The sequence below is a fragment of the Aquimarina ulvae genome, from assembly GCF_053613295.3.
This window is the reverse complement of sequence record NZ_JBSIBP030000001.1, coordinates 461,372-576,714: the sequence shown is the minus strand read 5'-3', so window position 1 is coordinate 576,714 and position 115,343 is coordinate 461,372. Positions and strand designations below refer to the sequence as shown.

Here is a 115,343-nt window from a genome sequence, read left to right as displayed (position 1 = left end):
AAGCCAAGCGATTTCTGCATCAGAGAAATCTAAAGCGATGGGCATATATTTAAAGGAAATCGCGCTAAGGCTAAGATCATCATCATTACAACTCTGACCTGCAGCCTTTTCCAATGAAGAATCATTAACTATATTATTTGTTTGTGGGCATACTCTTACTCTGAGAGAAGCTCCTTGGAAATCAGCAGTACAACTGGGGTCACCAAAGTGCCTCCTATTACCAGTACACGGGATATAAATCATTTCATAATGACAAGGCCCAGTGGTAATTGGTCCGCTAGTAATAGGACCTGATGGAGAAGACGGACCTGATCCGTCTCCAGAACCAGTCCCACCACCACTAGTGCCATCTCCAACCGCACCATAATCTCCTAGGGGCGGTAAAGAATCATCTGGATCACCATTTCCATTATTACCATCTCCTATGTTAACATCAACTTCTGTTAAGCATATAGTCTCTGGTTCTTCGCAGCTAAACGTCTTATCCTTGATTAAATTTAGATATTCATCCGCATCATATTCTAGTATCTGTCCTTTAAAATTAAGCATAGATGTTTGTTCTGCTTGCAAAGCAATCGCAAAATCAGCATCTAATTTATAAGTAATAATCTTTGCGGTTCGATTTTTATTGGAATCTTCACTAATAACTAAGTTCGAAAATTCATTGGGTCTATAACTGGAAGGAATAATTTCTAAGGTATATCCTTTACGCTCAGCATTCGTAACTTTAATAATATCATTCAAAACAATTTTACCGAAAGGAGTTTCTAAGAAATCTCCTGTTACAGACTTCCCTAAGGCGTTTTGTGTTTTAGAATTTAAAAACTCTTTTACTTCTGGTATTTCATGTATAGCAATTCTTTGGTAACTAATATCTCCATTTACGGTTAATAACTCTTGAGATAATTCGTGGTCAACTAATTGGATGTCTTCCAAGTTATCTTTTTGACAAGCGGTAAAGCAGGTTAATAATGAGAGTATCCCTATTTGAAAGGCGAATTGCCTTATGTAATTTTTCATAATTGTTTTTGATTCAAAATTTTTTAGACCGTTGGATCTATTGATTATTGGATTACGGTTTTTTCACTTTTTATGTATAAGTAAGTGTCTTTTATAAATCGCTTGTTACCTCTTTTATTAAAAAAAGTTTCTAATTTTTTCATTCCTTAAAAAATTAATTGATTTGTACTTACACTATTAAAAAGGCTTTTCGGTTTCCGCCTGATCCGCTGCACAACGGTTTATTTTTCGATTTATTAAAATATTTATGTCTTTGTGCTTGAAAAAATATTGATTGTAAGAGTTTTCGATTTAAGCTACCAACTCAAGGTATACAGGGTCTTTTTTAATCATTAATAACAAGTGTTCCTTTACCTGAAATTTTTTCTTGCGTGCATATCCTTCAGTATATCCAGTAATGTTGGCAATCTCTTTCATGCTTTTTTCTCAAAAAAAAGTTGGAGTATATTTTTGTGATGATCTTTTAAAATCTTAATAGGATAAGTTCTAAAACATTCGGTTAGTGATTAAAAAACAAAATTATTTCTAATCATAGAAATACAAAAAAGAACTGTATACCTTTAATTTTCCGTGTATTTTTTGTGAAACTTTTAGTACGTATGAGAAAGAAAACACTACACATCCAAACCATATGGCATACATATATTTATTGGTTGAAATTATCTTTTTAATACTAAAGCATCTTTCTTTTTTCCTTAGGTATTATCCTTTTTCTGTACGGGAATTTATACGGATCTGAAGTTAAGTAATTATACCAATTCCAAAATTTAAAAAAATCCATTTTAAATGTACGATATATTTTCTCTTTTTTTATATTGTTTTTCTCAATAAATTTATCATATTGCCTTTTCATCACATTAGTATCTCTGCCTTTAGAAGGCATTGCGGTAAATTGAAACCTACCACTTTCAGACTCATAATAATAAGTCTTAAATAATCCTTCAGTAAGAACATTAATAAATGATGAACAATAATTACTAACCATTATTATTGATAATATTAATACTATTCGTTTTACAATTTTACGATTCATATTTTTGATTATGTAGGCTTCCCCTTTTTAGGTGACCTCCTCCCATTTTACGAACTGGTCGTAATTAGAAAATCTGAGTTATTTTCATTCATTTTAATGTATTCATTGGGAGATATATCTCCCAATGAACTGTGTGGTCTAAAGCTGTTATAATCCTCTCTCCAGAGATCAAATTTCTCTTGGGCATCCTGTAACGATAAGAACCAATTGACATTTAAACATTCATCTCTAAAGGAACCATTAAAACTCTCTATAAATGGGTTATCTGTAGGTTTTCCTGGTCTTGAGAAGTCCAGTTCCACTTTATTCTCATAAGCCCAATTATCTAGGACCTTACTTATAAAATCGCTTCCATTATCCACTTTAATACGCTTTGGAAGAGCCTCTTGCTCAAAGGTAATACTTTCCATCACGTTTACTACATCACTTCCCTTGAGTGATTTTCCTGACTTAATCGCAAGACACATTCTACTATAATTATCGACTACAGTTAAGCCCCTGAATTTAGTACCATCAAAGAGCTGGTCTGAAAACAAAGTCCATACTCCAGCACTCGTGTAAACTAGAAGATGTACCGTCATTAGGTTGCCTATTCGCTGCAGCTCTGTTACGTCTTGGACGTTTACTGCGTAAGTTTAACCCTTCCTCACAATAGACTCTATACACACGCTTATGGTTATCCATAAAGCCTTCACGCCTTAAAAGAATATAGATACGCCAAAAACCATAGCGCACTCTTGTGGCTGCTATTTCCCTGACACGCATTCTGAGAAATTCATCATTACGACCTTTACGCTTATAATAAAAAACACTCTTTGAAAGCATTATTACACTACAGCAACGGTTTATTGAAATATTATATTCTATCCTAATATTATCGACCATCTCCCGCTTTCGAGAAGGCCTCAGAACTTTTTTTTCAATACATCTTGCAAGATCTGCTTGTCAAGACTGAGATCTGCAACAAGCTTTTTTAACTGGCTATTCTCATCTTCTAAATTCTTAAGACGACGAAGTTCTGAAACTCCTAAGCCCCCGTACTTCTTTTTCCAATTGTAAAAAGTTGCCGCGCTGATACCCATCTTGCGACAGACTTCATCAAGACGTGTTCCAGTCTCTACTTGCTTAATAGCAAATACAATTTGTGACTCTGAAAATTTTGATCGTTTCATAAGTAAATCTCTGTTTTAAAGTTAAACATTATTTACTCAGAAATCTCTAACTATAAATTGTCCAGTTTAAAGGGAAGAGATCAATAAAAAAAAAGACACAAGGAATGGTATCAAACCGAACGTACTAAGTATTGGTATAAACAATATAAGCCTTATGGATGGGTTGAGGATAATATAAAGATTGGAGCAATACTTTTTATAATTTGTCAAGATATTTATAGAATACAAACAAGGAATCAAGGTTGATTTATTACCGTTTAACCAATCATTGCCTGAAAATTTTAAAAAGCAAACGTTTCAGGGCTTAACAACACCTGTAATAAAACTAGTTATAAAAAACCACAATTAGGCACACCACAATCAAACGTATAACGTATTAAATAGCACAATAAATTAATCAAAGAAATAACAAGTAAAACCGAAGATAATTACGCTAAAAGTTTTTCAGGGCGTATAATAAAGAGGCTAAGAATCATATAAACTCGGCAATAGTAATATTTATGGTTGTTCCAATTATATATATTTTACACGTTGTTTTCAAACTTACTTAATGATATTGATGAGTGTACGCTTTAACACCCGTAATTCGTTAATTCAAGAAAGATTAGATAATTTTTTAGTAGACACAAAAAGTGTGTCGCGTTAAATCAAATGTTAAAATAATATGGTGTGATATTTGTGTTATATATATTTAATGCTAAATGTTGTAATTTTGCATCGTTTTGAAAAACTCATATGAAAATGAAAAAAGTATTATTAACTGACTTGGTTGATGTAGTAGTATTGTATTGCAAGGCTAATGGGTTAAGAATATCTCCTTTAAAATTACAAAAAATACTTTATTACATTCAAGCATGGCATATCGCTAAGTTTGACAAAAACAACTTATTTACAGAATTACCTCAAGCTTGGGTAAATGGTCCTGTTTATCGTTCTGTTTATGATATGTATAAACACAGTTTTTTTAAAAGTGAAGATATCCCAATTGATAAAACTGAAAATATTGAAGATTTACTAGAGGAAAAAATAAAATCTCTTGAAATAACAAAAAACCAAAAAAGCGTAATAAATTCAGTCTTAAAATTTTACGCTTCACAGGATGAAGGCAATCTTGTTTTAAGAACCCATACAGACAAGCCTTGGAATCAGGCAAGAAAAAAACTATCTCCTTTTGAGCGTTCTACTAATGAAATAAAGGCTGAATGGATGTTTGATTTTTATAGTCAAAAACTATCATAATTGGGCGACTTTGAAGAGGCACTCCGTTCTCATTCTGATGAAGTTATTGGTTTTGGAAGAGATTTAAGTTTAAATATAGGTGATAATCCTACTATTGAAGAAGATTTCAAACCAAGTATTTCATATGATTTACTAAGTTACAAAGTAGAAAGGGAAATATGCTTAACGAGTGAGAATTTTACAAAAGAAGACTTTCATCTTTATTTTGAGAAAATGATTGAAGTATCTAAGACTCGATTAGGCGATTTGTTAGATGGGAATACAAATTTAGATTTCAAAATATATACTGGTGCCAATAAAAAATTAAAAGAGATTTTCTTCAAGTCTATCGGAGTTAGTAGAACTCCCGAGAGCACTCCTTCATTTGGAAGAATAGGTTTATACAATAGTAAAAGTGGTGTAGAAAAAGCACCGAGGATTTTTTTTGTAGTTGGTCACTATGCAAAACTACATATACTAGCATTTGACCCTGAACACAAGATTTACGGAATAAAATAATTCCTATTTTTATTTTGGATTTAAATTTAAGACTTTATGGGTTTCTATAAACTTGATTTGAACGAGCAAACGTTAGTTGTAAACAAGCAAGGCGCATTTTCAGATATTTACATCACAAATTTAAATCGGTTTAATCCTTCTGCAATAAAAAAGTTTTTTACCGAAGTCATTTATAATTCGGATACCAACACAATTACAGAATTAAGGAGTTTTAAAACTAGTATACTCTTAAATAAGGATTCAATTGATTTTAGTAATGATTTTTAGTACGAATAATAACATAACAAATTTAACCACACAAAAGGAATATCTAAAAATCCTTAGTAGCCTGCACGCAAAGCAGAAAAAGATATTAGTATAATGTTTTTACAACGGCAAAAGGAGTACAAATATCATTTCGTTGTCAATCGGTTGACATTATTTCAAAAAATAAAACCGCAACAGTTTGTAAATTAAGTTGTTGCGGTTTCTCTATGTACTCGGGACGGGACTTGAACCCGTACGTCCTAATGGACATTGGATTTTAAGTCCAACGTGTCTACCAATTCCACCACCCGAGCGTGGTATATTTTCTCAGAGCGAAAGACGGGATTTGAACCCGCGACCCTCACCTTGGCAAGGTGATGCTCTACCCCTGAGCTACTTTCGCATTTTTTTAAGAACGTTGCAATTTCTTATTGCAGACCCAACCACCAAAGTGCCCTTTGGTACGTAGGCGGGTGCAAATTTAAAACATTTCTAATAATACCAAAATCTTTTCTCAAAAAAGAATTAAAAACTTTACACTGATGGAGCTTTCTTCCTGGTTAACATACGTTTAATCTCATTTAATTTCATCAAAGCTTCTACCGGAGTTAAGGTATTGATGTCAATATTTACAATTTCTTCCTTAATTTCTTCTAATAAAGGGTCATCCAGGTTGAAAAAACTCAGCTGTAATTCATCTTCTTCTTGAATATTCTTTATTTTATCTGTTAATTCTTCACTGCTATGAGACTTTTCTAATTTTTTGAGCATTTTATTGGCTCTATGCAAAACTTGTTGGGGCATCCCGGCCATTTTAGCCACATGAATCCCAAAACTATGCTCACTCCCTCCTGGAACTAATTTACGAAGAAACAGTACATTGTCTTTTAGTTCTTTTACAGCGACATTATAATTCTTAATTCGGCCAAAAGTCTCACACATTTCATTAAGTTCATGATAATGTGTAGCAAACAATGTTTTAGGCCTTGCCGGGTGTTCGTGCAAAAATTCACTAATCGCCCAGGCAATTGAAATTCCATCATATGTACTGGTACCACGACCAATCTCATCTAGTAGTACCAAACTTCTATCCGATATATTGTTTAGAATATTTGCCGTCTCATTCATCTCTACCATAAAAGTAGATTCTCCCATAGAGATATTATCGCTCGCTCCTACCCTAGTAAATATTTTATCTACAGCGCCAATCATAGCCTTATCCGCCGGAACAAAACTCCCCATCTGTGCTAATAAAACAATCAAAGCGGTTTGCCGAAGGATCGCAGACTTACCACTCATATTAGGACCTGTAATCATTATCATTTGCTGATCTTCCTTATTCAAAGAAACATCATTTGCTATATATTGTTCTCCAGGAGGCAATTGCTTCTCTATAACAGGGTGACGCCCATTTTTGATTTCGAGGGTATGAGAATCATCAATAATCGGACGCGTATATTGATTCTCTTCTGCTAACTGCGCATATGAACACAAACAATCCAATTGCCCGATCAAATTTGCATTTAGTTGTACAGGTTTGATATATTCATTCATCCAAACAACCAGATCGTTAAATAATTGCTGCTCTACTAATAGAATTTTTTCTTCTGCACCAAGTATTTTGGCCTCATACTCCTTTAACTCTTCTGTAATATACCTTTCGGCACTTACGAGTGTTTGTTTACGAATCCAGGTTTCAGGAACTTTATCTTTATGTGTGTTACGTACTTCTATATAATATCCAAAAACATTGTTAGAGGCTATTTTTAGCGAAGTAATCCCAGTAGCTTTTGTTTCCCGCTCCAGCATTTTATCCAGATAATCTTTTCCGGAAAAGGCAATAGAACGCAGTTCATCCAACTCCTCCAGATAGCCGTCTGCTATGGTATTTCCTTTCAGAATATTTACAGGAGCTTCTTCATTAAGCGTCTCTTTAATTTTAGTGCGCAACAATTGGCAATCATGTAAGGTATCACCAATTACTTTTAATGCTTCATTATTACTAGCAGCAGCTTGCGCTTTGATTGGAACTATAGCTTCCAGAGAATTCTTTAATTGAATAATTTCTCTTGGATTTACCTTTCCTGTGGCGACTTTAGAAATCAAACGCTCAATATCCCCGATTTGCTTTATTTGATGCTGAATCTTATGAAGCAATACTTTAGTGTCTAAAAAATATTGTACTACTTCGTGACGTTTTTGAATATTTGTAATATTTTTAAGAGGTAACGCCAACCAACGTTTTAAGGTTCGCCCTCCCATTGGAGAGATGGTTTTATCAATAACATCTATGAGCGTTACGGCATTAACAGCATTGGGGTTATACAATTCGAGATTACGAATGGTAAAACGATCCATCCATATATACTCATCCTCTGCAATACGCTGGATAGCAGTGATATGCTGTAATTTATGATGTTGTGTTTCTCCTAAATAATGAAGAATCACTCCGGCAGCAATCACACCTTCTTGTAAATGATCCACTCCAAATCCTTTTAGAGAAGTGGTTCCAAAATGAGTCTGTAATGTTTCATGAGCATAGTCCGTTTTAAAAACCCAATCTTCTAAGAAAAATGTATGAAAATCTTTTCCAAAATCACTTTGAAAACTTTGCTTCTTTGGCTTAGGGATTAAGACTTCACTAGGACTGAAATTACGCAACAATTTATCCATCTGGGCAACACCTCCTTGTGCGGTTAAGAATTCTCCGGTAGAAACATCCAAGAATGCAACACCTAATTCTCTTTTACCATAATGCAAAGCACAAAGAAAGTTATTCGTCTTACTTTGTAAAACCTCATCATTTAATGCTACTCCGGGAGTGACCAATTCTGTTACTCCTCTTTTGACAATCGTTTTGGTTTGCTTTGGATCCTCCAACTGATCACAGATCGCAACTCTTTCTCCTGCCTTCACCAGTTTTGGCAAATAGGTATTTAAAGAATGATGCGGAAAACCTGCCAAAGCTGTTTCGTGTTCACTTCCATTACCTCTTTTGGTCTGTACAATATTCAGAATAGCCGCTGCCTTAATAGCGTCCTCTCCAAAAGTCTCATAAAAATCGCCTACTCTAAATAGTAAGAGCGCGTCTGGATATTTGGCTTTGATAGCATTATATTGCTTCATCAAAGGCGTTACCTTCTTTTCTTTTTTAACTTTTTTTGGTGCCAAGAGGATTTGATTTTTCTACGAAGGCTAAAGTAGGTATTCTCCTTTTTTTTTTGAAATGTAGCTAAAAGGAGTTATTTATTTTTATTCACAATTTCTTTAAAAGCAGTTTGCAGTACTAAGTCCTCTTTTTGCAGTGAATACTGTATCTGTAAATAAACACTCGAAACCTTATCTTAATAGTTCAATTAGTATAATACCATAGGAAAAGAGGAAAGTTATACCTTTGATAAAATTTTAAATCAACTATGGATTTTAAAAATCTAATAGTCTATAAAAAATCATTTGATGTAGTGATGAAAATATTGGAGATTACCAAAAACTTTCCGGAAGAAGAAAAATACGCTCTTATTGATCAAATAGGACGATCTTCAAAAGGTGTAACAGCTACTATCTCCGAATTATATAGAAAACAAAAACACCCCAAGCATTTTATCAGCAAATTCACTGATAGTGATTTTGAGAATGCAGAAACTCAAACTTGGCTTGAGTTTTCTTTAACATATAAGTATACAGATCAAAAAACTCTTGATTACCTTACTTCACTGAGTTTAGAAGTAGATAACCTAATAAATTATACGATTAACAATCCCAGGAAGTTCGGTGCTAAAGGCACAGATTAATTTATTAATATAAAACCGTTACTACCTACTATAAACTGAGTATTGCAAACTTTAAAAAAAATGAATAGAAAATTAAAAAACAGTGAACTGGATCGCAAAACAGTGGCTGAGTTTAAAGAAGCGAAAAAAACGCCACTAATTATTGTATTAGATAATATTCGAAGTCTTAACAATATTGGGGCTGTCTTTAGAACCGCTGATGCTTTTTTAATCAAAAAAATATATCTCTGCGGTATTACTGCCACTCCACCGCATAAGGATATTCAGAAAACAGCGCTTGGCGCTACCAATACCGTGGATTGGGAATACTCAGAAAGCACTTTAGAACTAGTTACAAAGCTTATATCTGAAAATGTAAAAATACTATCCATAGAACAAGCAGAGAATGCTGTTATGCTCGATAATTTTATCCCTCAATCTGATCAAAGGTATGCAATCATTTTTGGAAACGAAGTAAAAGGTGTACAACAAGAAGTAGTTTCTGCAAGTGATCGTGTAATTGAAATACCGCAATACGGCAGCAAACATTCTTTAAACATTTCTGTCAGCGCCGGCGTTGTGATATGGGATTTGTTTTGTAAGTTTAAGGCTCACTAACTCATTATGATCTCCATGAAATATTTTGCTTTTACATTAGCCATCTGCATAAGTCTTATAGGTTGTCACCAAAAAACAACTGAACCTAAAGAAGGGGAAGAACCAATGACAGAGAAACAACTTATTGCCAAAGCAAAAGAAATTCATACAAAAGTTATTACCCTCGATACGCATTGTGATATTAATGTTAAAAACTTTACAGACTCCATCAATTACACCCAAGATCTAAATTCACAGATTACCTTACCAAAAATGAAAAAAGGAGGGTTGGATGTTGCTTGGTTTATTGTCTATACTGGTCAGGACTCACTAAACACAGAAGGGTTTGATAAAGCCCATAAAAATGCGATGTCTAAGTTTAATGCTATTCACAGATTGGTTGATACAATTGCTCCTGATCAGATAGAGCTGGCAACAAACGCTGATGATGTTCGCAGAATTCATAAATCAGGTAAAAAAGTTGCAATGATCGGGGTTGAAAACGGATATCCAATAGGAACTGATATTACTAATGTAAAAAAATTCTACGACCTGGGAGCCCGATATATGTCATTATCACACAACGGCCACAGCCAACTTTGCGACTCCAATACCGGAGAAGCGGACGATGTTTGGTTACACAATGGGTTAAGTGATTTTGGAAAAGAAGTTCTTGCTGAAATGAATAAGTGGGGTATGATGATTGACGTATCACATCCTTCAAAGGAATCTATGCGACAAATGATCGAGCTTTCCAAAGCACCAATTATAGCTTCTCACTCGTCTGCAAGAGCCCTGTGTGATCATAGTCGTAATCTTGATGACGAGCAATTACAATGGTTACAAGAAAATGGTGGTGTGGTACAAACAGTTGCCTTTACTTCTTATCTGAATACAGAGAAATTTGAAAAGCGTAACGAAAAAGAGTTAGAAATAGCAAAACAAATTGCAGATTCTATGGGGGTCACTTGGCTGGAGCGCAAAGATGTAGCCAAACTAAGTGCAGAAGACAAAGAAAAGTACTTTGATTTTTATATGAAAATGTTGCCCATTAAAAGAGCTAAAGTTAAGAAAATGCAAGACCTGCCTCCTGCGGTAGATGTTATCGATTTTGTAAACCATATTGATTATATGGTTGATAAAATAGGTATAGAACATGTTGGAATAAGTTCTGATTTTGATGGCGGTGGTGGAATTGAAGGCTGGAGTGATGCTTCAGAAACTTTGAATGTGACCTTAGAATTGGTAAAGCGAGGATATACAGAAGAACAAATCGAAAAACTATGGAGCGGTAATTTACTTCGTGTGTTGGATAACGTCCAGAAAGTTGCAAGCGAGTTACAGAAAGGATAGGTTAAACACTCAAGTGATTTAAAACCCAAATATAATCTTCGCGATTGGTCACAAAATCCTTATCGGATATATCAATAACCTTTACATTACCATGAGATTGGGATTTTATAAATTGTAAATATCCTTTATTAATTTTATCAAGATATGCTGCAGGAATTTTCTGCTCATAATCTCGTCCACGTTTTTTTATGTTTTCTAACAAACGCTCTGTATTTTGATATAAGTATACGTATAGCCCTGGCTTAGGTAAATCACGATACACGATATCAAAGACCTTTTTATATAATATAAATTCATCTTCTTGTAAAGTTACCTGTGCAAAAATCAATGACTTGAAAATATCGTAATCACTAACCACAAACTCTTTGAACAAATCAAATTGACCAATATCATCTTGTAATCGTTGATATCGATCTGCCAAAAAAGACATTTCTAAAGGAAATGCATACCGCTCCATATCTTTATAGAACTTTGGCAAAAATGGATTATCCGCAAAACGCTCTAAAACCAACTTGGCATTAAATTCTTGTGCAATAAGATTGGCCAGACTGGTTTTACCTGCACCGATATTGCCTTCTATAGTTAGATATTGAACGGATGATAAAGAATATTTTTCTTTAGGGTTTATGATTACTTCCTCGAGTTTAGTGATTTCTGAAGTATCCCTCGTTTGTTCCAATAATTGGCTTACTGTTTGATTTAATATCGGATGCTGTATTTCTCTTTCTAATTCCTGTAATGGTTTTAAGACAAATTTACGATCCTGTAAAAATGGATGAGGAACAATCAATTTCTCTGTTTCTATAATTCCTTCTGAAGAAAAAATAATATCCAGATCAATAGTTCTTGCCTCGTATTTTTTGGTATCTGTTCTTTTTCTTCCTAATAAATTTTCGATTTCCAAAAGCTTATGTAACACCTCTGAAGAAGTATAAGAAGTCTCAATAAGAAGAACTGCATTATAAAAATCATCGCCACTAAATCCCCACGTTGGTGTCTGATATACACCAGAAACGGTAACTACATTACCAATAGTTTCATAGATTACATTTACAGCTTGCTGAAGATAATCGAGTCTATCCCCTACGTTACTTCCTAATGAAATATGTATACGATTTGATGTTTTCAAATATGGAATTTTATATTCTGATCAGAACTCTGTATTTTAAGAGCAAATTAAGGAAAACAAAATCACTTCACCTTATTTTTGTGCGAAGTATTATGAACTAATTATATTTTGAATCAAACTCCCCTAAATCTTACGGATAAAATAGTAGCATACAGAATTTACCTTATTCTTGGGGCTTTGTTTATTTCTTCCTTAGTGGCTTCTAATTTAATTTTTCAGAAGTTTTTCTATTGGGATTTTTTTGGAGTGTATACATTTGAAATTTCGGTAGGAATCTTACCCTATCCTATTACTTTTTTAATAACCGATATCATTAGTGAAGTATACGGAAAGAGGAAAGCCAATCAGATCGTTACTGCCGGTATTTTTGCCTCTTTCTTCTCTCTATTAATCGTATACACATCAAAAGTGGTACCCGCCACTGCTTGGTCTCCTATTGATGATGAAACGTTTACAAAAGTCTTCGGCGCAACTGCCGTTGCAGTTTTTGCTTCTATGATGGCCTATCTCTTTGCACAATATATCGATATACAGATCTTCCATTTTTGGAAAAAAATTACCAAAGGGAAACATCTCTGGATTAGAAATAATTTTTCTACATTTTCATCTCAGTTTATTGACACACTAACAGTATTACTATTATTATGTTCCACAGGTATCATTGATTGGGATCGTTTTGGCATACTATTACTTAATGGCTTCTTATTTAAAGTCCTGGTTGCTGCACTCGATACTCCGCTATTATATCTGGGTGTATTTATACTCAGAAAAAGATTTCAGCTAAAGCAGGGAGGTGAATTAGAACTCGAAATATAAAAAATCTAACAAATAGTTAACTCAAAAATAGCAACATCGTACCTTTGTAAATCGTTACTTTACATAAAAGCATCCACATGATCAAAAAAGTCCTTAAAATCGTAAGCATTCTAATAGTCGTATTAATCCTGGCGGTCATTTCTATTCCGTTTCTTTTTTCAGGAACCATCAAAGATAAAATTCGCTATTTAGCTAATGAACACGTAAACGCAAAGGTTGATTTTGATGACGTAGACATCAGTTTAATTAGAAGCTTTCCACAGGCATCTGTTGTTGTAGATGGATTATCAATCATAAACTTTGCTCCTTTTGAAGGAGACACACTGGCGTATGCAAAACAAATATCACTGGATATGTCTGTTAAAGAACTATTCAAAGATGCTTCGGAGCCGATTAGTGTTCAAAAATTTATAATTGATGAAGCAAATATCACTATCAAGACGGATTCCTTAGGGAATTCGAATTTTGACATTACAAAAAAAACAGCTGAAACCGAAGAAGCTACTGAAGAAAAAAATGGATCTTTTACCTTTGAACTTGATCATTATGAAATCAATAACAGCAAACTACTTTATAAAGATGATGTAAGTAAAATTGCTTTGCTAATGACTAATGTAAATCATAGTGGCGATGGATCGTTGTCTGGAGAAAATATACTATTAGATACGAAATCCCGTTCTGACATTTCTTTGAGTCTCGACAACACTAAATACCTAAATAAAAATATATTACAGCTCGAAGCAGCGCTAGAACTAGATCTTGAAAATCAGCGGTATACCTTTAAAGAAAATAAGGCTTTGGTAAATCAGTTACCGCTGGAATTTGAAGGTTTTGTGCAATTATTTGAAGAATACACCGATGTAGATATCAGTTTTAAAACACCGTCTTCTGATTTTAAAAACTTCTTAGCGGTTATCCCTGAAGCATATGCCAAAAATTTGGATGGGGTCCAAACTACAGGAGATTTTTTGGTCAATGGAATTATTAAAGGGAAAGTTGATGACGTACACATCCCGAAAATGGATATCAAAATTACCTCAAGCAACGCTTCTTTCAAATATCCTGACCTACCCAAAAGCGTTCAGAATATAATAATAGACACTCAGATTAAAAACGATACTGGTTTAGCGGACGATACCTTTATAAACATCGGAAACCTTACATTTAGAATAGATCAGGATACTTTTGCTGCCAAAGGAAGTCTAAAAAATATCACTACAAACATGGTTGTAGATATGGCAGTTAACGGGACACTAAACCTCGCTAATTTAGACAAAGCATATCCATTGCAATTGGAGCAAAAACTTAACGGAATACTTAAAGCAAATGTGAGTACTAATTTCGATATGCAGTCCCTAGAAAAAGGACAATACCAAAATGTAAAAAGTTCTGGTATGGCCAGCCTGGATGATTTTACGTATGCATCGCCAGAGCTACCAAACGAAATAAAAATAAAAAATGCCAATATTAGTTTCAAACCGAAAACAATTACCTTGGATAAAATGCAGGTCACTACCGGAAAATCAGATCTTGTAGCAGCCGGTACTATCAACAATTTAATGGGGTTTTTATTTTCAAAACAGGATCTGAAAGGAAATTTTGATGTTAGTTCTGAGGTTTTTGCCGTAGATGATTTTATGGTAGCAGAAAATGAGACTACAAAATCCCAAACCAACACGACAGAAAAAGAAGCGCTAAAAATTCCTTCTTTTATTGATGCAACATTAGATTTTGATGCTAAAAAAGTAATTTATGACAACCTAGAATTACGAAATACTAAGGGAAGTGTCAAAATAAGTGATGAAACTGCTTCTTTACAAAACGTAACGTCTAACCTATTTGATGGAGGACTTGCTTTTAATGGCAAAGTATCTACAAAATCCGAAACTCCTAATTTTGGAATGAATTTAGACTTAAGTAAAATTGACATTGTTAAATCATTTGCAAGTTTAGAGTTGCTGCAAGGCTTAGCTCCAATTGCCAAAGCCCTAAACGGAGCACTCTCCACACAAATCAATCTGAGTGGTAACTTAAATAATGATTTGACACCGATATTAAATTCTCTTACGGGAAATGCTTTAGCAGAAATATTAAATGCCCAAGTCAATACAGCTCAAACACCGCTATTATCCAAACTGGATGGTCAACTAAACTTTTTAGACTTAGATAAACTTAATCTAAAAGACATAAGAACATCCCTAACTTTTGATGACGGTAAGATCAATATAAAACCGTTTGATTTTGATGTCAAAGGCATTAAAATAACCGCAGGAGGAAGTCATAGTTTTGATACAAGTATGAATTATAATGTGTCGTTAGACGTTCCTGCAAAATACCTGGGTAGCGATGTTGGCGGATTGATTTCTCAACTAACTGATCAGGAAGCAAATGAAATGAAAGTTGCGCTACCTATTGGTATATCAGGTAATTTCTCTAACCCCAAAATTAATCTTAACACCAAACAGGCTGTTGCGCAACTAACACAGCAAATTATAGACAAACAAAAAGCAAAAGCAAAAGGAAAAATAGTAGATGAAGGCACTAAAGTTCTTTCAGATTTATTTGGAGACGCTAAAAAGGATAAAGATTCTACAAAAACAACAACGGACAAGCAAGAAGACAAACTTAAAGATGCTGCTAAGGATATTTTAGGAGGTTTTCTTGGCAAGAAAAAGAAAAAAGACACTACAGGAACGAAGAACTAGTGCTTTTGTATGGTACATGTAAATCTATTTTTTTGGTCATTTATGAGTTAGAATGATCGTATGCTCCATTTTGTTTAAAAATCGTAATCAGGAATCAGTAACGTAGGTGATTAGTTTTTTTTAAGCATATTTCTTATTACATTAGCATTGGGAAATTATAAAACAAAATAGCAAGGATTAAGTTTTAATTGGATTTAATAACATACAGTAACCATTTAAAATTTAAAAAAATTAATACTTCATATACAAAATCCGATGCTTCAACTCTTTTTTTCAATAAAAATAGCATTTTCAACACAATAAATTCATTAAAACTGAATTAACTATTTAGTAAAGCTGTATCCAATAAGCTAACTGCTTATAGTTATAATTTTACTCTCAAAACACTAAACCCCATACCAGTTATGAGATCAATAATTTTATCCTTGACAATATTGATATTTTCCCCATCGATAATATCATCTCAAAATACAATCAATGACGATTCCATGAAATGGATGAAAGGATGGACAAATTTTGACCCCAATCACGAAGCCTACCCAATAGCAGATAAAGACATACCTGCTATTATCAATGAAGATTTTTATGTAACAAACGATGCCGTCTACTTGATGTCTGGTAATGTTTATGTGACTAATGGAGCTACTTTAACTATTGAAGAAGGAACTATCATTCGTTGCGACACCAAGACAGAAACAAGTCTTATTATTAGTAAAGGGGCTAAACTTATTGCCAGAGGACTGAGTGGTCAACCTATTATTTTTACCTCTAGTAAATCTCCTAAAGCAAGAAAAAGTGGGGATTGGGGTGGTATCATAATTGCAGGTTCAGCAACCATTAATTCTCCTTCAGAAGTAGGAGTTATAGAAGGTGACTTTTTACCTCAATATTCACTGTATGGCGGAAAAAATGACCACGAAATGACCGCTATTATGACCTATGTAAGAATTGAGTATGCTGGAAAAAAAATAAACAGATCAAAAGAATTAAATGGCCTATCATTGTATGCAATAGGAACAGGGTCCATACTCAATAATATTATGATAAGCCATTCTGCCGATGATTCTTTTGAGTTTTTTGGTGGCAAAGTAAATATGAATAATTTAATTTCATATAAAGCCAAAGATGATGACTATGATTTCACATTGGGATATCAGGGAGAACTCTACAATATCCTGGCAGTGAGACACCCATATATTTCTGACATCAGCGGTTCGTATGCTATTGAGATAGATGGTTATGATAAAAAATTGGGGATCAGTTCTAAGGCGTTGTCCTCTGTAACTATTAAAGATGCGACTTTAATCAATTTATCTGATAGTAGTAACTATCAACATACCCATGCTGCAATTTCATCTAAAAATCTTGCACAGTTAAATTTTACGGATTCTAGAATATCTGGTTTTGCTAACGTAGTTAAATTTGATACATCCTATAACTCCTACGTAAATCTAGAAAAGTCGTTTTCTTTAGAAAACAGCATTTTTAATGTTCACGATACTAATGTTCTCGTTTCCTTAGTACAAAAAACTGAAGCACAAAAACTGCTTAAATACAATATGTTTACCACGCAATTCAAAAATGTCGCTGATTTTTTTGAGAAGCCACTAGATGATAAAAATCCACAATTTACATTAAAACAATCGCGGGACACTTACACTGTTATGCAATAAGATCAAAATTCAATTTAATTACCTTATAATGAAATCAATCACCCTATTAGTAGTATTATTTCTAACGATTACCAGCTTTGCCCAATCCAAAAAGAATATATTTTTCGATCAAAGTACCTTGATAACAAAATTTCATACGATAGATGAACTGGAAGGTTTGAAAAAAGGAGAACTGGTTAAGCTATACACAGAAAGAGCGAATGAAATCATTACCGTCCTTCCATATATAGCGTTAACACATGAAGCAGGTGTAAGTCTTTCGGATATCGGAATTAAAGAAAACTCGGACAATCTAAAATTATTAAAAAAACATCACCAAACTACGACTGAAACTTTTGAGGAAACCAGCAATTTGATAACAGAGTTCATACCTTATGCTGACACTGAAAAAATCATATGGTCTATTCTATACTATGAAGAGATGATTAAAAAAATTCGAATTGGGATAGACGGAAATTTTTAAACGCACTATATATACAAACTAAAGCAGCCTCTTTATAGCTGTTTTTTTTTGTTTTAAACTTTTGACCAATCGTTAGCAATATCTTCCAAAAGAAACTTAATAACCTGTAAAAATAAGGGCGATTTCCTCTAAAAAAAATATTACAAAAAAATGTTAATAAACGATTTTCTTGTAATCATCATACTACTTCATCGAACTAAACACTATCACTTCCGAAATTTGATTTTATCAAAAAACCAAAGTGGTTTCATAAAGTGTAAGACCTAAAAAATGAAGTTATGAAAAAAAGAAAACTACTTAGCATATTTTTATTGATAACGATTTCTATCTCAGGAGTATTAGCTCAAGATAATTTCAATCCTAAAAATGCACAGTGGACGAGAGATTGGACCAACTTCGAGCCAAATCGCACTAATTATCCTACTTACGACAAACTACTACCAAACATTATAAACAAAGACACTTACTTAAGAAGCGATATTGTCTATCTTATTTCGGGAACTGTATATGTAATTGATAACGCTATATTGACCATACAAGAAGGAACACTGATAAAAGCCGATACTGAAAAAGCCACTCACCTTATAATTACCAAAGGTGCTAAGCTAATTGCTAATGGAAACAAAACTTCGCCAATAGTATTTACGTCCAACAAATCCACTTATTCTAGAAAGAGTGGTGACTGGGGTGGAATTACAATTATCGGTTCTGGTAAAGCAAACACTATAGAAGGGGTAGGAGTTATAAAAGAGAAATTTAATTCTTTATATACTGTATTTGGCGGAAAGGACTTCGACGAAGAAACTACTGTTCTCAGGTATGTTAGAATCGAATATGCCGGCAAATCAACAAATGGCCTTTCGCTATATGCTCTTGGGTATCAATCTAAAGTAGAAAATATTATGATAAGCTATTCTGCCGATGACTCGTTCGAATGGCACGGAGGAGCCTCTAAATCTAAAAACCTTATCTCTTATAAATCCAGTGATGACGATTTTGATTTTACCCAAGGATACCGAGGAGAGCTCACAAACATTGTAGCAATCAAACATCCATACATTACAGGTAATAATGGATCGTATGCTATTGAAGTAGATGGCTATAATAAGACGTTAGGCTTTGGAAACGCCACAATATTATCTAGTATTGACATCACTGGTGCTACATTAATAACATTGGTTGATAAAAGTAATTATCATCATTCGAGAGCCGCAATATCAATTAACAACCTTGGTGAATTATATTTAAACAATGCGAACATATCTGGGTTTTCTGATGTGGTCAAACTGGATAAATCATTCTCTACTCTTAGAATGATAGAAACAGCTTTCAAACTGGATAACAGTTTTGTAAATGTTCACAAAGAAGGGGTAGTTACGTATCATAACATAAAGGATGACGCATTTAACTTACTTAAATATAATCGCTTCACCAAAATATTTAAACAACCTGAAGAGATTTTTAAAAGTCCCTTTAATAAATCTAACCCGGATTTTACCTTAAAAAATTCATTAAACAACTATATGGTAGTTCAATAAATTATTCTTTCTCCAATATAAGTAACATTATGAAAAACATAATCATCATACTATTTGTAACATTTACAATCAGCAACTTAAATGCTCAGCGTAAGAAAGGGATTTTCTTTGATAACAGTGATTTGACCCAAAGATTTCATACTATAGATGAGCTGCAAGACCTTAATAAAGGAGCTCTTATAGATTTATACTTAGAACGTGCTAAGGAGATTTTTGTAGTCCTTCCCTATTTATCACTCTCAAATAAACCAGAGATTAGTCTCAGCGATGTGGGAATAAAGGAAGACAATGATCACATCAAAATAGTTGAGAAAAACAATGAAATCGCAGAAAGAGCATTTGTATACACAACGAATACCATTAAGGAATTAGTTCCTTATTCTGATACTGATAAAATTATATGGGCAATATTACATTTTGAAGAAATGATTAAAAAAATGCGATTGGGTAAAGAAGGAAATAGCTAACATAACATTGTTATCGTGTAATACAGTCACTACACTTTCAATGTGGTTTATGGTAAATAGATGCTACTTGGACAAGATTAGTATAACGATTAAAGACACGTGAATTTTCATATAAAAACTTTGTCTTCTCAGCCTGTCAAAGGGTTGATTCCCTCCAATAGTGGGCGTACCCGTTTTTCTTCATTTCACTTCAAAAAACTACCTAAATAAAAAGTTTATAATTAAATTTATAAAGCATAAATCAATCTCAAATCCCTAAAAAGCAACACACTATAGGGAAATTAACACAAATTTGAAGGGAAAAATAAGTCGGTTACCCGTTTATGAGATAAATACAAGTTCTATTATTAAAAAATTGATTTACAGGTAATTAAATATTATACATGTAGGAATTTTACTCATAAAAATTTACCAATAAAGTGCATAATATCGACAAACGTACATATTTTGCGGTAAAAACGTAACTCTATCCGAAAAAACCATGTTAATTTAGTACTTATAAAAAGAAGAAAGATTTTTCTTTTATTTATAATAACCCCAAAACATTACTTTATGAAATTAAGATGCGTTTTTATTACATGTATGCTATTCTCCTTTTTTCTTTTCAAAACTACTGCTCAAGAATTTGATAGGGATAGTAGTGAGTGGATACGAGGTTGGACTAATTTTACGCCTAACTACACAAACTATCCGGAAACTGACGAAAAACTTCCTAACATTATTGCAGACGATACATATCTTAGTAATGATACTGTTTACCTACTTTCTGGAGATGTTTACGTCATTGGTAACGCAACCCTGACCATACAAGAAGGAACAGTCATAAGAGGAGACCATCAAAATCCTGCAAATCTTATTATCACCAAAGGTTCGAAACTTATCGCCGTTGGATCAGAAGCATATCCGATTGTTTTTACTTCTAACAAGGCTGCTAAATCCAGAGCAAGTGGAGATTGGGGAGGAATCATCATAGCAGGTTCCGGAAAAGTAAATTCTGTGTCTGGAAATGGAATCTTTGATGGAAATTTTAATCCACAGTACTCCGTTTATGGTGGTAATGACTATAATGAACAAACCGCAATTCTGCGCTATGTTAGAATAGAGTTCCCTGGTAACAAATCAAAAGGAACAGAAAACATCAACGGATTATCTTTATTTGGTATCGGTGCTGCTTCCATAATAGATCACATAATGGTGAGCTATTCTGGGCAGGATTCATTTAACTGGACAGGAGGAAACAATAATTTGAGAAATATGCTTTCTTTTAAAGCCGAAGACGACGATTTTCAAATTTCTGAGGGCTTCAAAGGAGATTTAGATTATTTGATGGCTATACGCCACCCATATATTACCAGTCCTAAAGGATCCTACTCTATAGAAATCGATGGATATAATAAAGATCTAGGGTATATGCAACGCAATGGTGTTACTGATGTGACCATTACAAATTCGACTTTTGTGAATCTTTCAGACACCTCGAATTATATGCACACTACATCTGCCATTTCCGCTTCTAATTCTGCCATTGTCTATCTCCATAATTCTAAAATATCTGGTTTTTCGAATGTGGTTAAGTTTGATGAATCGTATACCTCTTTGACTGTTATTGAAAAGGCTTTTAATATGGATAACAGTTTTTTTAACATACACGACGAAGGTGTAGAGGTTTCATATAAACCAAGTACTGGAGTATTAGGCATTCTGAAATACAATAGATTTACTCAAGATTTTGTAAGCGTAGATGTACTTTTTGAAGACCCAACTAATAAATTTGCGCCTACATTTCAACTAAAAAAAGCAATGAATAATTATATGGTAATGCAATAAGATTTCATAAATACTTTTTTTGCTCTAGATTTCCCCAATATCTAATCTATGAATTTTAATACGATAATTTTACATTATGCTTAAGTCAACATTGCGTATCGGTTTTATCTCTTTTCTTTTTTTTCAATCTACCTACAGTCAGAAAAGAGATGAGGCCGTTTTTTTTATTCAAAAAGATCAGGTATCACGATTTCATACGATCGATGATTTAGAAAGCCTGAAAAAAGGAGAATTGATTACATTATACCAAGATAGAGTTAGAGAAATTGTAACGGTTATTCCATTTTTATCGTTGACTAATGAACCAGGTGTTCGTCTATCCGATTTAGGAATAAAAGAAGACTCTGATCATATAAAATCACTAAAAAAAAGCGTAAAAGCGACTGAAGAAGCTATAGATGTCGTACAAAATTCTATAGAAGAGCTCATACCCTATGCAGATACCGAAAAAATTATACTGACTATTCTCTACTTTGAGGAAATTATAAAAAAAATGAGAATAGGTGTTGATAGAAGTTTTTAGTACAAATGCTTAGGCATAAAAATTAATAGTGCTCTTTTTTATCTTTATTATTAATTGAATATAGTCCAATACATTTTATAAAAGTTATGTAAGGATAACTACAAAACGCACACTAAGCATATATGATTATAATGTACCTAATTCTTGGGATGATAATATCAATAGTTGGTGCGATTCCGCTGGGGGCTGTAAACATTGCCGTCATAAATACTACTATAAAAGAAGATTTTAAAAACGCATTTCGGATTGCAATAGCAGCAGGTATTGCAGAAGTGCTACTGGCCTTTTTTGCTTTGAAATGCAGCATAGAACTAACCAGTTTTTTTGAAAACAACCTATGGATTCAAACTACAATTATTTTTATTTTTTTGGTTATTGGCATTTATTTTTTAGCAAGAAAAAACCAACATAATATGCCTGCAGAAATTTCTAAAATTAGATTAAGGAGTTCTAAATTCATAACTGGTTTCTCGTTAGCTTTTTTAAACCCTCCTGTAATCATTTATTGGGTGGTAGCTATCTCACTAACAAACAAACATCTTTTTCAACTTAGTATCAACATTCCGTTAATCGCTTTGCTTCTTTTCTTTTTAGGAATATACTTTGGTAAAATCGGAACACTATATCTGTATAGTCAATGGGGTAATAAAATGGCTAAAAGGTCCAATAATTCCAAACCTAAATTATTTAAGACGATAGGTATTGCGCTTATTGTAGTTTCCTTCGTTCAAGGAGTAAAATTGTTTATAGCCGTATAGTTTTACCTTTTTTCTACTTAATTATACAATTTTTTGATTTAGAAATCATATATTTTTGCAAGCAAGTACGACAATTAGTCATAAGGATGAAAAAAGATCTCAACTCTACACTAGAACTATCCAAAAACGATATGAAACAATATGGTTATGCAATCATAGATCATATTGTAGAACATTTTGATACCCAAAATTCTAAAAAACCTGTAGCAATAGCAACTCGCAAAGAAATGGATACTTTGCTAAAGGAAGATATTCCAAATCATCCTACTGATGCTCATGAAGTTCTCACTTTTGTTATGAAGCAGGTCATTCCGCAGAGTACTATCGTTTCTCATCCAAAATCATTTTCTTTTGTACCGGGACCTAGTAATTATATCAGTACAATGGCAGATACCATCGCTACAGGGTTCAATATTTTCTCTGGTGGTTGGGCTGCTTCACCTGCTGCAGCAGAATTAGAGATTCTTACTATGAATTGGTTACTGGATATTTTTGGGTTTGGCACTAAAGAAGGAGGTGGAATCTTTACCAGCGGAGGATCCATGGCAAACCTTACTGCATTAGTTACCGCCAGAAGAATCAAATGTGGCGATGATTTCTCTAAAGCTGTAATCTATTTATCAGATCAGGCACATTCTTCAAACATAAAAGCAATCAAAGTAATCGGTTTTAAGAAAAGTCAAATACGAATAATTCCAACGGATCTGGAATTCAAAATATCTCTTAATAAATTAAAAAATGCCATCGCCAAAGACCGTCTTCAGGGATTGGAACCATTTTGTATGATTGCATCAGCGGGAACCACCAATACAGGCACAGTTGATCCATTAGGTGATATTGCAAAAATTTGTAGAGAAGAAAAATTATGGTTTCATATTGATGGGGCCTATGGAGGTGCTGCAATATTGGCTGATAATGGAAAAGAATTATTAAAAGGAATCGAAAAAGCGGATTCCTTAACGGTTGATCCTCACAAATGGTTTTTTCAACCTTATGAAATGGGTTGCTTACTAGTAAAAAACCATAACTGGTTGAGAGGAACCTTTAGCGAAAAACCGGAATACCTAAGGGATGTAGAAGGTAATGAATCCGAAATTAACTTTTATGATCATGGAATTCAACTTACACGTCGTTTTCGGGCATTAAAGTTTTATATGTCGTTAAAAACATTTGGTTTAAATTCTTTTAAAAAGGCTATTCAGTATAATGTAGCACTTGCGGAGCAAACAGAAGTACTACTTAGAAAAAGTCCAAAATGGGAAGTTATTTCTCCAGCTACCTTAGCAATCATTAATTTTAGATATAACCCGATTGACCAGAACCTTACCGAAAAGGAGGTGGATACGATTAATCAAAAAATTTCTGAAAAAATGATTAATTCCAGAGAAGCATTATTAGTCACTACAATACTTTTAGGGCAAGTAGTATTGAGAATGTGTTTAATTAATCCCAGAACAACTTTGGACCATATAAAAGAAACGATTGAGCAATGTGAATTATACGGAGATGAATGGTTAGCGACCAAAAAACACTAACCTAAAGCATAGTTAACTGAACCACATAACCTTCATTATTTCTTACATTAAAAACAGTATCATCTTCAAAAATCAAATATTGCCCCTTTATACCCTTCAAAACGCCAGAATATTCTGGTGTTTTTTCCAAGTTTAAACTTTTTAGTTTTTCTGGGTATGATAGTACCGGAAACGCTATTTCAGTTTCCTGGTTGTTCTCAATAAAGTAATCTTTTACCTCATCAGGGATAAACTCCTTAAGTTTACTTCTATACGAAATCAAATCTTCATCTACAATCTCATTTTTGAGCATTTTCTGCCAATTGGTTTTATCTGCTACGTGCTCTTTTAGGGCAACCTCTGTAATACCCGCAAGGTAGCGATTAGGCACTTCTACAATCTCTATTGCCTCGTGAGCTCCCTGATCAATCCATCTGGTAGGGACCTGTGATTTTCTAGTCACGCCGACTTTGATATTGCTGGAATTAGCTAAATATACAATATGTGGTTGAAGCTGTACCTTTTTTTCGAATTCCAAATCCCGGTCTTGGATATCTAAATGAGCGGTACTCAGTTCAGGTCGCATCACCCAATCCCCAACCTGGGGTTGATTATAAAAATCATTGTAACAGTATCCTTGTCTATAGATTTTTTTGTTCTTTCCACATGCCAAGCACTGATAACCTACGAATTTTATAGTTACCCTTTTATTTAATAATTGATTCATATGAATGAAATCAGACTCAAAAACCAAATAGTATTGAATCGGGTTTGCTATCTCGGTTTGCATTTTAGTAAGTACTCCTAGATATTGCATAAAAAGTTTAGTTATAAGTTATAAAAGGAATGTTATTATTTTTATTATTTTAGTTTCCGATGAAAGTCATTCACACAATCATATTAATGCTAATTAGCGCCTAAAGATACATCAAAAAATGCCAATCCCTTTAGTAAATTCAATCGCTAGCTGGTTTCTAAAAAAGCGTTTTCATCAGATGGAGCTTTTTCTAAAATACCCCAACGAGGTACAGCTAGAATTGTTGCATGTTTTATTGGACAATGCCAGAAACACCGAGTTTGGCAGAACCTACGATTTTTCATCCATACATAATTACGAAATATTTAAAGAGCGAGTGCCCGTGCGATCATATGAAGATTATGAAGAAATGATCGAGCGTAGTAGACAAGGAGAACATAACATTTATTGGCCAACTCCGATTAAATGGTTCGCAAAATCCAGCGGAACTACGAATGCCAAAAGCAAATTTATACCAGTTAGTCAGGAATCTCTGGAAGATTGTCATTATGCAGCGGGAAAAGATCTTTTATGTATGTACCTTAACAACAATGAAAATTCTAAACTTTTTACTGGAAAAAGCCTTCGTTTAGGAGGAAGCAAAGAATTGTATAAGGAAAATGGCACTTCTTTTGGTGATTTATCTGCCATCATTATTGACAATATGCCCTTTTGGGCCGAATTTAGTTCTACTCCAAGCAATGAAGTCTCTTTAATGAGCGATTGGGAAACAAAAATGATGGCAATCGTACATGAAACAGTGGTAGAAAATGTGACTAGTCTCGCAGGAGTTCCTTCCTGGATGTTGGTTCTGTTAAATCAGGTATTGGAAACAACAGGACAAGAAAATCTATTTGAGATTTGGAAAAATCTTGAAGTATATTTTCACGGAGGTGTTAGTTTTGAACCTTACATCGATCAATATAAAAAGATATTACCGCGAAATTCTTTCCGATTCTATGAAATTTACAATGCTTCTGAAGGGTTTTTTGCCATTCAGGATCAAAATGAATCATCCGAACTATTATTGATGCTAGACTACGGTATTTTTTACGAATTTGTACCCATGGACACCTATGGAAAAACTGATGAAAAGGTCATCCCACTAAGTGAGGTAGAAATTGGCAAAAATTATGCTGTCATTATTACTACTAATGCTGGTTTATGGAGATACCAAATTGGTGACACCGTTCGTTTTACTTCCATTGAACCATATAGAATAAGAGTCTCCGGAAGAACTAAACACCATATTAATGTTTTTGGTGAAGAATTAATTATCGAAAATGCTGAAGAAGCACTTAGGAAAACCACCCGAGAAACAGATAGTGAAATTATAGATTATACGGTAGCCCCTATTTTTATGAAAGGAAAAGAAAAGGGGGCTCACGAATGGATGATTGAATTTAAAAAACCTCCAAAGGATCTGGATCACTTTATTAGGGCTCTGGATCAAAATATCCAGAACATCAACAGTGATTATGAGGCCAAAAGGTATAACGACATCACATTAAATGTTTTGAGAGTTAATCATGCTAGACATAACCTCTTTTATGATTGGCTTAAAAAAAATAATAAACTTGGAGGGCAACATAAAATACCCAGACTATCGAATTCTCGAAAATATCTTGATGAATTACTGGCTTTAAATAAAGTAAGCTCCTTTTCTCTCTAATATATAAAAGGTAAAAGATTCTTTAACACCGTAGAAAAGCTCTTTGTTTTTACATTACAAATACGGTTTTAGCATAAAAAAAATACGTAAGAAATTTTGTTTTTCGTATAGATTTAGGTATTTCGTCGATTAAAAAAAACGCTTGGACTAAAAAGTAAAAAAAATCTTTTACACACTTCACTTTCATATTAAATTTGTTGCTATACAGTTACAACTCAACAACAAAGGCCCCAAACATGAGAAAGCTCTTACTTAGTTTTGTATTTATTTCTGGTTCTTTAGCGATCAGCGCGCAAGAAACAGTAACTAATAATGACCAAGGTGATATCATAGAAAATGTTTCAACAATATCCGATAACAACGCTAAATCTTCTAGTAAAAACAGGGTTGCTGACAACAATGGTATATGCTATGGAGAAACATCTAAAGTTGCATTTTACGAGGTATTAATTGCTGAAAACAGGTTTAAGATAGAGCTTAAGGATAGTAAGAGATTGGTCATAAGAAATACAGAAGAAATCATCTCTAAAAAGAGAGCAGAAAAGTTGTACTCAGAAAGATAATAACCCATCAGCTAACTCTAAAATTCAAAAAAACACAATAGAGGAAGTGAGATTGTAAAACTTCTTTATTTAAAATATAAAAACTCCTTAAGCTTATAACTTAAGGAGTTTATTTTTATGCAGTCAAAAAGAAAATTAAGAGACTGCTTTTAATTTATTTATTGTAGATTTATTCAGCTTTTTCTCTGCATAATCTTTGGTTACTCTTAATTCAGTTTCTTCACTCTCTGGTAATTCATACATTGCATCTGTAAGAATTGCTTCGCACAAAGAACGCAATCCTCTTGCTCCCAGCTTATATTCTACAGCTCTTTCTACTATATAATCCAAAGCTCCTGTTGTAATGGTAAATGATATATTATCCATTTCAAAAAGCTTTTCATATTGCTTTATAATAGCATTTTTAGGTTCTGTCAGAATCGCTCTTAGCGTATGATTATCCAGTGGATTCATATGTGTTAACACAGGTAAACGACCTATTATTTCAGGAATCAATCCAAAATCTTTTAAATCCTTGGGTATTATGTATTGTAACAGATTATCCTTTTCTATAACGTCTTCAGACTTAGAAGCGCTAAAGCCCACAGCCTGCATGTTTAAGCGTTTCTGTATCGCATTTTCGATACCGTCAAAAGCTCCTCCTGCGATAAAAAGTATGTTCTCGGTATTTACTTCTATAAACTTTTGATCAGGATGTTTACGTCCACCTTTTGGCGGAACGTTCACTACAGTTCCTTCCAGAAGCTTCAATAATGCTTGTTGCACTCCTTCTCCAGAAACATCTCTTGTAATACTTGGGTTATCACTTTTTCGGGCTATTTTATCAATTTCATCAATAAAAACAATACCTCTCTGAGCTTTTTCAAGATTATAATCAGCCGCCTGTAATAAACGTGTAAGAATACTTTCTACATCTTCTCCTACATATCCCGCTTCTGTAAGCACAGTAGCATCCACAATGGCTAAGGGAACATTTAGCATTTTAGCAATTGTCTTAGCAATGAGGGTCTTACCAGTACCAGTTTGTCCGACCATAATGATATTACTCTTCTGTATTTCGATATCATCGTCGTTATTAGGTTGTAGCAATCGTTTGTAATGATTGTAAACAGCAACAGACATCACCTTTTTAGTAAACTCTTGTCCGATCACATATTCATCCAAGAATTTCTTGATAGCCATAGGCTTTCGTAACATTAATTCGGAGCTCAGTTCTCCAGCTTCCTCATCTTTCGCTTCTTCCACCACTATCCCGTGAGCTTGTACTATACAACGGTCACAAATATGTGCATCTAGACCTGCAATTAGTAAATTGGTTTCTGGTTTCTTTCTTCCACAAAACGAGCATTCTAAATCTTCTTTCGGCATAATTATTTATTTCAAAAAACCTGTCGATAACAAGGCGTCGACAGACTTATTTCTAGGGGTACAGATTAGATATCTAATCTTAATCTGCTATTCTTTATTAGTACGATTATTCTCTTGTCAGTATTTCATCAATCATTCCATACTCAAGAGCTTTATCGGCTTTCATCCAATAATCTCTATCACTATCTTCATATACCTTATCATAGGTCTGCCCAGAATGTTTAGCTATGATCTGGTATAGTTCTTCTTTTAACGTTAGGATTTCTCGAGCAGTGATTTCTATATCACTAGCTTGTCCTTGCGCCCCTCCGAGAGGTTGATGAATCATTACTCTACTATGAGGCAATCCGGAACGTTTTCCTTTCGCTCCTGCACATAAAAGTACAGCTCCCATGGATGCTGCCATTCCTGTACAAATCGTTGCTACATCAGGTTTAATAAACTGCATCGTATCATATATTCCTAAACCGGCGTATACACTTCCTCCTGGAGAATTTATATAAATCTGAATATCTTTTGAAGAATCTACACTCTCCAAAAACAACAGTTGAGCCTGTATGATATTTGCTACCTGATCATTAATTCCGGTACCTAAGAAGATAATGCGATCCATCATTAAGCGAGAAAATACGTCAAAAATAGCCACATTCATTTGACGTTCTTCAATGATATTAGGCGTCATCCCGGTTGGGTACATACTACTTATGATTTTATCATAGTAATTACTACTAATACCGTGATGCTGTGTTGCGTATTTTTCGAATTCTTTTCCGTAATTCATATGTTCTTTTTCTGAAATTTTACTTTTATAAAAAAGGCGCTAACCAAATCTTGGTTTAACGCCCTAAATATAAGTATAAATTCCTTATTAGTTTATGTTGATTATTTGTAAACTTCTTTTACAAAATCATCAAAACTCACTTCTTTTTCTTTAAGCTTAACATTCTCCTTATAAAAGGCTAATAATTTCTGACTCATAAGTTGCTCAGAAATTCTTTTTACCTCATCCTGATTTGATAAAATTCTGGCGGCTATATCTTCTAATTCTTTGTCTTCTGGTGACATCTGGCCAAATTGAGCCATTTGTCCCTTAATTAAATCTTTTGCAAATTCTTTTAATTCTTCAAAGGTAACCTGCAGGTTATTATCGCTAATTAACTTACCTTCAATTAATTGAAAACGAAGCCCTTTTTCACTTTTTTCATATTCATCCTTTGCCTCATCTTCAGTCAAAGTTTTTTCGCCTGTAGCTTGAATCCATTTTTGTAAAAACTCTGCTGGTAAGTCAAATTTAGTGTTTTCCAAAACACTTTCTGTCACATCATTCAGTAACTGTTGATCGGATTGTTGAACAAACTGACGATCTGCATCTTGTTTGATCTTCTCTTTTAATTCTGTTACCGTTTTCACAGCATCTTTCCCATAAAGTTTATCAAATAAGTCCTGATCTAAATCTGCCAATTCCTGATGATTAATCTCAGAAATAGTAAAGGTAACCTCGATATCTAATCCATGTGCCTCGTCATGATCAATTTTAAGGGCGTTTATTAAATCATGATCATCAGTAAATAAACCTTTAGTTTTTAGTGTAAGCACGTCGCCCACTTTAGAACCGATAAATTTATCTACATTTTTCTTTCCTTTTATTTTATCTAAAGAAATAGTTGTTTGATTTTCAATCTCTTTTTCTTCGTTCACAAAAGTACCATTGATTACGTCTTCTTTCTCCACTTTATCTTTGGACACCAATTTACCATATTGCTTTTGAATCGTTTTGATCTGATTATCAATCATTTCATCAGTGGCAACAATTTTATAATGAGTAATAGCCTTTTTACCATTGAGTTTTACTTCGAATTTTGGTGCCAAACCTAATTCAAACTCGAACGAATAGTCATCAGCATCCCAATTGAAGTTTTCCTGTTCTTTTGGTAATGGATTACCTAAAACATCCAGTTTTTCTTCCGTTAGGTACTTATTAAGAGCATCCTGCAACAATTTATTCACCTCATCCACCAAAACGGCTTTTCCATACTGCTTTTTCACCAATCCCATAGGGACGTGACCTTTTCTAAAGCCAGGAATATTGGCGTTTTTACGATAATCTTTAAGGATATTATCCACCTTATCGGTATAATCTGCTTTTGCAATATCTACTGTTACTACAGCATTTAAATCGTCTAATTGCTCTTTTGAAATATTCATTATCTCTACTTTTTAGTACTAAAAATCGGGTTGCAAAAGTAATACTTTTTTAGAACTCAACAAAGTTTTAACTCCCTGAAAAACAGTTAGCTTTTATCTTTCTTTAAAATAGAGTATAATATCGATTGAAACACTGACAATAATATACTAAATATCAAAGCCCATAACCAACCATCGACACTAAAACCTGATATAAAATGGCTTGCAATAAGTATAATTGCCGCATTAATCACTAATAAAAATAACCCTAACGTTATAATGGTTACGGGTAAGGTTAATATCACCAATAAAGGTTTTACTACTGCGTTTAGAATTGCCAAAAGAACAGCCACTACAAGAGCACTGATATAACTATTGACTCTTACTCCAGGCAAAATTTCTGCTAAAATCAATACAGCTACCGCACTAAGAATCATTTTTAATAAGAATTTCATAGATACTAGGTTTTTAGATGGGTATAAGGTATTAAAAACGAGACAATAAAAAAACCTGCTATAAAAATATAGCAGGTTATAAAAAGTTTACTTTAGAGAACTTTAGTTTACATCGTTACTTAGCGTAACCGTCCCATAATCCCCTGGATTAACAGAAGGCAACGTCGCTCCATAAGTATCTTCAATTTCCTTTAATACCGCATTCGTTAATAGTGCGTGTGCTCTTGGCGTAGGATGTACTCCGTCTAACGAAAAACCTCCTCCAGTCACAAAATCAGAAGTAATCACTCCAGAATCAAAGGCAATACCTGCACCTGCTGCTTGAGACAAAAGAGACTTTACATCCACAAAAGCTAAACCATTGGCAGTAGCCATATCTTTGATAGTTGCATTAAAAGAAGCCTGTGCACTCGCAATAGCGGCTTGTTCGGCTTCTGTCAATACATCTGCATCCCCTAATGGTACAGAAACACCTGTAATTAGGGTACCGTCACCGGTAAGATCTACCCCAATATTACCAGCAGATGTTAATGGGATTAAATCAGCAGAAGTCGCTTGTCTTAGTTGAGCTAGAAGTCCAGCTGTTTGAGCATCCAGATTAAATGGAGGTCCTTGAATCGCTGCTGATATATCGGTCAAGGATTCGTCTACTATAGTCACAAAATTCTGTCCAGCCTCAAAATTAATCTGCCTTTCTACTGCCTCTGCAGGAGTAATCAAACCAAATTGAGCTAACCCAGGAAGCACCTGAGTATTATAAGCTACAAACTGTGAATTTAAAAAGGCTGCAGTTTGCGCATCTAATGGTACTGCATTTGTTGGCACTGTAGTAAAAAATGGAAGAGACGTTACGCTTGGTAAATTCAAAACCGTCCCCTTTGCTCCGTTAGCTGTAAGCGCAGTTAACAAGTTGCTATAAACTGAAGCAAAAACATTACTATTGGTAATATCGTTACCTCCATAAGTAGAAGGATCTAGATTACCTGTTACATTATGATCAACACCTACACCACCAGAAGTAGCATAACTAAGTATATCGTTATTTCCTATCCATAAACTAAAAAATGTAGGATTCTGCGCAACAGCATCATCTATCACGGTAGCATCTGCCGAAGAAGCAAATCTTGCATAATATGGATTTGTCAAGCCATCGGCTACACCAGCAACATTTCCGTATCCAGGAGCTACCAAATGAAAACTTTTAGCTCCGGGAACCCCCATATTGTTAAAAGAAGCTCCTAAATTGTTTGATATTTCCGTAGTCGGAGTAGCTCCTGCGTATATCGCAGGCCCAGGATTTCCCTGAGCATCAAACGCCAGCACGAATCGGTTATTTAAGATCTGAGTACCTCCCAATAACGCTCCACCAGTATTGTCTGCCATTAAAGGTTGTGTAAACTCACCTCCACCCGCCAATGCAAATTGCTGAGATAGAATGTTAGGGTAAGAATTTTCTTGTCCCGTAATATACAGTGCTCCATCAGCAAAACCTGCAGTTAAAGAATTTCCTAAAGCTACATAATTTGAGAAATTAGCTTCTCCGCTAGTATATACTCCAGCTTCATCAATCGGAGTATCAAATTCTGGTTCGCACGCTACAAAACCTAGTGCCAGAATTGCTAAATATTTTATATTATTTTTCATCTTCATATTATAATTTATAAGTTAAACCAAGTCCTGGCGCAAATGCGCTTGATTTATAGGTACCTCTGAAAGGAACATTTTGTCCATTTTCTTGATAAGAATCGTAAGATTCATTTACCTCTTCAAACCTTAGGTAAAAGAATGAAGCATCGATTGCCAGTTTTGGAGTAATAGCAAAACTAACACCTCCTGTAAAACCTTGTGAATCATTACGAGGAGTTTCTGGAGCAAAAAACCCAGACTGAACAGGCGATTCGTCAATATAATAACCACCTCTTAAAGATATTTTGGATGTAGCATCATACTGTAGTCCAAAACGATATACTGAAGAATTTTTATAATTACGAGGATTTAAGGAGGTAGAACCATTTCCAAATTGGATATCCAGAGATTCGTATACATCCCAGAATTGTCTGTTATAATCAAAAGCGAATAACCATTTTTTATGAAATTGATAAGATAATCCTACTGATAGTTCTGCTGGCAGTGGTAATTCTGCATCAAAGGTGGTAGTCCCGCTTGAAGGAGTCGCAGGAGAATTCGGGAAGTTACTAAAAGTTGCCTCTCCCCCTTCTGCTTCAAGAATAATCTCACTACGATAGTTAAATCCTAATCTAAAGTTTTCTGTAGGATTAAACATGGCACTCACACTCCATCCCCAATTGCTTACACCAGAATCATCCACCGTAATATTAGAACGGTTACCATCTATATCCGTCAATGTTCTATTTGCATTTCTATTAAAATTAACAGAACCTGTAACATATATTGGACCACCACCAATACTGAATTTATCGGATAGCTTTATCGAAACTACGGGCTGAATATAAATTGCAGCTAAATCAATGTTATTTACAAGATGAGAACCAGCCCAATCCGTTGGCCAAGTAACTTCACTACCATAGGGAGTATACACCCCAAGACCCAGAGCTAACCAGTCATTCACTTTATAAGACCCATATAAATTAAGTGGAGTTCCAACAGAACTATCTGTTTCTGAAGAAATGCCCAGATCTGAATTTTGATAAATTACATTGGTAAAAACACCACTTGCTCCCGCACTAATGTTCAATTTATTCTCTAAGTAGACAAGACCTGCCGGATTAAAGAATACCAGCTCCGCACTATTTACCACAGCAACACCTGTGTGCCCCATTGCCATAGCCCGCTGCCCTTGCACACTAACTCTATATCCACCAGCATATGTGACTAAAGTCACGGAGGCGAATAGAACTAATAATAGTAGTTTTTTCATAATAAAATAGAATTGTTTTGTTTGTTTTTTGAATATGTAAAAATTAATGCTTCAAATTTAGCAGAAAATACCAATTATCCAATCAAATCATTAAAATATTATGCATACATAGTATTTTTTGATTAATTTTTGACAAATCCAAACACAGCAGTTAAGAATTCCTTTGGATTTTCTGCGTGTAACCAATGACCTGCATTACTAATCTCTTTGATTTCGGATGCAGGAAATTGTCTTCGGATTCGCTCCTCATCCTCGGTTAGGATATAGTTGGATTTTTGTCCTTTCAGAAAAAGAGTACGACCTTTATATATAAAGTCCTCAGATAGTTCTAATCCAATTTCTGAAGAGTTTTGTATCAAACTATTCAAATTCATACGTAATCCAAGTGCTCCTTTCTCTTTCCAGAATAAATTCTTCATCAAAAACATTCGCACTCCTATATCTTTTACATACTCACTTAAACCCTTATCAACCGCTCTTCTGCTTTTTAAAATCTTAAAATCTAAGGAATTTAATCCATCTAAAATATCTTGATGATGCAAAGGGTAATGCTTTGGACCAATATCTGCTATAATCAATTTGTCTATAATTTCTGGATGGTCTATCGCGAAAAACATCGCTGTCTTTCCACCCATAGAATGACCAAGCAGCGTTATGTTTCTAAGACTGTGATCTTCACAATATTTCATTAAATCCCCAGCCAATAATTTATAATTAAATTCATTCGCATGAGGACTGCGACCATGATTTCTTTGATCAATTAAATGTACCTGATACCCGTGTTCTGATATTTTCTTTGCAAGGGTCTTCCAATTGTCTCCCATACCAAGAAAACCGTGTAAAATTAGAAAAGGAGTTCCTTCTCCTAAAACGTTCGCATATAACTTCATAAGTTCTATTATTTAAGTCTGTGCAAATACATATTTATCACATTTTCTAACCCAAGATATAAAGATTCACTTATTAATGCGTGACCAATCGAAACTTCTAATAATCCCGGAATACTTTCTCTAAAGAATTTAATATTATTCAGCGATAGGTCATGACCTGCATTTACACCGATACCAAGATCTAATGCTAACTTTGCACAAGCTGCATATGGGGAGACCGCATCTTTGTTTCCTTTTTCATATTCTGACGCAAAAGTTTCTGTATATAATTCGATCCTATCTGCCCCGGTCTCTTTAGCTCCCTCGATCATCTTTTCTACAGGATCCACAAAAATTGAAGTCCGTATATCATTTTTCCTAAACTCTAAAATCACTTCTTTCAAAAAGCTCTTATGTTTGACAGTATCCCAACCTGCATTACTAGTGATAGCATCTACAGCATCAGGAACCAAAGTTACCTGCGTAGGTTTAACCTTCTTTACCAGTTCAATAAACTTTGGAATTGGATTTCCTTCTATATTATACTCCGTGCGCACTATTGATTTTAAATCATACGCATCTTGATATCTTATGTGCCTTTCGTCTGGTCTAGGGTGGATTGTAATGCCTTCTGCTCCGAAATCCTGAATATCTGCTGCCACTTTCAGTAAATTAGGAGTATTGCCACCTCTTGAATTACGTAACGTCGCTATTTTGTTGACATTTACACTTAATTTTGTCATAGTTTTTGATATAACTTTTAATAAAAAGCAAAAATACGAACTTGAGAGTGCCTCGGTTACATATTTTTGATTAATTTGCATAAAAAGCCCCGGGAATATGAAGACAAGCTTATACATAATCAATGAAATTGATCCATTGACCACAACCGCTAAGGTTGCGGATGCACAATTATTGTTTAACGAACTTACCTACACCCATTTCCCTGTTTTGAAAGATGGTATTTATGTAGGATGTATATCAGAGGCAGATGTACGATGTTTTGAAACTGAAAAAACTTTAGAGTCCTATTTGTATGCTTTAGAAGGTTTCTTTGCTAGAACTAACACTAACTGGTTAGATATCTTAGAATCGTTTGCTCAAAACCATTCCAACATATTACCTGTTTTGGATGATGATAATAATTATCAAGGATATTTTGAATTAAGGGATATTATGAATCTCTTTAACGAGACTCCTTTTTTAAGCGAACCAGGTAACATTTTAATTGTAGAAAAAGGGGTTTTAGATTACTCCTTTAGTGAAGTTTCACAAATTGTAGAATCAAACAGTGCTAAGTTATTGGGCCTTTTTATCTCTAACATGGAAAATGACGTAGTCCAGATTACATTAAAAGTAAATGACAGCGACATTAACAATATCGTTCAAACATTTAGAAGATATAGTTATAATATTGTGTCTAAACATCATGAAGATTCTTTTTTAAACAATCTTAAAGAGAGGTCACTATACTTAGAAAAATACCTTAATATATAGAATACCAAAACTAACAAACAAATAAATACATAATGAAGATAGGTATTTACGGTCAGTTCTATCACGAAAAATCCGGTATATATATCCAACAATTGTTAGAAGCGCTGGACAAAAACAATATCGAAGTGGTTATAGAAAAAAATTTTCTGGAATTAATCGACCTTCATGATGATATTGACAAAAGCTATTCACATTTTAGCACTTTTGAAGAGTTAGACCATTCATATGATCTTTTTTTTAGTATTGGCGGTGATGGAACTATTCTAAAAACAATAACCTATGTTAGAGATTTAGGGATTCCGATTGCTGGAATTAACACAGGAAGACTCGGTTTTTTGGCAACCATACAAAAAGAAGAAATCAGAGATACTATCGATCTGATTCTTAACAAAAAATTCGATATATCACCCAGAACCATTGTTACCATAGACACCGTACCACATTCTGAAGAATTTGGAGTTTTGAATTTTGCGATGAATGAAATTGCTGTTAGCAGAAGAAATACCACCTCTATGATCACAGTGCACACCAGTCTAAATGATGAATTCTTGACTTCATATTGGTCTGATGGCCTCATTGTCTCATCTCCAACCGGTTCTACAGGATACTCTTTGAGTTGTGGAGGACCTGTAATGATGCCAGATGCAGAAAGTATGGTATTAACTCCAATTGCACCGCATAATCTTAATGCAAGACCACTTGTGATTCCTGACCATAAAGAAATTAAGTTGCAAGTTTCTGGAAGAGAAGATTCTTATCTCATATCTCTTGATTCTAGAATTCATACGCTTCCGAATGAAACCACAGTTGTTATTAAAAAAGCTCCTTTTAAAATTAATATGGTAGTTTTAGAAGGTGAAAGCTTCTTAAAAACACTACGAAAAAAAATGCTATGGGGAGAAGATAAGCGTAATTAAACAATAAAATCAACTAAAAAGTGTTTTTTAATTCATACTATTTTACTCAAATTCTTGTGTAGTAAAGTTAATTGTTATATTTGCAAACTTTTGAAAATCTATGAGATACTTAGCATCCTTTATATTGATTTTGTTTTTTGGGCAATCTATCACCTCGCAAACTTATGAGGTAGGGCTAATGGTTGGTGGTTCTAATTACATAGGAGATGTAGGGTCGACCTACTATATATCACCTAATGCTCTTGCTATTGGAGCCATTGGAAAATGGAATCGAAGTAAAAGACATGCTTTTAGAGCATCCTTTTTATACGCCAATCTTAAATCCAATGATGCCAGAGGAGATGACAGAAGAGTTCAAAGAGGCTTTAGCTTTAATAATTCTGTAAAAGAACTATCTGTAGGATTAGAGTTCAATTTCTGGGACTGGTTTCTTTATGATGGCCAACCACAATTTACTCCATATTTATATACTGGCCTAACTGGTTTTAACTATAGCGCCAAGGCAGTTGATCCTAATAACGGTAATCAAATTAGTTCCTATAGTGAAAAATGGAATGCAGCGATACCTATGGTTGTTGGTGTAAAGAAAACTATTGGACGGCATTGGATATTGGGCGCAGAAATTGGTGCAAGATATACATTCACAGATAATTTGGACGGAAGTAATCCGGACAATGCCTTTGGAACAGGATTTGGTAATTTGGATAATAATGACTGGTATGTATTTACGGGTATCACATTATCCTACACATGGGGACGAATACCATGCTATTGTGCATTCTAGAAAATGATTAATAAAGACCAACTTAATACTAATATCCCCAAACACGTGGCCATCATTATGGACGGTAATGGTCGATGGGCAAAAAAGAAAGGGCTTTTTAGGGCAATGGGACATGAAAATGGAACAAAAGCCGTTAGAGAAGCTGTAGAAGGAGCTGCAGAAATTGGTATAAAATATCTTACCTTATATGCTTTTTCTACTGAAAATTGGAACAGACCCAGATTAGAAGTAGAAACTTTAATGAAACTTTTGGTCAGCTCCCTAAAAAAAGAAATTAAAACACTTCAGAAAAATAATATCCGATTGAATGCTATCGGAAATCTGCAAGCACTGCCTGAAAAAGCAAGGAAAGAATTACTGGAAGTTATTGAAAAAACTAAGGATAACAAGCATATGACGCTTTCACTAGCCCTCAGTTATGGTAGTCGAGAAGAGCTTATAAAAACTATTCAAGAAATAAGTAATAAAGTTAAAAATAATGTACTTTCGCCACATCTTATAAATGAAGCAGTCATTAATGAGCATTTGTATACGAAAAACCTTCCAGATGTAGACTTATTAATACGTACTAGTGGAGAACAACGTATTAGTAATTTTTTGTTATGGCAAATTGCGTATGCAGAATTATATTTTACTAAAATATTATGGCCTGATTTTAAAAAAACGGATTTATTTGAGGCCATTTTGAATTATCAACAAAGAGAGAGAAGATTTGGAAAAACTAGTGAGCAGCTTAGTTAAAAAGATGACAAAAAAATTACCTATTACGTATTTTGCATTCATTGCATTTCTATTAAATACAGCATTACTTTCAGCACAAAGTTTACCTGGCACAACTGGCAAAGAGTATATTATTGGTGGTATAGAGGTCACCGGTATCTCAACTTATAATGAGAATACGATTATTACTTTTACAGGGTTAAAAAACGGCGAAAGGATTGCATTACCTGGAGATAAAATCAGTCAGGTCATAAAAAAACTTTGGGATCTTGAATTATTTAGTGACATTAATTTTTACATCACTAAAGTAAAAGGTGATACGGCTTATCTGGAAATTAATATTCAGGAAGTACCAGAACTAAAACAAGCTCGTATCGACGGGGTTAGAAAACGTAAAGCCGAAGACTTAATTAAGGATAACAGCCTAAATCCCGGAACAAAGGTCACAGAAAACCTAATTACTACAACACGTAATTTTATTACCAATAAATATCGTAAAGACGGTTTTCTGAACACCAAAGTTATTATAAACACTACACCTGTTAAAGATACAGTTCCTACTAACAAAGTAAACATGCTAGTTAGAATAGACAAAGGTGACCGAGTAAAAGTCGATAAAATTAGAATCGACGGAAATGAACGTTTTTCTGACAACAAGGTGAGAGCGGCCATGAAAAACACCAAACAGAAAAAATTATGGAGATTCTGGAAACGCTCAAAATATATCAAAAATGATTATCAAGAGGACAAAGAAAGTATTATTAGTAAATACAAGGAAAAAGGGTATAGAGATGCTCGCATAACTTCGGATTCCTTGATTGTAGAAGATGACAACAGTGTTTCATTAAACCTCGAGATAGAGGAAGGAAATAAATATTATTTTGGTGATATTAATTTCTTAGGGAACAGTGTTTATACCGACAATCAGTTGGCAAGACAACTTGTAATCAAAAAAGGAGATGTATATAACGGAGTCCTTTTAGAAAAACAAATTGCAGACAACACAAAACCTGATGCTAATGACCTTACTAACTTGTATCAGAACAACGGGTATTTATTTTCTAATATCGATGCAGTAGAAACTAATGTGAAAAATGACACGATCGATTTCGAAATTAGAATTCGAGAAGGAAAACTAGTACATTTTGATCATATTACCGTAACGGGTAATGATAAAACCAATGACCATGTTATTTATCGAATATTAAGAACTCAACCTGGTCAGATATATAGTAAAGACTTGGTAGTAAGAACTGTTCGTGAAATAGGACAATTAGGTTTCTTTGATCCTGAACAGTTAGAACCCCAATTTAAAAATGCCGACCCACAAGCAGGAACCATTGACATTAACTACCCCGTAGTTGAAAAAGGTGCTAGTCAGATTGAGCTTCAAGGTGGTTTTGGAGGTGGAGGTTTCGTTGGAACATTAGGTCTTGCTTTTAGTAATTTTTCGATCAGAAACATTTTTAATAAGGAGGCCTATAGTCCTTTACCTATGGGAGATGGGCAAACACTTCGAGTACGAGCTCAGGCTAGTCAGTTTTTCCAAACCTATAGTTTATCGTTTGTAGAACCTTGGTTAGGTGGGAAAAGACCTTTCCAACTTTCTACTTCTTTTTCTCATACCATTCAGTTTTTATTTAATAACAGAACGCGTGATGTAGATAGAGATAGTAAGTTTTTGATTACTGGTGGATCTATTGGTATTGCCAAAAGGCTTAATTGGCCCGACAATTACTTTACACTATCCCAGGCGATAAGTATTCAACACTATAATCTTAAAAACTATAATACTAGATTATTTACCTTTGGAAATGGTTCTTCAAACAACCTTGCATATACTATAGGAATCAACAGAAACAATACTGCGATTAATCCTATTTTCCCAACATCGGGATCTGAGTTTAATCTTATTGCTAAGCTTTCTCTACCCTATTCATTGTGGGATGGTACAGACTACAGTGGATTAGCAGAAAGAAGATCTGATATTCAAGGGGAACTAGATGATCCAAACTCAGGATTAAGTGCTGATGAACGTCAGGATTTAGCAACGGAAATAGGTGAGATTGACCAAGAACGTTTTGATTGGTTAGAATATTACAAAATTAAATTTGATGCTACTTGGTATACTACCCTAACTAAAATAGGTAAACAACCTTTAGTATTAAAGACAAGAGCTGAATATGGTTTTCTGGGTGCTTATAACAATAACAGAGGAAATATCCCTTTTGAAAGATTCTTTTTAGGAGGAGACGGTCTAGGTGCTACTGCATTAGATGGCAGAGAAGTTGTAGCGCTAAGAGGGTATCCAAATCAGTCGCTTATACCCCTTAGTAGAGCAAATGATCCAGATTTTGTAGAGGATGGGGCAACAATTTATAATAAATATTCGTTAGAACTTCGTTATCCAATTACTTTAAAACCATCAGCATCTATTTATATGCTGACGTTTTTAGAAGGTGGAGCATCCTATGATAGCTTCAGAGGATTCAATCCATTTCAATTAAATCGTTCTGCTGGAGCAGGTTTACGTATCTTTATGCCAGCCTTTGGATTGCTGGGTATTGATTTTGGGTACGGTTTTGATCCAATTCCAGGTACGACAGGAAATAATGGATGGGAGACCCACTTTATCATTGGACAACAATTTTAATTTTGGCACGATTATTTCTATAAACAAATCAGGATCATGAAAACAAAAGTTCTTTTAGTATTAACAACTATCCTTTGGTTATCTTTTTCCAATTCAGCAGAGGCGCAAAGAGGTATTAGAATCGGTTATATCGATATGGATTATATCCTAGAAAATGTTCCCGAGTATAATGAAGCGTCAGCAGACCTGGAAACCAAAGTACAAAAATGGAAAGTAGAAATCGAGGCGGAATTAAAAGAGGTGGAACAAATGAGAAAGAACCTCAATAATGAACGCGTTTTGCTTACTAAAGAGCTTATTGAAGAAAGAGAAGAGGATATTTTCTTTAAAGAAAAAGAAATTCTTGAATATCAACAAAAAAGGTTCGGTCCTAACGGAGACTTATTCCTACAAAAAAAGAGATTAGTGCAACCAGTTCAGGATCAGGTTTTTGTTGCGGTACAAGAAATAGCAAAAAACAAAAAATATGACTTTATATTTGATAAATCTGCAGATTTGGTAATGCTCTTTTCTGCCGACAGACACGATATAAGTGATCAAATATTATTGAGAATAAATAGAGCTTCTAAAAGAAGGCAGGTAAATAGTAAAAAAGATAGAAAAGCCTTAGAGAGAGCTGAAGAAAGAAATGTTGAGCAGGAAAAAGAAGTAACTGATAGAGAAAAGGCTACGTCCCAGAAACAAGCGGAGAGAGAAAAATTATTAGCAGAAAGAAGAGCTGCAAGAGATTCGATCAGAGCAGCTAAGAAAAAAGAGTTTGAAGAAAGACGGGCTAAACTTCTGGAAGCGCAAAAAAGAAAAAAAGATTCTATAAATGCCTTAAAAGAGCAATTGAAAGACGGCGCACCTTCTGACGATGATGGTGAGACAAATGAAAATGAAGATAATTAAAAAATTAATTTTTAAATTTATAACACACTTAATATTACTGAAAATGAAAAAGTTTAGAACCCTATTTGTAGCATGTGCATTTATCCTTGGAGCCTCAAGTTTCACTAATGCACAATCCAAAGTAGCACATATCGCTTCTCAAGAACTTGTGGAAGCAATGCCTGCTTTTAAAGCTGCTAAAAGCGAAATCGAAAAGCTAAACAAAACATATGAAGCTGAAATCAGAAATATGGTTTTGGAATTGCAAAATACTATGAAAAAGTATCAAGCGGAAGCTCCTACTAAAACTGAAGAAGAAAATGCTAAAAGAGCGCAAGAAGTTCAGGCTACAGAAAAAAGTATTGGTGATTACAGACAAAACGCATTACAAGATCTTCAGAAAAAAGAAATTGAGTTATTGAAACCAATTTATGAAACTGCACGCGTATCTATACAGAAAGTAGCAAGAGCACAAGGCTTTCAATATGTATTAGATTCTACCACGGGAACAGGAGTTATCCTAGCTGACGGGAAAGATCTAATGGCAGATGTAAAGAAAGATTTGGGTATTTAAAAATTACCTTTATAACATAAAACAAAAAACAGTGAGTCCAGATTCTCACTGTTTTTTTATTTTTGGCATATTACTATTTAAATCAATGAAAAATCAGGCAATTGGTATTTTTGACTCTGGTGTAGGAGGAACTTCTATTTGGAAAGAAATTGCGCTAGCAATGCCAAATGAAAATACCACATACTTGGCAGACAGTAAGTATGCGCCTTATGGTAAACGTGATAAGGATGAAATTATCTCCTTAAGCATTAAAAACACCAAAAAACTTCTTGATTTACACTGTAAGATCATCGTTGTTGCCTGTAATACGGCTACCACAAATGCTATAAAAATACTCAGAGAACGGTTTGACATTCCGTTTATCGGTATTGAACCTGCTATAAAACCAGCTGCCTTACATACGAAGACTCAGAAAGTTGGAGTGTTGGCTACAAAAGGGACGTTATCCAGCGAGCTTTTTGCAAAAACATCTGATCAATATGCTAATAACATAGAGGTAATTGAAGTCATCGGTACGGGACTGGTAGAGCTTATCGAAGAAGGTAAAATCCAAACTACCGAAATGTATATCTTATTATCATCCTATATTCAACCGTTGGTCGATAAAAATATAGATTACCTTGTTTTGGGCTGTAGCCATTATCCGTATCTCATTCCAATTCTCAGAAAAATGCTTCCTGTAGGTATCGATATCATAGATTCTGGTGAAGCTGTAGCGCGACAAACTAAAGTAGTTCTTTCTAAAAAGAACCTTTTAAATACGTCTAGCGAGGAAGGGGATCATACCTTTTACACCAATGGATCATTACCGATCTTACGAAAAATTCTAAAAACAAACGAAGTCAATTTTAGTTCGAAAAATTTAGACTTTTAGATACTAGAAATGACACGTTTACCAACCATTCTTTATTTAAAATAATCCAGTAAGCTCCCTTTTTTAGAAGATGATACCAGAAGTTCTTTACCAGAATTTAATTGAACGCTGCCACCTTTGCCTTTTTTATATTTTACAATGGCATTTACATTAACTAAATAACTTTTATGTATCCTTACAAATCCATGATCTACTAAAGAGTCTTCAAAATACTTTAATGTCTTACTTACTAATTTTTGTCCTTGATTAAGGAATATTTTAGTGTAATTATCATCTGCCTGGCAGTATAAAATTTCTGTGACTTTCAATACCTCGAAACCATCTTGTTGTGGTATGGTGATTTTTCCGTCTGCAGCTGCAGATATTTTTGGAGTCAAGACTTTATCCTCTAATTCTTTTTCACGCTCTTTTATGTGGCTTACGTGATCAACTGCCTTAATTAGATTATCTATTGCTATGGGTTTTAAAAGATAATATGTCGCCTGCGCATTTAGTGCGTCAACAGCATAATGATTATAAGCTGTAACGAATACAGTTTCAAATGTTCTATCGGGTACTTGCTCTAATAAATCAAAAGCATTACCATAAGGCATCTCTACATCAAGAAACAAGAGATCAGGGTTATTAGATCCTAGCAATTCTAATGTTTCGGGTACACTTGCAGCTTCTCCTATCACCTTTACTGTCGGGCAATATTTTTCCAAATAATTTTTTAAGATTTCCCGGCTATTCGCCTCATCATCTACTACGATTGCTGTTAAATTCACAATTTATTAAATTTATTAAATTTTCTTTGTAATGAATTCATGTTCTCAAATACTCCTAAAGCATTACACCTCTTTTTTTAGTATCAATTTTACTTCAGTACCTCCTTCGTCAGTCAAATCAGAGATAAAAACATCGACTTTGTCTTTGTACATGGTATTAAGGATAGTAATTCTCTTTTGGATATTACTCATTCCCTGAGACTTTTGTTTCTTTTGATTTTGCGTTTTTAATGCTTTAGATTTTTCTCTACCGATTCCATCATCTGTAATTACAATTTCTATTATTTCGTTATTCGTTTTATTAAAATGTATTGATAACAACCCTTTTTCTTCCTTATAGCGCAATCCATGCCAAACAGCATTCTCTACATAAGGTTGCAGTAACATTGGAGGAATCATGTATTTTGCGATATCTATTTGTGGGTCGACTTCAATAGTATATTCAAATTTATCCTGAAATCGAAAATGTTCCAACTGCACATACAAATCTAATAATGCTATTTCTTTTTCTAATGGAATAAAATCTTCTTCACTATTTTCTAATACGGATCTCATCAATAACGAGAAATCGGTTAAATATTTGTTTGCTGCACGTTCATCACTTGTAGCAATAAAAGTATTTACAGAATTTAATGCATTAAAAATAAAATGCGGATTCATCTGGGAGCGTAATGATTTTAATGCTAATAGGTTATTGGCATATTGCTGCTGTTTTATATTTCGGTACATTAAATAAGCAGCCAAAAACAGTAAAACAGAGAGCCCAATTAATGAATAAATAATTATTTTTTGCTGCCCAGCAAGTTCTTGAGATGCAAAAGCCAGTTTATACCTACTCTCATTAAGTTCTCTGTCCTTTTCTAATGTAGTAATTCGATTTGCTTTTTGTGCTAATTCACGATTAAATCTAGTTGCTTGTGATATTTCTTGTTCTTTTTTAATATATAGTTTATCAATAATAACTTCGTATTCTTTAAAAGCCTCTGATGCTTTTTTCAACTCTCCTTTTTCTCGATATACCTCCCCTAATTTTCTGGTGGCATCTTTTTGAACTACAAGGTCATTTTCTGATGCTGCTTTTTTTATACTTTCTTCTAGATAAGGTATCGCTTCATCATATTCAGCCTGTGCAGCAAAGGCATTCGCTATTTTATAATTCTGAACTTGAGATGTGATAGCCCGATCTTCATTAATAGCTGGTTCTAACTCACTATTATCAACTTGCACAGGGTTAGCGTGTTCTTTTCGTTCTATATCCTGAATATCTTCAAGTGCCTCCTTTCGCAATTCTATTTCTTTTGCGAAACTATTACTCTTATTATAAAAATCTGCTGCTTTTGCTCTTTGACGGGCCGAGGATTTTTTACTTCTTCTGCTTGCCAGTTGTACAGAGTTATCCAAATACTCCTCTGCATCATCCATATTTCCTTGAATCTGAAGAATTTCTGCCAGTTTAGAATTCAATTCAATAATAATATCTTCAGCCTCCTCTTTTTGTGCAAATGACAGAGCTATATTATAATTTTTAACAGCGCTCTTATCATCCCCGTATCCTTTATAACTATCTGCTAGCCCTTCATACACTTTAATGCGTTGCAAAGATTGCAATCTGGATTTCTTGAGCTGATCAAAAGTGCGTAAAGAAGCGTCATAATTTTCACCCTGTAATTGAACAGTACCTAATTTAATTTTTACATCAGTGCTATACTTATTGTTTAGGCTGGTTTCATAATTGCTTTCTGCTAAATCAGGCTGTTTCCAATACGCATAAACATCTCCCAAAGTTTCAAAAAGCTCTGCCTTTTTTTCATCACCGAAAGTATCTTCGTCCGATATTGTTTCTAGGGCTTTTGTTACATAATCAATACTTGTTGAGGCATCTTTTTTCAAAGAATTTCTGGCAGCAGCAAGATGTACTGCATAAGCCGCAGATAATTTTTTTTGCCTTTGCTCCCTATCAGCACTTGAAGCTACTGGATTTTCTTGTACTTTAACATCAATTCTTTCTCCGCTTTTAATGGTGTAATAGACCGTATCAAAATTGTCATGACTGATTATGATCTCATCCCCTATTTTAGCTTGGATTTTAAAATCTCCCAAATTATCTGTGTGGTATATCCTACCGCCTACTACCCGGATTTCTACATTACTGATAGGCTTTAATGTTTTATCTTCTTTCACTGTACCTCTTATGGTCGCCAACGATTTCTCCACTATTCTTGCATTGTGTTGAGCAAAAAGGGAGTTTGGCAAGAGCCACATTATCAGTAATACAAAACAAAATTTATCCATTACATTTTTCGTAAGCCAGGTAAACTTAATCCATTTATATGGGATATTAAAATCAGAATTTATCAAGATATCCCTTTTCCATCAATTATTTGGTCATAAAATTAAACTTCCCTAACTGATTAGGCTTTTTCACTCATTCATCTTAGCTTCTTGCTCATTACTCATTTTTATCCAAAAAAGTTCACCCTAGATTTAGCCTAAATTAAAATAAAGAACAATAGTTATGAAGACACTATATTTATGGAGTTTATTATGCTTACTAATAATTCCTATATCCTGTAACGCAAGAAACAATAGAAATTCTGAACTGGTATTTGTATCAGAAAACTCACAGCTGATTTACACCTACAAAACGGATCCTGATACTAAAAACATACAGGTAGCATTATTATTAGATACTAGTAATAGTATGGATGGGCTAATTGATCAGGCAAAAGCCCAGTTATGGGAAATAGTAAATGAACTTTCTTATGCATCGTGTGGTCATTATAAAATAAAGCTACAGATCGCTTTGTACGAATATGGTAATGATCGTTTACCGTCGAAAGAAGGGTATATTAGACAAGTACTTCCATTCTCTGATGATCTGGACGAAATATCAAAAGAACTTTTTGCACTAACTACCAACGGCGGTAACGAGTATTGTGGTAAAGTAATCAATACTTCTATAAACCAATTAGATTGGAAAAAAAACAATGACCATTTAAAATTAATATTCATTGCAGGAAACGAACCTTTTACCCAAGGTCCTATAAATTATAAAGATGCTGCCGTTGATGCAAAGGAAAAAGGAGTTACCATTAATACTATATTTTGTGGTAATTATAAACAAGGTATTGAAACCAGATGGAAAGACGGAGCAGATCTCACAAATGGAGAATATAGTGCTATTGATCATAACAGAGAAACAATACACATAGCAACACCTTATGATGACATTATTCTACAGTTAAACCAGAAATTGAATAACACTTATATCTACTACGGAGATGAGGGTTCCAAAAAAATAAGCTTGCAGGCCGAACAAGATAGCAATGCAAGGTCTTATAGTCCCGCCAATGCTGTAAGTAGAACTGTGAGTAAGAGCTCTGGATTTTATAAAAACAAAAGTTGGGATCTTGTAGATGCAGCAGAAGACAAAAATTTTGAATTAGAAGAAGTTGAGCAAGATGAATTACCACAAGAACTAAAAGGTAAATCTAAAACCGACCTGAAAAAATATATTACTCAAAAGAGCAACGAACGAAAAGAAGTCCAAGAAAAAATACAAAAGCTGAACAAGAAACGTATGGAATATATCAAAAACAATAGTAAAAAAGATGATTCTAATTTAGAAGCTGCATTGATCAAGGCAATAAAAACTCAGGGAGAGCGAAAATCATTTAGCTGGAAAGAATTATAAAAAACAAAACCGATGAAAACTAGTTTAATCCTTTTATTAATACCTATAACCATGTTATCTCAAAAGCATCAGGAGTTGAAAAAGTCCAACGTAGATTACAATTCATTTTTAGAAATTTCAGAAGAAGTTCTGGAGTATAGACAAACTAGATTAACACCTCTAGATACATTCCTTTATTTCACAAAGGATCCTAAAACTATTCTATTGGACACAAGATCAGAAGCTGCATACAACCAAAAACACTTAGAAGGAGCTGTGCATTTAAATTTTTCGGATTTTACTGAAGAGAAACTCGCAAAAGTTATTCCCGATAAAGAAACAAGAATCTTAATTTATTGTAACAATAACATCGACGGAGACACTGTAAATTTCCCAACTAAAAAACTTCCGTTAGCCTTAAATATACCGACATTTATCAACTTATATGGTTATGGTTATGGTTATAAAAACATCTATGAACTTTCCTCGTTAGTTCCTATACGAGATAAACGATTAAAGTTTACTGGAACTAAAGTAAAGTAAATTTCTCCGAAGGAAGCCTCGGGGTATTAAACCTTCATTAGAATAAAAAACGACAGCAAGCTTAAAATAGCTTGCTGTCGTTTTTTATATATGATAATCACGTTCTTAGTTGTTCACTGCCGGACAATGACAGTTCCAGCGTTCTTTACGTTTTCCGAAGTCGTATCCCAAGGTTAACTGATGAAAACCTCCATTACTCAAAACTACAGAATTAGATTGATAACTATAGGTATAACCAACCATCCATTTTTTGTAATTAATCCCTAGAAATGGAGTGATGTACTGTAGTTTTTGACTTTCTATTTCTGCACCTGTTTGAGAAAACTCTGCGCCATCAAAACTTCTTCTATAGGATAAACCTCCCCATAAAGTAGCTAGTTCTCCAAACCTTCTGTATACTTTAAAATTGGCATCAATCGTACTTTCCTTAGTTTGATCAGTTGCTTGGTAAAGCACTGATGGTTCTAAGCTCCAAGGGCTATTTCCTAATCCAAATACATACCCTGTAGAGAATATATATCTTCTTTGATTGTTGGATTCTAAAATTGTATTATTAGGATTATCAAAAATATTTCTTGTTGTTGGCAGTATATTTTTAACCGTAAAATGGGCAAACCAATTTAGGTAATGATAAGACATTCCTACATCTATATTAAAATATCCATCTTTCTGTAAATTGCCACGTAGAACTGGATCAGGGTCCGCAGGGTCATCTAATCCTCTCTCATCTACATTAGATTGAATAAAAGCACCGCTAATACCAAAAGACAACATATTCAAATCTGTTCGATCTCGAGAAAACAATAAATGATACGCAAAAGTTGTAAACACTCCCGTTTGTGAAAATCTACCATTCTCGTCTCTGTAAACGATCGCTCCTAAACCTACTTTATCACCTGTTCTGAAATTAATATTAGCAGATTGCGTACTTGGTGCGTTATCTACATCAAACCACTGTTTTCTTGCTGTAAGCCTAATTTTATTAGCATTTGAGGCTCCAGCCATAGACGGATGTACCAAATATAAGTTGTCAGAGAGATAATCTGCATACACTGGGATTCCTTCCTGAGAAAAAATAAATTGTGAGGTCAGAATTGCAAACAACAAATAATATTTCTTCAAATTCATTAGAGGCGTTCGGTTTAAAAGGGAAAAACTAGGTTAATTATTTCAATATAAACTATTTAATCCAGCTTATATTGTGGGGCTTTAATATTTCTTTTCCCAAATCAAAATATTATTTCTTGCCGGCCTCAAATATATAAATTTTTACCAGAACATATCTTTTGACCCCAGTATTAAAACATTCTTAATCTTATAAACCCTATCCTAAAGTGGAAATACTTTTTAGTAAATTTGCTGAAAATATATTCATGGAAAAGCATTTTGAAATAAAAATAGAACCTACTTCTAATCCGAGTATCATAAAATTTGAAGCAAATTATTTTTTAACTGAGCATACCAGCTATGAATTTGAAAATATTGATCACGCTAAAAATTCACTGCTAGCGCAACAATTGTTTTACTTGCCATTCGTAAAAAGAGTATTTATTGCTCAAAATTTTGTTGCTATAGACAAATATGACATTGTCGAATGGACTGATGTGCAACAAGAAGTCGCCGAGCAGATAAAAGAGTACCTAAATAGTGGTCAACCTGTTATTAACGAAACCTCTTCTCCAAAAAAGGTACCAATTACCATTTATGCAGAAAGCACTCCCAATCCCGCAGTACTTAAATTTGTAGCAAATAAGAAATTGGTTGCTGTTGGACACGAGTTTAAAAGTATTGACGACACTAAAGAAGCTCCTTTAGCAGAAAAGTTGTTTCATTTCCCATTCGTAAAAGAAGTATATATTGATGAGAATTACATCTCTATTAATAAATATGATATGGCAGACTGGAATGACATCACTCTGGAAATAAGAGAATTTTTAAGAGAATATCTTGAACAAGGTAAGGAAGTACTTTCAGAAAATGCTACCGTTTCTAAAGGTCAGGTAGAAAAGGAAGCGGACGCTGCATATGAGAAACTTGATGACACTTCAAAAGATATTGTAAACATTATTGAAGAATATATTAAACCTGCTGTTGCAAGCGATGGAGGTAATATCATGTTTGACTCCTATGATCCTGTTAGTAAAGGAGTAAAGGTAATCTTACAAGGTGCTTGTAGTGGTTGTCCTTCTTCAACGTTTACATTAAAAAATGGGATAGAAAATATGTTGAAAGAGATGTTGAAGGATAAAGTATCTTATGTAGAAGCAATCAATGGGTAGTTTATCGAATTATATTTTAACTCTATTGAAAAACCAGATAAATAATAGGGGTAATTATTTAAAAAAGACCAGAGTATCTTGTATATTACAGAACCTTTTATAAAATATTAACCAAAAAATTATTAAAATGGCAATTGTTAAAGTAATAGAAGTAATAGCAACCTCAGATAAAGGTTGGGAAGATGCAGCAAAAAACGGAGTAAAAGAAGCTGCAAAAACAGTAAAAAATATTAAATCAGCGTGGATATCAGACCAAAAGCTAGTGATTAAGAATAATGAAATTAAAGAATATAGGGTTATTCTAAAAATATCCTTTGAGATTAATTAAAAAATCACATTATATATTATTTAAAGCATCTCAAGAATCTTGAGATGCTTTTTTATTAACAAAAGCAAATTTTCTCATCCAATATGAAGGTACTTGTGTAAAAAAAACTTAAAAACACCTCTTTATGTATCAATAATAAAATAGATATTCCTTTTTGAAATTTACCATATTTATAAATTTTATCATAAGAATCAAACAGTGTTTCCTTTAATACCAAATCGAAAAAGCTTTTGTAAAAATCAGGAAATCTGATTTTTACACCCAAAATTGAAACTTTTTCTTGCCATGTTTCCGTTTTTTTTACTCATTATTTACTGTTAAACCGTAATAAAAAGATGTTAATTATGTAATAAAATAAAAGATAACAAACGAATTTTTTGTGAAAAAACGAAATACTTTGTCAATTAAGTAAAAATTACCTATTAAAAGTTGATTTTTTGCATATAATATTGCGTTTTATTAAATTTACAATAACCTAAATCTAATTATTGTGAGAAAGAAACTACATTTACTATTTTTATTGTTCTCTCCTTTTTTATTTGCTCAACTTCCACAATCTTTAGTGGAACCTGCGGAAAAGGTAACTATGTTTTATGAATATGACGGTTCTGTTTATAAAAACTTCAGATATAAAGATGCTAGTATTATAGATGAGAAGTCAGGAACATTCGACACTAAACTTCGTTATAATACATATACCGATGCTTTAGAACTTGAAAAAGGAGACAATTTGTTCCAATTAGTAAAGAATCCAACATCCCACGCGAGAATCGATGGAGATTATTACTACTACTGTGATTTTAAATCCCAACGCGGAATAGAAAAATCAGGATATTATGTTCTTGTAGAACTAAATGATCGTTATAGAATCTACAAAAAGTATAATTTAAAAATTAGAGAACCAAACAAAAATGGAGCGGCCAACGGGAATGCCACTCGTGGAAAGCTTAGTATTCAAACAAAATACTTTCTCGAAGAAAGAGGGGTTATTATGGAGCTTCCTATGAATAAGAAAGAAATTTTAGCAGCGCTTAGTGACAAAGAAGATGAGCTCAAAAAATATATGAAAAAGGAAGGTATTAAAGTGAAGAAAGAAGAAGATTTAATACGACTTGTTTCCAGATACAATGCGCTAAAAACTACAGACGGAAGTCGTTCCAGAAGTTTATTTGTCAAACACTAGAACAAAACCGACTTATTTTTCCTAATATTAAGAATAATTATTTAAAAAATAAAAGCACCTAACGATGACTAATCAAAGGTGCTTTTTTATTTCTGGAAATTTATATTTTTTATAATTAAGGGACTTTACATTTCAATTTCACAATGCTAAACAATCTAGATGTTCTACTTCTTTTATAGACCTTAAGATAAAAAAACGCAACTTTTTCAGCCGTAAGAATATATTTTATCTACATGATTTGAAGTAATTTCTTACAAATCTATAACGTTTTCGTGACCATAATTACGGTTTTACCTTAAAAAATTGATGTTATATTTTCAACGAATCAGAATTTTTTTCATAAAAATTTCGCTAAAACAGCTTATCTTTTAAAGAATCAATAAAAATTCTGTATTAAAACTTATGTTTTTGCATTTAACCCCGTGTTTTATTACATTTATTATACCTAAATCAGCAAGCCGTGAGAAAAATATTACAAATTTTGTTTTTAACAATGTCGTCAGTTTTGTTTGCACAACTTCCGCAATCTTTACTAAAACCGACTGAGAGATTAAGTACATTTGATGAGTATGATGGTTCTATTTTTGAGAGTCTTCGATATAAGGATGCAAGTGTAATCGATGAAAAGTCAGGAACTTTTGACACTAAACTTAGATATAATGCCTATACAGATGCGTTACAGCATAAAAAAGGATCAGATCTATTTGAATTAGTAAAAAGCACCACTACCCACGCAAGAATAGATGGGGATTATTATTACTATTGTGAATTCAAAACACAACGTGGTTTAAAAAGACCCGGATATTATGTTCTAGTTGAGTTAAATGAGCGTTATAGAATTTATAAAAAATACGTTGTAAAAATTACAGAACCTGACAAAAAAGGATCTGTCAGTGGTACAGCCACTCCTGGAAAAGTACAAATAAGAACAGATTATTTTCTTGAAGAGCGTGGCACTATTATGGAGTTACCGACTAGCAAGAAAGAAATTCTAGCTGCTCTTGGCGATAAAGAAGAAGAGTTAAAAGCATATATGAAAAAAGAAAGAATAAAGGTAAGAAAAGAGGAAGATCTTATCCGCCTTGTGTCTAGATATAACGCATTGAAAAGCACCGGTGCTAACCCATCTAGGACTTTACTTAGCACTAGAAGAGACTAACTCTAAATCTAGTATAAAATATATAGAAATGCCATCCACGAAAGTACGGGTGGTATTTTTGATAGTAGTATTCTCTTCTCCAACATTAACCTGCTACAAAATCTTTTAAGTAATACGGTTCAAAGTAACTTACATCTTCGAAGTCACTTCTCAAAAACTTTCTATAACTGATTGTTGACATCGCTATTGAAGATGGTAATTTTTCTGAGATAAACTCTGCATTTTTATGATTACAGATTTTAGCAAATTTGGCAACTCCGTTTCCGATAAAATATACTTTATCTTCTTGTAAATACGACTGGTAAGAAGCTTCTGTTAGTACTTCTGCCTCTACAGGTCTTACCTGTTCGTACCTGTTAGAGAATACCGCAGAATATACTTCCATTCTCCTGGCATCAATCATAGGTACCACCTTGCCTTTTGTTAGTTCCACTTGTAACGCCAAAGCCTGTAGTGTGTTCACTGAAACTAATGGAATATCCAATCCATAACATAATCCTTTTGCAGCAGAAACCCCAATTCTTAAACCCGTGTAGGATCCGGGACCTTTACTTACTGCAATTGCATCAAGATCGCTAAAAGATATTCTTGATTCATTAATTACAATACTTATAAAATGATGTAAGCGTTCGGCGTGAGAATATTTAGTATCGTAGTCCTCTTTGGACGTTACGACATCTCCATCTTTTACCAGTGCCACTGAGCAATTGGTTGTAGAAGTTTCTATACAAAGAATATAGGCCATCTTTCAAAAGTTTATGCAAAGATACCCTTAATTATTATCATTACTCTTCAGTCTTTTTTTCCTTTTTAGAAGTAACTTTATCACCAGTCTTTAGTGTTTTGGTAACTACATTATAAGGTCCTGTAATCACTTCTTCACCAACTTGTAAACCTTTGGTAATTTCTATATTACTATCGTCCTGAATACCAGTTTTAATCACTCTTAATTTAGCGGCTCCGTTATCATTAACAAATACACACTCAAACTTTTCATCTGTATCTGTAAGTTTTTCTTTTGTAAAGGATCTTTTTGCATTACTAGAAGTATCACTCTTAATTACTATCGCACTGATAGGAACTCCTATAATATTTTGTCTTTTACTAGTGATTACATCAACAGTAGCAGTCATACCCGGTCTGAAAGGAGAATAACTTTCTGGTTTATCTTTTACCAAATCCTGATATGATTCTTCCAGAATACGAACTTTAACCTTAAAATTAGTAACCTGATCGGCACTTAAGGTACTTTCTGCGGAGTTTGCAATCTCTGTAACCAATCCTTTAAATTGTTTTTTGAGGTACGCGTCTACTTCGACAATGGTGGAATCTCCTAAAGCAACTTTAACAATGTCATTTTCATTTACATCAACCTCAACTTCCATATTACTTAAATCAGCAACTCGAACAATTTCGGTTCCAGCCATTTGTTGTGTACCTACTACACGTTCTCCCAATTCTACGGATAATTTGGAAATAGTTCCCTCCATAGGAGCATAAATAGTTGTTCTGTTTAGATTATCTTTTGCTTCATTTACAGTTGCTTGTGCGCTTCTTACACTATAATATGCAGATTGTTTAGCGGCTTCGGCAACCTCAAAAGCAGAAACTGAAGCATCCCACTCTGCCTTAGAAATCACTCCTTTGTCAAACAAGCCTTTATTACGATCATAGTTTAATTTTGCTTCTTTCAGGCTTGCCTCTGCTTGCTGTAGACCTGCTCTTACATTTTCTAATGCAGCCTGAGACCTGTTTAATCCAGATTGTATAATATCTGGATTAATTCTTACCAAAAGATCTCCTTTTTTAACCTGTTGTCCTTCTTTAATTGGTAAGTCAATAATTTCTCCAGACACTTCAGAAGAAAGCTTGACCTCTACCTCGGGTTGAATTTTTCCGGTGGCAGAAACAGTTTCGATAATATCTATTTTCTCAATTTTTGATATTTCTACTTCTTTCAAGTTTCCGTCTTTCCCAAACCATCCTGCCTTTTTTCCAAAGACCAGCCCAATAATTAAAACGACAACAATTGTTAAAATGATTAGTAAAGTTTTTCTGCTCATGACGTGATTTAAGATTAATTCTATGGTATGAAATTACAACCTTTTCATTTGTAGCCAAACGTGCTACTTAAATATTTTACAATTTTATATCTGCTAGTTTTATTCCAAAATAAAGTTCTAACACTTTAATTTTAAAAATATAATCAAATTTTGCTTGCACTTCATTACTCTGTGCATTTTCCAATCTAAATTTAGATTGGCTGAAATCAAATGCATTGGTCCTTCCGACATCATATCGATCTTTCGCATAGGCATATGCTCTTTCCTGTGCCTTTACAGCAACTAAGGAGGCCTCATACGCTTCTGCGGCACCTTTAGCATCAAGGTATGCTTGATATACATTACTATCCAGATCTAATTCTGCTTGCTCTAACTGGAACTCAGTTCGCTTTACATTGATTTTACTTCTCTTAACCTGGGATCTCGTGGTGAAACCATTTAATATAGGAATATTTAATTGCAACCCGTAAGAAAAACCGTCATTCTCATAAAGCTGTTCAACAAATCCTCTTTCAAAAAAATCATTGTCCGCCCACCTTGTATTGTAGCCAAAAAACGCTGACAACCTTGGATAATAGCTTCCTCTAGCCAATTGAAGATCTTTTTCTGCCAAAAGTTTATTTTGTTCAGCAATTTGCACCTCATATCTTGTTTCTCTGGCTTTTGCTATAATACTACTGACTGAACTTTGCATTATACTTGAATCAGGAATAATATAATCAGACTCCGCTATATCAAAATTTTCATAATCCTTAATAAGAAGCGTTTGTGCTAAACTTACTAATGATATTTGAACTGCATTCTGTGCCTGAACGATTCTGGTCAACTCATCTGCAGATGTAGCTTCAATTTCTAACAAATCTCCCTGAGGCAATACACCAGCATCTACTAAGTCTTTGGTTCTTGTTAATTGTTCTAAGGTAATTTCGTGTTGTTTCTCGATAACTTTTAGCGACTCTTTGTTTAATAGCACCTGTAAAAACCCATTTGCTATAAACAAGGCTATATCATCCTTCATTTTTCCCAGTGCGTATTGACTTGCCAATTTGGACATTTTCGCTCTTTGTAATTGTCTAAAATTACGTAATCCATCAAACAGTGTTAATCCAACGTTAGCACCAGTGGTAAAAGATATAAATGTTGAACTTTCGAAAGCATTAGTTACCGGGTTAATATTTGCACCAGTATTAGAAGAAAGAGAACCGTTAACAGATACAGAAGGAACAAAATTACCTAAAGCTGTTAATTTATCAACATTTGCGTTTTCTATATCTAACGCTGATTGCTTTATAGAAATATTATTTTCTAAAGCATATTCTACGCATTCTCTTAGTGTCCATTTTTTATCTTGTGCCTGAATCATTAACATCCCAAAAAGGGCACAGCAAATAATTGAAATTTTAACTTTCATCTGTTTTTCTTTATTTTTAAGAGGTCAGACAGAAATCAATCTAAATTTAGTTTAATATCAAAACCGTTCTCAGATTTATTTCACAATACCTATTTGTATACTATTGATAGTTGTTGTTACACTTTTTTTTGAAAAAAATTAATTTCCAAACTCGGGTTTCTTAATTTGGTTCCAAACTTTTATTTTATCTTCTTTTGTAATTCCGCTTTTTATCTCGACGTTAATACCATCACTCACACCCAATTCTACATCTCTATTTTCGAACTCTTGTTCACCAATAGCAACTTCTACGAAGGGTTTCTGAGTTTTAGAGTCATATTGAATTAGGGATTCTTTCAACGCCATTACGCTATCTACTTTTGCTAAAATTATAGACGCATTAGCACTGAGTCCTGCTCTTATAAAAGTTGTATCTTTTTTATTTAAGGTTCCTTTTATTTCAAACTGAATTGCTCCATTTTCTTCTTTTCCTTTGGGTGCAATATAGTCCAAAACTGCATCAAATTTTTTATCCTCTATGGCTCCAACAGTTATTTCTAACGGTAGGTTTTCTTTTATCTTTCCAACCTCGCTTTCATCTACGTTTCCTTCAAAAATCATTTGACCTACATCTGCTACAGCTGCAATCGTAGTCCCATCATTAAAATTGTTAGATTCTATCACCTGATTTCCTTCTTTTACCGGAACTTCTAAGACCATTCCTGTTACGGTAGAACGTATTAAAGTATTTGCAGCACTCCCTAATCCTCTAGCAGTTCCGGTACGAACAATCTCATAATTCTGTTGTGCAGCTTCATAATTTTGCTTTGATTGCTTGTAGGTAACATCGGCGCCATCAAATTCATTTGCTGATATTACGCCTTTATCAAATAATTCTTTCTGACGTTTAAAAACTTTTTCTTGATTATCTAAATCTATTTTTGCGGTTTGCACTGCGTTTTTAGCACTTTGCAACGAAGATACATTAGGAATGACTCTAATTTTAGCGATTAGGTCCCCTGATTTGATTTGGTCACCGGCTTCAATATAGATTTCTTCAATAATTCCTGAAATATTTGGTTTTATCAGCACTTCTTCTTTAGGAACAATACTGCCCGTAGCAACTGTCTTTTTAATAATAGTTTCAGTGGTACTTTGTTCCGTTTTATAGGTAATTGGATCTTCTTGGTTTTTTTGGTATAAATAATACAGAGCTCCTCCAAATATCACTACGATAAGAAGTAAAATAATGACGGTTATTGTTTTTTTCATTTTAAATATTTATTGATTTTTTTACTATTTGCAACAGTAAACTTGATTGACTAATTATTTAATCTGCTCTTAAAGCATCTATTGGTTTTGTTTTTATGGCTACTTGAGCTGGTATTAACCCTGCTAAGAGTCCACTGGTGATCAAAATTAACAAAGCTACAAAAACCACTGTAAGATCCACACTAGGGTTTGCAAACATTGTTTCATTGCTTTCGGGAATTCCTTCTAAAATTTTATTAACTAAGAATATAACACCTGTAGAAATAGCAATACCTGTCATTCCTGAAATGATTGTCAAAAAAATAGACTCTAACAGTATTTGTCCGCGTATAGACCAAGGTGATGCTCCTAAAGCTCTTCTTATCCCAATTTCTTTCGTTCTTTCTTTTACCACGATTAGCATAATATTACTAATCCCTATGATACCTGACAACAATACCAAAGTCCCAACAAAATAGGCAACTCCTTTAAGCGCAATGAAAAGACCATTTATCTTACTAAACTCTTCATACAAATCGAAATTTCCTACAGCTCGATCATCATCTGGATGAATTGTATGATTTGTTTTCACCACATCAATAATACGCTTCTTAAGTTTTGTTATTGAGTTATTATCTTGTGCAGTAATTGCCATCCAACCAACATTATCTGCACGATTAAAAGCTTGTGAAAAAGAAGTAAATGGAACAAATATTTCATTTTGCCCTTGTTCACGGTCTCCATTATTGGATTTTTTAACATAGGTTCCGATCACCATAAAATTAACTCCTTGTATTTTTATGTATTCGCCTATGGGTTCTTCTCCTAGTTTAAACAACTCCTTCTTCACCCCTTCTCCTATTACAGCAACCTTTCGATTATTATCAATATCCCCATAATTGATAAATCGTCCAGAAGTTATTGTAATTGGATCTTGGTTAATTATTTCAGGGTAATCTCCATAAACGTTAAAGGCTCCTGTATTTAAACCTCTAACAACATTATTTGTCCCCCCAAAGCCTCCGAGTTGGTTTCGTGGTGATATGTAGCGTAATCCTGGGACATTTTCCCTAATAGATGCAACATCTCCTATTTTAAAATTATACCTTCTTCCTTTAGGTAACCCTTTATAGGGCTTAGAAGCAACCTGGGTCCACATAAACATTGTATTGGTAGCAATATCTCCAAACCCACGTTTTACTCCATTTTCTAAACCTTTACCGGCTGCCAATAAGATAACCAGTATAAAGATGCCCCAAAACACCCCAAAAGCAGTAAGCAATGTTCTAAACCAATTTGCGGTGAGTGCTTCTATAATTTCATTCCATCGATCTCTATTAAACATATTATTCGTCTCTAAGTGCTACAATAGGTTTTATCTTTGCGGCTCTCCATGCTGGGAAAAACCCTGCAATAGCTCCGGCAAAAATTAGTATAAATACTGTGGTCAATGCAACATTGAAGTTTACCGAAGGACTCGATATAAAATCAGTCTCGATCATAGGGCCGACTACTTCTAATAAAATCAATCCAAAAATTAATCCTGTAAATCCTGCAATTGAAGTCACGAATATTGCCTCATGTAAAATCATCCCTATAATTGAAGAAGGTAGTGCTCCAATTGCTTTACGAATCCCTATTTCTTTTGTTCTTTCTTTTACAATAATAAGCATGATATTACTCACCCCCACTACTCCGGCAATAATGGTACACACACCAACCCACCAGAAAAATGCTTTTATCATAAAAATAAGACTATAAAACCTTTTGGCCTGTTCTAGAGAATTTCCAATGCCAATAGCTCTCTCGTCAGTTGGAGCAATCGTATGTTTATTTTTTAAATATGCAGTTATGGTTGCAACGAATTCTTCAGACTTTGCAACGGCTGTTTCAAAGTCTTTTTCTGGTTTTAATGTATAGGACAGATTATTAATATTCTGTCCTCTATTAAAAACTTGTTGTGCCGTAGTCGATGGAACCGAAACCTGTTCTTCTTCCCGATCCCCTCCTTTATCTGTGTACACTCCTACTACTTTAAAAGGAATATCGTTGAGCCTAATATATTTCCCGATAGGATCTTCATTATTTTTAAATAATGCCTGCTTTACTTTATTACCAATAGCTACAATTTTGTTTTTTTCATTAATATCTTGCTGATTGATAAACCTACCTGAAAGCATGGATTGGTTTTCAATAAATTGAAATCCTGGAAAGACTCCTTCTATTCTATAATTACCTGACTCTTTTTTATAAGAAATTACTGACCCCCAAATACGCACACGAGAAGATTCGTATTCTATTACTTCTTCATTCGTTTTATGAATAAAGTCGAAATCCTCATTCGTCATACTAAAAAACCTCCCTGGATTCAAGCCTTTATATTCTACAGAAGTGGGTCTTGTCCAAACCCAAATACTATTAGACGCGTCTCCTTCAAATTCTTGAGAAATTCCGTTTTGCATTCCTTGACCAACTCCTAAAAGGATTACTAAAATAAATATCCCTGAAGCGACGGATAATCCAGTTAAAAATGTTCGTAATTTATTTTTACGGATTGTATCGAATATTTCTTGCCAGCGCTCTATATTAAACATATGTATTCGCTCTAACTTGTTCTACTGCTCCGTCATCGATGATAAGACCATCTTTAAGATTAACTATTCTCTTAGTCATGTGTGCTATATCCTCCTCGTGTGTAACAATGAGTATTGTTTTTCCTTCATCATTAATTCCTTGGATTAACTCCATTACTTCATAAGAGGTCGTGGTATCTAGTGCACCTGTAGGCTCATCTGCCAACAAAACTTTAGGTTCTGAAGCCAAAGCCCTAGCAATTGCTACACGCTGCTTTTGTCCTCCGGACAACTCATTAGGAAGATGTGTTGCCCAATCAGCCAAACCAACTTTTTCTAAATAGTGAAGAGCCTTCTCAGTTCTTTCCTTTCTTTTTATCCCTTGATAATATAGTGGCATTGCTACGTTATCCAGTGCATTTTTATAGTTAATAAGGTTAAACGATTGAAATATAAATCCGAGAAATTTATTTCTATATTGAGCAGCTATCTTTTCATTTAAGTTTTTAATTGGGATATTATCTAAAAAATAACTTCCATTATCGGCTTCATCTAACATTCCTAAAATATTAAGCAGTGTAGATTTTCCTGAACCAGAAGATCCCATAATAGCAACTAACTCACCTTCCTTTACATTGAAGTCAATACCTTTAAGAACATGAAGGGAATTACTTCCCATTTGGTAAGATTTATGCAAGTCTTTAATTTCGATCATAATTCAAGATTAAAATTCACAAGATGTAAAAACATCCTTTTTTGTTAACGAAGACTCACTTAGTTTTACTGCTATAAATTCTAGCAGATCAATTTTCTAGTTTTCCCCTCTAGAAATACTTTTTGATTGGTTAGTGCAGTCTTATGATCATAAGACTTCTCCTACATACGTTTTGTTACACTTTACTATGTTATGAAAATGTTAAAGATTAAATTAATACAAAAAGCTATTCATTACTTTTTGAAGTTTTCTTCTTATTACGATAAAGAACATACCCTACTACACCTATAAGAACATATGGTATAATCATTAAATATACGATCCCATTGTTTATACCTCTTGCAGTATTCTGTCCTTCTTCACTTTCCAGCACCGCTCTGCACATAGCGCACTGGGCATCTGCTGAAACTGTAAACAGTAGTAACAAAACTGAGATGTAGAGTATTTGAGTTCTCATTTGACGATTTTCTTACATCAATTCTATACACCCCGCTGCTTGGCAGGATTAGTTTAGCGTATTATTTTCAATTAGATGGCAACCCTTATTTTAAAAGTAACATCTTATTAATAATATGGTGAAATCATAACATAAACAATTACTCCTGATATTGCTACATACAACCATAAAGGAAACGTAATTCTAGCTATTTTACGATGTTTATCAAATCTTTTTGACAACGCCCTTACATAGGTAACCAAAACAAATGGAATCACCACTATTGATAAAACAATATGGGTTATCAATATAAAATAGTATATATAGCGAACTGCACCTTCTCCTCCAAATTTAGTAGAATCACTGGTCATATGATAGGCTACATACATTACCAGAAACAATACTGAACATATAATGGCAGATTTCATCAAGTTTTCGTGCAACTTAATTTTCTTATTCTTAACTGCCCAAAATGCAACTAGGAGTAGACCTGCAGTCAGTCCGTTTATACTGGCATAAATAGGCGGTAAAAAAGTTAGTGGCTCCACGTCAAAACCTAATTTACGAAGATTGACCCCAAATAGAGCAGCTACTGCTACAGGTATTGCTACCGATAATATAACAATCCATTTGCTATACTTACTTTCTATCTCTGATACGTTGCTACTCATCTTTTTTTAGTAATTTTTTAATATCCTTTAATAAGATTGTAATTTGTTCTTCTTCTCCGTTTTCATCTTTTTTTTGGTCCACATCTATCGTCCCTCTATAATATATAATTGGGTTTCCCGAAGCATCGTAGCGTGATCTAATATATCCATCTTGATCAATCAATGCAAAGTATCCGTTATGCTCAAACCCACCAGGCACATTAGAATTTTCTGCAGCGTAGATATTAAATCCCGTATTAGCAAGACGATACAAATCTTCTCTATCGCCTGTTAACAGATTCCAATCAGAATTAGTGATGCCATAATTTTCTGCATACTTCTTTAGTATCTGAGGTGAGTCTCGCTTTGGGTTAATCGTAAAAGAAGCAATTCCAAAATTTTCGTAGCCCTTAAGTTCATTTTGTAAATAGACCAAATTAGTGGTCATTTTAGGGCAAATTGTTGGGCAGCTAGTAAAGAAAAAATCGACGATATACACTTTACCTTTATAATCATGATTTGTGATTACCAAACTATCTTGATTTAGAAAAGCAAATTCTGGAACTTTTCTCGGCTTACCATTTATCTTAATATAGGAGAGTTTTTCATTGGCTACAGGATTCTGAGCACTCATCCTATCATTTCTTACAATGGAAGACTCTTGTATCCTATTCACAATTTTGGGAATAAAAATAATTCCAAAAATCAAAATGACAAACGATATGCCAACATATGAGTACTTTTTCATAGTTTATTTTTCTTTACGATCTGCTTTGTATTTCTTCAATGCCAAGCGATATTCTGCTAAAATCACCTTTACATCATCGACCATTACATTATTTAAATCTGCTACCGAACTGGTATCATACCCATATACTTTTTGTTCATTTTTTTCACGATTCTCTTCTCTACCTCTTAGACTACCTTCTTTATCAATAATGAAGACGTAGCTCGTCGCTTTTCGCTGATCTAAGCTATACGGTGTTTTTAGACTTTTAAAAAACTGCTGTATACTTTCTGGTGTGCCGAAAAGAAATTTCCAACCAGATACATCTACAATATCATCTAATTTTGCTAAAAGTTCTTTTGTTGCCTTTTGGCTACCATATGGTAAAATCATGACAAATTGAAAATCTCGAAACTCATAATTCTTCTTGTAAATCTTTTGATTGAGATTAAAAGCATTCCCCTCTTTATTGTAAGCATTTTCACCAAAAAAACCCAACACTGTGATCTTGTCCTTTAGAGTAATTCGTTCTCCGGTAAGACTTTCAAAATTATTAAGATTTCCAACAGATTCTTGTAAGACGGGAAGTTTAGAAAAATTATCTACTGCAGAAGCAAAAAACAAATACACCACCAATGGCAGGATAAAAAGTATTCCGAGAACTAAAAATTTTTTCATTAGATTATAGTCTTTACTTCGATTGCAAAAATAAAAAAGACGGTTGAAATCAACCGCCTTTTATTATCTTTTATTATGCTTTTAACGTACTTAAAAGCAGATTTTAGAAGTCCCAACTTTTGTGCCCAGATTTAAATACTTCATAGATATAATCTCCTTCTGTTAATAATATAAACATCAAGTAACAAATCAGAAACACCGCGGTCCATACTACTGCTCTTCTTAACCCTTTGGTCTCACCTTCCATATGCATAAACGCCCATGTAATATAATACGCTTTATATATGGTTAAAATAATAAAGATCCAGTTTAGTAATTTCATACTAATCACCGTTGTCTCTATTAAAAATGCTGGTTTGATAATCCCTAAAATCACTTCTACTATCGTAACAACGGATAGTAATATAAATACTTTCCAGATTCGTGATGTATTTGATTCGTGGTGTGCTGTATCGTGTGCCATGTTAAACTAAATTCTTTTATTTATTAAACCAGGTAGAAGAATGTAAATACAAATACCCAAACTAAATCCACAAAGTGCCAATAAAGACCTACTTTTTCTACCATTTCATAATTCTTTCTTCTCTCATAGGTGCCCAATATTACATTAAAAAATATAATAACATTGATTACAACTCCAGAAAATACGTGAAATCCGTGAAATCCAGTGATAAAAAAGAAGAAATTAGCAAACAAAGGAGTCCCATATTCGTTATGTACCAGATTCGCTCCTTCGACAACTCCAATAGCATCTGTATTCAATTTTCGTAAAGATTCTTCTCTAGATAATATTGTTTTCTCCCCTTTATCGGTCAATACTTGTGTTCGTATTAAAAGATCATTCTTCTTCAAAAAACCGGCTTTTATTTCTTCAACAGTATATGTTGGTAGCGTTCCTTCAGATTCATACCAAATTCCCTTTTTACTTTCGTGCTGTGTCCGATCTTGGTTGTTATTCACAATAGCAATATCGTGCAGTGCTACTCTATGACCTTCTGCATCTACAAATTGCAGAATTTGCCCTCCTTTTGTCTCTACAGCACCGTATTCTCCTTTAATAAAATTTTTCCACTCCCAAGCCTGCGAACCGACAAATATTGCACCTCCAATAATGGTGAGAAACATATAAAGAATCACTTTCTTTTGTTTCAAATGATGACCTGCATCTACCGCTAACACCATAGTAACCGAAGAAAAAATCAATATAAACGTCATCAATGCCACATAATACATCGGCGCGTCTACTCCATGAAGAAACGGGAAATGATTAAACACTTCATCCGCTATTGGCCATGAATCAATAAACTTAAATCTCGAAAAACCGTAAGCAGCAAGAAACCCAGAGAACGTAAGTGCATCAGACAGGATAAAAAACCACATCATCATCTTACCATAACTCGCCTTGAGCGGCTGATTACCTCCACCCCAGATTTTACCTTCTGTACCTGTATTAGTAACAGTTGTTTCCATATATAGAATTTGGTATTGTTAAATTTTCCACAAAAGTAATCAATTTTATTATCTAACGAAATATAAAAATAAAAAGAGATAAAGCCATAAAACATCTACAAAATGCCAATACATACCACCCAGTTCTAAACCAAGGGTTTGCCCTCTTTTATACTTTTGTTTAAAATGATTATAAATTACGACTAAAAGTACTATTAGCCCGACAATTACGTGAACTATATGTAATACTACGATAATATATAAAAATGTTGGAACAATATTAGCAGATGGACCCGTAAAATAATATCCTTGCGACATAATATCTGCAAAACCCTGAAATTGTAAGAAAACAAATAGTACCCCCAAGCTAAGTGTAGCTAATAGCAACAATGTTGCTAAACCTCTGTTCTTATTTTCTATTGCTCTTTTAACCAAGTATAATGTTAAACTACTTGCTAACATTACAAAAACACTTATTACAAAAGCATTAGGAAATACAAGGTCGGTTAACCAATCCTCTCTTGTCTTACTTACTACATATGCACTGGTAAGGCCAGCAAAAGTCATTGTCATACTTACCATCCCAAACCACATCATGGTTTTTTTTGCCCGCTTCTGTTTTTCGTTTGTTGTTCCTTGTGTTAAATCCATGCACGAATAAATTTATCTGCTACATAAATAATTTGTAGCAAAGTGATGTAAGATACACTGGCAAGCATCAATTGTTTTGCTGCTTTGGCATCTCTTTTTTTATATAAACGGACTGCATACCTTAGTAAAAAACCTCCTAATATCAAGATCAAAACTCCTGAAACAGGAGTGATATATAATCTTCCTGTGACTCCAAATACTGGTATTAATGATGTAACAACCGTCCAAATACTATAAATCAACACTTGGGTAGCCGTTCCTTTATCTCTTTTCCCGGTAGGTAACATAAAGAAACCTCCTTTTTTATAATCATCATATAAAAACCATCCTATCGCCCAGAAATGAGGAAATTGCCAGAAAAACTGTATCATAAATAAGGTTCCGGGTTCTATACCAAAATTATTAGTAGCAGCAACCCACCCCAGCATAAATGGAATAGCTCCTGGGATCGCCCCAACAAACACTGATAGAGGAGTTTTGGTTTTTAATGGGGTATATAAACTTACGTAAATAAATATTGAAATTGCCCCAAACATAGCTGTCTGAGGATTGATAAAATACAACACTGAAATTCCTAAAACAGTAAATAAAGCTGCTATGACAAAAGCAGTATTTACAGACATTCTACCAGAGGGAATTGGTCTATTTTTTGTACGATCCATTAAAACATCCAGATCACGTTCGATAATCTGATTAAATGCATTAGACGCTCCAACCATAAAATAACCGCCAATTGACAGAAGCACTAATGTACTCCACGAAATTGTATCAACTCCTAACAAATAACCAGCTACAGATGAAAACACTACACTTAATGCTAATCGCATCTTAGTAATTTCTTTAAAATCCTGGATTAAAGAAACTTTGGCAGTATCGACTTGGGTTAAACTCAAATTTTGCACGTTTACTAAATAGCTTTTAAAAAAGTTGTGCAAAGATAGGCCTTAAAAGCATTTTAGACAACTTATAACTATTTATAATCCACCTTTTAACAACTGTTCTAGCAAAATCTATAAGCTTTAGCATAGTTGAGACTATGTTTTCTTTCAGTTTTATAAAAAAGCCTAACTTGTGCAAGCTGGGCTATCATTAATCGACAACCTTAAAAGTAATAGGGAATATATAATTCACCTTCACTAGTTTATATCCGATTTTATCTGGTTCTATAAGTAAGAGAATTTTTCACAACCTGGATAAATCGGAGCCATCGTAACTTTATCGATTGGAAATGTAATCTTCTCTTCAGCAAGTACATCAATAATAGAATCCATAGGAATTACAGCGGGATTTATTCTATTATTCCCATTGTTACGTTCTTTTCTGAGCTTTTGTAAGGCTACATTGTTATCAACCACCTCTGTTTTTGTCCAGTCAGGCTTTTTAACCATTTTGGCTTTGACCATTGTATTTATTTTAGGTGTTTTTTTCAACCTTAAATACAATTCATGGTAAAATTAGTTTCATCGGTGTTTTTGGAAGTAGCATTTATCAGCTCCATCTCCGAAATCGAGGTGTACATCTCGAACATCACATACGTGAATAAAAGGCTTATCATTAGCCCTATCTGAAAATTCACCAATGTACTTTTTCGTACCTTAGCATCGTGCTTGTTACTCATACTATTTAGTTTTAACGTTACAATTAAAATCTGAATCAACAAGCACACCAAAAAAGAATCCCGTTTACGATCATCGTAACGGGATTCTGACATTGTAAAAAGATACTGTAATTATACAGTAAACTGTCTAATTTTGAATTTTAAACACGATTGGTAATTGATATTTTACCGTTACGGGTATTTTACGCTGTTTTCCCGGCGTCATGGTAGGGAACAGACGAATTACTCTTTCTGCTTCTTTTTTAAGCTTTGGATGCGGAGCTCTTACCTGTATATTCTGAATAGTTCCATCGGCTGCTACATCAAACAAAGCATATATTCTTTGCACACCACTTAATCCATACTCACTTCCGATTCCAGTATCAAACTTTCTGGAAATAATTTTACTAATCTGCTCTGAAAAGCAAGCTGCCTTTTCTTTATTTGTTCGAAGACGTTCGCAGCCAGGAAAAACAGGCACATCTTCTACAACAGAAAAAGGAACATTTTCAGGTATTTCATCAGCATCATCTTCATCATTTGCAAGAACATCTGGATTAAATGGTGCAGACTCCACTGGTTCCTCACTTTTAAATTCTTCAGTGAGATCATCCAATACCACATCATCCTTTACAACTTCAAAATCAGTAGGATTCTGAATAGGATCAGGCCTGGTTTGCGCCACAACCTTTTCTTTTGGCTCCTGATATACCTGAAATTCTCCACTCCAAATAAAAGGTTCGTCTTCTAAGGTTATTGGATCATCAATTACAGTTTTCACAGAATCTGAAGTATATACTTCGAACATTACATAGGTAAATAACAGACTTGCAATAAGTCCAATCTGAAAGTTTACCAATGTGCCTTTTCGCACATTAGTTTCATGCTTGTTACTCATATCATTTAGTTTTAACGTTACATTATTACTAAACACAACAAGCATACCAAAAAAAAGAATCCCCTTTGTTTTATATCACAAAGGGGACTATACTATTTTATGGAATTCGTTTCCTTAATCTTGAACCTGGAAAACAATTGGTAAAGAATACAGTACACCTACTGCTTTTCCTCTTTGTTTACCTGGTGTCATTTTAGGAAGCATTTTTATTACTCTCTGAGCTTCTTTTTCTAATCTTGGGTGTGGACCTCTTGCCTGAACTCCAACGATATTACCGCTTCTATCAATTTTGAAACGAACGTAAATCCTGTTCACTCCTGAAAGACCTAATTCACCACCTAGCTCTGTATTAAATTTTCGGTTAACAAACTTCTTAACCTTATCGCTCATACATTTCTTTTTTGCAGTATTCCCTGACTCTTTCTCACATCCTGGAAACACTGGTACGTTTTCAATTACCGCAAAAGGTACATCAGCAATAACTTCTTCTTCTTCAACATCCTCTACCTCTTCTACCTCCACGATTTCTTCTTCCTGATTCGTTTCAGTAGATTCTATAATAGTTTCTTCCACTTCTTCTTCATCCTCTACAACATCAATGATTTCTGGTGCTGGTGGAGGAGGTGGTGGAGGTGGAGGTGTATTTAAATTTTGAGTAATCGGAACTTCTTCCTCCTCTAATTCATCAAGATTAACCTGACCTATGTCAATGTTATTTCTATCATAAGTTTTCCACTCTATACCTTGCCATGTAACAAACAAAACTAAGATTAGCCCTAGTTGTAAAAACAAGGCACTTTTTCTGGTCAAATCTGCTTTCGGATTTTTTTTAGGTTCCATATTACAATGTTATTATACGATTGCTAAAATAGCTAATTTCTTTTGTAATTTCCAACTAAAGATAAAAATGTAGAGCAAAAAATACAATTTTTAACTTTTATATTGTTAGAATAACGTCAAGATCCTTTACTATCAATCGCTTATAATTAGTATTCGGGTTTATTTTTTATGTAAGTTAACTAATTTATTCTTAAGCACTTTTACTACAATTATAGCAAAAACAATGCCACTAGTGTTTGCTAACACATCATTCCATTCTGGACTTCGGTAGTCGGTCACAGTCCCCTGAAGCAATTCCATTAAAATCCCAAACAAAAAACTTAAAACGGATGCTTTTGTTATGCTTTTAGAAAATTCTCTAGGTTGCTTTTCTGAATAAAAGAAAAACAAAAACCAAATAACCGTAAAAACAAAATATGCCAATAAATGCCCTATTTTATCACTTCCTTCTACTTTGATGTCGATTGGAATAAATATTATTGCAAGGGATAGCCAGCCTACTAAACCAGTATATGCAAGTGCTAGCACAAGCAAAAATTTATGCCCCAACAAGCTCCTTATATGCATCTGCTGATAAAAGATTATCAATTTGAGAGGCATCGGCTATTTTGATCTTAACCATCCAACCCTCTCCATACGGATCATTATTAACCAATTCTGGATCACTTTCTAGAGTTTCATTAAATTCTGAAATTTCTCCAGTTAGGGGAAGAAACAAATCTGAAACTGTTTTTACTGCTTCAACAGTACCAAAAACTTCTTCTTGCTCTAGTTCTTCACCAACGGTTTCAACTTCTACATAAACGATATCACCTAATTCGCTCTGCGCAAAATCTGTGATCCCAACTGTAGCGATTTCACCATCTATCTTAATCCATTCGTGATCCTTTGTGTATTTCAATTCTGAAGGAATATTCATCCGAAAAAAGTATTTAAACGTTGTTACTATTTATATTTAGAAGACGAAAATAAATCTATTTTACCAGATTTTAGAAAAACGAAGTCAAAAATTATTAAAAATTAATTAATCATTGATTTACTCTAAAGAAACTCTATTAAAATCACAATCGGTAGTTTACAACTGTATATTAATTTCCAAAATTATATCTTAGTGTAAAACCGCCTCTTATCGTGGTTTGAGGAAAAGCTGTAGAGATTGAATATTCTGAGAACGTATGATCATAAAAAAGCAATGCTGTCAGATTTTTACTCAATGCATAGTCTGTAGTAAACTTAATGCCATAAATATCTTGTCCCGCAGTTACCTGAGTGTTATTAATATCCAGGTATCTTATTACCGTTTCATTTTGACGCAATGACAAATCTGCTCTAAAATTAAGATCACTCTTTAGGGTAGTCTTTTTTCCTGCTATCCTAGTCACAAACGTTAAATCTTGTACTCTATATCCAAGTCCTATAATGTATTCATTTCCTTGGATTTCTGTAAGCAAATTATTATCAAAACTCAGTGATAAAGCCCTGTCTTTTTTCCATTCTGCCACAATTTTTATAGAATTTTTCATTTCCATATCCAAGCGTATTAGTGGACTAAACTGCTCTGTAAGATTGACATTAGCATACAATTCAGGATTTTTAAAATTTCCTCCTTCATTCAATTCATCTGGATTGTTTGGATTATAGTCTAGGTTGGTTTGAAATTGATTGATCGTGTAATTAGCGCGATATCCATGAGCCATAGAAAATCTTTTGAAACGTTTCTTAAACCATTTTAGGTTCATAAGGCCTGTATATTTAATATCCCAATTAGGAAGAGGAATATCTCTAAAAGCTCCTTTTTGAACACTTTCCGGGTCAGCGCCTGTATAGGCCGCAAGAAAAGCGGGTAAAAGCACCGCTTGATTTGATCTTCCATATCCATCAGGAAAACCATCACCATCTGTATCCGTAGTCACACCCCTTTCTAAAGCTAAACGTCTTGCAATCACCAGCCGGTTCTCTCTAAACTTATCAAACGTTTCGGAAGTAAACTCATCGCTTTTCTTAAATGCCGTCTTAATTAACAACGTAGAAATTGTATAATTGCCAAAAGTATTAGGTGTTAATGACTGATACTCTAAGTCACTATTGATATCATTTTCAATCTCTCTCTGTACAATATAATTCTCTGTAAAGGTTTCAGAATAATTTCTACTAGCACTAATATCTATTGTAAGGTCCTTTAGTAAACCTAAAGAGGCCTGTACATTAAGCTGTCTTCCTTCTACTTCTCTATATTGCTGGTTAAACTCATCATATAACGTGAGCCAACCATTTCTGGCAGCTAAATCCCTTATTTCTGATTGACTACCGAACGTAAATCCAGCGGTAGGTTTTAATGTTCCTACAAATCCAGGTTCGCGCAGATATCCTGGCAAGAAAATACCATTATCCTGTTGATAATTAATATTCACCTTCTTCACTGCAGTTACTAACCCTATTGCAGTATTTAAAATTTTATCCCCTACTGTTAGCTTACTAGAAGTTTTTTTAGTTCTCTTTTTATTGTTATTCGCTAATGCAGGTGTAGCTGTTTCTTTTTCTTCACTTTTTTTGGCAGTTTTCTTTTTGCTCGACTTCCTTCTTCCTGGTTTCTTCTTAGTCAAACCAACATACTTATACAAGGTACCCATGTCTAAGGAACCATTGACCGTATGCACGTTAGCATTCTGGATTGCATTCCCTAAATCAGGTATTCCTTCAAGATTTTTCAACGCTTCACTACCTTTTGTCCATTGAAAATCTGCTGAGTATGAGTAGGTAGCCCTCATAAATTTAAACAAAGGAATTTTATTAAATGGAATCTCATAATTCACTTGTAATTGTTGACTATGAAAGTTAGGATCCCCGACATTGAACAAACCACTCCATACACCTATTGACTCATCCACAACACCACCATCATCAATAAAGTTCTTAACAATTCTATTATTTGCAGACGTGAAACTAAAATTAAGAGATTTTGTCAAATTATAATTAATCCCGTATTGCCAATCAAAGAGAAAGTTACGTTGGGTAAGTGGAGGTGGAGAGATATCTCCTTCACTCAGCGTGATGTCCCTAAAAACCTGTTCATTAAATTGTCTCGTAATGTTAGAGTTTACAGAAATACTTGTTGGTAAAAGGTTGAAATTAAAGTCCTTTATCAGGTTGAAATATTTACTTTTCCCTAATAACTTTATTTTCTTAAAAGGCTCTACCTCTTTTGGCTGAAAACTAAAATCATATGTACCTCCTAAACGAATACTCTGTTCTAAAGAGTTTTCAATTTCAAAATCATGATGGTCTGTCTGATTGTATGTCCCGGAAAAGGCAAAATTTTCTACATCATATGGCATTGGCTTTGTTTCTCCTGTTCTATCTTTTCGTAGTCCAATCACATTAAAACTTTGTCGTTTGGTATAATTAATCGATTGTTTTCTTATTCTTTCCTTTTCATTAGCATCTGTTTGACGATCTAACCTATCCTCTAACTCAAGATCTAAAAACTCTGGATCATATTGTGGTGTTATCTGCTCTTCTCCTCTACTATAGTTAAACGGAACTTGTATTCCCCATTTCTTTGGCAGGAGTTGTCCCAAATTCACGTTAGTCGTCAGGTCATATTGTTTTACGTCTTCAATACTCCGTTCATTTGGTCCTTGTTCTATTCCTCCAAAACCTATGGTACTGATTCTTCCTGATGCACTAACCGTTGCAAAATCAGCCACATTTGCATCTACACTTCCTACGGCAGCCCAACCCCCTTGATTTTTAAGGTCGCTCAAACGCATTTCATTAAACCAAACGGTACCGGATTCGCTAGAACCACTGGAGTTTTTTACCCCGACCATCATAATTTGAACATCACCAAAATTAGGATTTCCTTTGACACCTACTCTAAGGTTATTGGGACCATCAAAAAAGTTCAGATCTGCACTACTTAACGCAGGAGTACCTATCACTGTAGCCTTAATTTCTTGAAGAAATTCTAGCGGGAGATTTAACCTATTTGCTTCTGGCCACACAACATCAGGATTCTTGCTGTTAACATCTTCCGTTACATCTAAAGGCAACTCTATCTGATAAAAGTTATTTGTAAAATCGTTACCCATTCTTATAAAGGCCGTCAATTCATCATCTGCTAATGAAGTCTGTCCGGGTAGATTTTCTGCATGCAAGAACATTTCCAGATTCTCGTATTGCCGCATATCTACATTAAAATTCTTATACACACCACGACCATCATCGGTTTGTAGATCATTAACTGTAAGTGCAAGGGATCTTTCATCTTCTCTTATCGTCGTGTTATTATTTATCAACTCTTCCCTTCTTACGCCTGGAGGAGTAACATAATTGGGTGTCTCTTCTGAACTTACCGAAGTTACTATCACCTCGTTATCAGAAATATTCAGTCCATTGGTGGGGTCATTAGTAGTGTTACCAGCCTGCACATATCGTCTGTAGTCACCACGTACTAAATCAAGTGTAGCAAACCTTAGAATTACTGGTTGATCAAAATCTGTTACAACCATTCTCATAAAACGAATCGATCTAAAGTCATTTTCACCAATATTTTGCCTACCAGTTGGTTCATAAATAGGAATTTTAAATCGAAGCCATCTTGTACTCCTATTTACACCATTGAGCACTGTAGCAACTACAGGTTCGGGTGAATCTGAAATATACCCAGTACCTCCATCATTACCAACTTCCATTCCCGGAAAAATCGGAATTTCATATTCATAATAACTATCAATAGTATTCATGGTATTATCTCTGTTCACATCTTCTGCGGTAGGGAATGTTGTATTCCCTCTATCATCATTAGCAACACTTGTTGGAGAGTTTCCTTGGGTACCGTTGTAATCTCTATATCTATCTACAATATTTCCATCAGCCTGCAAGAAATATCTATAATTATCATTCGCTGGATCATCTGGATCAAAAGCTGGAAACTCGGAAGCTTCCTGCGTATCATCCAGACCATCATATCCTACATCTTGATTTAGACGTGCTTGCCCCTCAGTATCGAACGCATAAATCAAAGATTGATTTACAGGAACCTTACCAAATTCTGTTGGAAATGTATCCTCGTCTGATCCATCTGCAGGAAGCCCATTTTCATATTGTTTCCTCCCATCTTTTAATACATCTTCGCTAATATTTCCTAAATTGAAAACTATAGTTCCGCTTGTAGCAGTGGTTAGCGGCTCTTGTCCATTACCCGGATCAAAAAAAGGATCCATTAACCAAAACTCAATAAATTCTACATTCGATTGCTCAAAGTTTGTAGATGTTAGTTGCCTCATAATTCCTGCAAAATTTTCTTCTGGGTTTGGCAGTATGTTATCAGTAGCATTGTCATTGTAATTATATGGTCCTCGTTCGCTCGGTCTATAATGCAGGTCTAAAGGAAATAATGATAACGTTTGTCCTGGCGGTCTATCTGTATCAGGGAAAATTTCATCTAAAAAAACCCTTCTTGTTGGATTAAAAGCCAAGTCTTCATCCGTTACACCACTAGGCCTTCCACTACTATAAAATATAGGGTCGACCGTGTACCAAGACATATCAGCTCTTCTGAATCCAGATTCAATTCCTGAAGGAACCACTTCTTCATTAGGATTATTAGACCCAAAACCAATAGGCACACTAGAGAGTTCCCAAGAGATAGCAGAACTTACATCGATTTGTGTTTGCGCTCCTTCAAAGTCATCAATATAGGTGGTTACTTCGCCTCCAAAATCTGCCCCTTTGGGAGCTCCAGCTATCAACATCGCTCCTTCTGCTCTTACAGAAACATTAGATGGTACATCTGTATCTATATTAGGTAATTTATTGACCATTCTGGTTAGAAATGGCACCTCTGTTGAATAATTAAGATTAAAGCCTAACAAGGTATTATTGATCGGTTCAAAATTGTAACTTGATTTTTGCGTAATTGGTCGCTCATTGAGATTCAAATAGGTACCTCCAATAATAAGGTCATCACTAAATTTATGTTCAATATTTAGTCCGGTAAAACGTTTGGTTTGTTGACCAAAAACCGCGTTATTTTCTGTTGAAACCTGAATCGGAGTATTCGATGCCAATAACGCTTCGTCCAAGATATTTACTCTGCCCAATTGGTAATTTACGGTGTAATCTACACCTTCTTGTAAGGTTCTTCCTCCTGCAGTAACGGTTACTGATCCTTGTGGAACATTAAAAGCGCCTAATGGAATACCATCTTGTCCAGAGGATTTATATCTTCCTTTTAACTGAAAATACCTGTTTTCTGCAGCTTGCTGATCTGCAATAACTTTTGTTTGTGTATACAGTTCCCTAAATACATATTTACTTTGATTTTGATTATAAGCCGCTGGAGTATTATAATCATTTGGGTTGGGAGCTCCATCATTATCCAGTTTGTTAAAAAGAAACTGCCCAAAAGGTTCTACTGTAGTAAAGATCACTCTACCATTTTCGGGATCTATGGTCAATCCTGGAACGTAATCGAAGAATCCATCTCCAGCTCCATCTGCTCCCAATACAGGATCATTATTAGGGTTTAATCGATCCATATTAAAAACCGTCAATAATCTTGTCTGTTCTACATCATCAGGCAATGGTACTGCAGCACCTTCAGCCTGAGTAATATAATTAACAGGTGAAGGATTTGAATAGACTATATTCAGCCTGAAATCTTCGGCATTTAATCTAAAGGCTCCGGTATTGTAGATGTTTTTCATCATCAAGTCCCATATCGGCAAATCAACTCTTATGATAGGACTTTTCAGCATTTTTACCACTAAACTATTACTAGAACCAGACTGAACACCTCCTCCAGAATCATCATTCCCTATTGTTGCGTCGACTCCATCATTAGCAAATTCTCCAACCTGAAACACATTTCCTCCTGATGTATATTGAAAAGCAACTGCTAAAACCTCATCATTGTTTAGCTTTTGATTCAACGATATGTAACCTAATTGTGTATTTAAAGTATACTCGTTAGGGTTCAATTGTCTGGCATTTTCTAAAATCGCATAGTCTTCTCCTTCACTAAAACCTGTAATAGCTCCAGTAAATCCTTGTTGAACCGTTGGTATCTGGCGTACTGCATCAGTTATTGGTCCAGCAGGTCCTATCGCAGAAGGGTCTAAATCATTGTTTCCATTATCCGGAAACGACCCAGCTGGTCTATTAAATAGCGACGGTGGTATTGTAAAATTCCCAGCGACCGGAGATTCACCAAGATCTTGTAAGGCTACTATATTTCTGGCATCATTAAGAGTTTGTGCACTCGTTGCCCTGTTTGTGATCCATACTTCAATACGGGTAATCTGTATATTGTTATTTATAAAAGGATAGTTTGTTAACGCATTGTCATATGTGTCCCTAAAATAATGCGATAGAAAGTAGTGCCTATTATCATCATACTCTAATGCATCAATGTCAAAGTCTTCAACAGTCCCACCACCCTGTACATTTACTGATCTGGTTTCTGATCGTTGTTCAGAATAGACTGCAGTCACTGATGTTCTGCCAAACTGCAATCCCAGTTTTGCCCCGAAAAGACTTTGGGATCCCTGAATTAACGAGTTATTTATCGGCATAGCTACATTACCAATCTCTATGCTTCGGACAATATCATCCTCTGTCGGCGTATACTCTAATTTTATCTGATTTTGAAAATCGAATGTAGATTCGGTATCATAGTTTGCAGTTATTTGAAGTCTTCTACCAACCTTTCCTAATAAACTTAAACTGATTCTTTGATCAAAATCAAATGTAAAGTTACTTCGATTTCTTGGAGAAAAAGCGGGATTATCCTGTTTTGTATATAAAATACCCAAATCCATTTCTACAGACCCTTGTGGGATTATTTCAATTTCATTACCTCCAAAAATAGTTTCAAAAAAACTGGAGTTTACATAAAAGATCGGGAGAAGATTTTTGCGTTTTTCTTCACTTCCGTCAGTTTTTCCACTAAATGCACTGATTTTCTCTTTAAAATAGTCTCTTCTTTGCTCCTCTTCAACTAATGCTTCAAACTCTTCTGGGGTAAGAAAAAGTGGATACCTAACATTAAAAGACCCCAACATCTCACGATAAATATAGCGATTGGTGATTGGGTCAAACTCATATTTCGTAACAATGCTATTGGGATCAGGAAGGGAAATCTCACCCAATGAAAAGGTTGTACTGGTAGAGTCTCGTACAGTCTCATTTTCTTGACCAAGTAGTACTCCACTATATAGTACAATTAAACAAACTAGTCGCTTTAAAAATTTAAAATGTAAGGAATGTAAGGAACTCAATGCTTTTATAAATTTTTTAGTGCTTGTTTAATAATATTTTCTACGGTTTCGTTGGAGTTGGTTTTTAGGATATTATCGACAACTTTGCTTGCTTGTTTTCGATTAAATCCAAGGGTTTCTAAAGCAGATAACGCTTCATCTTTATTAGTATTGTTTTGGGATACAGAAAGTTCATCAATATCATAAACTTTAAGAATTTTATCTTTTAAATCAAGAATTACACGTTGGGCTGTTTTTGCACCAATACCCTTAATCGACTGTATAGTTGCCACATCATTAGAGGCGATCGCTTCTTTAATCTGATCTGGATGCAAGGAGGATAACATGGTTCTTGCCGTGCTGGCACCAATCCCGGAAACAGAAATCAAAAGTCTAAAAATCTCTCGTTCTGATTTCTCTACAAAACCGAATAATGTATGCGAATCTTCTTTTACCTGCAGATGCGTGTATAACTGTAAAAATTCCTGATCCGGTAATAATGAAAATGTATGCAATGAAATATGTAGCATGTATCCAATCCCATTACAGTCTATTATAACATCAGTAGGATTTTTTTCTACAAGTCGCCCCTTGATTTGTGTAATCATTAGTTAAATAAATGTTAAGCACCCAAAAGTAATAAAATTATACTACAATATCATTTAAAAAAACAAGCTTCAAAAACATATATCTTTGAAGCTTATTAAACTATCGTCCCTAACCCTTTATTTCTTATTGAGTATCTCCTGAAACCAGTGATACCATCTCTTTCTCTCTTTTTTCTTTCTCTTGGGCATCAATTACTGCAACAGCAGCTACATTCACCATTTCTTCAACACTTGCTCCCAATTGTAGGATATGAACAGGTTTTTTCATTCCCATCATTATCGGACCAATAGATTCTGAGTTATTTAATTCCTTAAGCATTTTATATGTACTGTTAGCAGAATCCAAATTAGGAAATACCAATGTATTTACCTTTCGTCCATTCAGTTTAGAGAAAGGAAATTTATCCTTGCGCATATCTCTATTCAAAGCAAAATCCATTTGTAGTTCTCCATCTACAATCAAATTAGGATAGTAGCGATGTAAATAAGAAACGGCATCTTTTACTTTAGTAGCATTAGGGTGCTTTGACGACCCAAAATTAGCATATGATATCATAGCAACTATTGGATCCACGCCAAACATCTCGACAGTTTTTGCTGTCATCTGGGCAATCTTTGCTAGTTCTTTGGAAGTTGGATCAATATTTATTGAAGTATCACTTATAAATAGAGGGCCTTTATTGGTCATCATCACATTCATTGTTGCTATACGCGTTGCTCCTTTAGCCAATCCAACCAGTTCTAACATTGGCTTTAATACGGTAGGATAACTTCGGGAATATCCAGATAATAGCGCATCAGCATCTCCTTCATTGACCATCATAGCAGCAAAATAATTTCGCTCTCGCATTAACTTTTGTGCTCCGTATAGGGTAATTCCCTTTCTGCTATTATCTTGCCAATATTTCTGGGCGTATCTATTTTTTCTATCTATTTCTTCATCTGCCTTGGGATCGATAATCGTCACTCCATTTGGGTCAAAATCAATCTCTTTCATTAATTCTATAATGATATCTTTTCTTCCTAGTAAAATAGGAAAAGCAATTCCTTCTTCTTTTACGGTTTGTGCAGCTTTTAAAACATCCAAATGATCTCCTTCTGCAAAGACAACTCTTTTCGGGCTGGATTTAGCACGATCTGTTAATAATCGAACCAACTTATTATCATTCCCCATCCGCTCTAACAGATCACTTTCATATTTATTCCAATCCTGGATTGGTTCTGTTGCTACACCGCTTTCTATAGCAGCTTTTGCAACAGCGGGAGGTACTTTGGCAATTAGTCGAGGATCAAAAGGTTTTGGTATAATATAATCTCTCCCGAAATTAAGTCTTGTTTCTCCATAAGCGATATTTACTTGTTCGGGAACAGGCTCTTTGGCCAGATCAGCAAGTGCTTTTACAGCTGCCATTTTCATCTCTTCATTAATACCGGTAGCTCTTACATCAAGAGCTCCTCTAAAGATAAATGGAAAACCAAGTACATTATTTACCTGATTAGGGTGATCACTTCGACCTGTTGCCATAATAATATCTTTACGGGTTTGTACCGCTAGATCATATCTGATTTCGGGATCAGGATTTGCCATTGCAAACACAATAGGATTATCGGCCATAGATATCAACATCTCCGGCTCTACTAAATTGGCCATTGACAACCCGATAAACACATCAGCACCTTTCATCGCATCCTCCAGCGTATCAAGATCTCTATCTGTAGCAAATTCAGCTTTTTCAGGAGTAAGGCTATCTCTAGTTTTGCGAATCACCCCTTTACTATCAGTCATTACAATATTTTCGGCTTTTGCCCCAAACGCTTTATATAATCGCGTACAAGAAACCGCTGCCGCTCCTGCTCCACTCACTACGATTTTAACTTTATCAATTTCTTTTTCTGCAATTTCTAATGCATTAAGCAATGCTGCTGCAGAGATGATTGCTGTTCCGTGTTGGTCATCATGCATTACAGGAATGTCCAATTCTTCCTTTAAACGCCTTTCAATTTCAAATGCTTCAGGAGCCTTAATATCTTCGAGGTTAATACCTCCAAAAGTTGGTGCAATATTTTTTACTGTTTCGATAAATGCATCTACATCTTTGGTATCTACTTCTATATCGAACACATCAATGTCAGCAAAAATTTTAAACAACAAACCTTTTCCTTCCATTACAGGTTTTGATGCTTCGGGACCAATATCTCCTAATCCCAAAACTGCTGTTCCGTTTGATATTACTGCCACCAAATTTCCTTTAGCAGTGTAACGGTATACGTTTGCTTTGTCTTTTTCGATTTCCAAACATGGCTCTGCCACTCCTGGAGAATATGCCAATGACAAATCTCTTTGGGTAGCATATTTTTTGGTAGGTACTACTTTTATTTTACCCGGAGTAGGTTTCGCGTGATAAATTAGTGCTTCTCTTCGTTTACTTTCGATACTCATACTAAATCAATAAATTTATGCGTGAATGTAAGATCAACCTCAAAATGCGCAAAGTTAACTTGTTTGTTTTCTCTGTTACTTATACCTTTTTCATAGCCAATACTATGAAAATAATTTAGCTTTATAAAAACTAAAAGCTATTACATTTTTATTTTTATATTTTCAAATTCATCTGTCTAGTACAAAGGTACAAGTCTATGTGAGATGCAAAAGGCAAAACCTAGTAATCTTCAAAAAAATTAAAAGTTCAAAAAAAACACTATGTTTTTATGAAATACATTGTGAATTATCTAATTAATTGTTCTTTTTTTAAATATATCATCAGGATCAACAAGCTCATCCAGCTGGGCTTTTAATTTCTGATCTAAAATACTTAACCCCAACTGATAGGATGCATTCATCCATCCAAATCCACTTGGAGTGATATAATCAAACTCGGTACCTACATTACCGTATTCAGCATATACTTTATGTGTACATTTTACCACATCATATTTTTCTGGAATAGTCCCATTATAATTAACAGCATTGGTTGTAATCATCCACAACCATCTATATATAAGCTCTTGCGCTTCTTTTTCGTAACCATAATTGATAAGACCTCTCCAGATTATCATTTGATGTGGTGCCCACCCATTAGGATAATCCCATTGACGTTGGGGGGCATTTGGATCTTCTTTATTTGTGATATCCGTAGTGGCAGCAATTCCTCCTTTTTGAACTAAGTTATCAAATAGACTTTTAACCATAGAAGCAGCCTGCTCTTTACTAGCCAATCCTACCCAAAGAGGATAATAATTAGTCGCTGATTCTATTTTTTGTTGTGTTTCAGTAGCAAAATTATAGTCATAGTAGACTTCTTTTTCTGCATCCCACAACAAATCGTGTATTCTTTTTTTTCTTTCTTCAGCTCTGGCTAGCCAAAACGATGAGGTATATTCTTTATTATTATACTTGAATTTATCTTCAAAAACTTCTCGAATGAGATACGCTATATCTTGCTCATACTTGTACAAAAGACTGTTTAATCCAACCGTATTTAGATCCGTACAAACATCGTCTAACCTATTGGAGGTATCGTGACCACTCTCTCTCATAGATCGATCGTGAGTAAAATACACATCAAGCTCTTTATCTCTAATATCACCAGCATCATACTTTTCTATAAATTTTTCCAGACTTAGGTTGTGTTTTTTCGCATACTTCTTCAATATAAAATCAAAATGACCTTCTTCCGTTTCTGGTGGGATACCGATCCCTTCTCCGTAAAAACGATTTAAACCTGTCTCCGTTAGCCGCATTCCTTTTTCCATCCATACTGTTTCGTATTCCTTAATAACCATCTCCAGATTATCAGACAACCATCCGTTTGAAACTTTAGGATTTTGCTGATAAATCTCTCTTATCAAAGAACTAAAAAAAGGCGGTTGTGTTCTGGTAAGATAATAGCTTCTGTTGGCGTTAAGGATTTTATTATAATACTTAACCTGATATCCAAAGTTATCTGACATAGACATCGCCAGATCCTGTCTACCATCAATCAATAACCCAACAGACTCAAAATAACTATCCCAGCCGTACATTTCATTAAATCTTCCTCCAGGAACTACAAACGGTTTGGCTTTATAATTTCCTTTTTCATCCTTACCGTGCGCTAAGTTTAGAATACCAGGAACCTCATTTAATGTCTTTACGTATTCTGGTGTTATCCGCTCTGGCAATGTAATTACTTTAAGTTTTGGAATTTCAGATTTTATGGATTCGAAATATGTAATTGCTTCCTTATCATGATATGGCACATATAATCTAAAGGTGTCTGTGACGGATTTTGTGTCTTCCAGTACCTTTTCCAATCCATTTTTATCAACTAACCTGGTAAGATTATCCCAATATCTAGTTTTTATTAATCTCGAAATTCGATTACTTGGGGATTCTGTTATTCTATTTAAGGAAATCGTATCATCTTTTTCTGCGATTGCCAATTCCTGAAGCAAATTAGACAAATGATAAGTTCCTTTTATGAGATTCGATTCTCCATAGGCATAGACAAACTCAAACTGCTTTGGACCTTTATCATCAATAGTTATCTTTTTATCTCCATCGGTATCCTCCTGAAGGATTAACTGATCAAGTGTTTGTTGATGATCCAAATATTCTCTTTTTGTCTCCTTTTTACAAGCTACAAACCATAGCGAAAACATCAGAATTACTATATAATCAAACTTTACCTTTAGCATGCTCAATAATTTATGTTACCAGAAAAAACCAACTACTACGGCTGTTATAATTAAAAGAATTACTGATAACATTCTGTAATTCTTATACCAAGGCAGTCCTGCAAGATCTTTTGACTCTTTAATAAACATTTCTTTTTTATATGTGTACTCTTTGATCTGTTGTGGTGATTGAGGTTTAGTCGCCAGACTAACAATCATATGCAATACGACACAAATGACAAACAACCAAGTTGCTTTTGCCAAGAAATGCAATTCATTTACCTCTGGTATCCAATCAAAAGTTTGGGAAAGGATCATTAAAACAGCCAATGAAAATCCAGTTAGTAAACTAACTATAGATCCATTACCATTAGCACGTTTCCAAAATAAACCTAATACAAATGTAGAAACTGCCGGTGGACAAGTATATGCAATTACTAATTGCAAATATGTCCATAAAGAATCACTTACACTCTCAATAAAAGGAACCCAGGAAATAGCTAAAACAACCAAAATTACAGTTGTTATTTGTCCAACACGCACTAATTGCTTACTTGTTAATTCTGGCTTAATTTGTTTCACAAAATCCATAGTCACCAGTGTAGACGCAGAGTTAAATGTAGCGGAAACCGATGACATCATCGCCGCCATCAATCCTGCCACTACCAAACCTAAAACACCTACTGGTAATAGTTGAAACAACAATACCGGATACGTAAGGTTTGGACAATCTGCAAGGTTATTACATACAGTACCATCTGTCAATGCATAGTTAAGACTGCTGATATCTAATGTGCTGAATAGTAGTAACGCTAATACTCCAGGAACTACCATAATAAAAATAACCGGTAGTTTTAGTAACCCTGCAAATAATGCTCCCCAACGTCCGTGATTGAGATCTTTTGCTCCCAATACTCGTTGTACCATAAATTGATTATTTGCCCAAAAATAAAACCCTAATAATGGAACACCTGTTAATAATCCCCACCATGGCATAAATTCATCGTTACTCGGTCTCACCAGGCTAAATACTTCATCTGAATTAGCAGGTATATATTTTCCTTCGGCTAAGCGATCTCCAAAATTAACTTCGCCAGCTATTAACATTGCATCTAATTTTGCCATCATACCAGACCATCCACCTCCTAATTGATCGAAAGCAAAATAGGTTAAAAAACAAGATCCAATAATTAGCAATACTGCCTGGATTACTTCTGTTTGGATTACGGAATTTAATCCGCCCGGAATGGTATATGCTGCTGCTGCAACTGCCAAAATCACTAAAATCAGTGTAGAATCCATCGAAGGAAACAACAATGTTAATACAATTTTACCCACATAAAGACCTGCGGCTGTATCTACCAAAATATTACCTACAACAGTAATGAATGAAAAATAATAACGTGATCTTTTATCGTATCTTCTTTCCAGAAACTCTGGCATTGTATACACTCCGGATCTCAAATAGAATGGAAGAAAGAAAATTGCAAAGAAGATCAATACAACTACCGCAAACCATTCGTAATTATACACATTTATATTCGTTTGATAAGCATCTGAAGCGAGTCCTACCAGCGTAGAACTAGAAATATTTGCAGAAAACAATGCGATCCCAACAATAGGCCATGTCATCGTCCTTCCTCCTAAAAAGTAATCTTCTGAGCTCCCTCTTTTTGATTTTGAAATTCCATAGATAATGATCCCGATGAGATACACTACAATAACCGTAATGTCGATATAAGATAATTCATTCATGTGTGAAATGTTTAATGCTTTATACTCTTTTTTAGCTTATCAGAATCCTAAGCTCACAAGTAATACGAACTAAAATTACTTAAATTTTTGGCTAAAAACCTGATGAATATACAAGATTATCTTAAAATTAATGTGATTATTTTGATCAAAATCGCAGACTTAATCTATGCAAACGTTTGTATTATCAGATTATCAAATAACAAAAGTCTTTATTTCAGGAATTCGATATTACGTTTTAAACCAGAAAACTTGGTTCGCTTTACTGCGGATTTTTGAAATATCTTAGAAAAAACATCTTGGGTAATTTCTTCCCAATCCTTTTTAGTCATTTCCAACAATTCGGGTTTGGGGTCAAAAAGAGGTTCATGATGTGACTTAGAAAAACGGTTCCAGGGACAGACGTCCTGGCAGACATCGCAACCAAACATCCAATTATCAAACTGTCCTTTGTAGTCTGATGGAATTTCCTCTTTCAATTCGATAGTAAAATAAGAAATACATTTACTACCATCTACAACATACGGATCCACAATTGCCTGAGTAGGGCAAGCGTCTATGCAGGCTGTGCACGTTCCACAATGGTCGGTAACCGGGGTGTCATACGCTAGTTCAAGATCTACAATGAGTTCGGCAATAAAATAATAAGACCCTACTTTTTGAGTAAGCAGATTGCTGTTCTTCCCAATCCATCCCAAACCACTTTTCGCAGCCCACGCTTTATCCAGAACCGGTGCCGAGTCTACAAATGCTCTTCCCTGGACTTCTCCAATATTTTCTGAAATAAATTCTTGAAGTTCTTTTAACTTATGCTTTATTACATGATGGTAATCCTGACCATATGCGTATTTAGAAATTTTAGGAGCGGCTGGATCTTTTTGTTTTTCTGAAGGGAAATAATTAAGCAATAGCGATATTACACTTTTTGAACCACTCACAAGTAATGTAGGATCAAGGCGTTTGTCAAAATGATTTTCCATATACGACATTTGCCCTTGCATATTTTGTTTCAACCATTTTTCTAATCTCGGAGCCTCTTGTTCTAAAAATTCTGCTTTACTTATTCCACAAGAGAGAAATCCCAGACGCTTGGCTTCCGTTTTGATTAATTGAGTATGCAAAGTTGTATTGCTCACAAGATCTTATCGTTTTTCAAATTTTAGTATTGCATTCACCGGTTTTAATGTAATCAATGGTTTTATTGCTATCTCGGATATCGATGTAGAAATTGTATATTTTTTTATCAACTCACTGACTGTATAAATCATTTCATACATTGCAAAATTACTACCTACACACATTCTTGGTCCAGCTCCAAAAGGAAAATACCAATCCGAGTATTCTTTCTTATTAGCTGAATGAAATCGATCAGGGTCAAAAACTGTAGGATTCTTCCAAAAGTCCTGATGTCTATGTATCTCAAAAAATGAAATTAGCACTGTGGTTCCCTTTGGTAGCTGGGTATCATTATATTGATCATCTTCTATAGTTACCCGATCAGAAAAATATGCAGGTGGATATAATCGCATAGCTTCCTCAATACATTGTGTGGTATATTTGTTTTTCTCAAACTGCTCCATCAAGGCCAGTTCGTCTGATCGGTACATCTTCACTTCCTTATATACCTTCTCCTGAATTTCGGGATGCAATGCTAACAGGCTTAAACAAAACGCCAATGCATTCGAGGTGGTTTCGTGTCCTGCGATAAAGAGAATCAATATTTCATCAATAAGCCTTTCATTATCCATTGCACTGCCATCCTCATACGTTGCACTCAATAGCATATCCAAAAGATCATCATAAGATTCTTTTGAATTTCTTCTTTCTTCAATAATCTTGTTCAGTATATCACGCGCCTCTTGAGTTAGGGCAAGGGTACTTTTAATTTGGCCACAGAGATGAAACCACCATCTTTTATAAGGTTGTCTTATTTCTCTAATTAAGGATTTCTGCGCTTCATCAGTAATATGTTGCAGCCTTGTCATTGTATCACCAGTATCCGTATAGCTAAATAAAGATTTTGCAACAACTTTAAAAGCTAAGTCATTCATTAAAGGATAGATATCCATGGGTACATCAGGTTGTATGGTAGCTAATTCGTCTTTAATGGTTTGCCTTATTGTTTTTGCAATTAGATCTATCTTTTTTTTATAAAATGCTGGTTGAATCAGTCTTCGCTGCTTTAACCAATGTGTTCCATTAGAAGTAAGCAATCCATTTCCTATATACTTCCCTAGGTCTTTGGTCTGAAGCGATGATTTGTGAAATTTGCGATGTTGACTTTGAAGCATATGCTTAGCAAAACCAGCATCTCTGGTAAAAACTACAGAGTTTCCGAATCCCAAATTTACCTGAAAAATATCTCCAAATTTTTCGAAGTTCTCATGGTGAAACGGTAGTGGATTATTTAAAATTCTTTTAGCATTTCTGAGCACTTTCAAAAAGGAGACTTTGGGAATCATCATAGTTTAAATTGTTACGCTTACAAGGTTTTAAAACAAACCTCCCTGAATTCCACCTTTGATCCGTCCAAGGTGTTTATATGCTGCTTCTGTTACCTCTCTACCTCTGGGTGTTCGCATAATAAACCCTTGTTGAATTAAAAAAGGTTCGTATACTTCTTCTATCGTTTCTGCACTTTCGCTTACCGCAGTTGCTAATGTTGTAATACCTACAGGCCCACCTTTAAACTTGTCTATAAGTGTTGTTAAAATCTTATTATCCATTTCATCCAAGCCGTGCGCATCTACATTAAGCGCTTTGAGTGCGAATTTAGAAATCTCTATATCAATAGTTCCATTACCTTTTATCTGCGCAAAATCACGTACCCTACGTAGTAAAGCGTTTGCGATTCTTGGTGTCCCCCTACTCCTTCCTGCTATTTCGATAGAAGCTTCCATAGAGATAGGAACATTTAGAATATCCGCACTTCTTTCTACAATAGTTGCTAATAACTCTGTCGTATAATATTGTAATCTGGACTGAATTCCAAAGCGAGCTCTCATTGGTGCTGTTAACAAACCAGATCTGGTAGTCGCACCTACGAGTGTAAAGGGGTTTAGATTAATCTGGACAGTTCGTGCATTAGGGCCACTTTCGATCATAATATCGATTTTATAGTCCTCCATGGCCGAATACAGGTATTCTTCTACGATTGGACTCAATCGATGAATCTCATCTATAAACAATACGTCTCTATCATCAAGGTTGGTTAATAGTCCAGCTAAGTCACCTGGTTTATCAAGAACCGGTCCTGAAGTAACTTTGATTCCCACGCCTAGTTCATTGGCAAGGATATGTGCTAATGTTGTTTTACCTAAACCTGGAGGCCCGTGAAACAATGTATGATCCAGTGCTTCATCTCTTAAGTTTGCGGCCTGAACAAAAATCTTTAGATTTTCTAATACCTGATCCTGTCCGGCAAAATCCTCAAAAGCAAGTGGTCTTAAAGCTCTTTCAATATCCAGATCCTCATTAGAAAAGTTTTCGCTCGATGGATTTAGATTTTCGTTCATAAACAACTATTTTCAATGTTTTGTAACAAAGATAACATACTAACACTAAAAATTATTTTGAATTAACATCAAATAAAGTTAGCATTATTGTTTTCATCTATAGGTTTAGCACATATTAAAAACTTGAGATAGAAAAACATTGCTACAATATCTGCAGAATATATGACCGCTTCAAAAACCGAAGTAGGATAGTACAATTCCTGAATGGGAACCAAAGCATTTACTAATATACAACTACTCGCAGCAATTAATAAATAATAAGAGTTTGTATGACGATTTCCTAAATAAATTATGAAACAACATCCCAAAAAATAAAACAACGAAATAATAATCATTAAAGCATAAACTATCGAGTTTTCAAAACCTAGCATAGTCATATTAAAAATAGAAAAGGTAAGATAAATAACCAATAGCAAACCAATCAATACAGAAGGTGAAAATATTTCATTGTATCGAATCTTCTTAAAAGAGACGAACGCTAACAATAAATACGCACATAAAAAATAATATAGCGGTAATAATATTCCTATATAATCAAAAAACTTTTCAAAATCATTCAAAATCAGAACATCATTAACCATAATAATAATGATAATCAAAGGGTACAAAACATGTACTTTTTTCTTGTTTTCAAGATAGATCCAAATAAGTGTTAAGGATGAAAGAGGTTTTATAAAAACCAGTACTTCATTACCAAAAAACAACCCACAAAAAAACACGACTGCAATAGCTATGTAACATGAAATATGTGCTGGTGATTGGAGGTTCAATTCGGTTTATTGTATTTATGCCTAAAATAAAACTAAAATTCAACTAAACAAACTACTACGTGATGCTTCTTCACTATAAGATAGTATACAGTTTCATAAAAACAAAACCCTTTTGAAGTCAGTTCAAAAGGGTTTCATATATATTATATTATTATTTGTTTAATGATGCATTTCTTCTTCACCATCTTGCAATGGGATAATTTGTGAAACAAAATCTTGTCCAGGAATCACATACTCACCATCTTCCCTTGTTTTACTGTAATCATAAGGCCATCTGTATACGTGAGGAATAGCACCCGGCCAGTTACCGTGTAAATGTTTAACAGGAGTAGTCCATTCCATCGTATTTGATTTCCAAGGATTCTGTGCTGCTTTCTTTCCGTAGAAAATAGAGTGTATGAAGTTATATAAGAATACTAATTGTGCTGCTGCCGTAATTAGCGCAAATATGGTAATCAAAACATTCGTATCTGCAAGATCATCAAAATATGGGAAAGCACTATTGGTATAATAACGGCGTGGTAATCCAGCCATACCAATAAAGTGCATTGGAAAGAAAACTCCATAAGCACCGATAGCGGTAACCCAGAAATGTACATATCCTAAATTCTTATTCATCATTTTACCATACATCTTCGGGAACCAGTGATATACTCCTGCGAATAAACCATATAATGCAGAGATACCCATTACTAAGTGGAAGTGTGCTACCACAAAGTATGTATCGTGCACATTGATATCCAAAGTACTATCACCAAGAATGATTCCAGTAAGACCACCTGTAATAAAAGTGGATACTAATCCAATAGAAAATAACATCGCGGGATTGAGCTGCAAGTTACCTTTCCATAATGTTGTTATATAATTAAATGCTTTAACCGCAGACGGTATCGCAATCAATAATGTTGTAAATGTAAATACAGAACCTAAAAATGGATTCATTCCTGAAATAAACATATGATGTCCCCAAACAATGGTAGACAAAAATGCAATTGCTAAAATCGAAGCAACCATCGCTCTATATCCAAATATAGGTTTACGCGCATTTGTTGCAATAATCTCTGATGTTATTCCCAATGCTGGCAACAATACGATATATACTTCGGGATGACCCAAGAACCAGAATAAGTGTTCAAAAAGTACTGGAGATCCACCTTGATTGTGTAATACTTCTCCAGCAATGTAAATATCACTTAAATAAAACGAAGTTCCGAAACCTCTATCCATTATCAATAATAATGCTGCTGATAGTAAAACGGGGAACGATACAATACCAATAATAGCTGTAACAAAAAATGCCCAGATCGTTAATGGCATACGAGTCATTGACATCCCTTTAGTTCTTAAATTAATTACAGTTACTACATAATTAAGTGAACCTAATAAAGAAGAGGCAATGAAAATAGCCATCGATACCAACCACAGTGTCATTCCTGTACCAGAGCCACCAATAGCTTGTGGTAACGCACTTAATGGTGGATAAATTGTCCAGCCGGCAGATGCAGGTCCTGCCTCTGCAAACAGCGACAATACCATAATTACACTACTTAGGAAAAACAACCAATATGAAATCATATTCAAGAAACCAGAAGCCATATCTCTAGCTCCAATTTGTAATGGAATTAAAAGGTTACTAAATGTACCACTCAACCCGGCTGTTAATACAAAGAAAACCATAATGGTACCATGTATGGTGACTAGCGCCAAATACATACTGGGATCCATAACGCCATCCTGTCCAAACTTACCTAGTAAAACTTCAAAAACAGTAAATTTATGATCAGGCCATGCTAATTGTAGTCTAAATAATAGAGACATGGCAATACCGATAATCCCCATAATCAAACCAGTAATTAAATACTGTTTGGAGATCATCTTGTGATCCTGACTAAAAATATATTTAGTTATAAATGTCTCTTTATGATGATGTCCGTGATCGTGATCTTCTGCGTGACCATCTACGTGTGCTATTGCTGACATACGAATATTATTTTAATAAAAATATATTAATTTCTCTCTTTCTCTTTTTTCTTAATTACTTGCCTGAGCAGATAATTGTTCTTTAAATGTTTGTTGTCCTTTCAACCATGCACTATAATCCTCTTCAGATTCAACAACAATTTTCATTTGCATGTTATAATGAGAAGCTCCACATATTTTATTACATAATAAGTAATAATCAAATTCATAATTCTCCAATGCTTCATCACCAGCTGCCGTCAACTTCTTACTTTTCTCCCTTCTAATTTTATTAATCGTAGCCACTTTCTCCACCATAAACTCACTGTTACGCATTTCTTCAGAAGTCATTATAGGTGTATAAGAAAACTCCGTTATCATACCAGGAACAACATTCATTTGGGCTCTAAAAAATGGCATGTAAGCAGAATGTAGTACATCTTGGGAACGCATTTTAAAAATCACCTTTCTATTTACTGGCAAGTGCAATTCGTTAGCTATCTTATCATCCATACCATACGAATCTGAAGCATCTAAACCTAATGTGTTTACCCCTTCTATAAAACGAACATTTGCTTTTCCTAACACATTATCTTCTCCAGAATATCTAGCCCTCCAATCAAACTGATAGGCATATAACTCTATTATTAATGGATCTCCCTCTTCCTCGTCGATATTCATGATATCTGTCCAAGTAAACAATCCATATATGATCAAGCCAGCTAATACAATAACAGGAATGATTGTCCAGATAAATTCTAATTTATCATTGTCTGCATAAAATAAAGCTTTATTATTTTTATTACCTCTGTACTTGTAAGAGAAGAAATGTAATAACCCTTGTGTAATGATTTGTACAAACATGATCAATACCATAGAAATTAACATCAACCTATCATATTCTACTCCATGTTCTGAAGCAGATTCCGGAAGGAAAAAGCTATTGTATTGTACGAAACAAAATATCGTTAAAAGATACATGAATATCACAAAAGCAAGCATCAACTTACCTTGTAAGTTATTATCCTTGTCGTTAGCTACCTGAGAATTATCTGCATCTTTAGCTTGAGACAATTTCAATATTTTTGACATCTGCCATAAGGAGATTCCAATAAGCGCTATAACTACTATGGTTAAGAATACAGTCATTTTTATCTATGTTCTTTTTTAGATCTAATTTTTTTAATAATGAAAGTGTTTACTTTCTTCAATATAAGGGTTCCCTTTTGCTAATAACGGTGCTTTGGTAAGTGCTTTAAATACTACAAATAAGAATAAACCTAAAAACAATAATACAGCACTAATTTCAGTAATACCAATAAACCAGGATTCTCCTACGGTTGCAGGCATTACCATGTTGAACACATCAACATAATGACCACATAAAATAATAATCCCCGCCATAACTACAAACCAATTAATACGTTTGTAATCACTATTCATTAACACTAATAAAGGGAAAATAAAGTTCATTACAACCATCCCAAAGAACGGTAATTTATAATCCTCAATACGTGTTATGAAGTATGTTACTTCCTCCGGTATATTAGAATACCAGATCAACATAAATTGTGAAAACCATAGGTACGTCCAGAAAATACTCACACCAAACATAAACTTAGCTAAATCGTGGATATGGCTATCATTAACAAACTCCATATACCCTTTAGACTTTAAATAAATTGTAATCAATGCTATGGTGGTAATTCCCGATACAAATAAGCTGGCAAATACGTACCATCCAAATAAGGTACTAAACCAATGTGGATCAAAACTCATAATCCAGTCCCAAGACGCCATCGATTCTGTATATATAAAAAACACAAGGAATCCGGCAGCAATTTTGAAACTTTTCTTGTACCATTTATTTCCTGTTGGATCTTCATCTTGTTTTCTAGAATATTTAATTGCAAAATGACGATATAAGAACCACCCACCTAAGAAAAATGCAGCTCTAAAAATAAACCAACCACCATTTAACCAACTAGCTTTCCCTTGCAATAACTTATCGTGAGCGACTACTTCAGGATCTGCCCAAACGAATAGATGATTTATATGAAAGCCTGATAAAGCGAGTATTACAAAAAGTATAATTCCTCCAGGAACTAAATATGCGGTTATTGCTTCCATTACTCTAAATAACACCGGAGACCAACCCGCTTGCGCTGCAAATTGTATTGCATAAAATGCTAATACTCCCAATGCAATCATAAAGAAGAAAAAAGCGGCTACATAAAGTGCAGCCCAAGGCTTATTTTGTAATTGATGTAATATGTGTTTGTAATGCTCATCCCCGCTATGATGGTCTTTGTCAAGACTATCTTCAGCATGAATGGTATTTCCTTCGTGCGTTTCAGTTGCTTGAGATTCTCCATGTCCTTCTCCGTGCGCATCGTGTGCTACCATCTCTTTTACATCTTCAATCGTACTAGGAGCGGACAAAAATCCATATCCAAGCCCTAAAGCACCTATAACCACAAGGATGATAGAAAATAATCTTAATTTACTTGATAGCGTATACATATCTATATAATATCGTTATTCTTAACTTTTATTAATTAGTGAGTTTCTTCAATTTCTGCAGGTCTTTTCTCAACCTCTGGAATTAGATTTGAAGGAGCATCACTTTCCTTGTCTATCCTTGGTGTTTTACCCTCAAGATCAGCTTTCAATTTTTGCACGTATTGAACAATTTGCCATCGTTCATACTCATCAGTCTGAGAAGCATACGATCCCATAGAATTAATACCATAATACATCACGTGATAGATACTTCCTTCTGTGATTGCTCTACCTATGTCATCATAACTAGGAACACCAAGTATTTTTTCTCTTTGAACCAAAGTACCTTTACCATCACCTTTATCACCGTGACAGATAGCACAATATATAGTGTATAATTGCATTCCTGCTGCTTGATTCTCTTTAGTATACCGTATTGGATTTTTTAAAGAGTCTTTTGCCAATTGATATCCTTCAGGTTCATTTTCAAAATCATAGGGCATCCATCCTCTGGGAATAGAACCAACTGCTGGCAACATAGCTTCCTGATTGCCAGGAAAAACATCATACTCACCATAAGCTTCGTACCCTATTGGCTCATACATATTAGGCATATATTGATAATTTGGTTTTGAATCTTTTTTACAAGACGCAATACTTAGTATCATTATTACAACAACTATTATCTTTAAACTATTCTTCATTATTACGAATGGTTATCTTCTTGCTTATCTATTACTTTAATTTCTACAGCACCTGTATTGCTCAAGAAATTGGTCATTGTATCCACATCATGGTGTCCAGCATCAACTTCCATTAAGAAATGGTCATCTGTGGTTCTCACATCCGGATTTTCAGCCTCTTTAAATGGCCATAACTTACTTCTCATGTAAAAAGTAATAACCATCAAGTGTGCGGCAAAGAAAACGGTGAGTTCAAACATAATCGGAACAAATGCCGGCATGTTTTCTATATAACTAAAACTAGGTTTTCCACCGATGTTTTGAGGCCAATCCTCGATCATGATGTAATTCATCATTGTAATTGCCACAGTTAACCCAACACATCCATACATAAAGGACGTTATTGCCAATCTGGTCGGCGCTAATCCCATTGCTTTATCAAGACCGTGAACAGGAAAAGGTGTATAAACCTCTTCTATATGATAACGTTCGGCACGAACCTCCTTTACAGCGTCCATAAGGACGTCATCATCTGTATATAATGCATGTATAACTTTTGATGCCATACTTCTAGTTGTTTTTTAATTTTTCTGCCTGCCCCGCCCAATCATCGCGTTGTGCTCTACCGGGGAAAGATCCTGTAATACTATCTAATAAATTGTATTCGGTTTCAGTCATCCTACTTACCTGATCAAAGGTGAAAATACCCAGTTCATTTAGCTTCACTTCCATTACCGGACCAATTCCATTTATCCTTTTTAAGTCATCAGGTGTTTGAACGTTCGCATCAAAAGCACCTATATTACCCAATAAATTATCTAAATTCTTTTGATTCTCTTCAGAATCTACATCTTTTACAATAGTCTCAGAAGAAACCTTTACCCCAATCTTTGGAAGCTCATCTCTATGATCTATTCCAGCTTCTCTAAGTTTTTTATACTTCTCACCAGATGATTTCAAAATAGTTTTAACTTCTGCTTGTGCAATCACAGGGAATGTACGTGCGTACAACAAAAATAACACAAAGAAAAATCCAATAGTACCTATGAATATTCCAATATCTACAAATGTAGGAGAGAACATCGTCCAAGAAGATGGTAAGTAATCTCTGTGAAGTGAGGTTACGATAATTACAAACCGCTCAAACCACATTCCTATATTAACTACAATAGAAATAATGAAAGAAAACATGATACTTCTTCTCAGCTTGGGAAACCACATAAATTGCGGAGAGAACACATTACACGACATCATCGCCCAGTATGCCCACCAATATGGACCAGTTGCTCTATTCAAGAATGCATATTGTTCGTATTCAACTCCTGAGTACCAAGCAACAAAAAGCTCTGTGATATATGCCACACCAACTATAGAACCAGTAATCATAATTACGATGTTCATTAACTCTATATGTTGTATTGTAATGTAGTTTTCTAAATTAGATACCTTTCGCATAATGATAAGCAATGTGTTTACCATTGCAAACCCAGAGAAAATCGCACCCGCCACAAAATATGGAGGAAAGATCGTTGTATGCCATCCCGGAATCACAGAAGTAGCAAAGTCAAAAGATACAATTGTATGTACCGAAAGTACAAGTGGAGTTGCTAAACCTGCAAGTACCAAAGATACTTCTTCGAAACGTTGCCAATCTTTTGCTCTCCCACTCCATCCGAAGGAAAGAATACTATATATTTTCTTATTAAACGGTGTAATTGCACGGTCTCTGATCATTGCAAAATCAGGTAATAAACCAGTCCACCAAAACACCAACGATACCGAAAGGTATGTAGAGATTGCAAATACATCCCACAGTAGCGGTGAATTAAAGTTTACCCATAAGGAACCAAACTGATTCGGAATCGGCAAAACCCAATACGCTAACCAAGGACGTCCCATATGAATGATCGGAAACAAACCTGCCTGAATAACTGAAAATATAGTCATAGCTTCTGCAGATCTATTAATTGCCATTCTCCATTTTTGACGGAACAACAACAATACCGCAGAAATTAATGTTCCTGCGTGACCTATACCTACCCACCAAACAAAGTTGGTAATATCCCAGGCCCATCCTACAGTCTTATTTAATCCCCAGGTTCCGATACCTGTAGAAATTGTGTAAATTATACAACCTATTCCCCATAGGAAAGCAAAAAGAGCGATAGAAAAAACAATCCACCAAGATTTATTTGCTTTACCTTCAACTGGTGCAGCAACATCCACAGTAACGTCGTGGTACGTTTTATTGCCAGTTACTAAAGGCTTTCTTATAGGTGCTTCGTAATGAGACATAATCCTTTATAATTGAATTGATTCTTTATTTAGTTAATTAGGCTTCCGAAGTATTTCTTACTTTCGTCTGGTACATCACATTTGGTTTAGTACCTACATGCTCAAGTAAATGATACATACGTTTATCCTCAGTTAATTTGGCTACTTCACTGTCTTTATCATTGATGTCTCCAAATGTCATTGCTCCAGAAGAACAAGCAGCTGAACAAGCCGTTTGGAATTCTTCATCCTTCACAACTCTTCCATCTCTTTTGGCGTCCAAAATCGATTTTTGTGTCATCTGGATACACATAGAGCATTTTTCCATTACCCCTCTTGAACGAACAGTAACATCAGGATTCAACACCATACGACCTAAATCGTTATTCATATGGTAATCAAATTCATCATTTTTGTTATACAAGAACCAGTTAAATCTACGTACTTTATAAGGACAATTGTTTGCACAATATCTAGTACCCACACAACGGTTATATGCCATATGATTTTGACCTTGTCTACCATGAGACGTTGCCGCAACAGGACAAACAGTTTCACAAGGGGCGTGGTTACAATGCTGACACATTACAGGCTGGAAGGCAACTTCAGGATTATCAGAAGGAACTTCCATTTCTCCGAACTCAGACAATGAACTTCCCAATCCAGAGATAGCATCTTTCTTATCATTATCTCCTTCAAAACTATCTTCTGAAGAATAGTAACGGTCAATACGTAACCAGTGCATATCACGAGATCTACGGATCTCAGACTTGCCTACTACAGGAACATTATTCTCCGCATGACAAGCAATTACACAAGCTCCACATCCTGTACATGCATTTAAGTCTATAGAAAGATTAAAATGATGACCAACTGAACGATCAAATTCATCCCAAAGATCAACTTCTGGTGAAGTCACTTCGTATTCTATATGATTTTTGCTCACTTCAGGAACTGCATTCCATTCGTGTTTATCTTTTGTATTAAATATTTCAAGAGTCGTTTCTTTGATGATATCTCCACGACCCATTAATGTATTATGCAATTGTACACAAGCGAATTCGTGAACTCCTTCAGCTTTCTCCAATTTTACCGATTGAACTGCATTTTGATTTTGATACAATACATATGCATTTACTCCAACTTGCATTTCCTCCTTAAGACCGGCAGTTTTACCATATCCTAAAGCCAACCCAACAGAACCTTGTGCTTGTCCAGGTTGAATAATTATTGGCACGGTAATATTCACTCCATTGGCAGTAACCGTTGCATAACTACCATTTAAGGCACCATTGGCAACATTCTCGTTTGTTAAGCCTATAGATTCTGCATCTGCTCTAGAAACTGTCAAATAGTTATCCCAAGACGCTCTTGTAACAGGATCAGGCATTTCTTGCAACCAAGGGTTGTTTGCCTGTTGTCCATCACCTAAAGCGGTCTTAGTATATAATGTAAGCTCGAATCCGTTTGATTTTGCAGTAGACAACCTTCTAGCTGCGGCACCAACATTAGGACCAGCAGGAGTTGCTATCGCTTCCTCATCCCCTTCTGGAGCAGCAATAGCTGCCTCTAAGGATTCTTTAGCAAGCACAGGCTTCACTAACACTCCATCGTGTAACGCCTGATTCCAAGATGTCCCTCCCAGAACCCCAGTCCAAGCATCCTTAATATAGTCATTGTATGCAGCTGAATTTCCAGTCCATTTTAATAATGTCTCTTGAAACTGACGTGTATCAAACAAAGGACGGATTGTAGGCTGCATCAAGCTATAACTACCTTTCTTTAACTCAACATCGCCCCAAGATTCTAAATAATGCGGTGTTGTCGCCACATAATTACATTCTGAAGCGGTTTCATCATTGTGCATACTAAAGGCAACTGAAACATCTACTTTTTTGATACCTTCTTTAAATTCACTTGCATTAAAAAGTGAATATGCAGGATTCACACCGGCGATCAACAAACCTCCTACACGACCAGCGTTCATATCTTTTACTAGCTGAGCAACCGCTTTTGTGTTACCCTGACGAATTTTTCTTGGCGTATCTAGATTGAATGCTTTACTACCAATATGTTTGTTAATTGCTAACACCAATAATTGTGCATCTACATCTTGAATTCCCGAAACCACAATAGCATTGCTACCGGCCTTCTGAATTTGCTTAGCAGCTTTTACCACCTCGGCATCCAAAGAAGCGTCTAAAGAACCTTTTGATCCAGCTCCTGTCACATACTTATATAAAGCAGCCAATACTTGTTTTTGCTGAGTTGGTGTAGCTTTTATTCTTTTATCTGCATTTGCACCAGAAAGAGACATATTTGCCTCAAACTGAATATGCTTAGACATTTTTCCATTCTTAGGAACACGACCCTTAGCGTATCCACTATCATATCCTCCTCCTTGCCAGTCTCCCAAGAAATCTGCTGCAACACTAACTATAGTGTTTACTTTAGAGAAATCATAATCGGCTAATGCTCTTTCTCCATACATCATTTCATAAGCGTCTAATGCCTCGCTAGAAGAAACAGCGTCGTATACAACGTGAGAAACATTGTTATATCTAGCCTTAAATTCTGCTATTAACTTAGAAATTGAAGGACTTGCAAAAGTCTGAGTTAACAAAACAATTTTTTTTCCACCTAAACTATTAAGCTTCGTTCCAACCTCTTTATCAAGCTGTTCCCAACTAATATCCTCCTCACCTTTCTTAGGGCCTTGTAAACGAGCGTTATCGTATAATGATAAAACAGACGCGTGAACCCTAGCATTGGCATCTCCATTAGAAGTCGCCAGATTATTATTCTCTACTTTAATTGGACGACCTTCTCTTGTTTTAATTAAAATACTTGCAAAATCAAAACCATCAGCAATCGTTGTCGCATAGTAATTAGCTACGCCTGGAACAATTCTTTCTGGCTGGACCACATACGGTATTGATTTGATCACAGGACCTTCACACGCCGCTAAAGAAGCGGCCGCAGTACTAAAACCTACATATTTAAGAAAATCACGACGAGAAGTCGAAGAACTTTCCAGAGATGGTTTATCTCCTAAAAACTCATCCGTAGGAATCTCCTGAACGAACTCATTTTGTTGTAGCGTCTCAACAATAGAGCTATTCTCATTTAGCTCTTCAACACTTTTCCAGTATTTCTTGTTTGATGACATATATAATTGATATTAGCTTCTTATTTATTTTTTTTACGTAAATGAATAAATCATTTATTAATAATGGCACTTACCACATTCCAGACCACCCATTTGAGCAGCAGTTAATTTATCCACTCCATACTTTTTAGACAGTTCTGAGTGAATCTTTTCGTAATACTCATTGCCTTGTGTCTTTACGTTTGTTTCTCGGTGACAGTTAATACACCAACCCATTGTTAATGGAGCGTGCTGATACATCACCTCCATCTCTTCTACAGGACCGTGACATTTCTGACACTCAACTCCTGCTACACTTACGTGCTGTGAGTGATTGAAGTATGCAAAATCAGGAAGGTTGTGTATACGAACCCATTTAACTGGCTCTGTTTCTCCAGTATATGATTGTGAATTCTCGTCCCAACCAACTGCCTTATATAACTTCTGAATCTCACCATCATAGAATTCTTTTGAATATTCTTCAGTAGCGGTACTCTCTGCTACCTCAGCAATAGACTTATGACAGTTCATACAAACATTTAAAGAAGGAATACCAGAATGCTTAGACACTCTAGCAGAAGAGTGGCAATACTTACACTCTATTTTATTCTCACCTGCATGAATTTTATGCGAATAATGAATAGGCTGTACAGGCATATACCCCTGATCTACACCAACTTGCATAAAATAACCATACACAAAGTATCCACTAGCCAACAATAAAAATATTGCTGACACCAATACTAGAAATTGATTTTGCACAAACGCTTTCCAGATCGGGGTTCTTGGTTCTGATTTAGGCAACTCAACACCGTTTGCTTCAGCAAAACTCCTTAATGTCTTATTAACCAGGAACAATACTATTACTAGCATTAGAAATACTAAAGCTAACGCAGCCAGAACAAGATTTGATGAAACTCCTGAACCACCAGACGTACCTGCTGCAGAACCTCCAGTAGAAGCTTCAGGCAATGGATCTGCTTTTGGCACCATTACATACGCCAAGATATTATCAATATCTGCATTAGTTAATTGTGGAAACGCATTCATTGGAGTTTTATTAAACTCTTCCCAAATAGCAACTGCTTGTGCATCACCAGAGGCAATCATTGCCGCACTATTCTTTACCCATGAATACAACCACTCTCTCTCATACTTATCGGCCACTCCAAAAAGGGCTGGTCCAGTCATTTTTTTATAGCGCTTATGGCAAGCTGCACAAAGAGATTTAAACAAAGCTTCTCCTTTCGCAACATCTCCACCTTCAGTGGATTCTACAGCAGCGGTTTCCGTTGTTGCCACTTCTTCCTGCGCAAAAACTGGATTCAATAAAGAGAATAAAAAAACAGTTCCTAGAAGTAGGAGTTTTGAGGCTGAATTTCGGTATTTCACCTGTTTCATATTATTAAGTAGAATTATCGTCTAAATTTTGGTATGGTTTTTTCATTATTCTTAAAAAATGAGAGAAAACCATGTCCATTTAATTCGACAGCAAAAGTACTATAATAAGTCGATTTTAGAAATGTTAGCGAACTGTTAAGTGTTAATTTATAATTATTCTAAATAATATTTTTAAAGGATTTTGAGTTATTAAACTTTACCTTTGTATCAAATCTATTTGTAATGAGAATTTTAAGCAAAAAAAAGAACCTTTTCCTAGTAGGTTTTTGTTTTACAGGAATCACCTATATAAGCGCACAGGACTCTACGAATTTTGATAATCCTACCGTTTTTACCACTATAGAGTTAACTCCTCCTGCAGAACCGACAGTAACCATCAATCAAGATCCAAGGATTAAACAATTACTGGACATCAAAACGAAAATGGATAAAGATGGAGTGTTAAGTGATAATTACAGAATCCAATTGTATAATGGAAACATGAATCAAGCTCAAAAAGTTCTAAAAAAAGCAGAAGACACATTCCCTCAATGGAAAACAGATATTAAATGGGAAACCCCCGATTTTAAAGTTTGGATTGGCAATTACAGAAGTAAGCTAGAAATGGACAGAGCTTTAAAAGATATTAAAAAAGAATTTGCAGGAGCATTTCCTTTTAAACCTGAAAAAAAATAAATATTTTAACGGCATAAAGGTTTAAAAAAAAGCCTGATCATTGAAAATGATCAGGCTTTTTTAATTTATATAAATTGTACGTATTATAATTTTTTCTTTACAGCTACTTCCTGGAAGGATTCAATCACGTCGCCAATTTTAATATCATTATAATTTTTAACCTGTAATCCACAGTCATATCCTTTAGAAACTTCTTTCACATCATCTTTAAATCTCTTCAAAGAAGCAAGTTCTCCGGTATACACCACCACTCCTTCGCGTATCAATCGAATTCCAGCATTACGGATTATCTTACCAGTCTGAACCATACAACCTGCAATTGTTCCGACTTTAGATATTTTAAATGTTTCTCTGATTTCTGCAGTACCGGTAATTTCCTCTTTCATTACAGGAGAAAGCATACCTTCCATTGCATCTTTCAGATCATTGATCGCATCATAGATAATCGAATAGGTTCTGATATCGATTTCTTCTTTATCAGCCACCTGGCGGGCGTTACCTGCAGGCCTTACATTAAATCCTATAATTATTGCATCTGAAGCTGATGCTAACAACACATCACTTTCTGTAATCGCTCCTACAGCTTTATGAATAATATTTACATGAATCTCTTCAGTAGATAATTTCTGGAATGAATCTGTTAAAGCCTCTACGGAACCGTCTACGTCACCTTTGAGAATAATATTCAATTCTTTAAAGTCTCCAAGAGCGATTCGTCGTCCGATTTCATCCAACGTAATATGTCTTTGTGTACGAACAGATTGTTCCCTATGCAATTGAGCTCTTTTAGAGGCAATATCTTTAGCTTCTCTTTCATCTTCGAGCACACTAAACTTATCACCCGCTTGTGGCGCTCCATCAAGACCTAAGATTGAAACTGGCGTAGAAGGGCCTGCTTCTTTAACATTCTTTCCTCGCTCATCTTGCATCGCCTTAATCTTACCACTATTTCTACCTGCTAGTACATAATCACCTACACGCAATGTACCTGTTTGTACCAGAATTGTGGATACATACCCTCTACCTTTATCAAGAAAAGCTTCTACCACAGTTCCCGAAGCTAGTCTATCAGGATTTGCCTTAAGCTCCAATATTTCGGCCTCTAATAGCACTTTTTCTAATAGTTCTTTAACTCCTTGTCCGGTTTTAGCAGAAATATCATGGGATTGAATTTTTCCTCCCCAATCTTCTACCAACAGGTTCATAGATGCTAATTTCTCTTTTATCTTTTCTGGATTCGCTTCTGGTCGATCCACTTTATTAATTGCAAAAACTATAGGAACTCCAGCAGCTTGCGCATGGCTTATTGCTTCCTTTGTTTGAGGCATTACGTCATCATCTGCTGCAATAACAATAATAGCCAAATCCGTTACCTGAGCTCCACGGGCACGCATCGCCGTAAAGGCTTCGTGACCTGGAGTATCCAAAAATGCTATTTTTTGTCCATTATCTAACTGCACTCCATACGCTCCGATATGCTGTGTAATTCCACCACTTTCTCCAGCAATCACATTTTCTTCACGGATATAATCCAGCAAAGATGTTTTTCCGTGGTCAACGTGCCCCATCACAGTTACAATTGGGGCTCTTAAAATCAGATCTTCTGGTGCATCAACAACCTCTTCAATAGATTCCTCTATATCTGATGTTACGAAATCAACTTCATACCCAAATTCGTCTGCAACGATAGACAATGTTTCTGCATCAAGACGCTGGTTCATCGTTACCATAATACCTAGTGACATACAAGCCGAAATAACCTGAGTAGTAGGAACATCCATCATAGTTGCTACTTCTGAAACAGTAACAAACTCTGTTACTTTTAGCACTTTACTTTCTTGCTCTTGCTGAGCCACATCGTCTTCTACTTTTTGACGGTGTTGATCTCTTTTATCTCTACGGTACTTTGCCGCTTTGGATTTATTAGATTTACCCTGAAGTTTTTCAAGAGTTTCTCTTACCTGCTTTTGTACTTCTTCTTCACTTGGCTCCTCTTTAACAACCGCAGGTCTTCTTCCTTTACCTGACCCACGATTTCCTGGCCCGCGATTACCCGGCCCACGATTTCCACCTTGTCTATTACCTGGTCCTCCTGATTTTCCTCCGTCTTTACTTATTCTCCTACGCCGTTTTTTCGGGTCTCCCCCTGAAGATTTATCAGATTTATCGTCTTTCTTCTTAGTTGGTTTCTTAAATTTGGTCAAGTCAATTTTCTGACCTGTAAAATTAGGACCATCTAATTTCTTATATTGTGTTTCTACTTTTACAGATTCTGACTGATTTTCAGCATCCTGAGCGGCCTGAGTATCTTTTTTGGTAGTTTTTTGTTCTGCTGGCTTTGCTGCTTTCTTCTGCTCTAAATCAATTGAGGCCACTTTAGCAAGCTTAATACCTTTCTTAGCAGGCCTATTTGAAACTACTTCAGGTTTCTTCTCGGTTTCTTTTATTTCCTCTTTTTCGGAAGTCTCTTTTTTTGCTTCTTCTTTGGGCTGTTCGGCAGTTTCTTCTTTCTTATTTAACTCAATCTTACCGACTTGTTTCGGTCCGCTTAATTGGGCTTTAGCTTTTACAACTTCACGTGCTTCAGCGCGTTTACGTTTTTCTTCCTGCTCCGTCTCGATCTGCACCCGCAGTGCTTCTTTCTCTTTTCGTTTTTCCTCACCAACCTCTTTTGAAGCCACCTTCTTACTCTTATCTGTCTGAAATTCATCAAACAAGAGCTGATAGATCTCTGAAGAAATTTTTGTGGTAGGACGCGAGTCTATCTCATGACCTTTTGAATTCAAAAAGTCAACAGCCCGATCTAGCGAGATATTGAATTCGCGTAATACCTTATTTAATCTCATTGTTTTTGCTTCAGCCATAAATGCCTTTTATTTTATGCTCAAATATAAATTAATTGAAGTTATTAATCTTCAAATTCTGATTTTAATATTCTAATAACCTCACCAACAGTCTCTTCTTCGAGATCTGTTCTTTTTACCAAATCTTTAATATCTTGTTCTAAAATACTCTTAGCCGTATCTAATCCTATTTTAGCAAACTCTTCTATAATCCAGGAATCAATCTCATCAGAAAACTCTGATAACTCCACATCTTCTTCCACACCTTCTCTGAACACATCTATCTCATAACCAGTTAGTTGACCTGCTAAACGGATATTATGCCCTCCTCGGCCAATGGCTTTAGACACCTCTTCAGGTTTCAACATAACTTCTGCGCGACCTCCTTCTTCGTTAAGCTTAATAGATGTTACTCTAGCAGGACTCAAGGCTCTTGTAATGTATAGTTGTAAATTATTTGTATAATTAATTACATCGATATTTTCATTTCCAAGTTCTCTAACAATCCCATGAATACGGGATCCTTTCATACCTACACAAGCGCCTACAGGATCAATTCTATCATCATAAGAATCTACAGCAACTTTTGCTTTTTCACCCGGAATCCTAACTACTTTTTTTACTGTTATCAAACCATCAAACACTTCTGGTATTTCTGACTCGAACAACTTTTCCAAGAATAATGGCGAAGTTCTAGACATAATAATTGCAGGTTTGTTACCCTTAAGCTCCACAGATTCAATAACTCCTCTCACATTTTCTCCTTTTCTGAAAAAATCCGATGGTATTTGTCTATCTTTTGGTAAGATAATTTCATTTCCTTCATCATCTAACAAAATTATTGCTCTGTGACGAATATGATGAACTTCAGCAGTATATATTTCTCCTTCTAACTCTTTGAATTGCTTATAAATATTTGTATTATCATGTTCGTGTATTTTAGAGATCAAGTTCTGACGCAACGCTAAAATAGAACGCCTTCCTAAATCTATAAGTTTTACTTCTTGTGAAACATCCTCTCCAATTTCAAAATCAGGCTCTATCTTTCGTGCTTCCGAAATAGATATTTCCTGATTTCCGTCTTCTACTTCTCCATCTGCAACTACTATACGGTTTCTCCAAATCTCTAAATCCCCTTTATCAGGATTTATAATGATATCGAAATTATCATCACTACCAAATTTCTTTTTTAATGCATTTCTAAATACATCTTCTAAGATCGCCATCAGCGTAACACGATCGATTAACTTATCATCCTTAAATTCTGAAAATGACTCTATTAATGCGATATTTTCCATATCAATCTATAATTAAAATGTTATTATAACCTTTGCTTCCAGTATTTCGTTATAAGAAACACTTGCCTCTTTAGTTACTGTTATTTTTCCTTTTCCTACAGGTTTGGGCTCTCTTGTTTTCCAAACCAACGTTATCGTATCATCCGTCACAGAAGTTAATTCGCCTTCAATAGTCTCTTTATCCTCTGTTTTAATCTTAAGTTTTCTACCTATATTTTTTTTATACTGACGTTTGTGAGTCAGTCCTTCAGAAACTCCAGCAGACATTACTTGTAATGAAAAATCCTCTTCTTCTCGATCCAAATTATGCTCAATTGCTCTACTTACTGCGATACAATCTTCTACTGTTACCCCATCATCACCGTCAATAACAACCTCAATATTATTACCCGGATGCATCTTTTGTTCTATTAAAAAAAGCGTAGGCCTTTCCAATAGTGCCTCTTCCAACAAATTTTGAACTTTATCTTTTAATGACATAGGTAGATAAAAAGAGGGGACTTTTTGTCCCCTCCATCTGGTTTTTTAATTTCAACGGTGCAAAGATAGTAATAATATCTTAGATTCAAAACCTAGTTAAGAATGAATTTATTCGTAAATTTAAATGACTATTAATGATTTACCACTCAGTTTATATGAGAACTCAGAATTAAAACCTATATTTTTAAGACATCTCATTTTGTAGGTATGATTAAATAACACAAATTCAATTAATTTTTGTAATGACTATTATTCTAAACACACTATAACCATGATTAAAAAAATTCTAGTACCTACAGATTTCTCTTCACAAGCTGAAAGCGCTTTAAAAGTGGCGGCTCAAATAGCTAAAAAAAATGACTGCCAAATTTATCTTTTACATATTTTAGAAATGCCGGTTCATTTAGTTGACTTGATGTCTTCGGGAGCTTCTGCCCCAGCACCAGAAGCTATATTTTTCATGAAACAAACTCATAAAAAATTTGAAGAGGTTTTGGCAAATGATTACCTAAAAGGTCTTGAAATATTTGAAACGGTAAGTTTTGAAGATGTTCTTCATGGAATTATGGACTCTTGCAAAAAAAATGATATCGATATGATTATTATGGGATCACATGGTTCCTCGGGTTTTGAAGAATTATTTATTGGATCGAACGCTGAGAAAGTTGTTAGGACGTCAGAAAAACCTGTTTTAGTAATCAAAGAGGATTGCGATATTTTTAATGTCAATGATGTTGTATACGCCACTAATTTTGACGATGAAGACAAACCTTCCTTAATTGCAGCTCATGAATTTGCAAAGCAATTAAACGCAAAACTTCATTTATTATGGATAAATACCGCGAATAGCTTCAAAACCACCAGTGAAACAGAAGAAAAAATGAATCTGATGATTGCTGACTTACCTATCGACAACTACACCCTAAACATTTATAATGATATTAACGTAGAAAAAGGAATTTTAAATTTTGCTAATTCAGTCAATGCTGGTTTGATCGGCATTAGTACTCATGGTAGAAAGGGACTATCCCACTTTATTAATGGAAGTCTTGGAGAGGATGTAGTAAATCATGCAAAAAGACCTGTGTTGACTTTTAAAATTTAACTTTTTTTAAACATATTTTAACGCTTATCCCCCTGAAAACAGTGAGCTAAAGAATTTTTTTAATCAGTAGTTTTGAGCATAACATAAAACAATTTTTATTATGCAAAATTCATTATTACAGATTGAAGGGATCACTCTTCTCTCAAAGAAAAGTCAAAAAACAATTAAAGGAGCCGCATCAGAGGATGTTTCACTTTGTGGATGCTCTTGTAGCGGTTCTGTAACTGGCCCTCTTTATTGCCGTAGTTACATTAGTTGCCCACAAGTATATACTTGTGAAGAAACTTTTTAAATACAGCAATCGCTAGTTAGAAGTCAATGTTTATCGAACTCTGGATAAACTTATTATCCAGAGTTCGATTTTTTTTGAATCCTTATCAAATAAATGGAGCTGGAATCTCACAACATTTAAGATATACACACCTAAAAAATTTTGAAATTCGAAATCAACATTATTCGTTTGTCAGCAAATTTATTAATGTGTCTCGCTTTATTCTTACACCTTTCCATTCTACACCTTTAAAATCCATTAAAACATAATACCTTGATCTTTTTCTTTTACAAATTAAAGAGATTCTTCGGATGTTTATCTCCAAAAAACACCCTTTCACTTTCTGGATAAAGCACTCCATTGTTTTCTCTGTTTTGATACACTCGCAAACTATCTCTTTCCAGCTTTAGCGTAAGGATCAAATGACCTGCATCTACAAAATCGTATTTTCCTACATATTTTTCCAACTCAAAAGGAGAAACATATGTCGATGTTCTCACTACTTTTCTGGGAAGCTCCACTTCTTCACCTTCTACTATTTTTTTGTAAATCCGTAACTAATTTTTCGAAAGGAATCTCATCATAATTTGTTAAAAAATAATTATATAAGCTTCTTCAAAATCACGATGGACATATGCTCGTTTACCTTTAGTTCCGCCCGCATGTGAAATGCTATTTTCTCTCACCAATGACGATTGTTTTATAGTATCCAAAATAGAATCATATTTTGCCAGATCATCTACTGTGGAAGGTAAATTATCCATTCTCATTTCATTTTTTAAAAAGGAATCTATTACCTGTACGTTATTTTTTTTCATCTAGACAATGTCCATTAGCGTATTTGTTCAGGTATTTGAGACTTTTATCAAAATTACCCCCAGAGTTATTCATTTCTAATGGATCAAAAAAACTGCTGCTTCAGATATAAAGAATAAGATCCACTATCGATGACTCCAATAATATAATACAACAACTGAAACCCTACATTTAAATATCGACGTTCTATACCAGGTTCGAATTCCAGAGATTCATTTGCTGCCAATGCTATTATTTCTTTAGGAGACAAATTCAATAAATTATCTGTGGAATCAGTAAACTCTCTTGGTAAGCCCGATGTATTATCCATCAGGTTTTGAATAGTTATATGATTCCCATTTGGGAAATCATCCAAATATTGATTAATAAAATCGTTCCGATTTACTTTACCTTGTTACTCTAACTTTAAAACACTCACCTTGGCAAACAGTTTTGCTACAGAACGAAGATCAAACTGACTCTCTGGCACCACAAATAGTGAAGAGGTAGCATCACCCGAAATCTTTATGCCTTACGAAGTATGGTCTTTCCGCTCATTTGTAATAAACGACTCCGTTAGACTTTTTTAGCAAAGTCAACCTTGTTAAATACAAATCGCTTTAAAAAAACAGCGAATCCACGTATGTTAGCTCATTCTTTGAAGTGTATTTTTACTATCACCTGCAAAAGATATGAACATTACTAGCACCAGAAATTGAAGAAAAAAGGTCTCATCGCCTTAATTTTACCACAAAAAAACTACAAATTTTATTATTAAAATTTTAAAAAAGGAAACAACTTTTGTGTCTTAAGAAAATTTCAGGAAGTTCTTTAAAACTTTATTGGTGCAACGCCACAAACTTTTTTAAAATCATGATTAAAATGCGATTGGTCAAAATACTCATAGCGGTAGCAAAGTTCGGTCATGAAAATTTGATCATTTTTTACTTTAAATTTGATCAAATCCATTATGCGAATAGTAATAATAAACCTCTTTAGACTATATAATACTTCCTTTTTAAATACTTTATTTAAATATTGACGTGATTTTTTAAACCTATCTCTAAATAAATTAATCGACACCATACCGTTCTCTTCATAAATATAATCACACACCTCTCTTATAAATAAAGCTGTAGCACTTAAATAAACATTATGTTTACTGATGAAATCCGTTTGTTATCATAAATCTTTCATGAAGGGTTTCATTTCCTAAAAGCCTCTTATAATTTTTTTGTAACGCTAAATTCTCCTTACTTATATCAAATATAACTGGAGCGCTAAGATGTGAGAAAAAATATCCATTTGCCCAAGGCTGTAATTTAATAGTAAAAAACGGCAGACTATCATGAATCTTTAATCTATAAGGCAGATACGGATCGTGAATCGTAAATATCTTATGCGAGATATTTAATTTAGTCCGCTCTTCTGCGTAAATTAAAAACTGTTTCGCTCTTTAAAAAAATAAGTTCATAACAGCAATCATCTACTACAGGGATATATTTAGAATTAGAATTTCTCTTAACAGAAAGGCAATAATATTCTTTAACAAATAAACTTAGAGATGCATTAGGAAGACAAATCCCAATAAACCATAGAACAAAAACCATTTGGCGAAATTGGAAAGAAAACAAAAATAAAAAAAGGAACAACAATAAAATTTGTTGCTCCTTTTATGTTGGTCTACTAGGGCTCGAACCTAGACTCTTCTGGACCAAAACCAGACGTGTTGCCAGTTACACCATAGACCAATGTGTCAATGCGGGTGCAAATTTAATATATTCTTTTTGCTCTGCAAACATTTTTTACAAAAAAAATATTCTGCTCTAATCTTTTAACAAAAAAAATGGTAAATTAAATATTCATATGGTTCAAAATATAAACTTCTGTTAAGCGTTTGCTAAAAAAACCAATAGAGAAGTATTTTTATTACTAAATTCGCCACACCTTATATAACATATATATCTTATGAGTACATTCAACTTTAAAAAGTGGAATAAAATACTAGGATGGGTAGTTTTTACTATCGCATTATGCGTTTACTATCTTACCGTAGAGCCAACTGCCAGTTTTTGGGACGCTGGAGAATACATTGCAACCTCATCAAAATTGCAGGTAGGGCATCCGCCCGGAGCACCTTTGTTTCAAATGATAGGCGCTTTTGCTTCCATGTTTGCATTAGATCCAACTCAGATAGCATTTGTAGTTAATATGACTTCAGCATTTGCAAGCGCATTTGCGATTCTTTTTATGTTTTGGTCTATTACTATTTTAGTACAAAAGCTTATTATTAAAGATGAGGAGTTTACAGAAGGTAAAGCGTTGGCCACTCTTGGAAGTGGACTGGTAGGTGCTTTAGCATTTGCATTTACGGATAGCTTTTGGTTCAATGCGGTAGAGGCAGAAGTTTACGCCATGGCGACATGCATCCTTTCTATTCTTTTCTATCTTGGACTACTTTGGGAAAGAGACATGCATAAGCATAGAGGAAATCGCTGGCTCATCTTAATCGCTTTTATAGCCGGACTCTCTTTTGGTATTCACTTTATGGGATTACTATCGATTCCTGCTATTGGATTGCTTTATTATTTTAAGAATTACAAGGTTACGATAAAAAGTTTTATTACTGCCAATATTGTGGTTGTAGCGATACTCTTATTCATATTTAAACTTCTTTTACCCACCACATTAAAGTTATTTGGATGGTTTGAGGTAACTTTTGTAAATAGCCTGGGAATGCCTTTCAATTCAGGAACCATATTTTTAGGACTAATTATTGCCGCAACTTTTTATTACATCCTAAAATACACTCGTAAAAAAGAATATCCTTTAATAAATTCTGCAGTATTATGTGTATTGTTTATTTTTATCGGTTTCTCATGCTGGATTATGTTACCTATCCGAGCAAATGCCGGAACGGTCATTAATGAAAATAACCCAAATAATGCCCGTGAATTACTCGCTTATTACAATCTAGAACAATACCCAGAAACACATTTGTTTTATGGTCCGCAGTTTACCGAAATATATGCTGGATTAGATGAAGACAATCCATATGAAGATGATAAACCTAAATATGAAAAGAATCTCGAAACAGGAAAATATGACATTGTAAATGACTGGAAGAATGCTAAACAAAATATAGACGATGACCATAAGGCTTTTCTTCCTAGAATGTGGAGTACGGAGCATATTGCTAATTACATGGACTTTACTGGCCCTATTAAGTTTACTGTAAAACCAGAATACCAAGATGAATCGGAGCTATTGGAAGCAGTAACCCAGTTTAGAAGAGAATATGCCGTGGGAAAGCTTGACAATGATGACTACAATCAATTTTTGCGTTCTTTTGGAGATTATCTAAATGTAGAAAAACCTTCCTTCAAATCTAACATCCAATACCTAATAGAATATCAAATGGGATATATGTATTGGAGATATTTTATGTGGAATTTTGTTGGTCGACAAGATGATAATCAAGGAAAGTATACAAACCTCGAAGGAAACTGGCTAAGCGGTATTAAATTTATAGATGAGTTACACCTTGGATCACAGGATAACTTGCCTAGTGATGCAACTAAGAACAAAGCGCGTAACACATATTACTTTTTACCTTTACTATTAGGACTCATTGGTTTTGTATTTCAAATGCAAAGAGACAAAAAGAATTTCTGGATTTTACTAGTCTTTTTCTTGTTCACCGGTTTAGCATTAAAAATATATCTTAATGAAAGACCTTTCGAACCGAGAGAAAGAGATTATGCATTAGTCGGATCCTTCTATGTTTTTGCAATTTGGATTGGTTTTGGCGTGTATGCTTTATTTGACATCCTGAAAAATTCACTAAAGCCTAAATTATTAGCTCCAATAGTTACAGTAATATGTTTACTGGCTGTCCCAACACTGCTAGCCTCCCAGAATTGGGATGATCACGATCGTTCTAACAGGTATACCGCTCAGGCTATGGCTAAAATGTACCTTCAATCCTGTCAAAAAGATGCAATTCTTTTTACTATAGGAGATAATGATACGTTTGCATTGTGGTATGCACAAGACATAGAAGAGTACCGAACCGATGTAAGAACAGTAAATACTAGTTTATTTGCAACAGATTGGTATATAGATCAAATGAAACGGGCAGCATATGATGGTAAACCTATTCCATCTCAACTAACACATGATTTCTATAGATTTGGGAATAACGATGCTATCTATTACAAACCAGTTACCAATGATACCATGCTTATTAAAAATTGGATGAGATGGATAGAAACGGATGATCCCAGAACTAAAGGGGATTTACAAAACGGGAAACAAGTAAATACATTCCCAACCAAACACATTAGGATTCCTGTGGATAAAGAAACTGTTCTTAAGAACGGTATTGTGCCACAAAAAGATGCAGATCTTATTGTGCCATATATAGATATTCATCTCAAAGGAGATTTACTGTTTAAGAATCGTCTATTAATGCTCGATATTATTGCAAATAACAACTGGGAAAGACCTATATACTTTACCGGAGGTAGCTTTGGAGATGATGATTATTTATGGATGAAGGACTATTTACAATTAGATGGGGTCACTTATAAATTAGTACCTATAAGAACTGCTATAGACAAACGAAATCCATACGACATGGGTCGTATTGATACCGATGTTATGTATAAAAACGTAACAAGCTGGGATTGGGGAAATAGTGAGAACCCAAACATTTATCACGATCCAGAGACTCGTAAAAATGCTATCACTTACAGAAGCAATCTTGCTAGATTAGTAGAAGCACTTATTAACGAAGGCAAGAAAGAAAAAGCCAAAGAAATTCTTGATTTAGGTATGGAAAAAATGCCAATAGAGTATTATGAATATTATACTTTATTAGAGCCGTACGTAAGTGGGTATTATGAAGTCGGAGAAAAAGAAAAAGCACGTGAGTTATGGAATAAAATTGCAAAAAAATACCAAGAACAGCTTACATATTTTGGTAGTCTTACTTTAGAAGAACAATACCAATATGCAAGTGAAATTGTCAGTAATGTAGAGAGGTACCGCAGTGTAGTTGATCTTTTGCTGATCAATCAAGACAGAGAGATGATTGAAGAAAAAGCAGAAGAATTTAACAGATACCTTCGCCTTTTTACTAGACTTTATTCTGAAGACGAAGAATACGATAATCAAGGTGCTCTGGAAACTCAAGAACAAGATTTAGAAGAAGAATTTCTGGATAGCCTCAAGCTATTAGATACTTTAGAAAATACACCAAATTCGTAAACTTTTAGAGCCTTACGGTTATAAGGCTCTTTTTTTATATAATTGATTTGGATTTTATACCTGCTAAAACTCCTAATAGCATTAAGCTACTTTTTCCTAATTACACATGGGACTTTTATGAAGAAAAAGAAAAGAAACTGTACCTTACCTTTGATGACGGACCAATTCCTGAAGTTACAGAGTTTGTATTGGATCAACTTCGGCTTTTCAAGGCAAAAGCAACATTCTTTTGTATTGGAGAAAACATCATAAAACACCCCCATATTTTTAACAAAATCATTTCAGAAGGACATCATATTGGAAACCATACTATGAATCATCTAAATGCAAGAAAAAACAAGCTTGCCGTATACGTAGAAAATGTTTTTGAATGTGAAAAAATAATAGCAGCATACTTAATGCCAGAACATAAACTTTTTAGACCACCATATGGGCAACTTAGCAAAAAGAAACTAAGTGCACTAAGAAAGGCTGGGTATCAAATTATTTTATGGGATGTTTTGTCTAAAGACTGGGATAAAGGTACATCTCCAAAGGAATGCTACGATAATGTAGTAAGGAACTCAAAAAGTGGAAGTATTGTAATTTTTCACGACAGTATTAAAGCTTCAAAGAACTTAAAACGTGTATTACCAAAAGTATTAGAATATTTTACAGAAAAAGGGTATGTGTTTGACTCTATATAAAACTAATTTATAGACAGAAGCTATACGTATTCTTTCATAAGGCCAATAAGTGTATTAGCATCTTGTTCACCACTCTGTCTCCATACCATCTCACCTTCTTTATAAATCATCAATGTTGGAAGGCCTTTAATCCGTAAAGCTGTCGCTAACTCTTCATTTTTATCAACATCTATCTTAATAACTTTAGCCTTATCACCTAGAGCAGCAGCTACATCTCTTAATACTGGATGCATAGAAACAGAAGGCTCGTTCCATTCAGTATAAAAATCCAGCAAAACAGGAACCCTAATACCTATTAATTCTCCAAACTTTGACATGTTCTAAAATTTTATATTCTAATGCTATTACAATAACGAATAAAACTTCAATATAATTGTAAATATAACATTTTCTACGAATTATGTTGACTTAGACCCTTTTCGCAATTCTATAACCGTTATTTCAGGCCATATTCCAACCCTACCAGGAAAAGCGTGAAAACCAAAACCTCTATTCACATTAAGA

The 115,343-nt window shown here is 34.6% G+C and carries 100 protein-coding genes, 3 tRNA genes and 2 pseudogenes (2 of these 105 running past the window's edge); 37 read left to right on the top strand and 68 right to left on the bottom strand.

What is annotated here, in order from left to right:
- From ACWGOQ_RS02515 to ACWGOQ_RS02500, 4 genes and pseudogenes are all read right to left on the bottom strand, one after another.
- A protein-coding gene (locus tag ACWGOQ_RS02515; RefSeq protein WP_452056973.1) for an AHH domain-containing protein crosses the window boundary here: on the bottom strand, positions 1-1,020 show its 5' end (the start). It extends 1,068 nt beyond the left edge of the window; the window shows 1,020 of its 2,088 coding nt (coding positions 1-1,020); its start codon is at positions 1,018-1,020; the stop codon falls past the left edge of the window.
- A gap of 291 nt (positions 1,021-1,311) precedes the next feature.
- Entirely contained in the window at positions 1,312-1,437 is a 126-nt protein-coding gene (locus ACWGOQ_RS02510) for a hypothetical protein (RefSeq protein ID WP_452056972.1), read from the bottom strand.
- 256 nt (positions 1,438-1,693) lie between these two features.
- On the bottom strand, positions 1,694-2,053 hold the full coding sequence (locus ACWGOQ_RS02505) for a hypothetical protein (protein ID WP_452056971.1): 360 nt from the start codon (positions 2,051-2,053) through the stop codon (positions 1,694-1,696).
- A gap of 47 nt (positions 2,054-2,100) precedes the next feature.
- Positions 2,101-3,225, bottom strand: a pseudogene (locus ACWGOQ_RS02500) (IS3 family transposase).
- Positions 3,226-3,966: 741 nt separating this feature from the next.
- Here ACWGOQ_RS02500 and ACWGOQ_RS02495 point away from each other — a divergent pair.
- From ACWGOQ_RS02495 to ACWGOQ_RS02485, 3 genes are read left to right on the top strand one after another with little or no spacing between them, the layout of a single operon-like run.
- Positions 3,967-4,464: a Panacea domain-containing protein gene (locus tag ACWGOQ_RS02495; RefSeq protein ID WP_452056970.1), complete on the top strand. Its 498-nt coding sequence runs from the start codon at positions 3,967-3,969 to the stop codon at positions 4,462-4,464.
- Complete coding sequence (locus tag ACWGOQ_RS02490; RefSeq protein WP_452056969.1) at positions 4,465-4,962, top strand: hypothetical protein; 498 nt, start codon at positions 4,465-4,467, stop codon at positions 4,960-4,962.
- A gap of 36 nt (positions 4,963-4,998) precedes the next feature.
- Positions 4,999-5,229, top strand: a complete 231-nt coding sequence (locus tag ACWGOQ_RS02485; protein WP_452056968.1) for a hypothetical protein — start codon at positions 4,999-5,001, stop codon at positions 5,227-5,229.
- A 209-nt stretch (positions 5,230-5,438) separates the two neighbouring features.
- On the opposite strand, the gene ACWGOQ_RS02480 is transcribed toward ACWGOQ_RS02485, so the two are convergent.
- The 3 genes from ACWGOQ_RS02480 to mutS all read right to left on the bottom strand — a co-directional run bounded on the left by ACWGOQ_RS02480 (position 5,439) and on the right by mutS (position 8,334).
- Positions 5,439-5,522, bottom strand: a tRNA-Leu gene (locus ACWGOQ_RS02480).
- Positions 5,523-5,539: 17 nt separating this feature from the next.
- A tRNA-Gly gene (locus tag ACWGOQ_RS02475) sits at positions 5,540-5,611 on the bottom strand.
- A 131-nt stretch (positions 5,612-5,742) separates the two neighbouring features.
- Positions 5,743-8,334 (bottom strand): DNA mismatch repair protein MutS, encoded by a 2,592-nt coding sequence (gene mutS, locus ACWGOQ_RS02470; protein WP_452057205.1) that lies wholly within the window; start codon positions 8,332-8,334, stop codon positions 5,743-5,745.
- A gap of 290 nt (positions 8,335-8,624) precedes the next feature.
- Here mutS and ACWGOQ_RS02465 point away from each other — a divergent pair, with 290 nt between their 5' ends.
- Genes ACWGOQ_RS02465 through ACWGOQ_RS02455 form a run of 3 tightly spaced genes read left to right on the top strand, consistent with a single transcriptional unit; the run spans position 8,625 to position 10,928 of the window.
- Positions 8,625-8,999, top strand: coding sequence for a four helix bundle protein (locus tag ACWGOQ_RS02465; protein ID WP_452056967.1), 375 nt, complete (start codon positions 8,625-8,627; stop codon positions 8,997-8,999).
- A 60-nt stretch (positions 9,000-9,059) separates the two neighbouring features.
- A complete protein-coding gene (locus ACWGOQ_RS02460) occupies positions 9,060-9,596 on the top strand; it encodes an RNA methyltransferase (RefSeq protein WP_452056966.1) in 537 nt (178 codons plus the stop codon).
- Positions 9,597-9,611: 15 nt separating this feature from the next.
- Positions 9,612-10,928, top strand: coding sequence for a dipeptidase (locus tag ACWGOQ_RS02455; protein WP_452056965.1), 1,317 nt, complete (start codon positions 9,612-9,614; stop codon positions 10,926-10,928).
- 1 nt (position 10,929) lies between these two features.
- On the opposite strand, the gene folK is transcribed toward ACWGOQ_RS02455, so the two are convergent.
- On the bottom strand, positions 10,930-12,057 hold the full coding sequence (folK, locus tag ACWGOQ_RS02450) for a 2-amino-4-hydroxy-6-hydroxymethyldihydropteridine diphosphokinase (protein WP_452056964.1): 1,128 nt from the start codon (positions 12,055-12,057) through the stop codon (positions 10,930-10,932).
- A gap of 108 nt (positions 12,058-12,165) precedes the next feature.
- On the opposite strand from folK, the gene ACWGOQ_RS02445 reads away from it, so the two are divergent.
- From ACWGOQ_RS02445 to ACWGOQ_RS02400, 10 genes are all read left to right on the top strand, one after another.
- Entirely contained in the window at positions 12,166-12,873 is a 708-nt protein-coding gene (locus tag ACWGOQ_RS02445) for a queuosine precursor transporter (RefSeq protein WP_452056963.1), read from the top strand.
- A gap of 77 nt (positions 12,874-12,950) precedes the next feature.
- A complete protein-coding gene (locus ACWGOQ_RS02440) occupies positions 12,951-15,578 on the top strand; it encodes an AsmA family protein (protein ID WP_452056962.1) in 2,628 nt (875 codons plus the stop codon).
- 404 nt (positions 15,579-15,982) lie between these two features.
- Complete coding sequence (locus ACWGOQ_RS02435) at positions 15,983-17,251, top strand: beta-helix domain-containing protein (RefSeq protein ID WP_452056961.1); 1,269 nt, start codon at positions 15,983-15,985, stop codon at positions 17,249-17,251.
- A 28-nt stretch (positions 17,252-17,279) separates the two neighbouring features.
- Positions 17,280-17,714: a hypothetical protein gene (locus tag ACWGOQ_RS02430; RefSeq protein WP_452056960.1), complete on the top strand. Its 435-nt coding sequence runs from the start codon at positions 17,280-17,282 to the stop codon at positions 17,712-17,714.
- Between the two features lie 278 nt (positions 17,715-17,992).
- Positions 17,993-19,252 carry a beta-helix domain-containing protein gene (locus tag ACWGOQ_RS02425; protein ID WP_452056959.1) on the top strand — a complete coding sequence of 420 codons (1,260 nt, stop codon included), beginning with the start codon at positions 17,993-17,995 and terminating at the stop codon, positions 19,250-19,252.
- A gap of 29 nt (positions 19,253-19,281) precedes the next feature.
- Positions 19,282-19,719 carry a hypothetical protein gene (locus ACWGOQ_RS02420; protein ID WP_452056958.1) on the top strand — a complete coding sequence of 146 codons (438 nt, stop codon included), beginning with the start codon at positions 19,282-19,284 and terminating at the stop codon, positions 19,717-19,719.
- A 552-nt stretch (positions 19,720-20,271) separates the two neighbouring features.
- Positions 20,272-21,546 (top strand): beta-helix domain-containing protein, encoded by a 1,275-nt coding sequence (locus tag ACWGOQ_RS02415; RefSeq protein WP_452056957.1) that lies wholly within the window; start codon positions 20,272-20,274, stop codon positions 21,544-21,546.
- A gap of 76 nt (positions 21,547-21,622) precedes the next feature.
- Positions 21,623-22,069, top strand: coding sequence for a hypothetical protein (locus ACWGOQ_RS02410; RefSeq protein WP_452056956.1), 447 nt, complete (start codon positions 21,623-21,625; stop codon positions 22,067-22,069).
- 149 nt (positions 22,070-22,218) lie between these two features.
- The gene (locus tag ACWGOQ_RS02405; RefSeq protein WP_452056955.1) at positions 22,219-22,827 is read left to right on the top strand and encodes a LysE family transporter; all 609 of its coding nucleotides are present in this window, start codon (positions 22,219-22,221) and stop codon (positions 22,825-22,827) included.
- A gap of 86 nt (positions 22,828-22,913) precedes the next feature.
- A complete protein-coding gene (locus tag ACWGOQ_RS02400; protein WP_452056954.1) occupies positions 22,914-24,362 on the top strand; it encodes a pyridoxal phosphate-dependent decarboxylase family protein in 1,449 nt (482 codons plus the stop codon).
- 1 nt (position 24,363) lies between these two features.
- On the opposite strand, the gene ACWGOQ_RS02395 is transcribed toward ACWGOQ_RS02400, so the two are convergent.
- On the bottom strand, positions 24,364-25,158 hold the full coding sequence (locus tag ACWGOQ_RS02395) for a DUF2797 domain-containing protein (protein ID WP_452056953.1): 795 nt from the start codon (positions 25,156-25,158) through the stop codon (positions 24,364-24,366).
- Positions 25,159-25,276: 118 nt separating this feature from the next.
- On the opposite strand from ACWGOQ_RS02395, the gene ACWGOQ_RS02390 reads away from it, so the two are divergent.
- Together ACWGOQ_RS02390 and ACWGOQ_RS02385 are read left to right on the top strand one after the other, a co-directional pair.
- The gene (locus ACWGOQ_RS02390) at positions 25,277-26,809 is read left to right on the top strand and encodes a GH3 auxin-responsive promoter family protein (protein ID WP_452056952.1); all 1,533 of its coding nucleotides are present in this window, start codon (positions 25,277-25,279) and stop codon (positions 26,807-26,809) included.
- Positions 26,810-27,045: 236 nt separating this feature from the next.
- Positions 27,046-27,372, top strand: a complete 327-nt coding sequence (locus ACWGOQ_RS02385; protein WP_452056951.1) for a hypothetical protein — start codon at positions 27,046-27,048, stop codon at positions 27,370-27,372.
- A 135-nt stretch (positions 27,373-27,507) separates the two neighbouring features.
- Here the strand turns inward: ACWGOQ_RS02385 and clpX are convergent, their stop codons facing one another.
- The 8 genes from clpX to ACWGOQ_RS02345 form a co-directional block, all read right to left on the bottom strand.
- Positions 27,508-28,740: an ATP-dependent Clp protease ATP-binding subunit ClpX gene (gene clpX / locus ACWGOQ_RS02380; protein ID WP_452056950.1), complete on the bottom strand. Its 1,233-nt coding sequence runs from the start codon at positions 28,738-28,740 to the stop codon at positions 27,508-27,510.
- 106 nt (positions 28,741-28,846) lie between these two features.
- Positions 28,847-29,521: an ATP-dependent Clp endopeptidase proteolytic subunit ClpP gene (gene clpP / locus ACWGOQ_RS02375; protein ID WP_452056949.1), complete on the bottom strand. Its 675-nt coding sequence runs from the start codon at positions 29,519-29,521 to the stop codon at positions 28,847-28,849.
- Positions 29,522-29,622: 101 nt separating this feature from the next.
- Entirely contained in the window at positions 29,623-30,945 is a 1,323-nt protein-coding gene (gene tig, locus ACWGOQ_RS02370) for a trigger factor (RefSeq protein ID WP_452056948.1), read from the bottom strand.
- Between the two features lie 86 nt (positions 30,946-31,031).
- A complete protein-coding gene (locus ACWGOQ_RS02365) occupies positions 31,032-31,379 on the bottom strand; it encodes a phage holin family protein (protein ID WP_452056947.1) in 348 nt (115 codons plus the stop codon).
- Between the two features lie 102 nt (positions 31,380-31,481).
- Positions 31,482-33,023, bottom strand: a complete 1,542-nt coding sequence (locus tag ACWGOQ_RS02360) for an SGNH/GDSL hydrolase family protein (RefSeq protein ID WP_452056946.1) — start codon at positions 33,021-33,023, stop codon at positions 31,482-31,484.
- A gap of 7 nt (positions 33,024-33,030) precedes the next feature.
- Positions 33,031-34,278 carry an OmpP1/FadL family transporter gene (locus ACWGOQ_RS02355; RefSeq protein ID WP_452056945.1) on the bottom strand — a complete coding sequence of 416 codons (1,248 nt, stop codon included), beginning with the start codon at positions 34,276-34,278 and terminating at the stop codon, positions 33,031-33,033.
- A gap of 122 nt (positions 34,279-34,400) precedes the next feature.
- Positions 34,401-35,168: an alpha/beta fold hydrolase gene (locus ACWGOQ_RS02350; protein WP_452056944.1), complete on the bottom strand. Its 768-nt coding sequence runs from the start codon at positions 35,166-35,168 to the stop codon at positions 34,401-34,403.
- Between the two features lie 8 nt (positions 35,169-35,176).
- Entirely contained in the window at positions 35,177-35,890 is a 714-nt protein-coding gene (locus ACWGOQ_RS02345) for a pyridoxine 5'-phosphate synthase (protein ID WP_452056943.1), read from the bottom strand.
- A gap of 97 nt (positions 35,891-35,987) precedes the next feature.
- On the opposite strand from ACWGOQ_RS02345, the gene ACWGOQ_RS02340 reads away from it, so the two are divergent.
- The 8 genes from ACWGOQ_RS02340 (at position 35,988) to murI (ending at position 44,036) form a co-directional block, all read left to right on the top strand.
- Positions 35,988-36,644: a CBS domain-containing protein gene (locus ACWGOQ_RS02340; protein ID WP_452056942.1), complete on the top strand. Its 657-nt coding sequence runs from the start codon at positions 35,988-35,990 to the stop codon at positions 36,642-36,644.
- Between the two features lie 32 nt (positions 36,645-36,676).
- Entirely contained in the window at positions 36,677-37,561 is an 885-nt protein-coding gene (locus tag ACWGOQ_RS02335; protein ID WP_452056941.1) for an NAD kinase, read from the top strand.
- A gap of 100 nt (positions 37,562-37,661) precedes the next feature.
- The gene (gene porG, locus ACWGOQ_RS02330; protein WP_452056940.1) at positions 37,662-38,345 is read left to right on the top strand and encodes a type IX secretion system protein PorG; all 684 of its coding nucleotides are present in this window, start codon (positions 37,662-37,664) and stop codon (positions 38,343-38,345) included.
- A gap of 3 nt (positions 38,346-38,348) precedes the next feature.
- Complete coding sequence (gene uppS, locus ACWGOQ_RS02325) at positions 38,349-39,086, top strand: undecaprenyl pyrophosphate synthase (protein ID WP_452056939.1); 738 nt, start codon at positions 38,349-38,351, stop codon at positions 39,084-39,086.
- A gap of 4 nt (positions 39,087-39,090) precedes the next feature.
- On the top strand, positions 39,091-41,718 hold the full coding sequence (gene bamA / locus ACWGOQ_RS02320) for an outer membrane protein assembly factor BamA (RefSeq protein ID WP_452056938.1): 2,628 nt from the start codon (positions 39,091-39,093) through the stop codon (positions 41,716-41,718).
- A gap of 36 nt (positions 41,719-41,754) precedes the next feature.
- Positions 41,755-42,609: an OmpH/Skp family outer membrane protein gene (locus ACWGOQ_RS02315; protein ID WP_452056937.1), complete on the top strand. Its 855-nt coding sequence runs from the start codon at positions 41,755-41,757 to the stop codon at positions 42,607-42,609.
- Between the two features lie 43 nt (positions 42,610-42,652).
- Positions 42,653-43,162 (top strand): OmpH/Skp family outer membrane protein, encoded by a 510-nt coding sequence (locus tag ACWGOQ_RS02310; RefSeq protein ID WP_452056936.1) that lies wholly within the window; start codon positions 42,653-42,655, stop codon positions 43,160-43,162.
- A gap of 85 nt (positions 43,163-43,247) precedes the next feature.
- Entirely contained in the window at positions 43,248-44,036 is a 789-nt protein-coding gene (gene murI / locus ACWGOQ_RS02305) for a glutamate racemase (RefSeq protein WP_452056935.1), read from the top strand.
- Between the two features lie 32 nt (positions 44,037-44,068).
- On the opposite strand, the gene ACWGOQ_RS02300 is transcribed toward murI, so the two are convergent.
- Both ACWGOQ_RS02300 and ACWGOQ_RS02295 read right to left on the bottom strand, forming a co-directional pair.
- Positions 44,069-44,803, bottom strand: a complete 735-nt coding sequence (locus tag ACWGOQ_RS02300) for a LytR/AlgR family response regulator transcription factor (RefSeq protein WP_452056934.1) — start codon at positions 44,801-44,803, stop codon at positions 44,069-44,071.
- Between the two features lie 63 nt (positions 44,804-44,866).
- Complete coding sequence (locus ACWGOQ_RS02295) at positions 44,867-47,095, bottom strand: tetratricopeptide repeat-containing sensor histidine kinase (RefSeq protein WP_452056933.1); 2,229 nt, start codon at positions 47,093-47,095, stop codon at positions 44,867-44,869.
- A gap of 223 nt (positions 47,096-47,318) precedes the next feature.
- Here ACWGOQ_RS02295 and ACWGOQ_RS02290 point away from each other — a divergent pair, with 223 nt between their 5' ends.
- A complete protein-coding gene (locus ACWGOQ_RS02290) occupies positions 47,319-48,497 on the top strand; it encodes a vWA domain-containing protein (protein WP_452056932.1) in 1,179 nt (392 codons plus the stop codon).
- Between the two features lie 12 nt (positions 48,498-48,509).
- Complete coding sequence (locus tag ACWGOQ_RS02285; protein ID WP_452056931.1) at positions 48,510-49,019, top strand: rhodanese-like domain-containing protein; 510 nt, start codon at positions 48,510-48,512, stop codon at positions 49,017-49,019.
- Between the two features lie 105 nt (positions 49,020-49,124).
- Here the strand turns inward: ACWGOQ_RS02285 and ACWGOQ_RS02280 are convergent, their stop codons facing one another.
- Entirely contained in the window at positions 49,125-50,147 is a 1,023-nt protein-coding gene (locus ACWGOQ_RS02280) for a PorP/SprF family type IX secretion system membrane protein (RefSeq protein ID WP_452056930.1), read from the bottom strand.
- Positions 50,148-50,392: 245 nt separating this feature from the next.
- Between ACWGOQ_RS02280 and ACWGOQ_RS02275 the strand changes: the two genes are divergently transcribed.
- From ACWGOQ_RS02275 to ACWGOQ_RS02260, 4 genes are all read left to right on the top strand, one after another.
- Positions 50,393-51,298, top strand: coding sequence for a NifU family protein (locus tag ACWGOQ_RS02275; RefSeq protein WP_452056929.1), 906 nt, complete (start codon positions 50,393-50,395; stop codon positions 51,296-51,298).
- A 127-nt stretch (positions 51,299-51,425) separates the two neighbouring features.
- Complete coding sequence (locus ACWGOQ_RS02270; RefSeq protein WP_452056928.1) at positions 51,426-51,626, top strand: dodecin family protein; 201 nt, start codon at positions 51,426-51,428, stop codon at positions 51,624-51,626.
- Between the two features lie 490 nt (positions 51,627-52,116).
- Positions 52,117-52,809, top strand: a complete 693-nt coding sequence (locus ACWGOQ_RS02265) for a hypothetical protein (protein WP_452056927.1) — start codon at positions 52,117-52,119, stop codon at positions 52,807-52,809.
- Positions 52,810-53,302: 493 nt separating this feature from the next.
- On the top strand, positions 53,303-53,968 hold the full coding sequence (locus ACWGOQ_RS02260) for a hypothetical protein (RefSeq protein ID WP_452056926.1): 666 nt from the start codon (positions 53,303-53,305) through the stop codon (positions 53,966-53,968).
- 85 nt (positions 53,969-54,053) lie between these two features.
- Here the strand turns inward: ACWGOQ_RS02260 and tsaB are convergent, their stop codons facing one another.
- From tsaB to ACWGOQ_RS02070, 38 genes are all read right to left on the bottom strand, one after another.
- Positions 54,054-54,713, bottom strand: coding sequence for a tRNA (adenosine(37)-N6)-threonylcarbamoyltransferase complex dimerization subunit type 1 TsaB (gene tsaB / locus ACWGOQ_RS02255; RefSeq protein ID WP_452056925.1), 660 nt, complete (start codon positions 54,711-54,713; stop codon positions 54,054-54,056).
- Between the two features lie 40 nt (positions 54,714-54,753).
- Complete coding sequence (locus ACWGOQ_RS02250) at positions 54,754-56,031, bottom strand: efflux RND transporter periplasmic adaptor subunit (RefSeq protein WP_452056924.1); 1,278 nt, start codon at positions 56,029-56,031, stop codon at positions 54,754-54,756.
- A 76-nt stretch (positions 56,032-56,107) separates the two neighbouring features.
- Positions 56,108-57,442, bottom strand: coding sequence for a TolC family protein (locus tag ACWGOQ_RS02245; RefSeq protein WP_452056923.1), 1,335 nt, complete (start codon positions 57,440-57,442; stop codon positions 56,108-56,110).
- A 138-nt stretch (positions 57,443-57,580) separates the two neighbouring features.
- Entirely contained in the window at positions 57,581-58,693 is a 1,113-nt protein-coding gene (locus tag ACWGOQ_RS02240; RefSeq protein ID WP_452056922.1) for an efflux RND transporter periplasmic adaptor subunit, read from the bottom strand.
- A 58-nt stretch (positions 58,694-58,751) separates the two neighbouring features.
- Positions 58,752-60,017, bottom strand: coding sequence for an ABC transporter permease (locus ACWGOQ_RS02235; protein WP_452056921.1), 1,266 nt, complete (start codon positions 60,015-60,017; stop codon positions 58,752-58,754).
- 1 nt (position 60,018) lies between these two features.
- Positions 60,019-61,266: an ABC transporter permease gene (locus ACWGOQ_RS02230; RefSeq protein WP_452056920.1), complete on the bottom strand. Its 1,248-nt coding sequence runs from the start codon at positions 61,264-61,266 to the stop codon at positions 60,019-60,021.
- Positions 61,259-61,960 carry an ABC transporter ATP-binding protein gene (locus tag ACWGOQ_RS02225; protein ID WP_452056919.1) on the bottom strand — a complete coding sequence of 234 codons (702 nt, stop codon included), beginning with the start codon at positions 61,958-61,960 and terminating at the stop codon, positions 61,259-61,261. Before ACWGOQ_RS02225 ends, ACWGOQ_RS02230 begins: the two co-directional genes overlap by 8 nt.
- Positions 61,961-62,186: 226 nt before the next feature.
- Complete coding sequence (locus ACWGOQ_RS02220) at positions 62,187-62,417, bottom strand: CAMCR motif-containing small membrane protein (protein WP_452056918.1); 231 nt, start codon at positions 62,415-62,417, stop codon at positions 62,187-62,189.
- A gap of 107 nt (positions 62,418-62,524) precedes the next feature.
- The gene (locus tag ACWGOQ_RS02215) at positions 62,525-63,067 is read right to left on the bottom strand and encodes a DUF420 domain-containing protein (RefSeq protein WP_452056917.1); all 543 of its coding nucleotides are present in this window, start codon (positions 63,065-63,067) and stop codon (positions 62,525-62,527) included.
- Positions 63,060-63,794, bottom strand: coding sequence for an SCO family protein (locus tag ACWGOQ_RS02210; RefSeq protein WP_452056916.1), 735 nt, complete (start codon positions 63,792-63,794; stop codon positions 63,060-63,062). Before ACWGOQ_RS02210 ends, ACWGOQ_RS02215 begins: the two co-directional genes overlap by 8 nt.
- Before the next feature lie 3 nt (positions 63,795-63,797).
- Positions 63,798-64,451 (bottom strand): hypothetical protein, encoded by a 654-nt coding sequence (locus tag ACWGOQ_RS02205; protein ID WP_452056915.1) that lies wholly within the window; start codon positions 64,449-64,451, stop codon positions 63,798-63,800.
- 103 nt (positions 64,452-64,554) lie between these two features.
- The gene (locus ACWGOQ_RS02200) at positions 64,555-64,914 is read right to left on the bottom strand and encodes a cytochrome C oxidase subunit IV family protein (RefSeq protein WP_452056914.1); all 360 of its coding nucleotides are present in this window, start codon (positions 64,912-64,914) and stop codon (positions 64,555-64,557) included.
- 23 nt (positions 64,915-64,937) lie between these two features.
- On the bottom strand, positions 64,938-65,921 hold the full coding sequence (locus ACWGOQ_RS02195) for a cytochrome c oxidase subunit 3 (protein ID WP_452056913.1): 984 nt from the start codon (positions 65,919-65,921) through the stop codon (positions 64,938-64,940).
- 48 nt (positions 65,922-65,969) lie between these two features.
- Entirely contained in the window at positions 65,970-66,551 is a 582-nt protein-coding gene (locus ACWGOQ_RS02190) for a cytochrome c oxidase subunit 3 (protein WP_452056912.1), read from the bottom strand.
- Complete coding sequence (gene cyoE, locus ACWGOQ_RS02185; protein ID WP_452056911.1) at positions 66,542-67,444, bottom strand: heme o synthase; 903 nt, start codon at positions 67,442-67,444, stop codon at positions 66,542-66,544. Before cyoE ends, ACWGOQ_RS02190 begins: the two co-directional genes overlap by 10 nt.
- Positions 67,445-67,714: 270 nt before the next feature.
- Positions 67,715-67,954, bottom strand: a complete 240-nt coding sequence (locus tag ACWGOQ_RS02180; protein WP_452056910.1) for a hypothetical protein — start codon at positions 67,952-67,954, stop codon at positions 67,715-67,717.
- Between the two features lie 29 nt (positions 67,955-67,983).
- Entirely contained in the window at positions 67,984-68,169 is a 186-nt protein-coding gene (locus tag ACWGOQ_RS02175) for a hypothetical protein (RefSeq protein WP_452056909.1), read from the bottom strand.
- A gap of 127 nt (positions 68,170-68,296) precedes the next feature.
- Complete coding sequence (locus tag ACWGOQ_RS02170; protein WP_452056908.1) at positions 68,297-69,046, bottom strand: energy transducer TonB; 750 nt, start codon at positions 69,044-69,046, stop codon at positions 68,297-68,299.
- A 114-nt stretch (positions 69,047-69,160) separates the two neighbouring features.
- On the bottom strand, positions 69,161-69,886 hold the full coding sequence (locus ACWGOQ_RS02165) for an energy transducer TonB (RefSeq protein ID WP_452056907.1): 726 nt from the start codon (positions 69,884-69,886) through the stop codon (positions 69,161-69,163).
- Between the two features lie 159 nt (positions 69,887-70,045).
- Complete coding sequence (locus ACWGOQ_RS02160) at positions 70,046-70,414, bottom strand: VanZ family protein (protein ID WP_452056906.1); 369 nt, start codon at positions 70,412-70,414, stop codon at positions 70,046-70,048.
- Between the two features lie 10 nt (positions 70,415-70,424).
- The gene (gene gcvH / locus ACWGOQ_RS02155; protein WP_452056905.1) at positions 70,425-70,805 is read right to left on the bottom strand and encodes a glycine cleavage system protein GcvH; all 381 of its coding nucleotides are present in this window, start codon (positions 70,803-70,805) and stop codon (positions 70,425-70,427) included.
- 169 nt (positions 70,806-70,974) lie between these two features.
- A complete protein-coding gene (gene sov, locus ACWGOQ_RS02150) occupies positions 70,975-78,168 on the bottom strand; it encodes a T9SS outer membrane translocon Sov/SprA (RefSeq protein WP_452056904.1) in 7,194 nt (2,397 codons plus the stop codon).
- A 5-nt stretch (positions 78,169-78,173) separates the two neighbouring features.
- Positions 78,174-78,755, bottom strand: coding sequence for a Holliday junction branch migration protein RuvA (ruvA, locus tag ACWGOQ_RS02145; protein ID WP_452056903.1), 582 nt, complete (start codon positions 78,753-78,755; stop codon positions 78,174-78,176).
- 124 nt (positions 78,756-78,879) lie between these two features.
- Positions 78,880-81,195, bottom strand: coding sequence for an NADP-dependent malic enzyme (locus tag ACWGOQ_RS02140; protein ID WP_452056902.1), 2,316 nt, complete (start codon positions 81,193-81,195; stop codon positions 78,880-78,882).
- A 290-nt stretch (positions 81,196-81,485) separates the two neighbouring features.
- Complete coding sequence (locus tag ACWGOQ_RS02135) at positions 81,486-83,432, bottom strand: trehalase family glycosidase (RefSeq protein ID WP_452056901.1); 1,947 nt, start codon at positions 83,430-83,432, stop codon at positions 81,486-81,488.
- 15 nt (positions 83,433-83,447) lie between these two features.
- Complete coding sequence (locus ACWGOQ_RS02130; RefSeq protein ID WP_452056900.1) at positions 83,448-85,166, bottom strand: sodium:solute symporter; 1,719 nt, start codon at positions 85,164-85,166, stop codon at positions 83,448-83,450.
- 209 nt (positions 85,167-85,375) lie between these two features.
- A complete protein-coding gene (queG, locus tag ACWGOQ_RS02125) occupies positions 85,376-86,299 on the bottom strand; it encodes a tRNA epoxyqueuosine(34) reductase QueG (protein WP_452056899.1) in 924 nt (307 codons plus the stop codon).
- A 6-nt stretch (positions 86,300-86,305) separates the two neighbouring features.
- Positions 86,306-87,628: a cytochrome P450 gene (locus tag ACWGOQ_RS02120; protein WP_452056898.1), complete on the bottom strand. Its 1,323-nt coding sequence runs from the start codon at positions 87,626-87,628 to the stop codon at positions 86,306-86,308.
- Positions 87,629-87,655: 27 nt separating this feature from the next.
- Positions 87,656-88,678: a Holliday junction branch migration DNA helicase RuvB gene (gene ruvB / locus ACWGOQ_RS02115; protein ID WP_452056897.1), complete on the bottom strand. Its 1,023-nt coding sequence runs from the start codon at positions 88,676-88,678 to the stop codon at positions 87,656-87,658.
- A 68-nt stretch (positions 88,679-88,746) separates the two neighbouring features.
- Positions 88,747-89,286 carry a hypothetical protein gene (locus ACWGOQ_RS02110; protein ID WP_452056896.1) on the bottom strand — a complete coding sequence of 180 codons (540 nt, stop codon included), beginning with the start codon at positions 89,284-89,286 and terminating at the stop codon, positions 88,747-88,749.
- Between the two features lie 321 nt (positions 89,287-89,607).
- Positions 89,608-91,428: a cytochrome c oxidase subunit I gene (locus ACWGOQ_RS02105; RefSeq protein ID WP_452056895.1), complete on the bottom strand. Its 1,821-nt coding sequence runs from the start codon at positions 91,426-91,428 to the stop codon at positions 89,608-89,610.
- Between the two features lie 51 nt (positions 91,429-91,479).
- The gene (locus ACWGOQ_RS02100) at positions 91,480-92,556 is read right to left on the bottom strand and encodes a cytochrome c oxidase subunit II (RefSeq protein WP_452056894.1); all 1,077 of its coding nucleotides are present in this window, start codon (positions 92,554-92,556) and stop codon (positions 91,480-91,482) included.
- A gap of 33 nt (positions 92,557-92,589) precedes the next feature.
- Positions 92,590-93,930 carry a quinol:cytochrome C oxidoreductase gene (locus ACWGOQ_RS02095; protein WP_452056893.1) on the bottom strand — a complete coding sequence of 447 codons (1,341 nt, stop codon included), beginning with the start codon at positions 93,928-93,930 and terminating at the stop codon, positions 92,590-92,592.
- A 35-nt stretch (positions 93,931-93,965) separates the two neighbouring features.
- Positions 93,966-94,613, bottom strand: a complete 648-nt coding sequence (locus tag ACWGOQ_RS02090) for a c-type cytochrome (protein WP_452056892.1) — start codon at positions 94,611-94,613, stop codon at positions 93,966-93,968.
- 2 nt (positions 94,614-94,615) lie between these two features.
- Positions 94,616-95,158, bottom strand: coding sequence for a DUF3341 domain-containing protein (locus ACWGOQ_RS02085; RefSeq protein ID WP_452056891.1), 543 nt, complete (start codon positions 95,156-95,158; stop codon positions 94,616-94,618).
- A 4-nt stretch (positions 95,159-95,162) separates the two neighbouring features.
- Complete coding sequence (locus ACWGOQ_RS02080) at positions 95,163-96,890, bottom strand: helix-hairpin-helix domain-containing protein (protein WP_452057204.1); 1,728 nt, start codon at positions 96,888-96,890, stop codon at positions 95,163-95,165.
- A 34-nt stretch (positions 96,891-96,924) separates the two neighbouring features.
- Positions 96,925-100,035 (bottom strand): TAT-variant-translocated molybdopterin oxidoreductase, encoded by a 3,111-nt coding sequence (locus ACWGOQ_RS02075; protein WP_452056890.1) that lies wholly within the window; start codon positions 100,033-100,035, stop codon positions 96,925-96,927.
- A 57-nt stretch (positions 100,036-100,092) separates the two neighbouring features.
- Positions 100,093-101,415 carry a c-type cytochrome gene (locus tag ACWGOQ_RS02070; protein WP_452056889.1) on the bottom strand — a complete coding sequence of 441 codons (1,323 nt, stop codon included), beginning with the start codon at positions 101,413-101,415 and terminating at the stop codon, positions 100,093-100,095.
- A 222-nt stretch (positions 101,416-101,637) separates the two neighbouring features.
- On the opposite strand from ACWGOQ_RS02070, the gene ACWGOQ_RS02065 reads away from it, so the two are divergent.
- Positions 101,638-102,090 (top strand): SPOR domain-containing protein, encoded by a 453-nt coding sequence (locus ACWGOQ_RS02065; RefSeq protein WP_452056888.1) that lies wholly within the window; start codon positions 101,638-101,640, stop codon positions 102,088-102,090.
- Positions 102,091-102,173: 83 nt separating this feature from the next.
- Here the strand turns inward: ACWGOQ_RS02065 and infB are convergent, their stop codons facing one another.
- From infB to rimP, 3 genes are read right to left on the bottom strand one after another with little or no spacing between them, the layout of a single operon-like run.
- Entirely contained in the window at positions 102,174-104,954 is a 2,781-nt protein-coding gene (infB, locus tag ACWGOQ_RS02060) for a translation initiation factor IF-2 (RefSeq protein ID WP_452056887.1), read from the bottom strand.
- Positions 104,955-104,998: 44 nt separating this feature from the next.
- The gene (gene nusA / locus ACWGOQ_RS02055; RefSeq protein ID WP_452056886.1) at positions 104,999-106,231 is read right to left on the bottom strand and encodes a transcription termination factor NusA; all 1,233 of its coding nucleotides are present in this window, start codon (positions 106,229-106,231) and stop codon (positions 104,999-105,001) included.
- Between the two features lie 12 nt (positions 106,232-106,243).
- The gene (gene rimP / locus ACWGOQ_RS02050) at positions 106,244-106,711 is read right to left on the bottom strand and encodes a ribosome assembly cofactor RimP (protein WP_452056885.1); all 468 of its coding nucleotides are present in this window, start codon (positions 106,709-106,711) and stop codon (positions 106,244-106,246) included.
- A gap of 271 nt (positions 106,712-106,982) precedes the next feature.
- On the opposite strand from rimP, the gene ACWGOQ_RS02045 reads away from it, so the two are divergent.
- Together ACWGOQ_RS02045 and ACWGOQ_RS02040 are read left to right on the top strand one after the other, a co-directional pair.
- The gene (locus tag ACWGOQ_RS02045) at positions 106,983-107,816 is read left to right on the top strand and encodes a universal stress protein (protein WP_452056884.1); all 834 of its coding nucleotides are present in this window, start codon (positions 106,983-106,985) and stop codon (positions 107,814-107,816) included.
- Between the two features lie 100 nt (positions 107,817-107,916).
- Positions 107,917-108,108, top strand: coding sequence for a hypothetical protein (locus tag ACWGOQ_RS02040; RefSeq protein WP_452056883.1), 192 nt, complete (start codon positions 107,917-107,919; stop codon positions 108,106-108,108).
- Positions 108,109-108,374: 266 nt separating this feature from the next.
- On the opposite strand, the gene ACWGOQ_RS02035 is transcribed toward ACWGOQ_RS02040, so the two are convergent.
- The 5 genes and pseudogenes from ACWGOQ_RS02035 to ACWGOQ_RS02015 all read right to left on the bottom strand — a co-directional run bounded on the left by ACWGOQ_RS02035 (position 108,375) and on the right by ACWGOQ_RS02015 (position 110,633).
- Positions 108,375-108,587, bottom strand: coding sequence for a hypothetical protein (locus ACWGOQ_RS02035; RefSeq protein WP_458202269.1), 213 nt, complete (start codon positions 108,585-108,587; stop codon positions 108,375-108,377).
- A gap of 90 nt (positions 108,588-108,677) precedes the next feature.
- The gene (locus tag ACWGOQ_RS02030) at positions 108,678-108,851 is read right to left on the bottom strand and encodes a hypothetical protein (RefSeq protein WP_452056881.1); all 174 of its coding nucleotides are present in this window, start codon (positions 108,849-108,851) and stop codon (positions 108,678-108,680) included.
- A gap of 137 nt (positions 108,852-108,988) precedes the next feature.
- Positions 108,989-109,285, bottom strand: a pseudogene (locus ACWGOQ_RS02025) (serine hydrolase); the annotation flags it as partial.
- A 428-nt stretch (positions 109,286-109,713) separates the two neighbouring features.
- Complete coding sequence (locus tag ACWGOQ_RS02020; protein ID WP_452057203.1) at positions 109,714-109,968, bottom strand: helix-turn-helix domain-containing protein; 255 nt, start codon at positions 109,966-109,968, stop codon at positions 109,714-109,716.
- 592 nt (positions 109,969-110,560) lie between these two features.
- Positions 110,561-110,633, bottom strand: a tRNA-Gln gene (locus ACWGOQ_RS02015).
- A gap of 217 nt (positions 110,634-110,850) precedes the next feature.
- On the opposite strand from ACWGOQ_RS02015, the gene ACWGOQ_RS02010 reads away from it, so the two are divergent.
- Both ACWGOQ_RS02010 and ACWGOQ_RS02005 read left to right on the top strand, forming a co-directional pair.
- Positions 110,851-114,153, top strand: coding sequence for a glycosyltransferase family 117 protein (locus ACWGOQ_RS02010; RefSeq protein WP_452056880.1), 3,303 nt, complete (start codon positions 110,851-110,853; stop codon positions 114,151-114,153).
- 47 nt (positions 114,154-114,200) lie between these two features.
- Positions 114,201-114,839, top strand: a complete 639-nt coding sequence (locus ACWGOQ_RS02005; RefSeq protein ID WP_452056879.1) for a polysaccharide deacetylase family protein — start codon at positions 114,201-114,203, stop codon at positions 114,837-114,839.
- A 20-nt stretch (positions 114,840-114,859) separates the two neighbouring features.
- Here ACWGOQ_RS02005 and ACWGOQ_RS02000 read toward each other — a convergent pair whose 3' ends face one another.
- Together ACWGOQ_RS02000 and ACWGOQ_RS01995 are read right to left on the bottom strand one after the other, a co-directional pair.
- Positions 114,860-115,156, bottom strand: a complete 297-nt coding sequence (locus ACWGOQ_RS02000) for a thioredoxin family protein (RefSeq protein WP_452056878.1) — start codon at positions 115,154-115,156, stop codon at positions 114,860-114,862.
- An 81-nt stretch (positions 115,157-115,237) separates the two neighbouring features.
- A protein-coding gene (locus ACWGOQ_RS01995) for a metallophosphoesterase (RefSeq protein ID WP_452056877.1) crosses the window boundary here: on the bottom strand, positions 115,238-115,343 show its 3' end. 1,133 nt of this gene lie beyond the right edge of the window; the window shows 106 of its 1,239 coding nt (coding positions 1,134-1,239); the start codon falls outside the window, past its right edge; its stop codon occupies positions 115,238-115,240.

Excerpts from the sequence above, each read along its gene's own strand:
- ACWGOQ_RS02100 (WP_452056894.1), bottom strand. The coding sequence starts at position 92,556 with ATGACTGTATTCTTAACCATAGTAGTTATAGCGCTTATTGGAATCTCC.
- ACWGOQ_RS02200 (WP_452056914.1), bottom strand. The coding sequence starts at position 64,914 with ATGGCACACGATACAGCACACCACGAATCAAATACATCACGAATCTGG.
- ACWGOQ_RS02120 (WP_452056898.1), bottom strand. The coding sequence starts at position 87,628 with ATGATGATTCCCAAAGTCTCCTTTTTGAAAGTGCTCAGAAATGCTAAA.
- ACWGOQ_RS02260 (WP_452056926.1), top strand. The coding sequence starts at position 53,303 with ATGTCGTCAGTTTTGTTTGCACAACTTCCGCAATCTTTACTAAAACCG.
- ACWGOQ_RS02275 (WP_452056929.1), top strand. The coding sequence starts at position 50,393 with ATGGAAAAGCATTTTGAAATAAAAATAGAACCTACTTCTAATCCGAGT.
- ACWGOQ_RS02415 (WP_452056957.1), top strand. The coding sequence starts at position 20,272 with ATGAAATTAAGATGCGTTTTTATTACATGTATGCTATTCTCCTTTTTT.
- ACWGOQ_RS02225 (WP_452056919.1), bottom strand. The coding sequence starts at position 61,960 with ATGATCGAAATTAAAGACTTGCATAAATCTTACCAAATGGGAAGTAAT.
- ACWGOQ_RS02345 (WP_452056943.1), bottom strand. The coding sequence starts at position 35,890 with ATGACAAAATTAAGTGTAAATGTCAACAAAATAGCGACGTTACGTAAT.
- ACWGOQ_RS02180 (WP_452056910.1), bottom strand. The coding sequence starts at position 67,954 with ATGGTCAAAGCCAAAATGGTTAAAAAGCCTGACTGGACAAAAACAGAG.
- ACWGOQ_RS02405 (WP_452056955.1), top strand. The coding sequence starts at position 22,219 with ATGATAATATCAATAGTTGGTGCGATTCCGCTGGGGGCTGTAAACATT.
- ACWGOQ_RS02075 (WP_452056890.1), bottom strand. The coding sequence starts at position 100,035 with ATGTCATCAAACAAGAAATACTGGAAAAGTGTTGAAGAGCTAAATGAG.
- ACWGOQ_RS02420 (WP_452056958.1), top strand. The coding sequence starts at position 19,282 with ATGAAAAACATAATCATCATACTATTTGTAACATTTACAATCAGCAAC.
- ACWGOQ_RS02455 (WP_452056965.1), top strand. The coding sequence starts at position 9,612 with ATGAAATATTTTGCTTTTACATTAGCCATCTGCATAAGTCTTATAGGT.
- ACWGOQ_RS02250 (WP_452056924.1), bottom strand. The coding sequence starts at position 56,031 with ATGAGCAGAAAAACTTTACTAATCATTTTAACAATTGTTGTCGTTTTA.
- ACWGOQ_RS02190 (WP_452056912.1), bottom strand. The coding sequence starts at position 66,551 with ATGGATTTAACACAAGGAACAACAAACGAAAAACAGAAGCGGGCAAAA.
- ACWGOQ_RS02310 (WP_452056936.1), top strand. The coding sequence starts at position 42,653 with ATGAAAAAGTTTAGAACCCTATTTGTAGCATGTGCATTTATCCTTGGA.
- mutS (WP_452057205.1), bottom strand. The coding sequence starts at position 8,334 with ATGAAGCAATATAATGCTATCAAAGCCAAATATCCAGACGCGCTCTTA.
- ACWGOQ_RS02495 (WP_452056970.1), top strand. The coding sequence starts at position 3,967 with ATGAAAAAAGTATTATTAACTGACTTGGTTGATGTAGTAGTATTGTAT.
- murI (WP_452056935.1), top strand. The coding sequence starts at position 43,248 with ATGAAAAATCAGGCAATTGGTATTTTTGACTCTGGTGTAGGAGGAACT.
- ACWGOQ_RS02130 (WP_452056900.1), bottom strand. The coding sequence starts at position 85,166 with ATGAATGAATTATCTTATATCGACATTACGGTTATTGTAGTGTATCTC.
- ACWGOQ_RS02205 (WP_452056915.1), bottom strand. The coding sequence starts at position 64,451 with ATGAAAAAATTTTTAGTTCTCGGAATACTTTTTATCCTGCCATTGGTG.
- clpP (WP_452056949.1), bottom strand. The coding sequence starts at position 29,521 with ATGAATTACGGAAAAGAATTCGAAAAATACGCAACACAGCATCACGGT.
- infB (WP_452056887.1), bottom strand. The coding sequence starts at position 104,954 with ATGGCTGAAGCAAAAACAATGAGATTAAATAAGGTATTACGCGAATTC.
- ACWGOQ_RS02340 (WP_452056942.1), top strand. The coding sequence starts at position 35,988 with ATGAAGACAAGCTTATACATAATCAATGAAATTGATCCATTGACCACA.
- ACWGOQ_RS02365 (WP_452056947.1), bottom strand. The coding sequence starts at position 31,379 with ATGAAATTCTTATTAAAAATGATTCTTAGTGCGGTAGCTGTATTGATT.
- ACWGOQ_RS02220 (WP_452056918.1), bottom strand. The coding sequence starts at position 62,417 with ATGAGAACTCAAATACTCTACATCTCAGTTTTGTTACTACTGTTTACA.
- ACWGOQ_RS02170 (WP_452056908.1), bottom strand. The coding sequence starts at position 69,046 with ATGAGTAACAAGCATGAAACTAATGTGCGAAAAGGCACATTGGTAAAC.
- ACWGOQ_RS02465 (WP_452056967.1), top strand. The coding sequence starts at position 8,625 with ATGGATTTTAAAAATCTAATAGTCTATAAAAAATCATTTGATGTAGTG.
- ACWGOQ_RS02460 (WP_452056966.1), top strand. The coding sequence starts at position 9,060 with ATGAATAGAAAATTAAAAAACAGTGAACTGGATCGCAAAACAGTGGCT.
- ACWGOQ_RS02350 (WP_452056944.1), bottom strand. The coding sequence starts at position 35,168 with ATGAAGTTATATGCGAACGTTTTAGGAGAAGGAACTCCTTTTCTAATT.
- ACWGOQ_RS02280 (WP_452056930.1), bottom strand. The coding sequence starts at position 50,147 with ATGAATTTGAAGAAATATTATTTGTTGTTTGCAATTCTGACCTCACAA.
- ACWGOQ_RS02140 (WP_452056902.1), bottom strand. The coding sequence starts at position 81,195 with ATGAGTATCGAAAGTAAACGAAGAGAAGCACTAATTTATCACGCGAAA.
- ACWGOQ_RS02090 (WP_452056892.1), bottom strand. The coding sequence starts at position 94,613 with ATGAAGAATAGTTTAAAGATAATAGTTGTTGTAATAATGATACTAAGT.
- ACWGOQ_RS02395 (WP_452056953.1), bottom strand. The coding sequence starts at position 25,158 with ATGCAATATCTAGGAGTACTTACTAAAATGCAAACCGAGATAGCAAAC.
- ruvA (WP_452056903.1), bottom strand. The coding sequence starts at position 78,755 with ATGATTACACAAATCAAGGGGCGACTTGTAGAAAAAAATCCTACTGAT.
- nusA (WP_452056886.1), bottom strand. The coding sequence starts at position 106,231 with ATGGAAAATATCGCATTAATAGAGTCATTTTCAGAATTTAAGGATGAT.
- ACWGOQ_RS02030 (WP_452056881.1), bottom strand. The coding sequence starts at position 108,851 with ATGGATAATTTACCTTCCACAGTAGATGATCTGGCAAAATATGATTCT.
- ACWGOQ_RS02240 (WP_452056922.1), bottom strand. The coding sequence starts at position 58,693 with ATGAAAAAAACAATAACCGTCATTATTTTACTTCTTATCGTAGTGATA.
- ACWGOQ_RS02215 (WP_452056917.1), bottom strand. The coding sequence starts at position 63,067 with ATGAGTAGCAACGTATCAGAGATAGAAAGTAAGTATAGCAAATGGATT.
- tsaB (WP_452056925.1), bottom strand. The coding sequence starts at position 54,713 with ATGGCCTATATTCTTTGTATAGAAACTTCTACAACCAATTGCTCAGTG.
- ACWGOQ_RS02095 (WP_452056893.1), bottom strand. The coding sequence starts at position 93,930 with ATGTATACGCTATCAAGTAAATTAAGATTATTTTCTATCATCCTTGTG.
- ACWGOQ_RS02045 (WP_452056884.1), top strand. The coding sequence starts at position 106,983 with ATGATTAAAAAAATTCTAGTACCTACAGATTTCTCTTCACAAGCTGAA.
- gcvH (WP_452056905.1), bottom strand. The coding sequence starts at position 70,805 with ATGAATATTCCTTCAGAATTGAAATACACAAAGGATCACGAATGGATT.
- ACWGOQ_RS02070 (WP_452056889.1), bottom strand. The coding sequence starts at position 101,415 with ATGAAACAGGTGAAATACCGAAATTCAGCCTCAAAACTCCTACTTCTA.
- ACWGOQ_RS02510 (WP_452056972.1), bottom strand. The coding sequence starts at position 1,437 with ATGAAAGAGATTGCCAACATTACTGGATATACTGAAGGATATGCACGC.
- ACWGOQ_RS02285 (WP_452056931.1), top strand. The coding sequence starts at position 48,510 with ATGAAAACTAGTTTAATCCTTTTATTAATACCTATAACCATGTTATCT.
- ACWGOQ_RS02195 (WP_452056913.1), bottom strand. The coding sequence starts at position 65,921 with ATGGAAACAACTGTTACTAATACAGGTACAGAAGGTAAAATCTGGGGT.
- rimP (WP_452056885.1), bottom strand. The coding sequence starts at position 106,711 with ATGTCATTAAAAGATAAAGTTCAAAATTTGTTGGAAGAGGCACTATTG.
- uppS (WP_452056939.1), top strand. The coding sequence starts at position 38,349 with ATGATTAATAAAGACCAACTTAATACTAATATCCCCAAACACGTGGCC.
- ACWGOQ_RS02290 (WP_452056932.1), top strand. The coding sequence starts at position 47,319 with ATGAAGACACTATATTTATGGAGTTTATTATGCTTACTAATAATTCCT.
- ACWGOQ_RS02235 (WP_452056921.1), bottom strand. The coding sequence starts at position 60,017 with ATGTTTAATAGAGATCGATGGAATGAAATTATAGAAGCACTCACCGCA.
- ACWGOQ_RS02230 (WP_452056920.1), bottom strand. The coding sequence starts at position 61,266 with ATGTTTAATATAGAGCGCTGGCAAGAAATATTCGATACAATCCGTAAA.
- ruvB (WP_452056897.1), bottom strand. The coding sequence starts at position 88,678 with ATGAACGAAAATCTAAATCCATCGAGCGAAAACTTTTCTAATGAGGAT.
- ACWGOQ_RS02385 (WP_452056951.1), top strand. The coding sequence starts at position 27,046 with ATGAGAAAGCTCTTACTTAGTTTTGTATTTATTTCTGGTTCTTTAGCG.
- bamA (WP_452056938.1), top strand. The coding sequence starts at position 39,091 with ATGACAAAAAAATTACCTATTACGTATTTTGCATTCATTGCATTTCTA.
- ACWGOQ_RS02410 (WP_452056956.1), top strand. The coding sequence starts at position 21,623 with ATGCTTAAGTCAACATTGCGTATCGGTTTTATCTCTTTTCTTTTTTTT.
- ACWGOQ_RS02400 (WP_452056954.1), top strand. The coding sequence starts at position 22,914 with ATGAAAAAAGATCTCAACTCTACACTAGAACTATCCAAAAACGATATG.
- ACWGOQ_RS02435 (WP_452056961.1), top strand. The coding sequence starts at position 15,983 with ATGAGATCAATAATTTTATCCTTGACAATATTGATATTTTCCCCATCG.
- ACWGOQ_RS02505 (WP_452056971.1), bottom strand. The coding sequence starts at position 2,053 with ATGAATCGTAAAATTGTAAAACGAATAGTATTAATATTATCAATAATA.
- ACWGOQ_RS02040 (WP_452056883.1), top strand. The coding sequence starts at position 107,917 with ATGCAAAATTCATTATTACAGATTGAAGGGATCACTCTTCTCTCAAAG.
- ACWGOQ_RS02010 (WP_452056880.1), top strand. The coding sequence starts at position 110,851 with ATGAGTACATTCAACTTTAAAAAGTGGAATAAAATACTAGGATGGGTA.
- porG (WP_452056940.1), top strand. The coding sequence starts at position 37,662 with ATGAGATACTTAGCATCCTTTATATTGATTTTGTTTTTTGGGCAATCT.
- ACWGOQ_RS02315 (WP_452056937.1), top strand. The coding sequence starts at position 41,755 with ATGAAAACAAAAGTTCTTTTAGTATTAACAACTATCCTTTGGTTATCT.
- ACWGOQ_RS02210 (WP_452056916.1), bottom strand. The coding sequence starts at position 63,794 with ATGAAAAAGTACTCATATGTTGGCATATCGTTTGTCATTTTGATTTTT.
- ACWGOQ_RS02000 (WP_452056878.1), bottom strand. The coding sequence starts at position 115,156 with ATGTCAAAGTTTGGAGAATTAATAGGTATTAGGGTTCCTGTTTTGCTG.
- ACWGOQ_RS02335 (WP_452056941.1), top strand. The coding sequence starts at position 36,677 with ATGAAGATAGGTATTTACGGTCAGTTCTATCACGAAAAATCCGGTATA.
- ACWGOQ_RS02425 (WP_452056959.1), top strand. The coding sequence starts at position 17,993 with ATGAAAAAAAGAAAACTACTTAGCATATTTTTATTGATAACGATTTCT.
- ACWGOQ_RS02020 (WP_452057203.1), bottom strand. The coding sequence starts at position 109,968 with ATGGTGTCGATTAATTTATTTAGAGATAGGTTTAAAAAATCACGTCAA.
- ACWGOQ_RS02085 (WP_452056891.1), bottom strand. The coding sequence starts at position 95,158 with ATGGCATCAAAAGTTATACATGCATTATATACAGATGATGACGTCCTT.
- ACWGOQ_RS02065 (WP_452056888.1), top strand. The coding sequence starts at position 101,638 with ATGAGAATTTTAAGCAAAAAAAAGAACCTTTTCCTAGTAGGTTTTTGT.
- ACWGOQ_RS02390 (WP_452056952.1), top strand. The coding sequence starts at position 25,277 with ATGCCAATCCCTTTAGTAAATTCAATCGCTAGCTGGTTTCTAAAAAAG.
- ACWGOQ_RS02105 (WP_452056895.1), bottom strand. The coding sequence starts at position 91,428 with ATGTCAGCAATAGCACACGTAGATGGTCACGCAGAAGATCACGATCAC.
- tig (WP_452056948.1), bottom strand. The coding sequence starts at position 30,945 with ATGAATATTTCAAAAGAGCAATTAGACGATTTAAATGCTGTAGTAACA.
- ACWGOQ_RS02485 (WP_452056968.1), top strand. The coding sequence starts at position 4,999 with ATGGGTTTCTATAAACTTGATTTGAACGAGCAAACGTTAGTTGTAAAC.
- ACWGOQ_RS02430 (WP_452056960.1), top strand. The coding sequence starts at position 17,280 with ATGAAATCAATCACCCTATTAGTAGTATTATTTCTAACGATTACCAGC.
- clpX (WP_452056950.1), bottom strand. The coding sequence starts at position 28,740 with ATGCCGAAAGAAGATTTAGAATGCTCGTTTTGTGGAAGAAAGAAACCA.
- ACWGOQ_RS02270 (WP_452056928.1), top strand. The coding sequence starts at position 51,426 with ATGGCAATTGTTAAAGTAATAGAAGTAATAGCAACCTCAGATAAAGGT.
- ACWGOQ_RS02360 (WP_452056946.1), bottom strand. The coding sequence starts at position 33,023 with ATGAAAAATAATATAAAATATTTAGCAATTCTGGCACTAGGTTTTGTA.
- ACWGOQ_RS02295 (WP_452056933.1), bottom strand. The coding sequence starts at position 47,095 with ATGGATAAATTTTGTTTTGTATTACTGATAATGTGGCTCTTGCCAAAC.
- ACWGOQ_RS02165 (WP_452056907.1), bottom strand. The coding sequence starts at position 69,886 with ATGGAACCTAAAAAAAATCCGAAAGCAGATTTGACCAGAAAAAGTGCC.
- ACWGOQ_RS02135 (WP_452056901.1), bottom strand. The coding sequence starts at position 83,432 with ATGCTAAAGGTAAAGTTTGATTATATAGTAATTCTGATGTTTTCGCTA.
- ACWGOQ_RS02440 (WP_452056962.1), top strand. The coding sequence starts at position 12,951 with ATGATCAAAAAAGTCCTTAAAATCGTAAGCATTCTAATAGTCGTATTA.
- ACWGOQ_RS02175 (WP_452056909.1), bottom strand. The coding sequence starts at position 68,169 with ATGAGTAACAAGCACGATGCTAAGGTACGAAAAAGTACATTGGTGAAT.
- ACWGOQ_RS02355 (WP_452056945.1), bottom strand. The coding sequence starts at position 34,278 with ATGAAAAAACTACTATTATTAGTTCTATTCGCCTCCGTGACTTTAGTC.
- ACWGOQ_RS02245 (WP_452056923.1), bottom strand. The coding sequence starts at position 57,442 with ATGAAAGTTAAAATTTCAATTATTTGCTGTGCCCTTTTTGGGATGTTA.